We start from the raw sequence: 115,343 nt of genomic DNA, 5'->3' as shown, positions 1-115,343 counted from the left end.
GATCTTCATCAGCACCAGGTTCGCGACCTTGCCCGCTTCGATGGTGCCCACTTGCGCATCGATCCTGAAGGTGCGGGCGTTGTTGATGGTGGCCGCCTTGAACAGCTGCGCCAGCGACAGGCCGGCCTGGTGCAGGTCCTGCATCTCCAGGTAGCCGTTCAGGCCGGGGATGTTGCCGTAGGTGGGCGACGACGGCGTGTCGGTGCCGAACACGAAGTTGGCGTCCTTGCCAGCCAGGTAGGCCACCACCTGTCGCTGGCGGCGCAGCGGCGCTTCCATTCCTTTCAACACCGCCGCATCGGTTTCATCTTCCGCCAGCTCCTGCTTGAACCATTGGCCTTCGGGCGTCTTCAGCCAGGCCAGCATGGCCGGCGGCAGCAGCTTGGCCAGCGCCGGGTGGTTCAGGTAGGCCGGATCAAAATAAGCATTCAAACCATGCAGCACCTGCATCGTCGCCTGGTAGCCGATCTTGCGCTCGGCGATCTTGTCGAGTAGCTGCCTGATCTCGGCCGGCAGTTCCTTTTCCTTGTCCAGCGCGCCCCAGTGCCACATGCCGTGCGCCAGCACGTCGACGCCGCCGTTGACGGCGAAAGTCTGCGCTTCGAACGAATTGCCGTGGGTGACCAGCACCAGGCCGTCCTTGCTGGCGGCCGTCCGTACCTCCGAATACACGGCGGGGCTCATCACCGGCAGGTTGTGCATGGTGCCGAAGCCGTGTTCGAAATGGGTTTTGACGCAGATGGCGTGGTCGGCCTTGACCCGCGCCACGCCCTTGGCGGCGGTGTAGTCCTCCGGCTTGAAGCGGGCGGGGATCTTGTCGGCCTGCGCCGGGTCGTAGATAAAGTTGGAGAACATCTCGAAGCGGCTCTCCGGCGGTGCGTAGGACGAGGGATAGCCGTTGGCGAACACCAGCGGCGCGCCGCAGTCGTAGACGTCCGGGTGCAGTGGCGTGGCTTTCACCATATCGATGAATTCGCGGCTGCCGGCGGCCAGGTCGATCACCGTGGTGTAGCCGTAGTAGAGAAAGGAGCGCGGCATCTGCGCGAAGTATTCGGCGGCCATGGTCTTTTTCTGGTCGGCCTGCTCGAAGCTCATGCCGGGGACCGAGAACAGGTGGACGTGCGAATCGATCAGGCCGGGCGTGAGGAACTGGCCTTTGCCGTCGATGCGGCGGGCGCCGGCCGGCGTCTTCTTGCCCACGCCACGTTCGACCCGGACGATGCGTTCGTCTTCGATCAGCACGCTACCGGCCTCGATGCGGTCCAGTTTTTCCGGCGACACCAGCTTGACGTTGGTGATCCAGGTCTGCTCGCCGGCCCAGGCCTGGGCGCAGAGGAGGAGGGAAAGGCTAGCCAGAATGCGAGTGGTTTTCATGTGAAGCTCCGTGTTGAGAGGAGCCCAGTGTGCCGCCGCACGCCGCGTTTTGCGTCTCAAATGATGATTTGGCACCTGCTACGCCGGTGTTTTGGCCTGGTCGCGGAACTCGCCCGGCGTCATGCCGGTCTGCTTCTTAAATACGCGGTTCATCGCGCTTTTGCTGTTAAATCCGGACTGTATCGCCAGATCGAGGATGCTGGCGCTGGCGTGCTCGGGGTCCTGCAAGGCCTGTTTCAGGGCTTCCACGCGGTGGCGGTTGAGGAAATCGGCGAAATTGGCGCCGCAGTTTTCGTTGATTAGCTGGGACAGTTCGTGCGGTGTCATTGCCATCTGCGCGGCCAGGTCTTCCAGCTTCAATTCGCCGTTGCGGTAGGGGTGGTCCTGCTCCATGCGCGCGTTCAAGCGCGCGAGGAAGGCGTCGCGGTCGGCGGTGGATAACTGCTTGCTGGCGTAGCGTTGTTTGGGCGGCGGGGGCGGAGGCAGCGCGCGCGGGCGATAACCCAGCGGCAGTCGCATCGCCGTGAAGGCGGTCGCGAACACGAACAGCATCAGCGAAATGCCGTCCATCGCGTCGGTGGACAGCGGCCACTCCACGTCCAGCACCGCCATCGCCAGCGCGACGATGCTCAGCGCCGCGCTCACCAGCCACATTCCCATCAGGCGCCGCAGGTCGCGCACCAGGTCGGAATCCGCAGGCACCCGGCCCACCAGCCGGTAGGTGGCGCGGATGTAGGTCAGCAGGATGGCCAGCTTGGCCAAGCCCGCCAAGGTCAGATACCACGGCCAGCCATGCCATAGCTGCATCCACGCCAGCTTCTCTTCGGCGGAGCGCAGGTAGAACGGCGTCATCGCCAGCGTGGCGACGGCGAAGGGTACGAAGTGCAGCAGCGCGCGCCAGCCCAGGGGCTGGTCCGACAGCATCGCGCGCAGGTAGAGATATTGAAGCGGTCCGACCACCAGTCCCAGGGTGACGATGGCCAGCGCGCTGTGCGGATACTGCTGATAGAGGTGATTGAGGCCCAGCCAGTTGTGGCCGATGATGGCGGCGAATACCAGCAGCAGCGCGGACAGCAGCCGGTTGGCGGTGCGCATCTCCGGCTGGCGCACGCTGAGCAGCGTCGCCGTCATCAGGAAGGCCTGGCCTATCGCCAGAAGAAAGAGCCACGAAAGTATCAAATTGTACATTCCGTCGATGCTGCCAGTTTCCGAGGGTGAAAGCAATTATACTAATTTTAATCTTATCAATTAGTGAAGCTCACCCGATGAAAAAAATTCGCGTTTTGACCATGGTGCTGGCGCTGGCCGGCGCCCAAGCTTATGCCACGGTACTGCCCAACGACGCGGCGCAGCCGTTGGTGCAGGAAGGCTCCGTGCTGGCTGCGCAGGGCAAGTACCAGGACGCGCTGAACAAATTTTCAGCAGCGATGAAAGTCGATCCGGCAGCATCGATGCCGCTGTCGCACATCGCCCATACGTTGTTGATGGCATCGCTGCACGCCAGCGGCGACAACGCGGCCAAGCTGCGGCAGCAGTCGGAAGGCGCGGCACGCCAGGCACTGGGCCTGGACGCGCAGGACCCGCTGGCGCAGGAGGTGCTGCGCTTACTGCTGGACGACAAGGAGTCTTCGCTGCACGTGCCGACGCCCGAAGCCTGGAAGCTCACGCAAGAGGGCGAGGTACTGTACCAGGGGAACAAGCTGGAAGAAGCGCGCGCCAAATACGAACAGGCGGCCAAGCTGGACCCGCAGTATTCGTCGGTGCTGGTGTATATCGGCGACACCTTTTACGTGCAGAAGAATATGCCGGAAGCGGAAGCCTGGTTCCGCAAGGCGGCGGTGCTGGAGCCATTGAACGGCCAGGCGTGGCGCTTCCTGTCGGATGCGCTACTCCAGCAGGGCAAACGGGCGGCAGCCGAAACCGCGCTGTTGAGTGGCATCGCCGCGCAACCGAGCCAGGGTCCCAGCTGGGATAAGCTGGCCGCCCTGCGCGCCGCTAACGGTTTTCCGCTGACCGCCTTGAAGATGACGCGCAAGGCCCGCGTCGGGATGGACCCGGCGACCGGCAAGTTCACCCTCCATCTCAATGACACATCCAGCCCGCCGGCAGAGCGAAAGGGACCCGATGTGTCGGTGTGGCTGACGCTCGCGATGAAAGAGGCGGACATACGCAGAAAAAACCGCGAGGACAAGGTCGCCGACCAGTCGTTCGCGATTGAACTCGAATCGTGGCAGGGCGCGATGACGGTGGCCGACGAACTGGCCGCCGACGGCGCCGGGGAAGTCACCGATCCAAACCTGAAGACCATGCGCATGCTGGCCAAGGCCGGCCAGCTGGAAACCGCGCTGATGCTGTTGCAGTACAAGGAGTCCTGGCGCCCCGAGTTCGAGGCGTGGAAGCGCGAACACCCGGACGGTATCCGCAAATTCGTCGACGCTTACGGCCTGCGGCCGTAAGGACTAGTTTTCGGTCTGGATGGCCCACAGGCCTGGCAGGTTGCGCCAGTAGCCGTAGGCGTCCATGCCGAAGCCCACCACGAAGCGGTTGGGGATGGTGATGCCGACGATGTCGGCCTTGCACGGCTTGGCCTTGCCGATCGCCTTGTCGGCGAAGACGGCCAGCACCACTTCGGCGGCGCCCATGTCCAGCAGGCGCTGTTTGACGTGGGCCAGCGTTTCGCCTTCGTCCAGGATGTCGTCCAGCACGATGACCACGCGGCCGTTCACGTTCGAACGCGGCACCACTTTCCAGACCACTTGGCCGCCCTTGTCGTCGTCGCCGTAGCGGCTGACGTGGATGTAGTCGAATTCGAGCGGGAAGGTCAGTTGCGGCAGCAGATTGCCGGTGAAGACCACGGCGCCGCCCATCACGCCCAGCACCAGCGGGAACGAGTCGCTGTCCGGTCGGTCGAAACGGGCGTTGAGGGTGTTGGCCATCGCGGTGACGGCCTGGTCGACGTCTGCCTTGCTGAACAGTTCTTCCGCGTTCTCCAGCAGGGCGCGGGCGCGGTTGTGGTGGAAGTCTTGCATGATCTTCTTCGGCTTCTAAAAACAGGTGGTAAGTTCGCTATTATCCGCCATATCCCGCCTCACCGCATGCCGTTGGTTTTCCACCACAATCAACGCAGCTTATGTATAGTCGCGCACGTCGTCGATCACCTTGCCGTCATTGGGCAGGCTGCCGATGGTGGCAAACCGCACTTCACCCCGCAATTTGGTCAGGTCGCGTATCGATTCGGTGATGGCGACGGCGCTGGAGGCGCTCGACGGGTCGGCCACCTCGCAGTGCAACGTCATCACGTCCTGCGCCATGTGGCCCGACACCACCAGCCGCGCCTTGACGATTTCCGGATGGCGGCGGGTGACGTCGTGCACCTGCGACGGATGCACGAACATCGCGCGCACCTTGGTGGTCTGGTCGGCGCGGCCCATCCAGCCTTTGATGCGGGTGTTGGTGCGGCCGCAGGGCGATGGTGGCACGCCGGCCAGGATCGCCGACAGGTCGCCGGTGGCGAAACGGATCAGCGGATAGTCCGGATTGAAAAGGGTGACGACCACTTCGCCGATCTCGCCGTCCGGCACGGGATCGCCGGTGCCGGGGCGGACGATTTCCAGTATCAGGTCTTCATCCAGCACCATGCCGGGATTGCGCGCGCCGCCGCTCTGCGTTTCATAGGCGATGCTGCCGATATCGGCCGACGCATAGCATTGCAGCACGTGCGGCACGCCGTGCTCGACGAACCAGCTGCGCAGCGATTCGGGCAGCGCCTCGGCCGACATCAAGGCCTTCTGGATGCTGCTGACGTCCGCGCCCAGCTCCTGCGCTTTTTCGATGATGATCTTCAGGAAGGACGGCGTGCCGATGTAGGTATCGGGCCGCAAGTGGCTGATGGCCTGCACCTGCAACTCGGTCTGGCCGGCGCCGGCCGGTATCACGGCGCAGCCTATGCGCGCGGCGCCGCCTTCGACCATGAAAGCCGCCGGCGTGAAGTGGTAGGAAAAGCAGTTCTGCAGCAGGCCGCCGGGGCGCACGCCGGCCGCATACATCGGCCGGGCGAAACGCCACCAGTCCTGGCCGCGTCCCTCGGGATCGAAGATCGGGCCGGGCGACATGAACACGCGCGACAACTGGCCGACCGGCGTGGTATTGAGCCCGCCGAACGGCGCCTGCTGCTTCTGCAAGGCGTGCAGCTCGGACTTGCGCGTCACCGGCAGCGTCGCCAGCGCGGCGCGGCTGTTGATGTCGGCGGCGTTGACGTCGTGCAGGATGCGCGACCAGCCGGCGGCGGCCTTGGCGCGCGCCACCAGCTGCGGCAGGCGTGACATCAGCTCGCGTTCGCGTTGTTCGGACGAGCGCGTTTCGAGACTGTCGTAGGTATCGGCCATGATTGTTTATCCTTGTATCTCGCGTTGCAGCTTCTTGGTCAGTTTGCCGAACACCAGTTCATAAGAGCGCGTCAGCAGTTCTTTGGCTTCGACGTCGCTGAGGTTTTTTAAATCGTCGACACGCACCCACTTCGCCCGCGCCAGGTAGGGCGCGGGGATGATGCCGGGGCGGTCGGTCAGTTCCAGGAAGCGGTCGTCGTCCACCTTGAAGCTGATGCCCTTGGCCTTGTCATCGAGCTCGGTGACGGCGAACATTTTCGTCCCGACGGAGAACACGAGATCCGCGCCCCACTTGGTATCCTCGGTCGCGCCGGGGAAGGTGCGGCACAGGGCCTTGGCCTGCTTGATATTCATGCGGTGTTGTCCTCTGGTCCTCAGGCCAGCCAGCGTTTGCGGCGGCGGTAAAACTTCATGTCGCGGAAGCTCTTGCGGCCGGCGCCGGAAACGCCGAGGTAGAACTCCTTGACGTCTTCGTTGCTGGCCAGTTCGGAGGCCGCGCCCTCCATCACCACGCGGCCGTTCTCCAGGATGTAGCCGAAGTCCGCGTAGCGCAGCGCGATGCTGGTGTTCTGCTCGGCCAGCAGGAAGGAGACGTTCTCCTTGCTGTTCAAGTCCTTGACGATGCCGAAGATCTCGTCGACGATCTGCGGTGCGATGCCCATCGACGGCTCGTCGAGCAGGATCATCGACGGCTTGGCCATCAGCGCCCGGCCGATGGCGCACATCTGCTGCTCGCCGCCGGAGGTATAGCCGGCCTGGCTGCCGCGCCGCTCGCGCAGGCGCGGGAAGTAGTGGTAGACCTTCTCCAACGATTCCTTCAGCTCCGCCCGCGATGCGCTGCGGGTGTAGGCGCCGGTGAGCAGGTTCTCTTCGATGGTCAGGTGGCCGAAGCAGTGGCGGCCCTCCATCACCTGCGACAGGCCGCGCCGCACCAGTTCATTGGGCGTGAGCTGGTCGATGCGCTGGCCCTTGAACTGGACTTCGCCCTTGGTGACGTCGCCACGCTCGCCGCGCAGCAGCGTGGAGATGGTTTTGAGCGTGGTGGACTTGCCGGCGCCGTTGGCGCCCAGCAGGGCCACGATCTTCCCCTGCGGGACCTGCAGGGACACGCCCTTGAGCACCAGGATCACGTGGTCGTAGATCACTTCCACGTTGTTCACGGACAGGTAGGGCGCTGCCGCTGGAGCGGCCGCTGTGCTGGCGGCTGTCATCATTTTGCGCAGGCTGGGGTGATTTTTTTCTCGGCCGCGTAGGCTGCGGAGCTTTCCTCCAGCAGCTTGCGGGTCAGGGCCTTGTCGCCGACGATCCAGTTCGGCGTGATGGCGTTCCACTTCTTGCCATCCCATTGCTGGACCTTGACCGCGCCCGAGCCTTCGTGGTCGTCGCAGCTGGTCTTCACCACCGGCAGCATGCCGAAGGCGCCGATGGCTTTCTGGCGCGCTTCGTCGACGTTCAGGTGTTCCAGGCCCCAGCGCATTTGCTCGCCGTTGACCGGTTTGCCCTTGCCGAATTTGTCCTGCGCGGTGCGCATCGCTTCCACCCACAGGATGGCCGCGCTGACGCCGCGCATGTGGTACACGGAGCCGATGCGGCTGCGGTCGGCCAGGTTGCCCTTGCCGGCGTCGTAGAGTTTTTTGTGGATCTCGTCCATCACCGGGTAGTTGCCCGGCGTGTTGAAGGTCATCGCGCTGTAGCCCTTGGCGGCGTCGCCGGCCGGCACGGTATCTTCCTCGGAGCCGGCCCACCACACGCCCAGCATTTTCTCGCGCGGGATGCCGTTGCGTTGAGCGGTCTTGATGGCGACCGCGTTCATCGCGCCCCAGCCCCACAGGATCACGTGGTCCGGATTGGCCTGGCGGATTTGCAGCCACTGCGATTGCTGCTCGGTGCCCGGCGGCGTGACGGGAATTTTGATCAGGTCGAAGCCGTACTGCTTGGACAAGGCCTCCAGCACCGGCAAGGGTTCCTTGCCGAACGCCGAGTCGTGGTACAGGTAGGCGATCTTCTTGCCTTTCAGCTTGTCCATGCCGCTGTTTTTGTCGCCGAGGTATTTGATCATTGCGGCGGCCTGGTTCCAGTAGCTGGTAATCAACGGGAACACATAAGGGAAAACCTTGCCGTTGGCGGCGTCCGAGCGGCCGTAGCCGATCATCGTCATCGGAATTTTATCGGTCGGCAGGCGATCGAGTACGCCGTAGGCGACGCCGGTGGACAGCGGTTCGACCAAGGTGGCGCCGCCGTTCTTGGTCTTCAGGCGCTCGTAGCATTCGACGCCGCGCGACGGGTTGTATTCGGTTTCGCATTCTTCCCACGAGATCTTGACGCCGTTGACGCCGCCCGCCAGGTTGACCAGGTTGAAGTAGTCGATGATGCCGCCGTAAAAGCCGGAACCGCCCGCCGCATAAGGGCCTACGCGATACGAGGGCAGGGCGACGTATTGGTCCTGCGCCCATGCCGGGACGGATGCTGCCAGTGTGAGTCCAAGTACCAGGGATGCGATGCGCTTCATTGTCTACTCCTCCAGGTTATTGTTTTGTATGTGCTCAGTGCGGGAATGGCCACAGACGCAGTTTCTCTTTACCGATTTGCCATAAACGCGCCAGACCGTGCGGCTCCACGATCAGGAAAAATATAATCAGGGCGCCGAACACCATCAGCTCCAGGTTGGACGCCACGCTGGTCGGCAGCGCCAGGCTGTGTGCGAAAATATTCAGGAACACCGGCAGCAGCACGATGAACGCCGCGCCCAGGAAAGAGCCGAGCACCGAGCCGACGCCGCCGATGATCACCATGAACAGGATGCGGAACGACAGGTCGAGGTTGTAGGCTTCCGGCTCCACCGTGCCGAGGTAGGCGTAGGCGTACAACGCGCCGGCCACGCCGCAGTAGAAGGAGCTGACGGCGAACGCCAGCAGCTTGGTGCGCATCAGGCGGAAGCCGATCACCTCGGCCGCCACGTCCATGTCGCGCACTGCCATCCACGAGCGGCCGACGTTGGAGCGGATCATGTTCTTGGCCAGCAGCGCCATCACGGCCACCACGCCCAGCACCAGCAGGTATTTGCGGCTCGGCGTGTCGAACTGGTAGCCGAGGATGGCGATCTTCTGCGCGGTGATCACGCCGGAGCTGCTGTAGTTGGTCAGGTAGGGGATCTTGGTCAGGCACCACACCACGAAGAACTGCGTGGCCAGCGTGGAGGCGGCCAGGTAGAAGCCGCGTATCCGCAGCGACGGCAAGCCGAAGGCGATGCCGACCATCGCCGCGCTCAAGCCGCCCAGCACAAAGGCCAGCAGCACCGGCAGGCCTGGCAGCCGCGCCAGGAAGTTATACGAGGCGAAGGCGCCGACCGCCATGAAGGCCGCCGTGCCCAGCGACAGCTGTCCCGCGTAGCCGGTCAGGATGTTCAGTCCCAGCGCGGCCAGCGAGAAAATCAGGAAGGGGATCAGGATCGCCGACAAGGCGTAGGGCGACGCGAACAGCGGCACCACCACGATCGCCACGACGAGCAACGCGAACAGCGCGATGCGGTCCTGCAGTATCGGGAAGATCTGGCTGTCGGCCTGATAGCTGGTTTTAAATTGTCCTGCTTCGCGGTAGAGCATTCTGGCCTCTCAGATTCTGCGGATGATTTTTTCGCCGAACAGGCCTTCCGGCCGCACCAGCAGGAACAACAGCGCCAACACGTATGGGAACCAGCCTTCGATGCCGCCGCCGACCAGCGGGCCGATATACACCTCGGCCATTTTTTCGGAGGCGCCGATAATCAGGCCGCCGACGATCGCGCCCGGCATCGACGTGAAGCCGCCGAGGATCAGCACCGGCAGCGCCTTGAGCGCCACGAAGGTCAGCGCGAACTGCACGCCGTTGCGGGCGCCCCACAGCAGGCCGGCCACCAGCGCGACCAGCCCGGCCACCGCCCACAGCACCGCCCAGATGCGCTGCAGCGGAATGCCGACGGCCAGCGCGGCCTGGTGATCGTCCGCCACCGCCCGCAGTGCGCGGCCCACCTTGGTCTTGGAGAACAGCAGTGCCAGCGCCGTCACCAGCAGGCCGCAGACGGCGGCCGCCATGATGTCGAACTGCGAGACCAGGATGTTAAATTTGTTCATCAGGTACTCGGACGGCACGTCCTCGATCGGCAGGTCCAGCTTGTGCACCTGCGAGCCCCACATCAGCTGCGCCAGGCCCTCGATGAAGAAGGCCAGGCCGATGGTGGCCATGAACAGCGTGATCTCCGGCTGGTTCACCAGCGGCCGCAATACCACGCGTTCGATGGCGATGCCGAGCAGGATCATGATGACGATGGTCAGCGGTATCGCCACCCACAGCGACACGCCGAATTTGTCGACGATGCCGACGCAGGTCAGCGCGGCGAAGAACACCATCGCGCCCTGGGCGAAGTTAAATACGCCGGAGGCCTTGTAGATCAGCACAAAGCCGATCGCCACCAGCGCGTACATCACGCCGGACAGCAGGCCGCCGATCAGCACCTCAAAGAAAAAGTTCACGTTCATTCGCAGGCCTTTCCAAGGTAGGCGTTGATCACGTCCTGGTTGCAGCGGATGTCGTCGGGCGTGCCGTCGCCGATTTTCTTGCCGTAGTCGAGCACCACCACGCGGTCCGAGATGTCCATCACCACGCCCATGTCATGCTCGATCAGCACGATGGTGGTGCCGAATTGGTCGTTCACGTCGAGGATGAAGCGGCACATGTCCTGTTTCTCTTCGACGTTCATGCCGGCCATTGGTTCATCGAGCAGCAGGATCTCCGGCTCGGCGGCCAGCGCCCGGCCCAGCTCCACGCGCTTTTGCAGGCCGTAGGGCAGGCGGCCCACCGGCGTCTTGCGGATCGCCTGGATTTCGAGGAAGTCGATGATCTCCTCGGCCTTGACGCGGTGGGCGATCTCCTCGCGCCGCGCCGGGCCCCAGTACAGGGCCTGCATCAGGAAGTTCGATTTCATCTTCAGGTTACGGCCGGTCATGATGTTGTCGAGGACCGTCATGCCCTTGAACAGCGCGATATTCTGGAAGGTGCGGGCGATGCCGGATTTGGCGGCCGCGTGGCAGTCCATGTTCTTGCGGTGTTCGCCGCGGTAGATGATCTCCCCCTGCTGCGGGCGGTACACGCCGTTGATCACGTTGAGCATCGAGCTCTTGCCGGCGCCGTTGGGGCCGATGATGGCGCGGATCTCGTGCTGCTTGACGTCGAAGGAGATGTCGGTCAGCGCCTTCACGCCGCCGAACGACAGCGAGATATTTTTCAGGTCGAGGATCACCGGGCCGATTTTCCGGCGGCCTGGGTCTGCATCCGCACCGAAGTGGGTGTCTGGTTCGTTCATTTGCATGGTCGTTTCCTCTGTCATGCCGCTGCTTGGATGGCAGGGAAAGTCTTGCAGGACTCGATCTTCAGGTCCGCCGCCACCAGCCCGCTGCGTCCATCCTCGAACTTGACCTGCGTTTCGATGTATTGCGACTGCTTGCCGCTGTAGAGCGCCTCGATCAGCACCGCATACTTCTCGGCGATGAACTTGCGGCGTACCTTGCGGGTGCGGGTCAGCTCATCGTCGTCGGGGTCGAGCTCCTTGTGCAGCACCAGGTAGCGGTGGATCTGGGTGTCGCTCATCATCGGCTCGGCCGCCAGGTCGGCGTTGACCTGCTCGATGCAGTCGCGCACCAGGCCATACACCTGCGGGTGCGCGGCCAGGTCGGTGTAGCCGGAATAGGCGATGCTGCGGCGTTCGGCCCAGTTGCCCACGGCTTCCATGTCGATATTGATGAAGGCGCAGACCTCGTCGCGCCGGTCGCCGAACACCACCGCCTCCTTGATGAAGGGGAAGAACTTGAGCTTGTTCTCCACATAGTTGGGCGCGAAGATGGCGCCGCCGTTCATCTTGCCCACGTCCGCCGCGCGGTCGATGATCTTCAGGTGGCCTTCGTGGTCGAACAGGCCGGCGTCGCCGGTGTGGAAGTAGCCATCGGCGTCGATCGCTTCGCTGGTGGCGTCGGGGCGCTTGTAGTAACAGTCCATCAATGTTGGCGACCTGACCAAGACCTCGCCGTTGTCGGCCAATTTGACCTCGACCCCGGGCGCCGGCAGGCCGACGCTGTCGAACTTGATCTGGCCGTCCGGCTGCAGACATATATAAGCGCAGGTTTCGGTGGAGCCGTAGAACTGCTTCAGGTTGACGCCGATGGAGCGGTAGAAGCGGAACAGGTCCGGCCCGATCGCGGCGCCGGCCGTGTAGGCGACCCGCACGCGCGACAGTCCGAGCACGTTTTTCAGCGGGCCGTAGACCAGCACCTGGCCGACCGCGTAGGCCAGGCGGTCCGACAGCGGCACCGGTTTGCCGTCCAGGATGGCGGCGCCGCTGCGGCGCGCCACCGCCATGAAGTGATGGAACATGCGGCGCTTGATGGCGCCGGCGTCCTCCATCCGTATCATCACGGTCGTCAGCATGTTCTCGAACACGCGCGGCGGGGCGAAGTAATAAGTCGGGCCGATTTCGCGCATGTCGGTCATGACGGTGTCGCCGGATTCGGGGCAGTTGACGGTGAAGCCGGCCGTCATCGCCTGCGCGAACGAGAACAGGCAATCGCCCACCCAGGCCATCGGCAGGTAGGACAGGATGTCTTCCTCGTCGGTCAGGTGCTCGAAACCGACGCCGCCGGTGCCGGCCGCGATCAGCGCGCTGTGGGTCTGGCACACGCCTTTCGGCTTGCCGGTGGTGCCGGAGGTGTACAGGATGATGGCGTTGTCGCTGCCCTTGCCGGCTTTGACGGCGGCGTCGAACATGCCGGGATTGGCCTTGTCCCAGTCCCGCCCCAGTTCCTGCAGGCGGGCGAAGGAGAGCAGGCCTTGCTGGCGGTAGTGGCGCATGCCGCGCTCGTCGTCGTAGGCCACGTGTTCGATGTGCGGGTACAGGCTTTGTAATTCCGTCAACTTGTCGACCTGTTCCTGGTCTTCGACGATGGCGTAGCGGATTTCGGCGTTTTCCAGCACGTAGGCCATGTCGGCGGCCGGGGCGTCCTGGTACAGCGGCACCGGCACGCCGCCCAGGCATTGCGCGGCCAGCATCGACCAGTAGAGGCGGGGGCGGTTGTCGCCGATGATGGCCAGGTTCATGCCGCGCTGGAAGCCGATGGCGGCCAGGCCGCAGGCCAGCGCCCGGACCTCGTCGTTAACCTGGGCCCAGGTCCAAGTTTGCCAGATGCCCAGGTATTTTTCGCGGAATGCGGGTTTTCCTGGGCGGAGCTGACCGTGGGTCAGCAGCCAGCGCGGGAACGTCTCGTTCTGTGTATGCACCAGTGTCTCCTGTTGCTGTTTGCTCGTACTTGTTAAACTTCTGATACGGCAGCCTTTTTATGTGATGATATTAGCCTGCCGCCGACAAGCAGGTTGTCTTTTCGGCGACATTTGACCGAACTTTCCATATTGCGTTGCAATAATGCCTAATCGACATCAGATTACTCTTAAGGAATCACTGCGCACGGCGATCTGGGCCCAGGGTCTGACGCCTGAACAAATGGCGCGTGTGGAGTCCGAGACCTTTGAAACTTTTGTTCCAAAGGGCGGTTATGTTTGCCGCAAGGGTGAAATGGTCGAGCATTGGCTGGGGATTATGGAAGGCATGGTCAAGATGACGAATTTCTCGGCGGCCGGTAAAAGCGTGTCATTTACCGGCGTGCCACCCGGCGGCTGGTTTGGCGAGGGTTCGGTATTAAAGCGGGAGATACTGAAATATGACGCGATGGCATTGCGCGATAGCCGTATCGCCCGCATGCCGATGTCTACTTTTCACTGGTTGCTCGATACCAGTTTGCCATTCACAAGGTTTTTATTGATGCAATTGAATGAGCGGCTGGGGCAGTTTATCGGCATGGTGGAAAATGACCGCTTATTAAATCCCGATACGCGTGTGGCGCGCTGCCTGGTTTCCATGTTCAATTCCCATCTTTATCCGGGATTGGAGAAACTGGTCCAGATATCGCAGGAGGAATTAGGCCTGCTATCCGGCGCCTCGCGCCAGCGCGCCAATCAGGCATTACAGCTGCTGGAGAAACAAGGCTTGTTAAGTCTTGATTACGGCGGCATCCGCATACTCGATCTCGAAGGCCTGCGCCGCTACGAGGCCTGAGCGTCAGCTCCCCGAACTATGAATTCCCGAGCGGGGAAGTCTTGCCCTCAAATCATGCTAGTTTTTGGTGTGTTTGCGCCAAATTCTGGCACTTATCATTGGTGGCGATTGATTGGGAATGTGGTATTTCATGGGATTTGAGTAGACAGAAAATAAGCGGGAACGGGTTATTCGTGATGATAGTCCTGTACTTATTTCCATCAATAGCAGCTCTAAAATGATCCTGGTGTTCAACCAGTAAATTCAAGCTTCCGGAAACCTCTTTGGATTTTCCATAGCTTGTTTTTAATCAAATTCACTCTTCCCTATTGCTGCCAACATATTCTGTCATGGCTGTCATGGCTGCTGGGGCTAGAAAATGAATAAACTTGAATTGCATAATGAGATCATGCAAGCGATTCTTTTGCTAATTGTCAAAGAATCGGTGATTCAATCATGAGCGACCGGCTCAATTTGTCCGATCCATACGGTGACAGCGAAGTTGCGCGAATTGCGTCCGTGCTCGAGGAAAAAGATCACCAAAAGAGGATTCGAGAACTCCAGGCAAATATTGCCACTCTTGAAAAGGCGATGGAGGAACGAAAGCCGGTCCAAGAAAAAGCGGCGCCCAATGGCAATAATAAGATCGGGGCCCGCAAGCATGATGGCTTTAAGGCCATCAGCACGGCCCCCTCGATTAATAGAACACCCATCGGACCCACTATGGTACCGATACCTTATCCAACCGTGCAGGACCTGAGTAATAGTGCCAACACGGCGCGCACTGTCAATTTCAACGGATGTCCGGCCTACCTGCTCGACATCACCACACAGCCCCGCTGCACCGGCGACGAACCGGGAACCGGCAAAGGGATCAAATCCGGCACGGTTAGCGGCGAAGTCAAACCCATCAAAGGAAGCCGCACGGTACGCATCGAAAGCAAGCAGGTTTTGCGCGAAGGCGATCCCTGCACCATGAATGGTGGAAACAATCCTGGAGTTTATGTCACCACATGTTCGCCGAGCGTAGCCCCGCCGAAGACTGCTGTTCAGACATCCGATCCACCGATTGTGCGCAAGACCTTGCCCAATTCCTTGGTCAACCCACCTGCTTGGGATGCTGACAATCCGCTCGGATTGCCAGTGCCGCAATCCTTATCCGAAAAACTGGCAGCGCAAATGCAGCGAGAAACGCTGAGTGGTACCAGCGGAATGGAGCGTTTGAAACGATCTATGCGGAGTTGGCCGAAAGGACCTCAGTTAGTGCCTTGGGACCCTGCTATGGACTCAGCGAAGCAGTTGCGAACAACGAATAATCTGGAAACTGCGCTGCTAGGGATCTTCGGCGGGCCAGGTGTAGCAGCTCGCCTTGCCGGCCAAAGCGAAGAGAAAATAGCGGCGGCCAATCAGGTCGGCTTTGCCGCAATGGGTCTGGCTCTCTCAGTTGCAACTATGCCAAGCCGACAGCCGATCAGCATTGGTCCTAGAACGACTCCCGCAATGCGAAGCACTGTTGTCGGGGGAAAATCCAATTCAGGCGATGGTGTCAGGATTGTTGGATGCAAAGGGCCGTTTGCGGCTGCGCGGCGTTCAGCAGGTGAGTCATACAAGAAAATTGTGGCATCGGTCAAAGGGACCGTGGTCGGCGAATATGACGCGTTAAACCCTGGGCCGTTGCCAGCTAATCGCGCGGAGACTTTTTCTGGTGGTCGGTATGCCGATATTGTTCTCAGCGAGGATACTGTAGTGTACCGTGCGTGGAGTCCTGGTACTTGGGCCGCAGAGGATGGCGGATATTGGTCTCTCGAGAAGCCCATTGGGTCGCTTCAGACTCGTATTGATTCCGCGTTGCTTCCTGAATGGGGAGGTGGAAAACCTCCCTTCAGCTCAAGTATTTGCAGCCAAGCGACCGACTGGACTGCGATAAAACTGCCCGCAGGTACTGCTATTTCGGTTGGCGAGGTGGGAGGCCAACGCGGGGTCTGGGTTGGCGGCGGAAGCCAACTTTTGATCAAAGGCGGCCCCGATTTATCTCTGAAGATTGATGGAGGAAAGTTAAAATGATTACCAAAGACTGCACATGTGACGCAAATAGATTCTCTGGAGGATTTCGTTCGCCCTCTGAATATATAACTTTGACGACTTGGATTGCACAAAATTCAAATTTTCAGCAAACGCCAGTATTAACGCCGTACGATACGGTCGGCAGCAAAGAGAAATGGTACAGCTGTGCGTTATGTCATCAAGTCTGGCGACTGGTAGATCCCGACCCACCATTTACCGGCGTGTGGGAGCGGGTGACAGACTGAGTGGCTACGTAGTTGAAGTATCTTGAAGGGTACTGCTGCGTCTTTCTAGCCAGCGATCATGTATTTCCTGCATCGTAAGCCAACTCTCCGGCGAACTTCCTAAGCCCACCGCCAAGCGCCGTGCCATTTAAAGTTCAAGGCCTGTGCCCCAGGCAATCGCGGTATCATGGCGACAAGCGATGCCGCATTGGCGGCGCACCGGAAATCGACTTATCCCATGCATATTCCAGAAACCTCTCACGTTGTCGAGCGCCTGGCGTTGTTGCGCGCTGCGATGCGCCAACAACAGATCGACGCCCTGATCGTGCCTTCCGCCGATCCTCATTTGTCCGAATATCTGCCGGCACGCTGGCAGGGCCGTGAATGGTTGTCGGGTTTTACTGGCTCGGTCGGCACCTTTATTATCACGCCGGAGTTTGCCGGCATCTGGACCGACGCCCGTTATTGGACCCAGGCCGAGCAGCAATTGGCCGGTACTGGTATTGCGCTGATGAAACTAACCTCCGGCGCCAGCGTGCAATATGTCGACTGGCTGGCCGCGACCATGAAGTCCGGCCAGACGGCGGCGGTCGACGGCGCGGTACTTGGCCTGTCCATCGCCCGCCTGCTGGAAACGGCGCTGCGCGCGAAGAACGTCACGCTGCGCTCCGATTTCGATCTGTTGGATCAAGTTTGGGCCGACCGGCCCGCGCTGCCGGCGGCGCCGGTGTACGAGCATCTTCCACCGTTCGCGTCCCAAACCCGCGCCGAAAAACTTGTCAATTTACGCAAGACGATGCGGCAGCTGGGCGCGCAACGCCACCTGATCTCGACGCTGGACGATATCGCCTACCTGTTCAACCTGCGCGGCGCCGACGTCAATTACAACCCGATCTTCCTGTCGCACGCGCTGATCGGCCCGGACCGCGCCACCTTGTTCGTCGCCGACGGCAAGGTTTCGCCGGCGCTGAGCGCCACCTTGGCGGAGGACGGCGTCGATGTCGCTCCCTATCAATCGGCCGCCGCCGCGCTGGCCGCGCTGCCTGCCGACAGCACCTTGCTGATCGATCCGCGCCGCCTGACCTACGGCACGCGCCAGTGGATCCCGGCCACGGTCCGGGTGATCGAGGCGATCAACCCGACCACCTTCGCCAAATCGAAGAAAAGCGACGGCGATGCGGCACACGTGCGCGCCACCATGGAGCAGGACGGCGCCGCCCTGTGCGAATTCTTCACCTGGCTGGAGCAAACGCTGGCCGATCCGCAGCGCCCAGCGCTGACCGAACTGGCGATCGACCGTGAAATCACGGCCGCGCGCGCACGCCGGCCGGGCTTCGTCAGCCCCAGCTTCTCCACCATCGCCGGCTTCCGCTCCAACGGCGCGATCATGCATTACCGCGCCACCGAAGCCCAGCACTCCGTCATCGAAGGCGACGGCCTGTTGTTGATCGACTCCGGCGGCCAGTATTTAGGCGGCACCACCGACATCACCCGCGTGGTCGGCGTGGGCGCCCTCACGGCCGAGCACCGACGCGATTTCACGCTGGTGCTCAAGGGCGTGATCGCCCTGTCCTCGGCGCGCTTCCCGCGCGGCACCAAATCGCCGATGCTCGACGCCATCGCCCGCGCGCCGCTGTGGGCCGAGGGCCTGGACTTCGGCCACGGCACCGGCCACGGCGTCGGCTACTTCCTCAACGTGCACGAAGGCCCGCAGTCGATTTCGCAATCGGCGATGCCCGAGCCGCACACCGCCATGGAACCAGGCATGATTACATCGATAGAACCGGGCCTGTACCGGCCCGGCAAGTGGGGCATCCGGATTGAAAACCTGGTGCTGAACCGTCCCGCGGGACAGACCGAATTCGGCGAGTTCCTCGATTTCGAGACGCTGACGCTGTGCCCGATCGACACCCGCTGCATCGAGTCCTCGCTGCTGCGCGACGACGAGAAACGTTGGCTGAACGACTATCACGCCACGGTGCGCCAGCGATTGCGCCCGCTGCTGTCCGGCGCCGCGCTGGCCTGGCTGCAAACCCGCACGGAGGCGCTATGAGCGGCCGCGCAACCCGGGCCACGACGGCCGTCGACCGTCTCAAGGTTCGTAGTGGAAACGCCAAGTATTCGATGTCGCGCACCGGCAGCGGCCACTTCTTCCTGACCGAAGGCGCCGGCCAGCCGCCGCTGTGCGCGCCGCTGGAGCTCGACGACTTCGTCGCCTTCGTCAACGGCATTTCGCCGGGGCCGCCCCGGCGCGTGAGCAAGCTCGATGTCGCGTTCGAAAAACAGCTCGTGAAAAAAACGCCGTAGCGCCACCACTGAAAGAGACCACGCATGCCATCGATCGAGTTCCTGTTTGCTTATTGGTCAGTCCATGAAATCGCCATCAATGGCGTCATTCTGTTGAATCTGGTCGGCGCGCTGCTGCTGGGCCTGATGGTCGGCTACGAGCGCTCGTATCACGGGCGGGCGGCAGGCATGCGCACCTACGGGCTGGTATGCATGGCGTCCGCCGCGCTGACGGTGATCGGCGGCTATCCCGGCGAGTGGTTCGGCGGCCATGCCGGCCACACCATCCTGACCTCCGACCCGACCCGCATCGTGCAGGGCATCGTCACCGGCATCGGCTTCCTCGGCGCCGGCGTCATCATGCGCGAAGGCTTCAATATCAGCGGCCTGACGACGGCGGCCTCGATCTGGGCCTCGTCGGTGATCGGCGTGATGGTCGGCATCGGCTTCTACCTGGGCGCGATGGGGCTGGCGGTGTTGAGCGCCGGCTCGATGATCTTTTTGAGTAAGCTGGAAGCCAGGCTGCCGTCGCGGCACGCGATTGCGATCACCATGCGCTTCAAGGCCGGATACCTGCCGCAAGAGCCGGCGCTGCGCGCGATGGCGCTGCAACGCGGCTATGAAATCGCGGGCGGCTCGCTGATGATAGGCAGCGACGGCGGCATGCAGGAATGGCGTTTCGTCGCCATCGCGCTGAGCAAGCGTAGCGGCGCGCCGATGTCGGTGCTGTCGGCCGAGCTGGCGCAATTCGACGGCATCCACAGCTTCCAGCTGTCCCACGCACGTAACTAAAACACGAACATAAGCATGAACGAACAAGCCAGGGCAGTATTCGATTTCTGGTTCCAGCCCGCCCCAGGGCAGGCCGCCGACGCCACGCGCCGCGAGTGGTTCCAGAAGAACGACGATTTCGACCGCGAGGTCGCCAGCCGTTTCGGCACGCTGATCGAGCAGGCGCAGGCCGGCGGCCTGCACGCGTGGGATGCGGAAGGCCCGCAGTCCGCGCTGGCGCGCATCCTGGTGCTGGACCAGTTTTGCCGCAACGTCCACCGCGGCACACCGCTGGCCTTCGTCGGCGACCCGCAAGCCTTGCAGGCGGCGCTGAAGATGGTCGAGGCGCAGCAGGACCTGGCGCTGCCGCCCTTGCAGCGCGCCTTTGTTTACCTGCCGTTCGAGCACGCCGAGGACATGGCGATGCAGGAGCAGGCCGTGGCCCTGTACACCCGCATGGCCGACGCCGGGCGCGGCACGACATCGCCGGCCACCAGCCAGGCCATCGCCGGCATGCTCGATTTCGCCGAGCGCCACCGCGAGGTGATACGCCGCTTTGGCCGCTTCCCGCACCGTAACGCCATCCTGGGTCGCGCGTCGACGCCGGAAGAACAGGCGTTCTTGCAGCAACCTGGCTCCGGTTTCTGATGGCGACCCTCAACCTGATCGGCGCCGGCCATGTCGGCCGCGTGCTGGGACGTTTGCTGGCGACACAGGGTGGCTTCCAGGTGCAGCAGGTGCTGACGCGTTCCGCCGCCTCGGCGCGGGCCGCCGTGGACTTCATCGGCAGCGGCGCGCCGGTGGAGCGCTACGACCAATTGCAGCCGGCCGACATCCATGTGCTGGCCGTCGGCGACGACCAGATCGCCTGCGCCTGCGCCGCGCTGGCGCAGGCGACGCCGCTGCAAGGCAGCATCGTGTTCCATTGCAGCGGCGCGCTGGCGTCCGGCCAGTTGCAGGCCGCGCGCGATGCGGGCGGGCTGGTCGCCAGCGTCCATCCGATCCGCAGCTTCGCTGATCCGGCGGCGGTGGCTGCTCAATTTTCAGGCACCTTCTGCGGCATCGAGGGCGACGCCGCCGCGCTGGCCGTGCTGACGCCGGCCTTGCAGGCGATCGGCGCGCAGCCGGTGGCGATCGACGCCTCGGCCAAGACCGTGTATCACGCCGCCGCCGTCTTCGCCAGCAACTACCTGGTCACCGTGCTGGACGCCGCCTTGCGCGCCTACATGGCGGCCGGCATTCCGGAAGCGGTGGCGCGCCAGATGGCGCAGCCGCTGGCCACCGAGTCGATGGCGAATGTTTTCCGGCTCGGCGCCGCCGCCGCCCTCAGCGGCCCGATCGCGCGCGGCGACATGGATACTGTGGATCGCCAACAACGGGCGGTCGATCAGTGGGATAGAGCAACCGGCGAACTTTACCGGGCGCTGGTGGCGCCCACGGCCGATCTGGCGCGCAGAAAACGCCAGAACTAGCCCGCAGCGACGGTTACGCCTCTTATCTCCTTGCAAATTACTACTTAACAACTATATTTTAAGTAGGTGTATGCTTTTCCCGAGAGTGAGCGTTGCAGTTTTATTGGTACGAATTCACAAATAAGTGGCGGGATTAGTCGACAAACCTCGGAATTAGCAATAAGCTTGTTTCTTGGAATGTTTTCTTGAAGAATCAAGCACGAAGCCGGCGCACCAATAGGATAGGGGTAGAACATGTTATTTCTGAAGAGTACGACCGTCACGAAAGCGCCAGGGATTTACGACGTAGATATCGCCGCCAAACCGCCCGGCAAGACTTTTGGTGTGTTCATGGCCACCGATCCGGACAATCCTCCGGCCGAAGTGCTGGCGGCGTTGGCGGCGATGGGTTTCAAGAACACCTACAGCGGTGGCTACACCCACAAGGACCGCGGCAAGGTGCTGGACCTGCACTTCCAAAAAGACGGCACTGATTTGTTCCAGGGCTGGAAAGCCGAAGAGATGGAAGTCAATATGGCCGCCATCACCGCGCTGTTTTCCGGCATCGGCATCACCATCGCTCCGCGAGTGATGACTCTGGCCGAAGCCTACGCCTAAGGCCTAAATCTGCACCTCGATGTGATACAGGGCCCACGGGCAGGAAGCGAACCGTTCTGCGAGCGGTTTGGCGGCCATCTCGGGGACCTTGTCGGCATCGTAGATCGCCCATAGCGGACCCAATCCGCCCAGCGCCATCGCCGCGCCATCCAGATGGGTGGCAACGATGGTGCGCTGCGCGCGCGCCTGCGCCACGCTGACCGTGGCCGCATAACCATCCACCGCACGCAACACCAGCTTGCCGCCTTCGCCCAGCGATGCGCCGGCCGCCTTCATCACGTCCAGCAGCAGCGGGCCGCGCAGCGTGTGCGGCTTGCCGTCGTATTCCAGCGTCGGCTCGATGGTGATGGCCGGCAGCGCGGCCAGCGCGGCGAAGTCGAAGGCGTGCGCCTTGTCGAAGCTGAGTTTTTGCTTGTGCATCATCTGGTCGCGCACCGGATCGAAGCGGCCGCGGTTGACCTTGCCGACGGCGCCGGTCACGGTCAACAGCGCCGGTCCGGCATTGTTGGCGGCGGCGACGGCCTGCGAGGCGGGCAGGGTGGCGGCGGCCATGCCGGCCAACGCGGCGCGGCCCAGAAACTGGCGTTTTTGCATACGAGGTTCTCCTGTCTGACGTAGTGCCGGTATCATAACGCGCATGGACTTATTTGCCGACGACAGCGCCTTGATGCCCATCCCGATCGAGGATGGCGAACTGTGGTTCCAGCAGCGGCTGGCGCTGGACCTGGCGCCGCCTGAGGCCATGCAGCGCCTGCTCGACGAAACCGACTGGCGCGCGGAACAAGTCCAGGTCTGGGGTAAATTGCATATGCAACCGCGACTGACGGCCTGGCATGGCGAGGCCAGCTACCGCTATTCCGGCAAGACCTTCCATCCGCTGCCGTTCACGCCCTTGCAGCTGCACATCAAACAGGCAGTCGAGCGGGCCACCGGCCGCCAGTTCAACAGCGTGCTGCTGAACTACTATCGCGACGAACGCGACAGCATGGGCTTCCACGCCGACGACGAGCGCGAGCTGGGGCCGCAGCCGGCCATCGCCTCGGTCAGCTTTGGCGCGCCGCGCACCTTCATCCTCAAGCACCGGCGCCTGCCGAAAACCATCAAGCTGGCGCTGGGCGACGGCTGCCTGCTGCTGATGGCGGGCAGCCTTCAGCTGCACTGGCTGCACGGCATCAACAAGGAACGCGGCGCCCGCGGGCCGCGCATCAACCTGACTTTCCGCCAAATTCTGCGAGAACCTTAAGTGTCTCTTAAGTTTGGTGGAAGTCGATTTGTTCCGGTCTTTATTTGGCTTACATCCTGTCACACTTCTTACTAAATCGGTGCGGACAGGTGTTGGCGTGAGTGCTATCTTGGCTCCATCGCAATTCAGAGAACTGCGATCCCAAGCAAGTCCAACACTCATTTTGCTGAAAGATCCAAGACCATGAAAAAAATTCTGTTCGCATTAGTTGCTTCCGCTGCCGCTCTGGCTGGCACCTCCGCTTACGCCGCCGATGACGCGGGCACCGCCTACATCGGCGCCGGTGTCGTGGGCAGCCACTACAAGTTCGACGTGCCGGGCGCAACCAGCGTTTCCGACCGTAGCGGCGACCAGGCGACCGGCAAGATCTTCGCCGGCTACAACATCGACAAGACCTGGGCGGTCGAGGGCGGTTATACCGACTTCGGCAAGAAAGGTTATGACTACACGACGGGCGGCGCAGCCGGCCACGTGCAGACCAAGGCCAACTCGTTCTATGTTGCAGGCAAGGGCACTTACACGGTGAATGACCAGGTCGCCCTGTTCGGCAAGCTGGGCGTGGCGCGCAACCATAACGACGTTACCACCACCGGCATCGCTTCCGTCTCCGGCGACTCCAACAAGAGCGCGTTGTATGGGTCGGTTGGCGCCGAGTACGCGATCAACAAGAACGTGAAGGTCTCGCTGGAGTATGAAAACTACGGCAAGAACAACGTCGACCTGGGCCGCAAAAACAGCGCCATCACCGCCGGCGTGCGCTACAACTTCTAAGTTCGGTTCACCACCATGAAAAAAGGCCACCTCATCAAGGTGGCCTTCGTCGTTTACACGGTCAGTGGCTTGTAGCGTATGCGTTTTGGTTTCGCACCTTCCTCGCCCAAACGTTTCTTCTTGTCGGCTTCGTATTCCTGATAGTTACCGTCGAAGAAAGTGACCTGCGAGTTGCCTTCGAACGCCAGGATGTGGGTGGCGATACGGTCCAGGAACCAGCGATCGTGGGAGATCACCAGCACGGAACCGGCGAACTCCAGCAGCGCATCTTCCAGCGCGCGCAGGGTTTCCACGTCCAGATCGTTCGACGGTTCATCGAGCAGCAGCACGTTGCCGCCCTTGAGCAGCGTCTTGGCCAGGTGCAGGCGGCCGCGTTCACCACCGGACAGGTTGCCGACGATCTTCTGCTGGTCCGAACCCTTGAAGTTGAAGCGGCCCAGGTAGGCGCGCGACGGCATGTCGAAACGGCCGACGCTGAGCATGTCGGCGCCGCCGGACACGTCCTCGAACACGCTCTTGCTGTCGCTCAGCGTATCGCGGCTCTGGTCCACCAGCGAGATGCGGGCGGTCTGGCCGATCACCACTTCGCCGCTGTCCGGCTGGTCGAGGCCGGCGATCATCTTGAACAGGGTCGACTTGCCGGCGCCGTTCGGGCCGATGATGCCGACGATGGCGCCCGGCGGAATGGTGAACGACACATTGTCGATCAGCAGGCGGTCGCCAAACGCTTTCGACACGTTCTTGAACTCGATCACTTCATTGCCCAGACGCTCGGCCACAGGGATGAAGATCTCCTGGGTCTCGTTGCGTTTCTGGTATTCGTACTCGCTCAGCTCGTTGAAGCGGGCCAGGCGGGCCTTGGACTTGGCCTGGCGCGCCTTGGGATTCTGGCGCGACCATTCCAATTCCTTCTGCAGCGCCTTCTGGCGCGCGGATTCGGTCGACTCTTCCTGCTTCAGGCGGTTGGACTTTTGGTCCAGCCACGACGAGTAGTTGCCCTTCCATGGAATGCCATGGCCGCGGTCCAGCTCCAGAATCCATTCGGCGGCGTTGTCGAGGAAGTAGCGATCGTGGGTGATGCCGACCACGGTGCCCGGGAAACGCAGCAGGAACTGTTCGAGCCATTCGACGGACTCGGCGTCCAGGTGGTTGGTCGGCTCGTCGAGCAGCAGCATGTCCGGCTTGGACAGCAGCAGCTTGCACAGCGCCACGCGGCGCTTTTCACCGCCGGACAGCACGCCGATCTTGGCTTCCCAAGGCGGCAGGCGCAGCGCGTCGGCCGCCATTTCCAATTGCAGGTTCAGGTTGCCGCCGTCGGAGGTCGAGATGATCGCTTCCAGACGCGCCTGCTCGGTGGCGAGGGCGTCGAAGTCGGCGTCTTCCTCGGCGTAGGCGGCGTACACGGCTTCCAGCTTGGCTTGCGCTTCAAACACTTCGCCCAGGCCCGATTCGACTTCCTCGCGCACGGTTTTTTCGGGATCGAGCTGCGGTTCCTGCGGCAGGTAGCCGATGTTCAGGCCCGGCATCGGCACGGCTTCGCCCTGGATGTCGGTGTCGATGCCTGCCATAATTTTCAGCAAGGTCGACTTACCGGAGCCGTTCAGGCCCAGCACGCCGATTTTTGCGCCCGGGAAGAAGGACAGCGAAATATCCTTCAGAATCTGACGCTTGGGCGGGACGATTTTGCCCACCTTGTTCATGGTGTAGACGTAATTTGCCATTGAGAATCTCAGTAAGAATTTTTTAATTGCGTAGAAACGCAAGGAAGGACGACAGGATACGATAAATCCCGCCGTCCGCCCACTATTTAGCGCGCTGGCCGGCCCACAGCCCCTCGGCCACATACAGCGCCAGCGCGCTCCAGATGATGGCGAAGCCGACCAGCCGCGCCGGCGGGAAACTTTCATTAAACACCCACACGCCCAGCAGCGCCTGCATGGTCGGCGACAGGTATTGCAGCAGGCCCAGCACCGACATCGGGATCTTGCGCGCGCCGGCCGCGAACATCACCAGCGGTATCGCGGTGATCGGCCCGGCCGCCGCCAGCAGCCAGCGGGTGCTGTCGTACGGGGTGTTGATGAAGGTGTTGTGGCCGTGCCAGGTCAGCCACACCACATACACCAGCGCCAGCGGGAAGAGCAGCATGGTTTCCAGCGACAGGCCCTCCAGCGCCGCCAGCGCGGCGGTCTTGCGCAGCAGGCCGTAGCCGCCGAAAGTGAAGCCTAAAATCAGGGCGATCCACGGCACCTGGCCGGCCGACCAGGTCAGCCACAGCACGCCGCTGGTGGCCACGCCGATGGCGATCCACTGGCCGCGCCGCAGTTTTTCCTTCAGCACCAGCAGTCCCAGCAGCACATTGACCAGCGGATTGATGAAGTAGCCCAGGCTGGAATCGATGACATGGCCGTTGTTGACCGACCAGATGTAGACGAACCAGTTGGCCGTCAGCAGCAGCGCCGAGGCGACAAAGCTGGCCAGCACGCGCGGATTGCGCAGCACCTTGGGCAGCCACTTCCATTGCTGGCGCGCGGTCAGCACCAGGCCCAGGAACAACAGCGACCACAGCATGCGGTGCGCCAGGATTTCCATCGCCGGCACTTCGCCGATGGCGTGGAAATACAACGGGAACAAGCCCCAGCAAAAGAACGCGCATGTGGCGTAAACAATACCTATGTTCATGAAGAGGGGCGGCGGGTCGAAGGCAAGGTCTGGCATTATCGCCGATATGGCGCACGGCCGCTGCCGGCCTCGCGCTTCGGCCCGCACCAGCGTACACTGGCGATATTGAATTTTTGGAACACCCTTCCATGCGAAAATCTCCTTGCCTTTTGCAAATACTTATCCTATTGTGCAATGCACCAAAACAACAACAGGTGCAATCTTGACCGAGCAACATAAGAAAAGCAGCCTCGTCGCCCTGACGCTGGCTGCGGTAGGCATCGTCTACGGCGATATTGGTACCAGTCCCCTCTACACCCTCAAAACCATCTTCGATCCCGAGCACGGCCTGGTCCTGAACGAGGGTAACCTGCTGGGCATCATTTCGCTGATCTTCTGGGGCCTGACGACCATCGTCTCGCTCAAATACGTCAGCCTGGTGCTGCGCGCGGACAACCGCGGCGAGGGCGGCATCATGGCGCTGATGGCGCTGGCCCTGAACTCGGTCACCAAGAAAGCGCCGCGTTGGCACTATCCATTGATGCTGCTGGGCGTGATCGGCGCCACCATGTTCTACGGCGACAGCGTGATCACGCCGGCCATCTCGGTGCTGAGCGCGATCGAGGGTCTGGAAGTGGCCACGCCGGGGCTGGAACAGTACATCGTGCCGCTGACCATCATCGTCCTGGTCTCGCTGTACGCGGTGCAGCGCCACGGCACGGCCGGCATCGGCCGCTGGTTCGGCCCGGTGATGCTGGTCTGGTTTGCCGCGCTGGCGGTCATGGGCCTGATCAACATCGTGCAGGCGCCGCAGATCCTGTGGGCGCTGAACCCGCTGCACGCGCTGCGCTTCATGTTTGAAAACCGCATGATCGCCTTCGTCGCGTTGGGCGCCGTGGTGCTGGCCTTCACCGGCGCCGAGGCCCTGTATGCCGACATGGGCCACTTCGGCGCGCGGCCGATCCGCTTCGCCTGGTTCATGATCGTGTTCCCGTCGCTGGCGGTGAACTACCTGGGCCAGGGCGCGCTGCTGTTGACTCATCCCGAAGCAATCGCCAATCCCTTCTTCCAGCAGCTCGGCGCCTGGAGCGTCTACCCGCTGGTGGCGCTGTCGACGGTGGCGACGGTGATCGCCTCGCAGGCCACCATCTCCGGCACCTTCTCGATGACCAAGCAGGCCATCGCCCTGGGCCTGCTGCCGCGCATGCGCGTGCTGCACACCTCGGCCACCGAGATCGGCCAGATCTACATCCCGATCGTCAACTGGCTGCAACTGTCGGTGGTGCTGATGGCGGTGGTCGGTTTCGGCTCGTCGGAGAAACTGGCCGGCGCCTACGGCATCGCGGTCACGGCGACCATGCTGGCGACCACCTTCCTGACCTTCTTCGTGATCCGCTTCCGCTGGAACCTGCCGCTGTGGATGTGCATTGCCTCCACCGGCTTCTTCATCGTGATCGACCTGCTGCTGTTCTCTGCCAGCTCGCTCAAGCTGTTCCACGGCGGCTGGTTCCCGCTGCTGCTGGCCATCATCCTGTTCACGGTGATGCTGACCTGGAAGCGCGGCCGCGAGCTGGTGTTCCAGAACTTGCAGAAGCACGCGATCCCGCTGGAAGACTTCCTGGCCTCGCTGTTCGTGGCGCCGCCGACGCGGGTCTATGGCACCGCCATCTTCCTGCGCGGCGAGAGCGACGGCGTGCCGCACGCGCTGCTGCACAACCTGTCGCACAACAAGGTGCTGCACGAGCGCGTGGTGTTCTTCACGGTGCACGTGGTGGAAGAGCCGTTCGTGCCGGTGGCCGAGCAGGTCAAGGTCACGGACCTGGGCCACCAGTGCTACCAGGTGAATGTCCACTACGGCTTCAAGGACGAACCGGATATTCCGAAGGCGCTGGCCCAGTGCGATTGCCTCGGCCTGCCGTTCGAGATGATGGAGACCTCGTTCTTCATCGCCCGCCAGACGGTGATCTCGACCCCTGGCGCCGGCATGTCGACCTGGCGCGAACACCTGTTCGTGACGATGTCGCGCAACGCCCGCGGCGCCGCCGACTACTACCAGATTCCCACCAACCGCGTGATCGAACTTGGCACGCAAGTGGAAATTTAAGCACACACACGGCGCTAAAAGATGTAACCGAATGTAGCGCCCGGAGCGGAAGCGGCATGGTCTGCTAAACTTCTGCTCCGAATGTGCGACCAATACGAACACTCATCAAAGGTAATCATGAAATCGATGTTTCAATATTTTGCTGCCGTTGCCTGCGTAGCGGCCCTGACGGCCTGCGGTGGCGGATCGAAAGCGCCGGTGGCGGTGGTGGTGGTGCAGCCGGCGTTCAAGCTGACCGACACCGTGGTCGGCACCGGCGCCGCCCCCAAGGCGGGCGACATCGTGGTGATCAACTTCACCGGCTACCTGTATGACTTGACCAAGGCCGATTTCAAGGGCGCCAAAGTGGAAAGCTCGGTCGATACCGGCAAGCCGGCTTCGCCGTTCACGGTGGGCCTGGGCGCGGTGGTGGTGGGCTGGGACCAGGCCATCCTCGGCGTAGCTCCTGTCGCCGCCATGAAAATAGGCGGCAAGCGCACCGCGATCCTGCCGGCCAACCTGGTGTACGGCGCCGCCTCGCGCGCCGCGACAGGCATCTATCCGGCGATTCCCGCCAATTCGCCGATGGTCTACGATTTCGAGCTGGTTGATGTCATCCCGGGCGTCACAATCCCCAACGTTCCGCCACTGCCGACGCTGCAAAAGGCCGATACCTTGATCGGTACTGGCGCTACAGCGTCAGCTGGCCAGACCATTACTGCAAACTATGCGCTGTATCTTTACGATGGCACCCGTCCTCCCGATTATCGTGGCCCGCAGGTGAGTTCCAACATTGGCGGGACGTCGCAAGATTTTGTGCTGGTAGATGGCAAGGTCATCACCGGCTGGATCCAGGGCGTCCCCGGAATGCAGGTCGGCGGCAAGCGCACACTGATAGTTCCGCCTGATCTGGGTTACGGTGCTGTGGCGCAGACCGGTATTCCTGCCAACTCGACGCTGATCTTCGATATCGTGTTGGTAGGCGTCAAATAACTTCTGTTGTCCTATGAGACTGAATGTGAAAGCCCAAAGTTGGATTCAACTTTGGGCTTTTTTGTTGCCGCATACGGGACACCAGTATCTTGCTCTCTGTCTCACAACTCACTGCGAATGACTTGCGCTGGGATATAACTTTATTGCCCACAGCTTCGATAGCTCGAGATTTTTGTTCATAGCAATTAGCTGGGCTTGCTGAATTTGCGGCAGGTCGAGTTGCGGCGCCGTGGACAGCAGAACCTTGTTGGCATCCTTGTCTCCCGATTCCTGAGAGACTAATGCCCAGGCATAGGCTTCTGTCGGATTTTCTTGCGAGAGCCTGTTGGCAAGTATTAACGCGGCGCGGTTGTACCCTGCGAGAAAGGCTTCGTTTGTATATCGCAAAGCCAAGGATTTGGGATTTTCTTTGAAGTCGTAGTCGGGGTCTTGCTCCAACATTGCGCCTTCATCCCAGTACTGCTGCCCAAGTTGGAGCAGCGCGAAAGGGTCCCCTGTTTTCCCTAGTTCTTTCAGGACTTTTAGAGGCATATAAAAATACTTCTCTGGGGTGCCCACTCCCATTTTTCGCATTTTCTCCATACGCTCAGTGGCAAGCGTTTTCGCATCAGGGACTGTTGATGGGCTAGCGGTGCCAAAAGGTGAGTACCCCCAGGCCCTCATGACGGGACCTGCCCCCTCCTTTGTGGGCGTTTGCGCGGTCGCCTTGGCTGGCGGGCTACCGGGGCCTCCTATCGGCGTGTTACTTGGTCGCGGCTCGCCGCCGAGCAAATAATATCCTCCACCTATCGTGAGAGGAATCAGAGCGATAAAAAATAGCTTGTTCATGACCTTGATGTTGAAGGGGGGAAGCACCCATTTGTGGTCAGGGTGCTCAAATTGGATTAATGGCAGGCGCCGAAGTTCCAGCCGTGCTGGCTTGCGTAGGTGGCAGCGTCGCTTTGGGAGCAAGCTGAAACCGAACTATTGTATTGAGATGGTGTGCCAGGGAAAACGCAGACAGGGAAGGGGCGCATTTGGCATGGTGGATTTGGATTGCCACCCAAGGTAACGCCTGCGGGAATAATGATCTTCCAGAGTCCTGGTGAAGCCACCATCGGGCCGCGCACGTACACGGCGCCGTCATTTTGCACCCCTATCGTGTAGTGATTGTAACTTGTGGAGGGTGGTTGAACTGTATCGGAGGCCCATACAGGGGTGCTGCCGCGATATTGAACAAAATTGCCATCGGCCTGTATGACCGTATGAGTGCCGTTTTGGAAGGTCGCCCAGATAGCAACTCCACTTTTGTACAGTACCAGATTGCCGTCCGTTTGCTGAGTCAAGCGGAAAATATTATTTTGCGATATCAATCCGTTGTTAGGGTAAAGGACGCCATTGCTGACGTCTCCAGAAGTAAGCTCGAGCTGGTCGGCATAAGCGCTTTGGCTGAGAGTAGAGATGAAAAAAGTAAGCCCGATCAAAAACTTTTTCATATAATCCTATAAATATTATTAAAAAAACATAGTAGCATTTATTGGAACTTAGTGCTCACCAACTATCACCTATCGTGCGGTACCTACAAGGTACATTCATCCCATTTTTTCTAGTCTCGCAGCGCCTGCGCCGGTGCGATGCGCATCGCCGCCAGCGTGTGGCGGGCGGTGGCCAGCGCCACGATCAGCAGCGTGAACGCCAGCGCCGCCGCGGGCGCCCAGCTGCCCAGCGGCGTGCGCGCCGCGAAGCCCGCCAGATAGCGCTCGATGGCCAGCCCGGCCAGCGGCAGCCCGACCGCGGCGGCGGCCATTGTCAGCAGCAGGAACTCGCGGCTGACCAGCACCGCGATCGCCCTGCGGCCGGCGCCGTGCAGCTTGCGCAGCACGATCTCGCGCGCGCGGCGCTGCACGCTGTGCGCCGCCAGCACGTAGATGCCGAAGGCGGCCAGCGCGAATACCACCGCCGTGGCGCAGGCCAGCAGCCTGGCCATGCGCACATCGTCGGCATAGGCCTGCGCGTAGTAGCTGCCGGCCCGGCGTATCACCGGCTCGCTGGCGGGGAAGTAGCGGCTCCAGGCGGCGGCGATGTCCTGCTCCAGCGCGGCGCGGCCTTGCGCATCCGGCGCGGCGCGCATGCGCACCGTCAGCAGCTGATTGTCCCTGGCGATCCGGTACATGGTCGGGCGCACCGAATCGCGCAGCGTTTCCCAGAGCAGGTCTGGCGTCACGCCGGCGATGCGTAACTGCGTGCCGCCGATGCGCTGGCCCACCGCCTGTTGCGCGGACGGCCAACCCAGCGCCAGCACCGCCGCCTGGTTGAGCACGACGTTCTGCTCGCCGTCGCCTGCCGCTGCTTCGATGCGCGGGTCGAACAGGCGTCCGGCCAGGGCCTTCAGGCCGTAGACGTTGAAGAAATCCGGTCCGACAAAATGCACCGTCAGCGCTGCGCTGCTGCCGTCCACGCGCTTGACCGTGTCGCTGCCATGCGTGCCGGTTTTGTCGTCGCGGCCCGGCACGTCGCGGCTGTCCGCCACGCCGGCCACGCCGGGCAGTTGCGCAATGGCGTCGCGCAGCGCGCGGGCGGCGGGATTGTCGCGCAGGTTTTCCGCCATCTCCACCACCAGCAGCGGCTCGGGATCGAAGCCCGGTGGCGCCTTGGCGGCGAACTGCGTCTGCCACAAGATCGCCAGCGCCACGCTGCCCATGCTCATCGCCGCGCCGAACTGCACCGCCGTCAGGCTGCGGCGCAGCCACGCGCCGCCTGTGGTCTCGCCGCTGCGGTGGGCCAAGGTGATGCCCATGTCGACGCCGCGCGCCAGCCAGCCCGGATAGACGCCGGCCGCCGCGCCGACCAGCGCGCCGGCCAGCAGGCAAATGCCGATCGCCGCCGGCGTGAACATGCCGTCCAGGCGGCGCTCCAGCAGGTCGGAGGCCAGCGGCAGCAGCAGCCACGCCAGCAGCACGCCCAGCGCGGCGGCGGCCACCGACAGCAGCATCGATTCGGCCATGAACTGCGCCAGCAGCTGGCGCGTGCTTGCGCCCAGCACGCGGCGCACCGCGATCTCGCGCTGGCGGCGCAAGGTGCGCACCGTCGCCAGGTTGACGTAGTTGACCACGGCGAGCAGCAGTATCAGCAGGCCGGTGGCGCCGAGCGCCAGCACCATGCGCATGTCGCCGCGCGGGCCGGTGCCCATGGTGTTGGCGACGCTGCGGTCGAAGTAGGCGTCGGCCAGCGGACCGAGGCCGATATCGACCATCTTGCGCTGGCCCAGCGCGGCCTTCATCTCAGGCGTGGCCAGGCTGGCCCACGGCGCGCGGTCGATCGCGTCTTGCAGCGCCCGTTGCAAGGCCTGAGGACTGACGCCCTGGCCGGTTTTGACGTAGATGCGGCCACCGATGCCCATCCAGTTCGACAGCGCGTCCTGGCGTTCCTTCTCCGGCCACAGCGCGCTGCCCACGCCGACCAGCGCGTTGAATTGCAGCGTGCTGTTGGCCGGACGGTCCGCCAGTACCGCCCGTACTTGCAGCGCCTGGCGATTGATCTCGATGGTGCGTCCCAGCGCCGGCGTGGCGCCGAACAGGCGCAGCGCGGTCTGCTGTGTCACGGCCAGGCCGTCGGGTTGGGTCAGCGCCGCGCGCAGGTCGCCGGCCAGTGCCTGCAGGCCGCTGATGGACTGGAACGCCGGGTCGACCGCCGTGACCTCCAGCTGCTGCATGCGTCCGTGCAGTTGCAGCGTGGTCTGGCGCGGCCACCAGGCGCTGGCCTCCAGCGGCACTCCGCTGCGCAGCGCCACCTCGCGCAGCGCGAACGGCGTGTACTCCATCCATTGCGGCTGCGGAATGAAGTTCAGCCGGTGCTTGATGACGAACACGCGCTCGCGCTGCGGCACGTCGCGGTCGTAGCTGAAGGAGTAGGCCACAAATCCGAGTAGCAGAAAGCAGACGGCGAAGCCGGTCGCCAGTCCCAGTATCTCCACGGCGGAGTGTAGCGGATGGCGCAGCAGCAGGCGCCAGCCAATGCGAAAGTCGCTTGGTTTCAATTTGTTCTCCGGTTCAGTCGCGCAATGCCAATGCGGGCGACATGCGCAAGGCCGTCGTCGTATGGCGGGTGGTGGCCAGCAGCGCCACAAGAAGGGCCATCGCCAGCGCCGCCGCCAGCGTCCAGGCGCCAATCGGCGCATGCTCGGTGTAGGCGGCCAGGTAGCGCTGGACGGCCACCGCCGCCAACGGCAGGCCGATCAGCGCACCGGCGCCCACCAGCGCCGAGAATTCGCGGCCCATCATCAGCGCGATGTCGACGCGGCCGGCGCCGTGCAGCTTGCGCATCACGATCTCGCGCCGGCTGCGCTGCACGCTGTAGGCCGACAGCACGTAGATGCCGAAGGCCGCCAGTGCGATGGCGATCACGCTGGTGGCAGCCAGTATCCGGATCAGCCGCGCTTCGGTGGCGTAGCGTTCTTCGAGCACGGCCTGTTGCGTCTTCATCTCCATGATGGCGTTGGGGAAGTGGCGGCGCCACAGTGGTTCGATCTCGCTGTACGCCGTCTCCAGGTTGTCGCTGGTGCGTATCATCAGCACGCCGCCGGGACGGACGGAATAGACGATCGCCTTCGATGGCCGGTGCAGTCCCTGGTAGCGCACGTCGGGCGCAATGCCGACGATCTCCATGCCGCCCGGTACCACCTGACCGACCGCGTCCTGCGGCGCCGCATACCCCAGGGCCAGCGCGGCGGCGGTATTGACCACCACACGCGGGGCCTTGCCGTAGTCGACATCCTGCGCCGCGCGGAACAGCCGTCCGTGCAGCGCCTGCAGGTGGTTCACTTCAAACCAGTTGGCGCTGACGTTCTTGCCTTCCAAGGGTATCTCGCGGCCGTCCCTGGCGGTCACGGTGTTGGTCAGCTTCATGCCGTCGCGGCCCACCGCTTCCGAAATGGAGGATACGCCTTCAACGCGCGGCAGCCGGGCCAGCTGTTCCATGAAGGCGATCGCTCCCTGCTTGCCTTCCGCGTCGGACGGCAGGTCCAGCACCAGCAGGTGCGCGGGATCGAATCCCGGCGAGGCATGGGTGGCGTAGTACGTCTGCCAGCCGACCGCCAGCGCCGTCGCCGACAGCGCCATCGCGCTGGAAAACTGCAGCACGGTGAGCACGCGCCGCACCCACAGGCCGGCGGCGGTTTCGCTGTTGCCGCGGCCAGCCAGCGCAGGTCCCGGTAGCGCGTGCTGCGCCAGCCAGGCCGGATAGGCGCCGGCGCACACGCCGATGAACAGGCCGAACGCCAGCGCGATCACGCAGCGCGTGGGCGTGAACATGCCGGCCAGCGGACGGTTCACCAGCTCCGCGAAGGTCGGCAGCAGCAGCCACGCCAGCACCAAGCCGGCGACGGCCGCCAGCACGGAGGTCAGCGCCGCCTCGCTGAGGAATTGGCGCACCAGCCGCGCCGAGCTGGCGCCCAGCAGCTTGCGGATGCCGATCTCGCGTTGGCGGCGCAGGGTGCGCACCGTCGCCAGGTTGATGTAGTTGATCGCGGCCAGCAGCAGGATCAGGAAACCCGCCGCCGCCAGCCCGAAGACGCTGCTGCGCTGGCCGTACTGCTCGCCCGCGCGGCTGTTGGCCAGGCCTTCGTCGAAGTAGGCGTCGTGCAAAGGCAGAAGGCTGATATCGGCGACGTTGCGGCCGTTCAGGCCTTTGCCCAGCGGGCCGTTTTTAACGCGCTGGTTGATGGGCGATTTTTCGCTGGCTTCCTGCAGCAGCGCCGTCAGCGCCGGCATCGAGGCGCCGGGCTTGAGTTTCATGTAAACGATGCCGCGCCCCCATTTGCTGATCGCGGTCTCGCGCTCCGGCCATGCGCTGCTGCCGGTGCCGACCAGTGCCTCGTACTGCTGGCTGCTGTTGGCCGGCGGATCGGGCATCAGCGCCCGCACTTGCAATACCGTGCCATCGACATGGACGGTCTGACCAGCTGCGGGATGGTCACCGAACAGTTTCTGTGCGCCGCTCCGCGTCAAGGCCAGGCCATCGGGCTGCGCCAGCGCGGCGCCCAAGTCGCCCTGTAGCGCGACGATGCCGAACATGGTGCGGAAATCGGGATCGACCGCCAGCAGGTTCAGCGCGCGCAAATCGCTACCGGCGCGCAACGGCGACTCGATGGGCTTGGCGACGCTGGCCTGCGACACCATGCCGCTGGCGAGAGCCACATCGCGCAAGGGCAGGAAAGCCCAGGCTTGCCATTCCGGGCGCGGGAAAACGTTGATGCGCTGCTTGACCACGAGCACGCGGTCGTTGTCCGGTATGGCGCTGTTGAAGTTCAGGCAGAATTCGACAAAGCCGAACAGCAGGAAGCAGGCGGCAAAGCCGATGGCCAGGCCGCCGATGACCACGGCGGAATAGGTCGGCTGCTGCAACAGCAGCCGCCAGCCTATGCGAAAGTCGCGCAGGTTCATGAAGGTGATCCTGACGCTTTAAGCGGCTTGCAGAACGTCGACCATGATGCGGCCGTCCAGCAGATTCAGTGTGCGCGAAGCCTGCGCGGCGTGGTCCGGCGAGTGCGTGACCATCACCACGGTGGTGCCTTCGGCGTTAATCTCGCGCAGCAGGCGCATGACCTCATCGCCATGTGCGGTGTCCAGGTTGCCGGTCGGTTCATCGGCCAGCAGGACGGCGGGGCCGGCCACCAACGCGCGCGCGATCGCCACCCGCTGCTGCTGGCCGCCCGACAGTTGCGAAGGGCGATGCGCGGCGCGGTGGCCCACGCCCAGTTTGTTGAGCATGGCCGTCACGCGCTCGCGCCGTTCGCGCGCCGGCGTGCCGTTGTATTCCAGCGCCAGTTCGACGTTCTCGAACACGGTCAGCTCTTCGATCAGGTTGAAGCTCTGGAAGATGAAGCCGATGCGGCCGCGCCGCAGCTGGTTCAGTTTCGATTCGCTCCAGCCGGCCACGTTCTGGCCCTCGAACCAGTATTCGCCGTGGTCAGGCACGTCCAGCAGGCCCAGTATGCCCAGCATGGTCGACTTGCCGCAGCCGGACGGCCCGGTGATGGCGACGTATTCGCCCGCTTCGATTTCCAGGTCGATGCGATCCAGCGCGGTGGTCTGGATTTCGCCTGCCTGGTGGATTTTGCTGATGCCGACGAGTTTGAGCATGGGGTTTGCCTTTAGTGATAGTGATGGGAATTTACTGCGTTATTTGCAACCGTGGTGAATTTCCGTAGGCCGCATAGCTCGACAGGATCACCTTGTCGCCGGCGGCCAGGCCTTCGAGCACTTCGAGCTGGCTGTTGTTGCGGCGGCCGACGCGCACCGCGCGCCGCTGCGCCGTGCGGCCGCCGGCGTCCAGCACATAGACCCAGGCGCCGCCGCTGTCGTTGATGAAGGCGCCGTTCGGCAGCAGCAGCGCCTTGGCCGGCTCGCCCAAGGTGATGCGCGCATCCAGGCTCTGGCCGGGATTGAGCACCGGCGGCTGGCCGCCGGTGAACACCAGCTCCACCATGAAGCGGCCCTCCTTGATCTGCGGGTAGATGGCGCGGATGTCGACCGCGTAATTGCGCTCGTCCTGCTTGACGCTGCCGTGGCGGCCGACCGCCATGCGGTTCAGGTAGTACTCGTCGACGCTGGCGGCGAGTTTGAAGCGCGCCGGATCGTCGATGCGGCCGATGTTCTTGCCGGTGCTGATCGATTCGCCCACCTGCAGGCGGAAGTTGGTCAGCCGGCCGTCGACCGGCGCCCGCACGGCCAGCGCATCGACCGTGGCGGAGACCAGCTTCAGGCCGGAGTTCAGGCCGCCGATCGCCGTTTCCAGCTGCGTGGCGGCGTCGCGGCGCACGCCTTCCTCGGTGCTGGAGGCGCGTTCTTCCTGCGCCAGCAGGCGGCGATGCTGCTGCAGCTTGTCGGCCGATTCCTCCAGCGCGACGGCGGAGATATAGCCCTGCGCCGCCAGCCTCACATTGCGTTCGTGCTGCTTGCGGACCTGATCCAGCGCGAACTGGAGGTCCTCACGCCGTCGCTGGTGGTCGCTGGCGCTGGCCTCCTGCGCCACCCGCAGGTTGGACAGGTTGAAGATGCTGACCGCGTGTTCCGACTGGCGCGCCAGCAGTTCCAGGTTGCGCTGCGGGTTGGAGATGCGGAACAGCAGCTGGCCTTTCTTCACCAGCGTGCCGTCGATGGCGAAGACTTCTTCGACGCGGCCCGATTCGACCGAATCGAGTATCACGGAATTGAGCGGTTCCGCATTGGCGCGCACGACGATTTCGTCGACGAAGATGCCGCGCGCGGCCTGGCCGATGCGCAGATCGGCGCCGTCGATCTGCAGGCCGCGCGGCATCCACGACCACAGCGCGTACCCGGCGGCCGCCAAGGCCAGCGTGGCCGCCAGCCCGATGACGATGGCCTTGCCGCGCTTGCGGGGCACCACGACGTCCATCGCCGCGCCGCTGGATGGCAGGTGGGAAGGAGAGGGGCCGATATTTTTTTTGATGTGCATGTAAGCGATACAGCAAACCCTGTGCCATGGCCAAAAAGCCCATATTGAGGGTCTGTTTGGCCCGGATTGGCCGTTCGCTGTCCGCTTATGAACAGCGGCCACTGTTCGGAACTGAACACTTGCGGCGCGCGCCCATGGCCTGCGGCCGGAAGCCCCGTCCGGCGCCCGTTGGCGGCTGCTAGAATGCCTGCATGAACGCCTACGTACTGATACTCGATGATGACGCCGATGTCGCCACGGCCGCGCAGTTGCTGCTGCGGCGACGCTATGGCAAGGTCGCCACGCTGTGCGATCCGGCGGGCTTGCCGGCCTTGCTGGCGCAGGGCGTGCCGGACGTGGTGCTGCTGGACCTGAATTTTACGCCCGGCTTCATCGACGGCGGCGAAGGCCTGGGGCTGCTCGATCTGCTGCGCTCACAGGCGCAGCCGCCGGCGGTGATCGCGATGACCGCCTACGCCGACGTGCCGCTGGCGGTGGAAGCGCTGAAGCGCGGCGCCGGCGATTTCATCACCAAGCCGTGGGACAACGCGCGGCTGGTGGCCGCCATCGATCAGGCGCTGGCCCGCCGCGCCGCCATGCGCGGGCCGACCGCGCCGACGCCCGACCTGATGGGCGAATCCGCGGCGATGCGCGAGTTGAAGGTCTTGATCGCCAGCGTGGCGCCGACCGAGGCGAACGTGATGGTGCTGGGCGAGAACGGCGTTGGCAAGGAGCTGGTGGCGCGCGCCATCCATGCGCTGTCGCGCCGCGCGGCCGGCACCTTGCTGGCGGTGGACATGGGGGCGCTGCCGGAATCGACGTTCGAGAGCGAGTTGTTCGGCCATCGCAAAGGTTCGTTCACGGACGCCAGGGCTGATCGGGCGGGGCGCTTCCAGGCCGCGCGCGGCGGCTCGCTGTTTTTGGACGAAATCGGCAACATGCCGCTGGCGGCGCAGGCCAAGCTGTTGACCGCGCTGGAACGGCGCGAGGTGACGCCGATCGGCGCCGACAAGCCGGAAGCCATCGACGTGCGCATCATCAGCGCCACCAACCTGGACGAGGCGCGGCTGTTCGATCCCGCCGTGTTCCGGCCGGATTTGCTGTTCCGCCTGAACACCATCGTGATCCGCGTGCCGCCGCTGCGCGAACGGCGCGAGGACATTCCGCTGCTGCTGGCGCACTATCTGAACCTGTACGCCTTGCAGTACGACCGGCCGGTCCGCAACGTGAACGCGGCGGCGATGGACGGCCTGCTGCGCCACGACTGGCCGGGCAATGTGCGGGCGCTGCGCCACGCCTGCGAACGCGCCGTGATCCTGGGGCAGGGCGTTGAATTGTCGCTGGGCGATTTCGGCCTCGGTGCCGGCGCTGCGGCGCTGGACGATGGCGACGATTTCGCCGCGCCGTTGGCGCCGATGCCCTCGGCGCGCGGCGCCGTCAGCAATGACATGACGCTCGACACACTGGAACGCGAAGCCATCGCCTCGGCGCTGGCCCAGTTCAACGGCAATATCAGCCATGCCGCGAAATTGCTGGGCGTCAGCCGCGCCGCGCTGTACCGCAAGTTGGGCAAGCATGGCATCTGAACGCCTCCTCAAGCTGGGCGCTGCCGCCAGCGTCGCCGGATTGATGGCGCTGGCCGCCGTGGCCGACGTCATGTCCGCCACGCCGGAGCCGCGCCGCATCGTGCTGTGCGGCCTGGCCGCGCTGCTGCCCGCCGCCGCGCTGTGGCAATGCCTGCGCCGCCTGGCGCCCCGCACACCGCGCATGGAGGCGCACGACAGCGCGCTGCATCACGGCATACCTGCGGGCCGCGAACTGGCCGACACCCTCTACGCGCTGGAAGCCCGGCTCGAACACGCGCCCATCGCGCTGTTCAGCATCCAAAACGCGGCCGGCGCCGGCGCGGTGGCGCCATTGAACGCCAGCGCGCGCCGCCTGCTCGCACCCGGCCGCGCCAGCGCGCCGCAGGACCTGCACCAGCTGCTGGCCGCGCAGAGCGCCGGCCAGCGGCAGCTGATCAGCTTTGACACCGAGCGTGGCGTGGAGCGCGCGCTGGTCGCCGTCGCCGCACTGACGATGCAGGGCGCGGCCCAGCGCCTGGCCGCGCTGATGCCGGTGGAGAGCGAACTGGAAGCCGAAGCGCTGAACGCCTGGCGTGAACTGGTGCAGGTGCTGACCCACGAGATCATGAACTCGCTGACCCCGGTGGCGTCGCTGTCGCGCACCGCCTGCGGCCTGCTGGACGAAGCGGCGGCCGGACTGCCGGCCGATATCCACGCCGACCTGGGCACCGCGCTGGACGCCATCTCGCGCCGCGCCGCCAGCCTGGTTGATTTTGTCGGAAGTTACCGCAGCCTGTCGACCGTGCCGCAGGCGCAGCCGCAGCGCGTGCTGCTGGAGGAACTGTTCGAGCGGCTGTCGATGCTGATCGCGCCGCAGTGGCAGGCGCTGGGCGGCAAGGTATCGTTCTCGGTGGAGCCGGCGTCGCTGGCGGTGATGATCGATCCCGGCCAGCTGGAACAGGCGCTGATCAACCTGCTCAAGAACGCCTCCGAAGCCATCACCGGCAAGGCGCCGGAAGCGCAGGTGCGCGCGCGCTTCAGCCGGGGCGGCCGTTTGCGCATCGAGGTGGTCGACAACGGCCCCGGCGTGCCGGAGGCGCTGGCTGCGCACATCTTCACGCCGTTTTTCTCGACCAAAAAACAGGGCCGGGGCATCGGCCTGGCGATGGTGCGGCACCTGGTGCACGCCAATGGCGGCACGGTGCGCTATGCGCGCTCGGTCAGCGCCGGCGCGCGCTTCACGCTCACTTTTTAACGCACAGGTCTTAGCGCACCATGTCGATGTGCAGGATGCCGTCTTCGTCGTACGGCTCGGTCACCTTCCTGAAGCCATAGCCGCCGTAGAATTTTTCCAGGTGCGCCTGCGCGCCGATGCGGAAGCCGTGGCCGGGATGCAGCGCTTCGGCCAGCGGGATCGCCTTGGCCAGCAGCTCGCGGCCGATGCCGCTGCCGCGCGCGGCCTGCGTGGTCAGCACGCGGCCCAGCGACATTTCGTCGAACTTCACGCCGGGCGGCACGCAGCGCAGATACGCGACCAGCGTGCGCTTGCCGTCGATCTCGCGCCAGGCCATCAGGTGATGGCACTGCGGATCGCAGCCGTCGATGTCCGGGTACAAACAGGTCTGCTCCAGGATGAACACCTGCTGGCGTTGCAGCAGCACTTCATACCAGTCCAGGCGGGGGATGTCGTCAAAGGCCAGCCATTGCCACTCAATCATTGCGTATCCCGTTGCGGTTCAAAACAACGATTGTATGTGAAAAAAGGCCGGCGCCTCGGAGGAGGGGCCGGCCTGTCATGCGGGGACCGTATCGATTAAACGATGGTCAGCGTCACGTCGATGTTGCCGCGGGTGGCGTTCGAGTATGGGCACACGATGTGGGCGGCGGCGACCAGTTTCTCGGCTTCTGCGCGGTCCAGGCCTGGCAGCGAGATTTTCAGTTCGACTTCGATGCCGAAACCGGTAGGGATGGCGCCGATGCCGACGATGCCTTCCACCGACACGTCGGCCGGGACGGCGATCTTGTCGCGGCCGCCGACGAATTTCATCGCGCCGATGAAGCAGGCCGAGTAGCCGGCAGCGAACAGCTGCTCAGGGTTGGTGCCGACGGCGCCGGCGCCGCCCAGTTCTTTCGGGGTGGTCAGCTTCGCGTCCAGCACGCCGTCGGAGGAAACGGCACGGCCTTCGCGGCCACCGGTTGCTTTTGCGTTTGCGCGGTACAGAACTTGTTGGATCGACATGGTGATATTCCTTTGTGTGAGTGGTGAGTGAGAATGCTTAATTCACTATTTAATCGCTAGCTACTTACTTCTACTATCCGACGCTGTTTGCAGCGCCCATGAACACACTATAGATCGTGCGCTATTTAATAGCAAGCGATTTTTGAAAATATTTTCAACTACTTGTGCGCTTGCTTCTCAGCTAATCCGCCGAAAAATAGTCATGAACAATGAAAAATAGTCGTGAACACATGTTAAATCAAAAAATTGTCACCCCGATCTTGCGCCTGAAGAATAGAACCTTGAATAGAAAAAATAGACGCTTACATGTACTTATCTGATTATGTCTTTACCTCAGACGCTGCCACTATCTTCCGCCTCGAACACGGCCATGTATGCATGACGGCGACGGCCATGCGGGGCAACATCGCGGCCATGTCCGCTCGTCGATTGAAGCGGTACTGCACTTCGGCCAGATAGCGCCGCGCATACTTGGCGAACTTGAAGGCATGATGCGTCCCCGACAACGCCGTTTTCAGATTCCCCAGCACGACGTTGAGCCACTTGAACGGCTCGATTTCGGTGCCGGCCTTGCCGCGCGGTGCCAGCACGACCTTGTGCGTATAGCCGAGCCGTTCGAGCACCTCGAAGCCCAGCAAGCCGTCCGAGACGACGCAGCTACCCGGTGCGATCGCGCGCCTTGCCCACGGCGTGAGCGCGGCGAACGAGAAGCCATCGACCGGATCGAAGCGCACCCGTTGCGGACGGCCCTCGCGCAGTTCCACGGCGGCCACGAACGCCACCTTATTGGAGGAGCCGCGCCCCGGGCCGCCACCGGTACGCTCACCGCCCAAATAGGCGTCATCGACCCGCACATCCCTCCAAGGGACGGTCGGCCTCGCGCTGCGCCATCACCTCCATCAGCTTGTGTTTGAGCAGCCAGGCCGCCTTCCACGACACGCCCAGGTGCCGCATCAGCGCCAGCGCGGCGATGTTCGTTTTCGATTGCGTCATCAGGTAGATCGCCAGGAACCAGGTCGTCAGCGGCAGTTGGCCATGCTCCATGACGGTGCCGGCGCGCAGGCTACTTTGATAGCGGCAGGCCTTACATTGCCAGTAGCGTGTGGCGCCGCGCTTGAACTCGTAGGCCAGCCGATGCGCGCAGCGCGGACACCGGAATCCGTCGGGCCAGCGCGCCTTCACCAGAGCCTCCTCGCACTGCGCTTCGGTGCCGTATTCCTTCATGAATTGCGCCAGCGACATCCCTTTTTGAAATTGAATTCCATTGATCGCCATGATCGCTCCTCCTTGGATAAGCCTGACTGTCGTTGGACAGCCAACCTTCACACAAGTTCTGAAGATCGAACATAATCAGGTGTACTTATCCATATCGCTCTTTCACCGGAGTCGTGCGTCGTTTCAGGGATTTTTTTCGCATGCGATAGCCGGCCACCACGACATCGCAGAAAAAATCTATCAAGGCGTTCCAGTCCTGCTCGCTGTCCAACTGATGCAAGCGGATTTCATAACCGAACCGCGAAGCGTTGAATAACTGGCGGCATGGTACATAGCTCTTTTCTACGTTCCCCCGATTAAGAAGGACGTTGAACAGGACGCGAGCCAATCTTCCATTACCATCCCGAAATGGATGCAAGACACAGATTGCATAGTGGAAAACCGCAGCCCGTACAATCGGGTTCAGCGCAACACTTTTGTTTTCGAATTCCCATAGTTGTTTAAGACCAAGGGTAACTTCTGAGGCGTTGGGGAAAGCCCGACAGCGCCCTTTGCTGTCCGGTATTGTTCCCATCGGGACCGTCCTGAAGGATGTGGCAAACTCATCCAACTCTGAACCGGTTGACAACAAGGCCTGCAGGAAGACGGCACTGTCATCGGCATGCAGTGCTGCCCACAACGCACTGCAGTGCCGCCGGTAGGCCTGCTTCTCCAACATATACTTACGCCCGGCTTCGGCCGCTTTGAAGGCCATGTCGTCGCCACGCATCCTCATGGCATGCTCGGATAACACGTGATCCAGCCGAGCCAGCGCGCCATAGCGCCTGCCAAGTATGCTCCCTTGGGCAATAGTATGCAGCAAACGCGCATCCAAATCGTCAACGGCGGCTACCACGCATTTTTGTGCCTTGCGTTGACGCTGTAACTCCGCAGCGGTAAAACGTAACGCCCAGGGCAAGTTCAGCGACGGTACGGCATATACCGTCGTCACCGACGAGGAATTGATATCTCGCATGATGTTTGTCAGAACCCAAAATTCATGCAAGTGTCCCACGGGCGATCCTCATTCCACCCCGCGCTGACCAAGGCCATCAATGCGCCGCTTTGCCCTTCCAGGAAATTGGGACTTCCCTCATGGACCTGCAAAGCCAGGTCGCGCCCGAGGATGGTTGCGATGCAGTGTGCGGTCATGCTGTCCACCTCGTCGATCGCGGCCCTCGCCGCGATACGTTGCCCCATGCGCCAGTTCCCCGCATGACCGTGGCATAGGCCGGAATCAAAGACCATGAGTTTTTCAGCGGAGGACGAGCAGCGCTTGCGCAATACGTGCTCGGCAAAGGTTTTTTGCGCCGGATCGTTCAGTGCTTCGGATGCCAGCAACAGAGCGCAGCCGATACCCAGGTCGCCGTAACACCACGCCGCCCGGGACGATTGTTCCGGATAGTGGCTCATCGTGGAGAAGGTTGAGATTTTATGTTCCGGCAAAGCGTGGCCGCGCAAGCAGCGGATGGCCTGCGCCAGCATGTCCTTGCTCCGGACCGTGTGTAGATCGGCCCGTATCGCCCCTGCGATCATGCCGATGATGCCGGCTACACCGTGCGCGACCCCGAAATCAATATGGTCGCCCATATGCCGCAAGTCGACACCGGCAAACCTAACAGGTGTCAGCCACGTCAACCCATCCTCACGCCGCTCGGCGCGCACAGCCAACGCCTGCTCCACGGCCGCATAAATCCGCCTGCCCGCTTCGGCATCTGTACGCATCAACGCGTAGGCACCAAATCCGCACAGTCCGACAATGAGGTCAAAATGCATCCGCTCAGGAGCTTGCTTGGTGGCGGCGATCAAATGGTCGTCCATCGAGTCGATGAATTCAGCGACTTCCTCCGGCACCAGCGCCTGATCGGTCCTGCGGATGTATTCAAAGACGTAAAGCGGACCCAGCAAGCCAGTCCATAGGCCAGCTTGCTGGGGGCGGCTCTCCAGGCCTTCCACAATGAATTGGAACAGCATGTGGATGCGCTCCTTCCGCGCAGGTGCCGGCGCCTGCTGGTAAAGTGCGGATTCGAGCATCAGGTAGCCGGACAGTCCTGATGCCAAGCTGATGTCGCTCCTCGCGTGTTGCAGGGTTTGTTCAAATTCAAGGTCCCATTTCTCAATGGCACGCGATACAAAAGCATCGAAATTCTGATTCGTCATTTTATTTATGGCTCAATGTGTTTTGGAGAATTTTTTCGTTCGATACCCCGGGCGTTAAAAGAATGGTAGGCCTTGGCTAGATAGTGATAAAGGCGCAGTTCCCAGGGACGCGAGCCGCTGACCAGCCGGTTGCAGCTCATATGCACATGGCTCTTGAGAAATTCATTGGCTTCCCAGGACTCGCCCTGGCTCACCAGTTGCCGACGGCACTCGCGCATCAAGCCGACGCGCTGATGGCGCTGGTCGCGCCAAAACGCGTCCAGCGCCCCCAGCCACGGTAAGCTTTGGTCATTACCGAGCAGAATATTTTCAATGTTGCCGGCCTCCTTGCGGAAAGCCATTCCCATACCCGCATGCCGTTTCTTGTCGACGCCAAATTCATGTGAAAAACCTTGCGCAAGTGACGCAAGCAAGGCATGCGAGGCCCTGTAGTCCAGGCCGGCGTCGGCCAGCAAGCGATCGACAGCAAATATCAGGCTATGCAAGGTAGCAAACGCGCCGGCCTGCTCGTTACGCACCTTGAGCACCTGGCACGCCAGTATGCTGTCCTGGCCAAACAGGCGCTCGCTCAATGCGGTCAGCCGCGGTCCCTTGTAACGCGCATACTCGGGTGTATACAAGTCGAACCGATAAGTATCGACCACGCGCTGCCGCCAATATGGCGTCAACCATGCCATCAGGCGCTCCATGACGAATCCATAGGAAGCGTCATCGCTGGCAAGGCGCAGGCGTATATGATGATCGGGATCGGCATAGCGGATAAAGAACCAGCCACGCAAGCGCGTCGCCAAGTCGGCATCCCGCATCAACCCGGTATAGATCTGCTCCAGGAAGGCGTCGAACGCGCCCGGTGCCATATACAGTTTTACGTAGATCATTGCCGAATGCGGCACCTGCCGCATGAAGCCGTCGGCCATCTGGTACGCGGCGACCTGCGGGAAGTCCGTACGCACCGGGCGGGCTGCCGGCAACGGCACGCGCCGACGCAACGGCAGCAATAGTTCATGATTGACTGACAGCGGCGCATGCGGCGCAAAATATTCACGCAAGAACAGCGATCCATTGGTCTTCAGCGAGCGGGCCATCTGCGCCACATCGAATTCATCCTCGGTGTCGAGCACCAGCGTATTGTCGAACTCTGTCATCCTAACCCAGCGCGGCACGTTCCGCTGTCGCAATAAAGCCGCCAGATCCCTGTTTCTTTCAAGGGATTCAGATCGAATGACCCAGTTGGCGGGATAGACGACTATGCCTTCGTACTCCACGCGCGGCATGCCGTCCAGGCCCGCGAAGGCCGAGCTGGGCACCAGGCGGAATTGCCATTGGTTTTGGCGTTCGAACGCACGCAAGAACCTGTACAGGTTGGTATTGCCGGGATGGCGGGCATTGTGCGCGGATGTCACGTGCGGCTGGACCGGCCGCTGCAACGATTGCGACCAGAGCTCCAGCCCATCGGGGGTCGCCCCCAGCCAGAGGTCCGAAATTGGCAACGCGCCATCATGCTCGGTCTGCTCCACCAGATCCAGCACATGGCTCCAGATGAGCGGGCGCCGCATGATATTGCCCAGACGAGCCACGGGCATGTAGGCGACTTCGGCGTGTACCACCAATGGGTCGCGCCGCTCCACTTCCTTCGCCACCCCGGCCATCAATGCGGCGACGGCTTCATCGCCATGTGCGAATCGCGCAAGCCAGTCAATGCTATGGGTACTCAATATATCTTGCAATTCGAAGCAGATGCCGGCCCCGTTACCGGAATGGTCGATCTTTTCGACAATGGCGAAGGGATCGGAGACCGCCGCCGCATGCCGGCTCGGGGCCACGGCTGCGATGTCCGCGTAACTTAAGCGGATAGTTTGCCCTGGGGTCGCATCCAACATTTTCTTTATCAGGATACGATCCAACTCCGTCACCTGGTCGGTGCGTTGCGCGTCAAAATCGAAGGCCTCAGTCAAGGCTTCGTCGTCCAGCACGTCCACCAGCCGTATGAATTCATTCTCATAGCGCTGCCTGAAGTGTTCCGTAAAACGGTCCAGGCCGTTGATCCGGTAGCCGAAGCGCGAAAACAGGTCGCCGGCCCGCTCCGCCAGCGAGACGAATTCACCGTCGTCGAGATGGTCTTGCGGCAATGGACGAAACGAATCCGCCTGGATGCACGAATTGGTTTTGAAGCCATCGGGGTAAAGCTGACGGAAGCGCTGGTTGGCCTCCCGGAACACCTGCACGGGCACCGGTTGCGCGCAAGGCTGGCGCGCCAGCGCATGTAGTTCGGCCTCCACCTTCTCCACCAGTCCGGCCAGCGCGGGCACGCGCGGCAAGGCTTGGCAGAGCACGGCCGATGCGTCTCCACCGAAGAAGTTCAGACCAGGACAGGGCAGTAGCACTTGCCATTGGCACAAGCTGGAAATAAGTTCGTGGCTTTCCTCCACAGAACAGTCCGCGGCCGTGGCCAGGCTGTCCAGCAACTGGTCGTACGTAAATGGGCCACGCCCACGCGCCACGAGTACTTGCGCCAGTTCTTCGGTCCATTGGACCTCGGAGACGGTATAGGAGCGCGAACCGAATCTGCCCTGGCGCCAGTCGACGAAACGGAACATGTCGCCCCGCTTGTACAGCGATGCGTTGACCGAATAACGTAACACACGCGGCGCCAGCGAAACCGCATGGTGCAGCAAATGGAACGCCAGTTCGGCATCCAGCGTGAAGACACGGCGCAGCGCGATATCGCCGAGCAGGCCGGCAGAAAACGCCGGATCGTCGTGGCCGCTCCGCAGTTTGGCAAAGGAAAACGATGAGAATGTACCGAAGGGAGTCGCTCTGAAGCACATCCGGTTGTAGTAGCGGTCGAACGCAGACAACAATTTTTTATCGTCGTCGTCGCGAACAATCCAGTCCCATTTACCGAGCCGTTCCAGCAAGCCGGCGCTGGCCAGCCAGATCGCTTCCTGCACGGCCATGTCCTGGAAGATGCGGCAGGCGGCATCGGCTCGACGTTGCAGGGACGAATTGCCGATCGCATCTTTTGACGACGCGATATAGTTATGCCACGCCGCAGCATTTCTGGCAGGCGCACGGATCGCGAGATGGCCACCATGGGTAAATGTATTCTGCTTCACTTCATTGCCTTTTAGTTTGTTCAGGATGGGCAGCGGCCTGCACGGCAAGCTCGACCGCGGTGTCCAGGACTTCATCTCGCCCATCCATCAGGCCAGCCAAAGAGGGATGAACCTCCACGTCGGGCGTGACACCCAGTCCATGGAAGCGTTCACCGTCTTGCCGGAGAAAGCGCAGCCCGGTCCAATATGCGGTAAAGCCCCCCGGCAAAACCATGCTCGCGACATCGCCGCTCGTGCCGGCGGTGCGTTCGCCGACGATCGTCCCCAACTGGTGATGTCTGACGATTTGCAGATATGTTTCCGACGCACTGATGGTGCCGCCTCCCGTGAGATAGAAAGCCCGGGCCGCGATGTGGGGTTGCAACGCCTCGAAATGCCGTTGCAAGCGCCGCCATTGCCAGTCCTGTGGCCGCGGACTGGCAATCAAGGGGATCTCTGTCAGGGGACCGGATAAGCGCTCGCCGGAGAAATGTCCCAGCAAGGCCGGGTCGACAGTTACATAGCCTCGCACGTCGAAGATAATCGCGCTGGCACGCGCCAGCGAGGGCATCGCCGCCTGCACCTCGGCTTCTGTCACGCGGCTCAAGTCCACGTACCAGATTCCTGTATGTATGGCCCGCAACGCCGGCAGGCTGGCCGGACAAGTCAATGCAAACGAGCTTATCGACCGTCGCAGCGAAGCCCGTCTCAGCTCTCCTGAGAGCGTCGTATAGACGATTGCAGCGGGCACGTCTTCCCGGCCAGCCAGCATGAACTCCTCGGCATCGGCCTGCCGCGCCGTCTCCGACGCGCCTGCCCGCAGGTAGAGCATGGCATCGCGCCTAGCCGGCACGGACAGGCCGTCCACCGAGACCAGCTCGCTTCCGGACGGAATGACAGGCGTATCGCACGGCACGCCGTCCGCAGTGCGGCGTGGCACCGCATAAGCATGCCCGTCGATCAAGGCAAGCCGTAGCGGGGGCACGTATTCATCGTGGAAGCTGGCCGACCTGATCCATGCATGCCCGTCACGCAAGGTCGCGGTCATATGGCTCAGCGTGGCGCGGAAAGCCAAGGTGTCCGCATCCCGCGCGGCATGGGCCAACGCCTCGTCCAGCATCTCGTTCCAGTCGATGCCGAGCACGTCGTCATAGGGATAGAAATAGCGTAACGCCCCCCACAACTGCAACGCGTCGGCAAGGCGCGTGTAGCGGTCTTCCGCACCGAATTCCGGTTCGACCCGCGCTGGAGGCAACTCGCCATCCGCAGCCAGCATGACCCCGTAGGCGGGCTGCAACGCCGGGCTGGGAAGGCGCGGCGCGGTGGCTGCAAGCGGAAGCACAAGGGTCACGCCCCCGGCCAGCGCTTCGCGCACCTGGGCATGCTTCCATGGCGCCTCCGCGGCGCGTGCATATTCCCATGCCGAGCCGTAGAAAGCATGGCGGGTGCCATAGCCGCGATGCACCTGACGCACCACAAATGGCGCCCCGTCCGGTATGGCGGCCGGATTGGCCCCATCGTCCGGCGCCAGCCACAACGCTTCGGGGGCATAAGCACCAAGGAGGTTGCGCAGCTGGGCCGCGTATTCCGCTGGTGTCAACGGCATGGAGAATAGTCGCGCGCCGGCCCTGGCTACAGCGTTCCAGTCCGCAGTTTCGGACTGCCGGCTCGGGCTGAAATAACGGACCAGCGCCAATGCGTGGCCGAAGCCGTTCAATTGCCGGACCATATCCGGCGCCAGCGGTTCGGTATTGCGCACTTCAACACTTGGCGCGACCGTATCCAACACCCGCAGCGTGACATCGCTCAGTATGGCGGTCGCGCCAGGCGCCAGCTCTATCCCGGCCCGCAGCCGGGTGACGGTGGAGTCGACCAGCAAGCGCGTGGAAACCTCGCTGCGTGCGGCGTCGAGTTGCAGACGCATGCCCACCATGCGGGCGCTGCCACCATAGACGTCGGAGCGCAGCCATGCCCTGGCCGGCGTGGGGCCGCCCGTCGAGCGGATACGGAAGTGCAATTCCACGATTTTTCCGCGCAGGTGTTCCGCGTCGATACCGGCCGATACGGTCTGCGCCTGCGCTCGCAAGGCGCGCAGAACAAGTGTGTCGTTCGCCGCCTTGCCTGCGGCGGGTTTGACTAGTTCCACATTGGTGTACTGGGCTCCGGCATCCTGCTGAAAGTAGTCGGCGATATTCATCCGGCCCCCGCTGTTTGCCGCTTGGCTCCCGACATCAGTCAAGCCCGCGGCCGCAGCTACCGGAACCATTGCAAGCGAATATGCGTAGCAAGCCGCATGGCGTAATAAGCGTTTAGCGAAGGACATCGTGTCAATTCTGGTTCATGCAGGCCAAGCTGTGCTTGGCCTGGTATTGCGTTAGTCGTCCCTGGCAGCAATGCTGGCGCGGAAGGCGCCAGCACAAATCATGCAGAGACACCAAACCGGTGTCTCAAACCGATATTAATCGCCCTGGACCTTGCATTTCCGGTCATCGATGCGCTGGGTAGCCGCGCAGTGCGTGCCGTACGAAGGGCAACGGCATTCGGTATCGAAGGTTCCCTTGGGGACGGCGGCGCCGCCACCGCCGAAATCAACGCCACCGCCACCGCCGAAATCACCGCCACCGCCACCGCCACCGCCACCAAAGATCCCCGGTTCGAGCGATCCAAACGATGAATCGGTGCCGCCGGAAATTAAAGCTTCCTCAGCTGGAGTCAGAACGCGCAACGTTTTTTTGTTTAAAACTATTTTCTTCATTTACAAGTCAACCTTGTGATAACAAACCGGCGCCACAACGGTGCCGGACATCTGCGGGATTGCAGATCCGGGCTAGCCTGGATGTTCCAGGCAGTCACAGCGAAGGAAATCGCTGTGATAAAAGGGGGCTAACGTTCTGGTCGCAACTCCACCACGCGCTCGGCGGCAGCGATGGTTTCGGGCCGGTGGGCAACGATAATGCGTGTGATGTCGAGCCTCTTCACGGACGTGTTGACCTCACGTTCCTTGCGAATATCGAGATGGCTCGTGGCTTCGTCGAGAAACAGGATACGGGGCCGTTTGTACAGCGCCCGCGCAAGCAGGACGCGTTGCTTCTGTCCGCCGGACAAGACGGTTCCCATGTCTCCCACCAGCGTGTGATACGACATGGGCATCGCTTCGATCTCATCGGCAATGGCAGCCATGCACGCGCATTCCGCGATCCACTTATGGTCAGGCTGCGCGTCAAAAAACGAGATGTTTTCAGCCAATGTGCCGGCGAACAACACATCGTCCTGCAGGACAGTGCCGGCGATGTTACGCAGACCCGCCACGCCAAATTCCTTGATATCAATACCTTCGACGGCAATGCTGCCGGCGGTGGGCGACAGCAGTCCCAGCAAGAGATTCAACAATGTCGTCTTGCCGCATCCCGACGGCCCAACAATGGCAACGGATTCGCCGCCCCGGATCTCAAAGCTGACGTCATTCAAGACCAGCGGCTCGTGTTCGGAATAGCGAAATTGCAGGTTGGAGACCTTGATCGACGGGGCGGACGATACCTCCCCCATCCTCGCTGATGGCAGGCTGTGCGGTTCCGCTTCGGTATGGACGATGTCGGCCAGACGTTCGCCCTGTACCTGCAGCAATTTCAGCTCGAGGAACTTGTCTGTCAGGGAGCCTATCCTGACGTCGAACTGCGACTTGTACGCGTTGAAAGCCATCAATGCACCAACGCTGAACTCACCGTTCAATATCGCAATGGCACCGAGCCACAGCACGGCGATATTTTCACCACCGGTAATGGCGCCGCTCAGAAAACGAAACAGTAGCTGCAGCTTCTGTATGCGTATCCCGGCGTTCATGGAGTCAACCACCAGGTTGACCCAGTTGGACCGGCGCTGCTCCTCGCGCTGGAACAGCTTCACGGTCTTGACGCCACGGATGGATTCAAGGAAGTGCGATTGCTGCTTGGCGCCATGAATAATCGACTCCTCATTGGCCGAACGCATCGGCTTGTACCAGATCGCGCGCAGCAGCCAGTACAGGGCGGTGCACAGCAACGATATGCTGGCCAGCAACTTACTGAACGCGAACATCATGCACAACGTAACAATCGTCATGACGCCGTCCAGGATGGCCTCGACAAACGACGTCGTCAACGTCCGCTGGATCTGCTCGATGCCACCGAAACGGGAGACGACATCGCCCAGATGGCGCTTTTCGAAATAGCTGACAGGCAGCCTGATAAGATGAGAAAACGCATTGGCGCGCCACTGCAAGTTGACGGTAGTCCCCATGCAAGTGATGACCCAGGAGCGGAAAAACGTGAATACCTGCTCGACCAGCATCAGTAAACCAAAGCCTATGGCCATGGTTACCAGCAGCGTACGGTCCCCCGAGACGATCACTTCGTCGATCAGCCATTGCATGAAGAATGGCGTGACCAGAGAAAACACCTCCAGGCAAGCCGCCAACAGCAGGATCTGGGCGAGTGACCTTTTCAATCCGTCGATCCGGCCCATCAGGCTGCTCAACTTGACCGTCGAGCGCTCCTCCTTTATCTGGAAGCCTGCATTGGGCCACAATTCCAGCGCCACGCCGGTAAAGTAGCCAGACACCTCTTCCAGAGTAAGCTTGCGTGTCCCGGCCGCAGGATCGTGAATGACAACATGGCTGCCGCTGACCTTGGTCAAGACCACAAAATGTGCAAAGTCCCAGTGCAGGATACAGGGGAGTGCCAGCTGATCCAGTTCATGCAGTTCGGCGCGGACCGAGCGCGTCGACAAGTTCATTTGCGCCGCAATGCGGATCAGGGATGTCAACGTCACGCCCTTGAGCGTGATGCCATGGCGCGAGCGCAATGCCGTCATATCGGCCAAGTAACCGTAATACCCGGCCACCATGCCAAGGCATGCCAGGCCACACTCAGTGGCTTCGGTCTGCAAGAGCAATGGCGTGCGTCTGTTCGCCCGCAACCTCAACGCCAGGGATTTGATGACCGCCATGCTCACATCCTTCCAGTAATGCTGTATAGGGGATCTAGCACCCATTCATGTAAATGGCGTGCCGACTGCAGGATGTCCGCGTCCACCTGCATGCCCGTCACCAGCGGCTCCCGCTTGCCGTACGCCAGCACGTCCTGGCGCTCCAGGCACACGCGGACCGCGTACAGGGGTTCCGATGGCGACACGCCAGGCAAATTGCCCACGCCGCCCAACTCTCCGCTTGGCGCGGCCGCCCTGGAAACGGACAGCACCGTGCCTTGGGCATGGCCGAATTTTTGATAAGGGAACGCCTGGTAGCGCAGTTTCACCGTGTCGCCGTTACGGATAAAGCCGACGGATTTGCTGCCAACAAACAAGCGTGCCTCCAGTTGGCTGTTGTCCGGCACGATGCTCACCAGCGGCCGCGACGGATCGACCGATTGGCCGGCTTCAGCTGTAATCACGGTGACAGTGCCGCTGACCGGCGCCGTCACCACTTCCTGCCGCCGACTCTCGCTCTCAATAAACTCCTGTTTGGTTGCTTCGATACTGCGTTCGATTGCCGCCAACTCCTTAGCCTGTTGCAGCGGCAACGACGCGAGATTACTTCGTACTTCGCTCAGCTCCCGCGTGGATACTTCGTAATCGCGTCCAAGTGACAGCAATGCAGCCTGTTCTTCCAGCAGCGCTGCCAGTTTTTCCTGTGTCTGTGCCGCCGAGACGAAACTCTGCTCCTGCAGGGACTGGAAACGCCGCGCGGCTTTTTCAAAGATGGCCACGCGTGCTTTCCTTGCTTCGATTTGGGACTGCAATTTGCCAAGGACCTCCAACAAACTATTTTCCTGACGCTTTAACAACGCGAGCTGGGCACGGTGCATGGCGGCGGTCCGCGTAACATCTTCGCTGAGGGACAGGCGCCGGGTTTGAATTTGTGCACTGATGGTACTTTGTACGGCGGCGCCTACCGCATAATTGCGTTCCCCGGACAGAATGAATAAGACGTCGCCTTGCTGCACATGCTGGCCTTCGATAATGCGCTTTTCACGCACCTCGGCGGAGAACTTGGGCAATATCCGAATTAGTCCCTCGACCGGCATGAGTTGGCCAATTGCGGCGGAGCGCATTGCATAAGTTCCGAATACTAGGAAAGCGATGACTCCCGACGTACACAATGCTCCAGCAATCATAATATAAGTAAACGACACTGGGCGGGCCAGCAATATGCGTCCCAATTGGGGGAGCTGACGTCGGGCCTGTACTTCCAGCCTAAATAATGGATTATTAGTCATCAGTCATGCGGCAAAAAAATAGGCAATAGTGGCCCGGTCCCATAACCGCCTAAGCAGGATGGAATGATTAAATAAAAAAACAACCAAGTGAATAGGTTACCAGCAGAAGCACAGCTGATATTTAAGAAAACAGAATATTAAAAACCCATATACATACAAACGTCCCAGTGGTGACGTCCACGATGGGCACCGTCGATTTTTGTCAATAAGAGACCAGCACTTCCTGCAAATAGGCCGTGACGCGGCTTGATACTTTCCCCACCATTTAGCGCCTGTGGAACAGGGAAAGCTGGACTACCGCCGTAAATCTTATTAAGCAGGTGCATGGCGCCAGCTCTTCCGTGGCATAGGGAATCGTCATGCAAATGAAACGTATGAGCGGGCTGCATTAACCGTTCCTCGATGATGTCGCGTCCTAACGCCTGCCAGTCGTCCCGTATCAATGCCAGACCCGCGCTGTGTATGGCTGTTGCAGCACTTAAATCGCCATAACACCACGCCAGGCCACTGCCGACCTCGGCGGTCTGCGCCGCCAGGTATGGAAAGGTTGCACCCTGAGTGGGAGGGCGCCGGTAAGCCACCAGCGCCTCGACCGTCGACTGCAACAGTTCCGGTGTGCGTGCCGAGCCGAGTCCGTAGCGCACGGCCCCGGAAAACAGCTGCACCAGACCAGCCAGCCCTTGCGTCATGCCGATATCCACCTGCCCTTGTACGCCGGTCGCGGCGGACGTCAAAGGACGACGCAGACCTTGACGTGTCAACCACACACGCCGCCCGTTCTCCTCGATGGACATGGCAAGCAGTGCGTCCTCCACAGCTCCATACAGACGCTTGGACATCTCGATATCGTTGCGCATCAAGGCATAGGCTCCAAGTCCAGCCACGCCTGTCGCCAGACCGAAATGCAGAGTACGGCTGCCACCTTCAACATAAGCAAGTAATTGCTCATCCATGTCCGCGATAAATTCTTCCAACTCCACCGGAATGAGATTCGCATCCACAGAACGAATGAACTCAATCGCATACAAAACGCCAGTGATCCCATGCCACAAGCTGGAATCGAGCTCTCGCGTTTGAATGACTTCAATCAGCTTTTCCACCAGGGCAGTTATTAACTGCCGATGTGTGGCCGTTGGAAAACGGCTGTACATCTGCCCTTGCATGAGTAATGCACCAGCCAAACCGTTCGCCAAGGAAGCTTCGCCACGCGTCAGCGCAAATTGCACATTATCGGTTGCCACCGCAGCCATGTGCAGTGGGATTGAATACACTTCGCCGAATACCATTGAATAGCAGCCTTACTAGTAAAAACCCGGGCCTTCGGCAACGTACCGGATATCAACACGAAAGTTATAAAAATTTAAGGCCGCATCATATTTTAGAATTGCTATATTGTAAATAGAAAAATGTTGAAATTAAAGTATTCCTTCCAACCTGTAACGTTGCGAGAATCTAAGGGCTATAATCGGCACCTTTTTGCCGGTGACGGAGTCCGGCAGGGACACCTCATCTATGCCGCAAAAATGACACATATACAGCAAGCCTCCCACGAAAAAATCAAGGTGCTGGACGGTATCGTCCCGCAAGAGCTTTATCAGGAACTGATCAACGTATCGCACTCCATCGAATGGAAGTATTGGTGGACAACGGACTCGAACACGGCGATGCGTTACTGGCACCATGAAGTAGGTCATGGCGGGAAGGAGAATGCCGAGGACGTTTCCGACCGGGTGGAGCGGCATCCGATAGCGGCATTTCACCTGTACCAGACATGGCTGGCCACGCACATTGTCCCGCACGGCGCCAGAGTCTTGCGCTTCTACCTGAATGCGCATACGTACGGCACCGATGGCTGGCCGCATGTCGACAGCAGCCGGCCAAATGAACTAACGACAGTGTTGTATCTGAATGAGGAGTGGTATCCGGAATGGGGCGGCGAAACCGTGATATTTAACAAGGCGGGCGACATCGCCGCCGCATCCATGCCGCGCCGGAACCGCCTGCTGACCTTCCCGTCCCATTGGCTGCATGCGCCGCGCCCCCTGCACAAAGCCTTCGGCGGTTTGCGGGTGGTGCTGGTCGTGAAGTTCGCCCTGCCAACGGAAGCGTGGGACGATATCGCGCGCAACGCAGGGATCGCGGAACTGGTCCGCTTCCTGGACAATTCCGGCTCGGGGGCGGTGACCCATTCCGGCCGCAGCCTGCTGACACACCTGGTTGGGACCTGCCGCATCCTGCAAAGCCGTAACGCGGACGAGGACGTGTGCCGCGCCGGCCTATTCCACAGCATTTATGGCGCGCCAATCACGCATTGCACGCTGGCCCTGGACCGGATCGCGGTACGCGAACAGATCGGCGAGCGGGCGGAACGCCTGGCATGGCTGTTTTGCGTACTCGACCGGCCCCGCTGCTGGTCGGAGTCCGGACCGCTGCTGCCGCTGGCGCAAGGCGGCAGTATCGAAGTCTCGGCACGCGAAATCGCCGACCTGCGCCTGATCGAGCAAGCCAACCTGGATGAGCGGGGTACTCATAGACGGCGGACTCCCGAGATCGCTGTGTAGCATAATCGGGAATTGGTGAGAGATTAGGCGGGCGAACCAAACTGAGCGGGTCTAGGAAGGGCTGCAAGGGCCGCCATCTGCCCAGCTGCGGCACATGGATGCGCCGCTTGTCGCTAGATGCAGGTCCAGAACAACAGTGGACCGTGTCGGCGATCAAGGACGGCGCCTGCGCCTTCTACGCTAGCCAGGAGCGCTATGGCACGTTATATGCTGCGAGTGAGTGATACCGATTTCAACCGGGGCAGTAGTTGGCCGGCCGCGACTTGGTAATTGCAACTCATCTTGTCATGCGCTGTGTTTATTTGTATGAACTTTTGACCCTACCTTAGGCGCAGATTTGCGTCGCCGGTTGACCCGTGCGACTTGCTCCTTAAATCATCTCTTCCGGGGCTTGATGTCGGAAAAGGCGGGTCAATCGTAGCGGGTCAAATCGGCGCGCAAACGAACAGTGTATAACCTGTTTTTTGTGAAAACAAGGTAAAACCTGTTATTAATGACTACAGCCTGAGTACTGTAATTCAATAATACAAGTTGTGGCCTGTAATTTACTTTGGCATCTCCAACTCGCCCAGCAGCGCCAGGCAGGCCCGGGCGGCCGCGTTGTCGAGGTCCTTTTCCTCGTGCCAGGCCGACACCGATACGGCGACGATGTCGGGCCCGCGCAGCGAGCGGAACAAGGCCGCCATGTCGGCGTAGCCCGGTCCCGATTTGACGTGGTATTTCAGCGCCGGTATGTCCGCTTCCGCGTCCATCACGTCGCTGTCGAAATGCAGGTAGAGGCGTTCGCCCGGCTTCACATGCTCGCCGATCTGCGCGATGCTGCAGCAGGTGATGCCGGAGCGTCTCACCGCTTCCAGCTCACCCGGATCGAGGTCGCGCGCATCGGACAGGATCACCTGCTGTTCGGGGAACGGCATGACGCCGATGGCCGACAGCATCGCGCCGATGCTGTCGCGGCTTTGCTTGCGGCGGTCGCCGCGTCCCACCAGGATCGCCAGCGGCATGCCGCCCAGGTATTTGGTCTGCGTGGTTTCCCAGGTGTGGAAATCGCCATGGGCGTCGAGCCACAGGATGCGGTCCGGCGGGCGTCCGCTGCGTTGCAGGCCGCCCAGCATGCCGAGCGTGGACATGCAGTCGCCGGAGATGCTGACCGGGACCTGGCCCGCATCGACGATCCGCTCGACGCGCTCGGCCATGTCGGCGTAGATCCTGCCCATCCTGCGCAGCTTTTCGTTCGGATCGCTCAGCGTGGCCTCGGTAAAGTCGGGCACGTCGACGACGTCCCACTCATGGCGGTCCAGGTCGGTGACGCGGCGCAGGCCGTCGCGGCGCTGCCCGATCAGGAAGGGCACCAGCAGGTGATTGTTCATGTCCACGACTCCGGATTCATCGTGTAGCCCAGCTGTTCCATCAGCGCCCGCACCGGCGGGCGCTGGCCCATGTCCAGCAAAGCCTGTTCGCGCTTGCGCCAGCGTAGCGCGCCGGGGGCGTCGGTGGCCATCGTGACAGGTAGCTGCGCCGGCAGCGACAGATTGGACAGGCCAAGCAGGTCGCCGATGCGCTGCAACTGCGCCGCAGGATGGTCGATAAAGGCCTCGAAGCCCACGCGCAGCGCCGGCACGCCGCTGGCCAGGATCGCCTCATTCGCCGCCAGCCATTGGTTCAGGCATACATCGCCCAGGTCGGATTGAATGAACTGGCGCCAGTTGGGTGGCAGGTCGAACTTCCACCAGCGCCGGCCGAACGGCGTGGCGTCGGAATAGCCGCCCATGCGCAGCGCCGTGCCGGCGCGCGTCATGTCGTGCGCGAAGAAGCCCTTGGGCGACAGCCAGCCGTCCATCAAGCCATTGACCGACTGCGCATAGCCGCGGGTGAGGTGGATGTACTGGATATCGGCGTTCGGGAACAGCTGCTCATGCATGCCGATCCGGTAGGCGTCGCTCGGCGATTTGAACAGCAGGATCTTGCTGGCCGCGTCGTCGATGGTGAACGGGCGGCGATAACTGCGCGGCAGCACGAAGGGCGGCTCTTCGATCTTCAGCGGCTCGTCATAGTAGCCGCTGGGGCCCAGGCCGAAATCGCGCAGCGACGACGACGGCTGCCCATCATAAAAATTCATGCGCCATGGCTGGTCGCGAAACACCGCCGCCAGTATCGCGCTAGCGGTCTGCTGCGGGCACGATGGCAGGGCCAGGTCCAGCGCATCGTTCAGCTTTAGGCGCTGCGCCGGGTCGATGAACAGCAGCGGGAACTGCAACAGCAGGCGCCGCCGCCATCGGTCCTTGAGTTGCTCCAGCGGCGGCAGAGTGGGACTGGGTACGCTGAGCTCGGCGAAGATGTTGTCGGCCAATAGGTCCGGCTGCGCCAACAAGCCGATGGCGTCACTGTCGGCGTGGACGCCGAAGCTGTTGCCGGTGAGCGCCAGATACGGTTCCATCTCGCCATCGAGCGAGGCGATGTCCGGATGCTCGGCCAACACGTGCTTGACCAGGCTGGACCCCGCGCGCGAATTGCAAAGTATCACCGCCACACGCCGCACCAAGGGGCGCCACGGCGCGTGGGCGACCGCGCGCAAGCCGGCGATGGTGTCGAACACCTCGTTCATGCGCGTGCGGTGTGAGGCAATCGCTTGATGAGGAAGGCGTAGAACTCCTTGGTTTCGTCGGCGCGCGCGCGCGCCACCATGCGCATGCTGTAGCCGTTTTCCTTGGCCAGCTTGCGCACTTCCTTGACCGCGCCGAAATTGGAATGCGCAAAATAAATGCGCCCATCCGGTTTCAGATATTTGCCTACCTGCTGGAAGAACTGGGTATTGGTTCGGAAGTCAGTGTCCCACTGCGAACGCGCGACGACATCGGGAGCCTCCTTGTTGCGGAAGGGGAGGTTGGCGGTGATGACGTCGAACTGCTCGTCGCCGATGCCGTCGAACAGGCAGGAATACCGCACTTCCATCGTCTCGCCGAAGCCGTGCTCGGCGGCGTTGTGGAGTGCGCTCTTCAGCGCGGCGGGGTTGATGTCGACCGCCAGCACGCGGGCGGCGCCGCCATAGCAGGCGAAGACCGCGATGACGCCGGAGCCGGTGCCGACATCGAGCACGCTGTTCCCCGGCTTGACGCGCAGGCTGCTGACCAGCGGCTGGCTATCCGTGTAGGGCCAGAAGGTATTGGGGAAAACGTGGAATTCTTTGCCGAGATAGCGGAATGTCTTGCCGTCGTCGGGTATTATTTTGAAAGCCTTCTGACGGTCTTTTTGCCAGCGATCGATGTGCGCCAGTTTGCCGGGGGAATTGTCCATTTCTATCACCTATCGGATGAAGGAAAGCAGTATTGGATACTACACCGATAAGTTATCGTTGGGAAAAAAATTGAGTATTGAGAGTGAGGACATCAGGCAGCCGGCCTGGGGGCTGTTCCTGCGTCAGGCGGGTAATCCGCCTTCAGGCTGCGCGCGGTGATTTGGTGGAGCTGGGCCAGCGTTTGCGCCTCTTCCGGCCAGCGGGCCAGGCCCAGCCTGGCGGGCGTTCGCGCATCGGTGTTGAGGCGCGCCAGCAGGCGGTCGGCGATCTGCTGGCCCTGCACCTGCGACACCCACGGCACCAGTACGCAGTAGCTGTCGTCGCCGAAGCGGAAGGCCCAGTCGCTGGCGCGGCACACTTCCCCGATCAGCCGCGCGGCCTCGATCCGCCGGGTGTCGTCGGCGCCGGGCGCCAGCGCCACCAGCATCATCGTCACCGATTGCGGCTTGCCGCGCTGGCTGCGCGTGAGCTGGCTGAAGATGGCTTCCAGGTACAGATGGTTGTGCAGGCCGGTCAGCGGATCGAGCGAGGCGGTGCGGCGCAGCACCGCCGTCAGCGCCGCGCGCCGCGCCTCGAACCAGTGCGACAGCAGGCCCACGCCCAGCACGGCGGCGGCGGTGCCCAGCAGCGTCCCGCTGGAGCTGCCCGGCCGCAGCACCAGCACCGCCAGGCCCAGCACCGACCAGCCGATGCTGTACACCATGCCCATGTGGCGGCCCAGCATCAGGTAGGACGCCAGCGGCACCACGCACAGCAGGCTGGCCAGCGGCGGCAGCAGATACACCGCCGCCAGCAGGGCGCTGAAACAGCAAAACAGCACGGCGCACCAGATGGTCAGGTGCGGCGTGTCGTCGGCCCAGGGCAGAGGTTGGTCCATGGTTGGGTCAGAGCGCCGTCTCGTAACCTTCGAGGACGTTGACGACGTTGGTGCCCAGTTCCTTGACCGCGTAGCCGCCCTCGAAGATGAAGGCGGTGGGCACGTTCAGGTAAGCCAGGCGTTCGCCGATCTTCAGGTAGTCGGCGCTTTGCAGCGCGAAGCGCGACAGCGGATCGCCGACGAAGGTATCGACGCCCAGCGACACCACCAGCGCATCCGGCGCGAAGCTGCCCAGGCGGATGCAGGCTGTCTCCAGCGCCGCGAACCAGGCCTGCGGCGAGCTGCCCGCCGCCAGCGGCAGGTTCATGTTGTAGCCCAGCCCCGCGCCTTCGCCGCGCTCGTCGGCGTGGCCCAGGTAGAACGGATACTCGTTGCGCGGATCGGCGTGGATGGAGATGAACAGCACGTCGTCGCGGTGGTAGAAGATGCTCTGGGTGCCGTTGCCGTGGTGGTAGTCGATGTCGATGATGGCGACCTTGCGGGCGCCGTCGTCCAGCATGTGCTGCGCGGCCAGCGCGGCGTTGTTCAGGAAGCAGTAGCCGCCGAAGAAATCCGCGCCCGCGTGGTGGCCCGGCGGGCGGCTCAACACGAAGGCGCCGCGCTCGCCCAGCCGCAGCGCGTGCGCGGCATTGACCGCGCAGTCGGCGCCGGTCTTGGCGGCAGTCCAGGTGCCGGCCGTCAGCGGCGTGCCGCTGTCCATCGAATACAGTCCCAGCTTGGCGCAGAAGTTGTCCGGCTCGATGTCGTCGCGCAGCGAGCGGACCGGCCAGACGGCGGGGAAGGCGTCCTTGCCGGCGTTGGCCGGATCGAGCGCCAGCCATTCGTTCCAGGCGCCGCGCAGGAAGTGCAGGTAGCGCGGCGTGTGGATGCGCTCCAGCGACATCAGCGGCACGCCGTGCGGCGTGACGATCTTGCCCAGGCCGCGCCGCCCCAGCTCCGCCAGCACGGAATCGACCCGCTCCGGCTTTTCGAAGCACGGCACCATCTCGCCGCGGAAGATCTCGTAGCGGCCGCGATGCTGCGCGTGCAGTTCGTTGTAGAAGGTGAGCAAGGAGGCCCCTGGGTTTAGTCGCAGTCCATGCTGGAGTGGCACAGGTTGCTGGCGCGGTAGGCGGCCACGTAGTCGTCGAAGCTCGATTGCGGCGCGGCTTCCATTTCCGCCTGCTCGGCCAGCGAGACGGCGGCCAGGCCGTCGAAGTAGGCGGCTTGTTCGGCGCTTGGTGCGTGGCTGCGGAAGTAGGCCGCATGCCGCCTGCTTTGCTCCAGGCCGAAGGCGGCGAACGATTTGCCGTTGGCGCGCAGCGCCGCCAGCACCTTGGCCGACGGCGTCAGGTCGGCGTCGAGCAGCTTGGCCGCCTGTTGCGCCATGGCGTCGGCGTGCACGGTGTCGCCGCGCTGGGCGTCGAGCAGGGCCGCCACCGGGCGGATGCGCTCCAGCAGTTGCTGGCCCCAGGCTTGCAGGCTGATTTCGCCGTCGTCGTTGTTGAGCATCAGGCCCGGGCGGCGGCCTTCCTTGACGGTGCGGGCGAAGTTTTCGGTGTGGCGCAGGCCTTCTTCCGGCGCGATGGCCGGGCTTTCCTCCAGCGCGCAGAACAGCAGGAAGGCGTCGAGGAAGCGGCCGGTCTGCACGCTGATGCCGACCGGTTCGAACGGATCGACGTCCATGCAGCGCACTTCGATGTACTGCACGCCGCGCGCGCACAGCGCCTGGATCGGCCGTTCGCCGGTCTGGATCACGCGCTTGGGGCGGATGGTGGAGTAGTACTCGTTTTCGATCTGCAGCACGTTGGTGCTCAGCTGTATCCAGACACCGTCGCGCTTGGTGCCCAGCGCCGCATACGGTTCATACGGCTGGTTGACGGCCTTGGTCAGGGCCGCGACGTAGCTGTCCAGACAGTTTTCGTGCGGGCTCAGGCCCGATTGCGCGTCGTTCTGGTAACCCAGGTCGCTCATGCGCAGGCTGGTGGCGTAGGGCAGGTAGAGCGTGTCGTCGGACAGCGTTTCGAGCTTGTGCGGACGGCCGCGCAGGAAGCCGGTCGACAGCACCGGCGAGGCGCCGAACAGGTACATCAACAGCCAGCTGTAGCGGCGGAAGTTGCGGATCGTCGCCAGGTAGGCTTCGGACTGGAAGGCCTTGGACGTCAGGCGCTGGTCGTTGCCCTCATGCTCGGCCAGCACGCGCCACAGACGCTCGTCCAGCGAATAGTTGTAGTGGATGCCGGCGATGCATTGCATGGCCTTGCCGTAGCGCAGCGCCAGGCCACGGCGGTACACATGTTTGAGCTTGCCCATATTGGAGCTGCCGTACCAGGCGATCTCGATGTCTTCCTCGCCCGGCAGCTGGCAGGGCATGGACTGGCTCCACAGCAGCTCGTCGCCCAGCCTGGTGTAGGCGTAGCGGTGGATGCCGTCGAGCTTGGCGAGGGTGGTGGCGATGTCCGCCTCGGCCGGGGTGATGAACTCCAGCAGCGTTTCGGCGTAGTCGGTGGTGATTTGCGGGTGCGTCAGGGCCGAGCCCATGGCCACCGGATGCGGCGTCGCCGCCAGGTGGCCACGCGCGTCCACCCGCAGGGTTTCGCGTTCGATGCCACGCAAGCCACCCAGCACCGGACGGTGCTCTGGCTGGGCCAGCAAGGCCAGGCGGCGAGTCAATAGATTGGACAATTGGATCTTCCTTTCGTAGTGCATCAAATGTTGCATCAAAGCGTGAGGTGCGAGATTAACCGAAAACCGGCAATCGCGTCGGCGCCGGCCCAAAGTCCGACGGCGCCGAAGATCGCTTGCTAGTTTATCAAATACTTGGAGACGTGGCCGAAAGCCAGAATATTGCGTGCGGATGCGGCCGTCAGTGCGCCCGCGCGCCGGTGACGCGCTCGATGCCGGCCAGGTCGGCCCAGCTTTGCACCTCGGTGTAAGCTTGCTCGGTCAACAACTGGCGCACGGCGGCGGCCTGGTCGTAGCCGTGCTCCATCAGCAGCCAGCCCTGCGGCTTCAGATGGGCGGCGGCGCCGGCGACGATGATGCGCAGCGCCGACAGGCCGTCGGCGTGGTCGGTCAGTGCGCCGAATGGCTCATAGCGCAGGTCGCCTTCGGACAGGTGGCGGTCGCCGCTGGCGATGTAGGGCGGGTTGGAGGCGATGACGTCGAACGGCGGCTGGCCTTGCAGCGCCGCGTACCAGTCGCTCTGCAGGAAATTGACGTGGGCGTTGTTGGCGGCGGCGTTGCGGCGCGCCACGGCCAGCGCTTCCGGGCTGACGTCGAGCGCGGTGACGGCGGCGTCGCGCCGGGTGTGGGCCAGCGCCACGGCGATGGCGCCGCTGCCGGTGCCCATGTCCAGCACGCGGCCTTGCGGCGGCAGGCGGTCCAGGGTCAGTTCGACCAGCAGTTCGGTGTCGGGACGGGGGATCAGCACGGCGCCGTTGACTTCAAACGGCAGGCCGAAGAATTCGCGCTGGCCGACGATGTAGGCGACCGGTTCGCCGGCCGCGCGGCGCTGCACCAGCGCGGCGAAACGCGCGGCCTGTTCGGCGTCGAGCGCGCGCTCGGACTGGGTGATCAGGCTCACGCGCGACAGGCCCAGCGCGTGGCACAGCAGCACGCGGTTGTCCAGCGGGTCCAGCAGGGACTGCACTTGCAGCGCGCCGATGGTGACGCCCGCGGTGATGGCGCCGAGGTCCGAGATCATCAACGTGCGCGGCGGATCAGCAGCCAGGCCAGGCCCAGCGTGCACAGGCCGAAGCCGAGGAAGGACCACTGTGGAATCGACAGGCCGAACCACGGCGCCAGCGCGTCTTCGCACAGGCCGTCGGCGTGGAACAGGAAGGGCAGGTAGGTCGCGGTGGGGATCTTGTTGAGGAAGGTCTCCATCGGATCGATGCCGCACGACAGGCCGGGATGGGCCAGGATGTACAGGTGCTTGCCGGCGGTGTACAGGCCGCCCAGCGCGGCCATCAGCGCGAGGCCGGCGCCCAGCCTGGGCTTGGTGTAGGCGCCGGCCAGGCAGCAGAGGCCGATGGCGATGAACAGGTAGCGCTGGATCACGCACAGCGGGCACGGCAGCATGTCCAGGCCGATCTGCAAATACAGGGCGACGCCGATCAGGCCGAAGCAAGCGATGGCGATGGACAGCAGCAGGGAGCGCGTATGTAGCATGGGGTGATCCGATTCGAGGGAAGTAGCGCGCAATTCTCGCACAAAGTTGTTGTGTCAGCCTTAGCAAGCTATTAAATTCAACCCCACCGCGAATGGGGTCGGACCCCGTCCGGGGTCCGACCCCCGGCTTGCGGGTTAATCGCCCAGCGCCGCCAGCAGCTCGGCCTGGTGTTCGGCGGCCAGCGCATTGGTCAGCTCGGTCAGATCGCCGTCCATGATGAAGTCCAGCTTGTACAAGGTCAGGTTGATGCGGTGGTCCGTCATGCGGCCCTGCGGGAAGTTGTAGGTGCGGATGCGTTCGCTACGGTCGCCCGAGCCGATCAGGCTCTTGCGGGTGGCCGCCTCCTTCGACTGCTGCTCGCGCAGCTGCACGTCCTTGATGCGTGCCGCCAGCACCTTCATCGCCTGCGCCTTGTTCTTGTGCTGCGAACGGTCGTCCTGGCACTCGACCACGATGCCGGTCGGCAGGTGGGTGATGCGCACGGCCGAATCGGTCTTGTTGATGTGCTGGCCGCCGGCGCCGGACGCGCGGTAGGTGTCGATGCGCAGCTCGGCCGGGTTGATGTTGACGTCCTCCACCTCGTCCGCCTCCGGCATCACCGCCACCGTGCAGGCCGAGGTGTGGATGCGGCCCTGGGTTTCGGTGGCCGGCACGCGCTGCACGCGGTGGCCGCCGGATTCGAACTTGAGCTTGGAGTAGACGCTGTTGCCGATCAGGCGCACGATCACCTCGCGGTAGCCGCCCAGGTCCGACGCCGATTCCGACACCACTTCCACCTGCCAGCGATTGCGCTCGGCGAAGCGGGTGTACATGCGCAGCAGGTCGCCGGCGAACAGCGCCGACTCGTCGCCGCCGGTGCCGGCGCGGATCTCCAGGAAGATGTTGCGCTCGTCGTTGGCGTCCTTCGGCAGCAGCATCTTCTGCAGCTCCAGTTCCAGCTCCGCCAGGCGGGTCTTGGCCGCCTCGATCTCGTCCTGCGCGAAGTCCTTCATCTCCGGATCGGCCAGCATCTCCTGCGCGGCGGCCTGGTCGCCCACGGCTTCCTGGTAGGACTTGTACAGCGCCACCAGTGGGCCCAGTTCGGCGTGCTCGCGGGTCATCTTGCGGTAGGCGTCCATATTACTGGTCGCGCCTTCGCTCATCAGCAATTCATCGAGTTCGACCAGGCGGTTTGCCAATTGATCGAGCTTGCCCAGCATGGATGGTTTCATAGCGTATTCGGTAAAGGAGTTGGAGCAGATGCCGCGGTGGCGGCGGGGAGTGCGCGGCGGCGTGGCGCGCGCGGCGCGGGGTCGGGCAGTGGCGCTAACGACGGCCGCGGAACAGCTGCGGCAGCAGCTCGGCCAGGTGGGCGCGTTCCTCGCCCTGCGCGCGGTGCAGCGCCTGCTGCGGTCCGTGCATGAATTTCGCGGTCAGGCCCTTGGACAGGGCTTCCAGCACGGCGTCGATGTCTTCGCCCTTGGCCAGCATCTTGCGGGCGCGTTCCAGTTCCAGCTGGCGCAGCGCTTCGCCGTTTTCCTGCAGGCTCTGGATGATGGGCACCACGGCGCGGTCGTCGATCCAGTGCATGAACGATTGCACGCGGGTTTCGATGATCGCTTCGGCCTGCGCCACGGCGGCCTGGCGGTTTTCCATGCCGGTCTGGACCACTTTGCCGAGGTCGTCCACGGTGTACAGGAAGACGTCGTTGAGGCGGCCCACTTCGGTTTCGATATCGCGCGGCACGGCCAGGTCGACCATGAACATCGGCTTGTGGCGACGGGCCTTGATGGCGCGCTCCACCATGCCCAGGCCGATCAGCGGCAGCGACGAGGCGGTGCAGGAGATGACGATGTCGTACTGGTGCAGCTTGTCCTGCAGCTCGGCCAGGCGGATGGCGCGGCCGCCGAAGCGGTGCGCCAGGATCTCGCCGCGGTCCAGCGTGCGGTTGGCGATGGTGATGCTTTTCGGATTCTGCGCCGCGAAGTGGGTGGCGCACAGCTCGATCATCTCGCCGGCGCCGATGAACAGCACGTTCGTATCAAAGATCTTGTCGAAGATGCGCTGCGACAGCCGCACGGCGGCGGCCGCCATCGACACGCTGTGGGCGCCGATCTCGGTGGTGCTGCGCACTTCCTTGGCGACCGAGAACGAGCGCTGGAACAGCTGGTGCAGATAGGTGCCCAGGCCGCCCGCCTCGTCGGCGGTGCGGATCGCGTCCTTGATCTGGCCGAGGATTTGCGTCTCGCCCAGCACCATCGAATCGAGCCCGGAGGCGACGCGGAAGGTGTGGCGCACGGCGTCGTGCTGCGGCAGCAGGTACAGGTGCGGGCGCAGTTCGGCGTAGTTCAGCTTGTGGAAATCGGCCAGGAAGTGGGCGCCGGCGTCGAGCGAATCGGGCACCCGGCTGGCCGCGTACAGCTCGGTGCGGTTGCAGGTCGACAGGATGGCCGCCTCGTCGCTGCCGCGATGGTCGATGCGCTCGAACCAGGAACGCGCCGCCACCACCGCCTGCCCCAGTTGTTCCGGGGCGAACGCCAGCTGCTCGCGCAGCGAGACGGGGGCGGTATTGTGGTTGAGGCCGACGGCAAGCAGCTGCATTTCGGGTCCGTGCGTTGAGTGTTCGGACATTATACCGTGTTGTACCCGTAGGTTGCCTGTGGCTGCCTATATCTCAGGCAGCATACCGGCCATATCAGAGGTCCGATCAGGCGCCCAGTTTTTCCAGGCGGTAGCCGTAGCTGTAGACCGGCACCAGGCGGTAGCCGTTTTCTGGCTTTAACTGCAATTTATTGCGGACGCGGGATACATGGGTGTCCATGGTGCGCGACGGCACGGCGGTCTCGCGTATCCACACCGCCTCGTGGATGTAGGCGCGCGACAGCGGCCGTCCGATGTTGCGGAAAAATAACAGGGCCAGGTAGAACTCCTTGTGGGTGACGTCCAAAACGATGCCATCCATCAACAAACGGCCGGGACGGGTCTCGAACACATACTGACCGAATTGTAATTGTTCGGCGCCATTTTGCGCCGGGTAGGAGCGGCGCAGCAAAGCTTGCACCCGGGCCACCATTTCGCTGCGGCGCAGCGGTTTGATCATGTAATCGTCGGCGCCGGCGGCCAGGCCGGCGACGATGTCGTCCTCGCCCGAGCTGGTGGTCAGGAACAGGACCGGGGCGCTGTCGGGCAGTTTTTCGCGGGCGCGGCGCAGCACTTCCGCCCCGCTGAGATCGACTACTTGCCAGTCGAGAATCAACATGTCATAGCTGTCCTTGCGCAATTGCGCCAGCACGTCCTTGGCGGTCTGGAAGCTGTGGCAGACATGGCCTGCCGAGGTCAGCACCTGGCAAATCAGTTCGGCTTGGCTGCGGTCGTTGTCAAGTACGGCGATTCTCATACTGCTGCCTGTAGGAAATTATGTTAAGGAGAAGTCACTACAAATATAACAGAGATTTACAAAAAAAGTTAGCAAAATAGCTAATTATTTTTCTTAATGCACTAATATTTCCTTGACGACAACCCGATAATCCACCGTGTGACCCTGCACAACCATTACACGGTACACTGGAAAAACGCCGAACTCAATGAAGAAGTTGAAAAAAGGAAAGAAAGTCAGTGGACCGCAAGGAGCACGCATGGGACTGAAAAAAGACACAAATTGGACGCTGGTGCCGGGCACCGAGCGCGATATCGAGGCCGTGCGCGAGCGTTGCCGCAGGCTGGTGCGGCGGCGCGCGATGGTCTCGGCCGGCGTGGCGGCGGTGCCGATACCGGGGCTGGACGTGGTGTCCGACCTGCGCCTGTTCGCGCTGCTGATCGACGACATCAACCAGGAGTTCGGCCTGACGGCGCAGCAGATCGAGCGCATGCAGCCGAAGTTCCGGCTGATCGCCTACGAGGCCGCGATCGGCGTCGGCGGCATGCTGGTGGGGAAACTGGTGACGCGGGAAGTGGTGTTGCAGCTGCTGCGGCGCAGCGGCCTGAAGTCGGTGGCGCGCCAGGCCGGCAAGCTGGTGCCGCTGGCCGGACAGCTGGTCTCGGCCGGCATCGGCTTCGTGGCCTTCAGCCGGATCGGCTACCAGCATGTGGATGCCTGCGCCAAGGTGGCGCAGGAACTGGTGACGGCCGGGATCGCCCGGCCGCTGTAACGCGCTGGCGTGCTTAAGCGTCCGGCAGCACCACGTTCACGTCCAGCACCTCCAGGTTGCCCTGGCGGTCCAGCGAGATCTTGATGTCGTCGGCGTTGACCTTGGTGTACTTCGAGATCACCTCGATCAGCTCCTTGTGCAGCGCCGGCAGGAAGTCCGGACCGCTGCGGCCATTGCGCTCGCGCGCGATGATGATCTGCAACCGCTCCTTGGCCGCGGTGGCGGTTTTCGGTTTTTGCGGGAACAGGAATGAAAGCAGGGCCATGATTACTTGCTCCCGAAAATACGCTGCAGCAGGCCAGGCTTCTCGTAGTTAGTGAAGCGCAACGGCAATTCCTGGCCGAGGAAGCGCGACACCACATCTTCGTAGGCTTCCGCAACATCGGTGCCCTTGAAGTGAATCGCCGGGTTACCCTGGTTCGACGCGTGCAGCACCGATTCCGATTCCGGAATGATGCCGATCAGTGGAATGCGCAGGATTTCCTGCACATCTTCGTACGACAGCATTTCGTCCGCTTCCACGCGTTTCGGCGAGTAGCGGGTGATCAGCAGATGCTCTTTGACGGGCTCGCCGCCGGTCTGCGCGCGGCGCGACTTGGCCTGGATGATGCCGAGGATGCGGTCCGAATCGCGCACCGACGACACTTCCGGATTGGTGACGATGATCGCTTCGTCGGCGAAGGTCAGCGCCATCAGCGCGCCGTGCTCGATGCCGGCCGGCGAATCGCAGATGATGAACTCGAAGCCCATGTTGATCAGCTCGTGCAGCACGATTTCCACGCCGTCTTCCGACAGCGCATCCTTGTCGCGCGTCTGCGACGCCGGCAGGATGAACAGGTTGTCGCAGTGCTTGTCCTTGATCAGCGCCTGGGTCAGCGACGCCTCTTTGTTGATCACATTGATCAGGTCGTACACCACGCGGCGTTCGCAGCCCATGATCAGGTCGAGGTTGCGCAGGCCGACGTCGAAGTCGATCACCGCGGTTTTATGGCCGCGCATGGCCAGCCCGGTGGAGAAGCTGGCGCTGGAAGTCGTCTTACCGACACCGCCCTTACCGGACGTTACAACAATAATTCTCGCCACAAAAAAATCCTTTTCAGAGAGTTGCTACTCAAGCGCGGTTTGCAGAATTGACAGATAGTATATCGATTCGGTCGCCGACCAAGCGAATTTGCGCAGGAGAACGTGCATATTCGGCCGGGAAACCGTCTTCAAAAGTGCGGTAAACGCCGGCAATGGAGACCAACTCCGGCGACATATTCATGGCAAAGATGCGCGCCTCGGCATTGCCGGAAGCGCCCGCCAGCGCGCGGCCGTTCAGCGTGGCGTACACGTGGATGCTGCCGTCGGCGATGATCTCGGCGCCGTTGTTGACCACGGCGGTGATGATCAGGTCGCAGCCGCGCGCGTAGATGCGCTGGCCGGCCCGCACCGGGGTGTCGATGATCATCACGCCGGCCTTGGCGGGGGCGGCGTCGGCGGTTGCGGCGGCGGCCGGCGCTGCCGCCGGGGCGGCCTTGACCGGCGCCGGCGCAGGCGTGTCCGCCTGCTCTTCGCGCGGCTTGGAGGCGGTTTCCACGCTCAGGCCGTGGGCGGCGATCTCGGCGGCCATGGCCGGCGTCGCGTTGCGCACGGCGACTGGATTCAAGCGGTATTTCTTCAGCAGGGCGATGATGCCGGCCCAGTCGACCGGCTCGCAGCCGGCCGGCAGCGCGGCGACGTCGATCACGGTCAGGTCGTCTTCGAAGAAGTCGGTGGTGCCGCCGGTCATTTCGGCCAGCGCGGCGTCGAGGGCCAGGCGGTCCGCCGTGGACAGGATGGCGGAGACTGCGACTACGGTGGAGATCTTGATTTCTATGGGCTTTTGAAACAGGCTCTTGGACATGGGCGACAGTAATAGAGGGTTAACCTCGCGCGCATGCGCAGGCACCAGCATTTTACTGTGGAAAACGGCGGATGGGGAGGGCTGGCACCGTACTGGGCCAGTAAAAATGCGGGATGGCGGCGGCCCGGCAGGCCGCCGCCACGGTGTTGCTTGGTAGTGGCTTAGTAGATCGCGTGTTCGGCGCGCAGCTGGCGGGCGGCGGCCACCATGTTGCGCAGCGCGGTTTCGGTTTCCGCCCAGCCACGGGTTTTCAGTCCGCAATCCGGGTTGACCCACAGATGGTCCGGCGGGATCACCGCGCTGGCCTTCCGCAGCAGCCGCACCATCTCGGCCTGGCCCGGCACGCGCGGCGAGTGGATGTCATACACGCCGGGACCGATCTCGTTCGGATAGCGGAACTGGCCGAAGCCGTTCAGCAGCTCCATGTCCGAGCGGCTGGTCTCGATGGTGATGACGTCGGCGTCCATGGCGGCGATCTGCGGCAGGATGTCGTTGAACTCGGCGTAGCACATATGGGTGTGGATCTGCGTGCCGTCGGCCGCCGCGCTGGCCGACACGCGGAAGGCGCGGGTGGCCCAGTCCAGGTAGGCGTCCCAACGGCTGCGGCGCAGCGGCAAGCCCTCGCGCACGGCCGGCTCGTCGATCTGGATGATGCCGATGCCGGCCTGCTCCAGGTCGGCCACCTCGTCGCGGATCGCCAGCGCGATCTGCAGCGCGGTGAGCGCGCGCGGCTGGTCATCGCGCACGAAGGACCATTGCAAAACCGTGATCGGGCCGGTCAGCATACCCTTCATCGGCTTGCCGGTCAGGCTTTGCGCGTGCACGGTCCAGTCCACCGTCATCGCCTTCGGACGGCTGACGTCGCCGAAGATGACGGGCGGCTTGACGCAGCGCGAGCCGTACGATTGCACCCAGCCCAGCTGCGTGAAAACGAAGCCTTGCAGCTGCTCGCCGAAATATTCGACCATGTCGTTGCGTTCGGCTTCGCCGTGGACCAGCACGTCCAGGCCCAGGTCTTCCTGGCGGCGCACGGCGTAGGCGATTTCATCGCGCATCTTGGCGTTGTAGCTGGCTGCGCTCAGTTCGCCGCGCTTGAAGCCGGCGCGGGCGGCGCGGATGTTGTCCGTCTGCGGGAACGAGCCGATGGTGGTGGTCGGGAAGGCCGGCAGCTTGAAGCGGGCGCGCTGCTCGGCCTGCCGCTGGGCGAACGGTGAACGGCGCTGGTCGGCCTCGACCGGCAGCGCGGCGATGCGCTCACGCACGGCGTCCTGGTGCACGCGCGGGCTGGCGCGGCGGCTGGCGATGGCGACGCGCGAGACGTCGAGCGCGTCGGCGGTGGCGGCGTCGTATTCTCCCTGCAGCGCTTGTTTCAATACGTACAGCTCGTCCAGCTTTTCAGTGGCGAAGGCCAGCCATGAGCGGATTTCAGGATCGAGCGCGCTTTCCGCCGCCAGCGTGAACGGCACGTGCAGCAGCGAGCACGAGGACGACAGCCACAGCTTGCCGCCGCGCTTTTCCATGATCGGCGCCAGCGTGGCCAGCGCCGCGTCCAGGTCGGTGCGCCAGATGTTGCGGCCGTCGACGATGCCGACCGACAGCACCTTGTGCACCGGCAGCCAGTCGGCGATGCTGGTCAGTTCCTGCGGCGCGCGCACGCCGTCCACGTGCAGGCCGGCCACCGGCAGGCGGCAGGCCAGGCTGAGGTTTTCCTCCAGCGGCGAGAAATAGGTGGCTAGCAGCAGCGGCACGCCGACCTGGTTCAGCTGCCAGTAGCTGTTTTCAAACGCGCTGCGCCACGGCGCCGGCAGGTCGAGGCCGAGGATGGGCTCGTCGATCTGCACCCATTGCACGCCCAGCGCCTTCAGGCGGTCCAGCACCTGGCCGTAGACCGGCAGCAGCTGATCCAGCAGGGCGAGGCGGGTAAATCCCGCCTCGCCGGCGGTCGCCGTTTTTTCCTTGCCCAGCCACAGGAAGCTCAACGGTCCCAGCAGCACGGCCTTGACCGCATGACCCAGCGCCAGCGCTTCGTTGACTTCGTCGAACAGGCGTTCGCAGGCCAGCGAGAACGCGGTTTCGGGCGTGAACTCCGGCACTAGGTAGTGGTAGTTGGTGTCGAACCATTTGGTCATTTCCAGCGCGGCCGAGGCGTGCGCCTGGCCGTCGTCATGCGCATGGACGTGGCCGCAGGCGGCCGGCTCGACCTTGGCGCCATTGCCGCGCGCCATGGCGAAATAGCGGCTCAATTGCGACTGATCGGCGCTGAAGCCGTAGCGGGCCGGTTCGCAGCCCAGCAGCTGGATGTGGTTGGCGACCTGGTCGTAGAAGGCGAAATCGCCGACGGTGACGAAGTCCAGCCCGGCCTGCTGCTGCAGGCCCCAATGGCGGGCGCGCAGTTCGCGGCCGACGGTTTCCAGTTCGGCGTCCGGCAGTTCGCCGCGCCAGTTGGCCTCCAGCGCGAACTTCAGTTCGCGCGCCGCGCCGATGCGTGGAAAGCCCGGAACGTGGCTTTGTATGGCTTTATTCGATGTTGTCATTTTGATGTCATCCGCATTTAATATTGGTGATATAAAGTGTGCGGCAATCCGGTCTATAATCAAAACGAAAGATTTTGCGGCTTCACATGAAAAATTTTAATAGACCATGCTAGAGATACGCCACCTGCGCACCCTGAGTGCCCTCCGTTCCGCCGGCAGCCTGGTTCGTGCTGCGCAACTGCTGAATTTGACGCAGTCGGCCCTGTCGCATCAAATCAAGTTGCTGGAAGATCGCTACGGTGGGCCGCTTTTTGAGCGAAAATCCGTGCCGATCGGGTTTACCGCCACCGGCGCCCGGCTGCTCAAGCTGGCCGATCTGCTGCTGCCGGAAATCGAGGCGGCCGAGCGCGAAGTGGCGCGCCTGACCCAGGGCGATACCGGCCAGTTGCGCGTGGTGTTGGAGTGCCACACCTGTTTCGACTGGCTGATGCCGGTGATGGATGAATTCCGCAAACGCTGGCCGGAAGTGGAAATCGACCTGGTGTCGGGCTTCCACAGCGAGCCGGCCGAGCTGCTGCGCAGCGGCGCCGCCGACCTGGTGATCGGTTCGCCCTACGGCCCCGACTTCGCCACCTTCCCGCTGTTCCGCTTTGAAATCCTGGTGGTGATGGCGCAGAAGCACCGGCTGGCGGCCCAGCGCCGCCTGCAAGCGGCTGATTTTGAAGGCGAAACGCTGATCACCTACCCGGTGCCGGAAAGCCGCATCGACCTGATCCGCGAAGTGCTGCAACCGGCCCATATCCATTTCGAACGCCGCACCGCCGAACTGACGGTGGCGGTGCTGCAACTGGTGGCCAGCCGCCGCGGCATCGCCGCGCTGCCGAACTGGGCGATCAAGAACTACGTCGACTACGACTACGTGATCGCCAAGCCGATCGGCGAGCAGGGCTTGTGGAGCGATTTGTTCGTGTCGGTGCCGGAGGCGCAGAAGCACAAGGCCTACGTGCTCGACTTCGTCAACGTGATACGCGAACAGTGCGCCAGCACGCTGGACGGTATCAAATTATTATCGTGACAGACTGATATTGTTTCTTCAAAATGAATGCGGTGGCTTTGACGCAAGTCAAAGTTACCACCATGTGCGACGCTTACGATGGGTGCCCAACGATTGCTGATCGTTGGCACGGATGCTGCTAGAGAAACCCTGTCATACCCTGGGAAAGTTCTCGCGGCGACGCACCATCGAAACACCGCACGACCCTGTCGCTCGAAGCGTATTATCGAAGTTCGCGTTGTTGCTAAACTAAGCCGGCCCCGGCCGGCGCATTGGAGAATCAAATGGATGATGTAGTTATCGTGGCCGCAGGCCGTACTGGTGTCGGCAAATTCGGCGGTAGCCTGGCCAAGACGCCAGCTTCCGAATTGGGCGCACACGTGATCAAGGGCCTGCTGGCCCAGACCGGTATCGATCCTAACCTGATCAGCGAAGCCATCCTGGGCCAGGTGCTGACCGCCGGCGTCGGCCAGAATCCGGCACGCCAGGCCGTCATCAAGTCCGGCCTGCCGAATACCATACCTGGTTTCACCATCAACCACGTGTGCGGCAGCGGCCTGAAAGCCACCCACCTGGCGGCGCAAGCGATCAAGGCCGGCGATGCCGAGATCATTATTGCCGGCGGCCAGGAAAACATGAGCGCCTCGCCGCACGTGATGAACGGTTCGCGCGACGGCTTCCGCATGGGCGACTTCAAGATGGTCGATTCCATGATCGTCGACGGCCTGTGGGACGCCTACAACCAGTACCACATGGGCACCACCGCCGAGAACGTCGCGAAGAAATACGAGATTTCCCGCACCGAGCAGGACGAGTTCGCGCTGAACTCGCAGCTGAAGGCGGAAGCCGCGCAAAAGGCCGGCAAGTTCAAGGATGAGATCCTGCCACTGGAAATCGTCCAGAAAAAGGGCAGCATCGTGTTCGACAGCGATGAATACGTCAAGCCGGGTTCGACCATCGAAGCGCTGTCCGGCCTGCGCCCGGCCTTCGCCAAGGACGGTTCGGTCACCGCCGGCAACGCCTCCGGCCTGAACGACGGCGCCGCCGCCGTCATCATGATGTCCGCCACCAAGGCCAAGGAACTGGGCCTGCCGGTGCTGGCCAAGGTCAAGGCCTACGCCTCGTCCGGCCTGGACCCTGCCTTCATGGGCATGGGCCCGGTCTCGGCCACCAAGCTGTGCCTGAAAAAGGCCGGCTGGACCCCGGACGACCTGGACCTGATGGAAATCAACGAAGCCTTCGCCGCCCAGGCCGTGGCCGTGAACAAGGAAATGGGCTGGGACACCAGCAAGATCAACGTCAACGGCGGCGCCATCGCCATCGGTCACCCGATCGGTGCATCCGGCGCCCGCATCCTGGTCACCCTGATCCACGAAATGGTGCGTCGCGACGCCAAGAAGGGCCTGGCCTCGCTGTGCATCGGCGGCGGCATGGGCGTGGCGCTGGCGATCGAACGCGCTTAATTTGTATCCTCAGTATTTGTAGCATCCGCAGCAGCAGTGCCGCGCCGGGCTGGCCCCGGTGCGGTGTCAGATGATTTTTGGTGTCAATTTAAGAGGGGACGAAAATGGCAAGAGTTGCATTAGTAACCGGTGGCATGGGTGGTCTGGGCGAGGCAGTATGTTTCAAACTGTCGGCACTAGGCTATTGCGTCGTTACCACGTATTCCCCTGGCAATCCGAAGGTCGAGCAATGGCTCGCAACTACCCGCGATCAGGGCTTTAATTTCCGTGCTTACCCGTGCGATGTGGCCGATTACGATTCGGCCCAGGCGTGCGTCGCAGCGATCGAAAAAGATATCGGTCCGATCGACGTGCTGGTGAACAACGCCGGCATCACCCGCGACATGACTTTCAAGAAGATGGACAAGCCGAATTGGGACGCCGTCATGGCCACCAATCTGGACTCCGTGTTCAACATGACCAAGCCGGTGTGCGATGGCATGGTGGAACGCGGCTGGGGTCGCATCATCAATATCTCGTCGGTCAACGGCCAGAAGGGCGCGTTCGGCCAGACCAACTATTCGGCCGCCAAGGCCGGCATGCACGGCTTCACCAAGGCGCTGGCGCTGGAAGTGGCGCGCAAGGGCGTGACCGTCAACACCATTTCGCCGGGCTACATCGGCACCAAAATGGTGATGGAGATCCCGCAGGAAGTGCTCGACACCAAAATCATTCCGCAAATTCCGATGGCCCGCCTGGGCAAGCCGGAAGAAGTGGCGGGCCTGGTGGCCTACCTGTCGTCGGACGAAGCGGCTTTCGTCACCGGCGCCAATATCGCCATCAACGGCGGCCAGCACATGTCCTAAGCGGCATGATGTTGTAGCCTCGGGCCAGGATCGTTCGCGATCCTGGCTTTTTTTTCGTACAATCTGCTATCGATGCCTAAAGGATAGCCATGTTCGACCCGACTTCGCCCCTGTTCCCGCCCGTTCTGCCGTCGCGCCACGGCATGCTGGCGGTCGACGACCTGCACACCATTTACTGGGAGGAGGTTGGCAATCCACAGGGCATACCGGTGGTCTTCCTGCATGGCGGGCCGGGCGCCGGCCTGTCGCCGCAGCACCGCCGCTTCTTCGATCCGGAGCAGTACCGCGTGATCCTGTTCGACCAGCGCGGCGCCGGCAAGTCGCTGCCGCTGGGCGAGTGCCGCAACAACACCACTCAGCTGCTGGTGGACGACATCGAGCGCCTGCGCGTCATGTGCGGCATCGAGCAGTGGCTGGTGTTCGGCGGTTCCTGGGGCTCGACGCTGGCGCTGGCTTACGGCCAGGCGCATCCCGAGCGCTGCCTGGGCTTCATCCTGCGCGGCATCTTCCTGTGCACGCAGGCCGAAGTGGACTGGTTCCTGTACGGCGCCCAGTGGTTCCATCCCGAGGTGCACGCCGAATTCGTCGCGCCGATTCCGCCGGCGGAACGCGGCAATCTGCTGCAGGCCTACGTCGACCGCATCATGAGCGACGATCCTTCCATCCACTGGCCGGCGGTGCGCGCCTGGAGCCGCTTCGAGGGGCGCCGTGTGTTCCTGATGCCGCAGGCCGAAGATCCGCCGTCCGACACGCTGGACCTGGGCGTGGGCCGGCTGGAATCGCACTACATGGCCAAGCTGGGCTTCTTCAGCGAGGACCAGCTGCTGCGCAATATGGAGCGCATCGCCCACCTGCCGGCGGTGATCGTGCAGGGCCGCTACGACGTGATCTGCCCGCCGGTATCGGCCTGGCGCCTGCACCAGGCCTGGCCCGGATCGGTGCTCAACATGGTGCCGGACGCCGGTCACGGCGCGATGGAAAAGGGGATCTCGCGCGCCCTGGTGGGCGCCACCGAGCAGTTCAAGAAGAGCCGCGGATTTGTTTGATCCGACCCGGAATCGGCGGACACCCGGTCCGGGCTGATACACTATCGATAATTCCAGCTACAACGCATCCATGAATATACAAGTCGGCGATATCGGCCACATCATCCAGCTGGCGATCGCGCCGGTGTTCCTGCTGACCGGCGTATGCACCAACCTGATGGTGCTGACCAACCGCCTGGCGCGCATCATCGACCGTTCGCGGGTACTGGAGGACAGGCTCGATATCGGCTACAGCGACGTTTATCTGAACGAACTCGATGTGCTGTACCGGCGATCGCACCTGATCAATGCCTCGATCACCCTGTCGACCGCTTGCGGGCTGCTGATTTGCCTGGTGATTGCGATGCTGTTCCTGGGCGATATCACCAACATCTCGCTGGATAAATACATCGCCGGCATGTTCGTGGTGGCGATGCTGGCCCTGATCGGCAGCTTTGTCTACCTGCTGCGCGAGATTTTCATCGCCTCGGCGGCGATGCGCTCGCACCGCCACGTGCGGCGCACGATCAAATAACTTTGCAAAGAATAGAGTATCAACATGCACGATTACAAACGCCCTCCGACCCTGTACCGCTACGGCGTGCGCGAAGACCTGGAACTGGCGCTGACCCAGGGCCAGTTTATCCTGACCCCGGCCAACAGCTGCCTGACCCTGAGCTTCTCGCAGGCGTGGGACCGCAAGCTGTTCGAGCTGTTCTCGTCGGACACCTGCCTGGTCATCCACAACACCGAGGAATTCGGCGAGCGCCTGCACCGCGCGGTGCAGCGCACCTTGCCTAGCTGGGCGGGCATCGACGGCGCCATCGAATACGGCACCCGCGCCGCCCTGGGCGCGGCCTTCACCAAGACCGCCGCCGAAGCGCCGGAACAGGAATGGCAGTTCGCCTGGCGCGCCATGCAGGCGAAGCTGAGCCTCAATCCGGTGCTGGTGAAGATCGGCAGCCTGGAAAACTTCGCGGAACTGCGCGACCGCGATACCTATTTGGCTTGATTATTTAGGGTCTTCGCGGCGGTCGAGACGCGCCAGCACGGCGCTCATCATGCGCTCGATATCGCCGCGTATCATCTTCGCGCCGAGGATGCCGGGCACGTAGAAGTTCGGTATCAGCTTGCCGCTGTAGACCACCTTGGTGCCGCCGGTTTCGGGCACCGGTATCAATTCCCAGTGCGATTCGTAGTGCTTCATGTCGCCGGAGATCAGCGAGATGTCGATCGACGACATCGGCTGCTCGGTCGCGCGCACGATCAGGTGGATGGATTTGGACATGAACAGGAAGCGGGCCACGCCGAATTGTTCAACGATGACCTCATTGCCATTGCGCGACAGCACCCGGCACGATTCCATATCGGGCACGAATTCGGCCATGCGCTCGTAGCCGGTCAGGATGCGCCATACCTTCGGCAGTGGCGCCGCCACCGTGCCGGTGGCGTCCACTTCGTACATATGCAGCGCATCTAACTCGACCCGGTTGACCGACACCTCCAGCTTGGGCAATTCAAGCCTAGGTGCTTGCGCCAACACCGGGGCGGCTACACCTAGCATCAAAAACAGAAGGAATCGCATCATCTTTCCAGCGTAAGGGAAAGGGTGGCAGAATACAAGAGCGCTACCGCACCCACGGTCAAATTCAGGGGCGGGCGCCGGGACTTTAGAAGCCCAGGTCTAGAGAATTGCGTTTTAATGCGGGCATATCCTCGCCCATGACCCGCGTCTGACTCTAACAACCATAATGACAACTACACCATACCCACACCTGCTGGCACCACTCGACCTGGGCTTCACGACGCTGCGCAACCGCGTCCTCATGGGCTCCATGCACACCGGCCTTGAAGACCGCTTCTACAACTACGGCAAGCTGGCCGCCTTCTACCGCGAACGCGCGCGCGGTGGCGTTGGATTGATCGTCACCGGCGGCATCTCGCCCAACCGCTCCGGATGGCTGCTGCCGTTCGGCGGCACGCTCAACTTCAAGGGCGACGTGATCAACCATCGCCGCGTCACCAGCGCGGTGCACGAAGAAGGCGGCAAGATCCTGATGCAGATCCTGCATGCGGGCCGCTATGGCTACCAGCCCTTCGTGGTGTCGGCGTCGGAGAAAAAATCGCCGATCTCGCCGTTCAAGCCGCGCGCGCTGACCGAGGCCGGCATCGAATCGACCATCCGCGACTACGCCCGCTGCGCCAGGCTGGCGCGCGACGCCGGCTACGACGGCATCGAAGTGATGGGCAGCGAAGGCTATCTGCTCAACCAGTTCCTGTGTGCGCGCACCAACCTGCGCACCGACCGCTGGGGCGGCAGCATCGAGAACCGCATGCGGCTGCCGGTGGAAATCGTCAAGCGCATCCGCGCGGAAGTGGGCAATGACTTCATCATCATGTACCGCCACTCGCTGCTCGACCTGGTCGACGGCGGCAACACCTGGGACGACGTGGTGGCCGTGGCCAAGGCCTTGCAGCACGCCGGCGTGACCATCCTCAATTCCGGCTACGGCTGGCACGAGGCGCGCGTGCCGACCATCGTCACCTCGGTGCCGCGCGGCGCCTTCGCCAGCCTGGCGGGCCGCCTGCGCCGAGAGGTGACGATACCGGTGGTGGCGTCCAACCGCATCAACATGCCGGCCGAGGCGGAAGGCATCCTGCAACGTGGCGACGCCGACATGATTTCGATGGCGCGTCCCTTCCTGGCCGATGCGGACTTCGTCAACAAGGCCGCGCAAGGCCGCGCCGACGAAATCAACACCTGCATCGGTTGCAACCAGGCCTGCCTGGACCACACCTTCTCCAACAAGCGCGCCAGCTGCCTGGTGAACCCGCGCGCCTGCCACGAGACGGAGCTGGTCTATGCACCGACCGCGAAGAAGCGCCGCGTGGCGGTGGTCGGTGCCGGCCCCGCCGGTTTGTCGGCGGCCACGGTGGCGGCGGAATGCGGCCATGACGTGACCCTGTTCGATTCCAGCGACAGCGTCGGCGGCCAGTTCAAGATCGCCATGCAGATTCCGGGCAAGGAGGAATTCGCCGAGACCATCCGCTACTTCCGCCGCAAGCTGGAGCTGACCGGCGTGACCGTCAAGCTGGGCGTGCGCGTCACGCGTGAGCAGCTGATCGCCGACGGCTACGACGACGTGGTGGTCGCCACCGGCATCAAGGTGCGCCGTCCGCCGATCGAAGGCATCAACCATCCGAAGGTGCTGTCGTATATCGACGTCCTGCAGAACAAGGCGCCGGTGGGCAAGCGCGTGGCCATCATCGGCGCGGGCGGCATCGGTTTCGACGTCGGCGAATATCTGCTGCACGATCCGAAGCATCCACTGCCGCTGGCGCTGGATGTCTGGGCCAAGGAATGGGGCGTGGACATGAAGGGCGACGCGCCGGGCGGCCTGACGACCGTCTCCGCGCCGGAGCCGGTGCGCCAGCTGTACCTGTTGCAGCGCAAGGTGTCGAAGCTGGGCGCTGGCCTGGGCAAGACCTCGGGCTGGGTGCATCGCGCGGTCCTGGCGCGCAACGGCGTGGTGATGCTGGCCGGCGTGCAGTATGACCGTATCGACGACCAGGGCCTGCACGTGACCATCGCCGGCGAGCAGCGTTTGCTGTCGGTGGATAACGTGGTGGTGTGCGCGGGCCAGGACAGCCTGACCGAGTTGATGCCGTCGGAAGAGGAAGCCAAGGCCAACGCCAAATGCCGGGGTGCCGTATCACCGCGCTTCCACAAGATCGGCGGCGCCGCGCTGGCCGCGGAGCTGGACGCCAAGCGCGCCATCAAGGAAGGCGCGGAGCTGGCGGTCAGCCTGTAGGGCTGCTTATCCGGCGGGCAGTCGGTCCACCATGCGGACCACTGCCTGCTCGAAGGTCTGCTTGCCGTTCATGTAGGGGCGCCATTCGTTTTCTATCGGCTGCAGCAGCGGCGACCAGTAGCCGTTGAACAGGCCAGCCTTGTCTGCGTAAGGTTCGTATTCCATGCCTTTGAGGGCATTCTTCACCACGGCTCCGACGGTGTAGAACTGCACCACATGCCACAGGTCCGTATCGAGCTTGCGCTGCGTGGCCTTCAGGCGTGCCTCGATGGCGTCCTCCAGCTTCGTCGTCGAGGCGATGTGCGATATCTCGTGATAAATCATCTCCAGCGACGCCAGGCCTTGATAGCTGGGGCGTCCGCCGGGAATCACCGTTTGCGTGTCGGTGTAGGCGCCCTGGCGCTTGCCGGTCTCCACCACGATGTCGATGCGGATGGGCGTCAGCGGGAACGGCGTTTGCAGATAACGGGCGACGCCTTCCTGCACCTCGGCGCCATAGCGTTCGTCGAGCCGCTCCGCTTCGGCCATCCATTGCTGGTTGCTGGCGTCCTGCCGTGCCCAGATGCAGCGCGCGTAGACGGGTGCGGCGCGATCCAGCGCGGCCGCCAGCTGCGCAGGCAGCGCCAGGCCGCTGGTGTCGCGCCGGTCATCTGCCACACTTAGCGCGGCTTTGATGGACGTCATCTGCTCGTCGAACAGCAGGTCGCGCTTGGCGTAGTTGTCGCGATACCAGCTGACGGCACTGCGCAGCGCCGCCATTTCGTCGGCGGAGGGCGTGGCCGTCCAGTTGATCTTTTCCAGCTGCTCCGGATGCACGCCAAGGTTGTACAGGAAGTGGTGCAGGTTCATCAGGAACGCGCTGTGGAACTCCAGCTTGACACGTGCCGGCGAGGCGCTCGCGCCGGCGACGATGATGGATAACGGCAGCGCCGCGGCGCAGCGCATCAATGCGCGTCTAGTGAGCATGGTGATTTCCTTTTTTTGACATATTGGCCAGTACAAATTCGGTCATTCCTTTCGCCAGTTCCTGCTCGCCGATAAAGATCTCTCCGGCGCGTTCATCGCGCAGCAGTTCCGCCACTTCGTCGCTGTGGGTGCGGACCACGGTCTTGATGTTGGGGTTGAGTGCGCGGGCGGTCTCGATCATGGCCCGCACGTGGAAGGTGTCCGGCGTGGCGATCACCAGCATCGCGGCGCGCGCGATGTGCGCCTGGATCAGTACTGCCGGCTCGCCCGCGTTGCCGGCCACCGCATGCGCGCCTTCCTTGCGCAACTGGTCGACCAGTTCGCGATTCTGTTCCGCCACCACGAAGGGGATGCCACGCTCGGAGAGCACCGCGGCGATGCGCCGGCCCACGCGGCCATAGCCGACCAGCACCACCTGTCCCGACAGATGCTCCTGCGGCACCGATGTCGGCAGCTCCGCCAGCGGATCGGCTGGGCGCTCGAATTTGGCCGCCAGCGCCACGTTCTTGCCCAGCCAGCGCTCCAGCGGCTTGGTGATGCGGAACACCACCGGGTTGAGCGCGATGGAAATGATGGCGCCGGCCAAGACCAGGCTTTGTCCTTCGGCCGGCATCAGGCCCAGGGACAGGCCCAGCGCCGCCAGGATGAAGGAGAACTCGCCGATCTGCGCCAGGCTGGCCGACACCATCAGCGCGGTCTTGACCGGGTAGCGCAGCAACAGCACCAGCAGGAAGGCCGCCACCGATTTGCCGACCACGATGATGGTCACCACCGCCAACAGCTTGAGTGGCTGCTCGACCAGGATCGACGGCTCGAACAGCATGCCGACCGAAACGAAGAACAGCACCGCGAACGCATCGCGCAGCGGCAGCGATTCCTCGGCGGCGCGGTGCGCCAGTTCGGATTCGCGCAGCACCATGCCGGCGAAGAAGGCGCCCAGCGCGAACGAGACGCCGAAGTAGTGGGTCGATGCGTAGGCGATGCCAACGGCGGCGGCGATCACGCACAGCGTGAACAGCTCGCGCGAGCCGGTGCGCGCCACCTGCCACAAGATCCAGGGGAACAGCTTGCGGCCGACCACCAGCATCAGCGCGATGAAGGTGCCGACCTGGCCCAGCGTGATGGCCAGCGTGGTCCACAGGTTCGCTTCACCCATGGCCGTGACGCCGTGGCTTTCGCTGTGCGTGCCGCCCAGCGAACCGGCCAACGCCGGCAGCAGTACCAGCACTAGCACCGTCACCAGGTCTTCCACCACCAGCCAGCCGACCGCGATGCGGCCGTTGAAGCTATCGAGGATGCCGCGCTCCTCCAGCGCCCGCAGCAGCACCACGGTGCTGGCCACCGACAGGGCGAGTCCGAACACCAGCCCACCACCCATGCTCCAGCCCCAGAAGTGCGCCAGCGCCATGCCGAGCGCGGTGGCGACCGCGATTTGCAGCACGGCGCCCGGCAGCGCCACGCGTCGCACGGCCCACAGGTCGTCGAGGGAAAAATGCAGGCCGACGCCGAACATCATCAGCATCACGCCGATTTCGGCCAGTTGACCAGCCAACGCCGTATCGGCCACGAAGCCCGGCGTGGCGGGACCGATGATAATGCCCGCAGCGAGATAGCCCACAAGCGCCGGCAGCTTGAGGCGCGTTGCGATATAGCCGAACAAAAGGCCGAAGCCCAGTGCGGCCGCGATGGTGGTGATCAGGCTGATATTGTGGGGCATGCGTGCGGGTTCCTGCGATAGGGGGGAACCCTAGCGTAGCACAATCATGCCCGGCGCGGACTACATGGCCAGTGCGGCCGGCGCCATGCGCATGCTGACGCCGAAGCGGTTGAAGGCGTTCATCAGCGAGACGGCCACGGTCAGGTCGGCCAGTTCTTTTTCACCGAGGATGGCCAGTGCCTGTTGATAGTCCTGGTCCGGCACATTGGTCTGGGCGACGCGGGTCACGCTTTCGGCCCAGGCCAGCGCGGCGCGCTCCTTGTCGCTGAACAGCGCGGCCGCTTCCTGCCACACCGGCACCAGCGCCACCTTGTCGATCTTGATGCCATGGTTCAGCAGGTCGCGGGTGTGCATGTCGATGCAGTAGGCGCAGCCGTTGATCTGCGATACGCGCAGGTAGACCAATTCCACCAGCTCGGCCGGCAGGCCGCAGGTCTGGATGTAGCTTTTGACGGCGGCGAAGCCCTTGTAGGCCTCCGGTGCGTGTTTGAATACTTCGAGGCGCTTGCTCATGACGGTTCCCTGATGGATTTTGCGAATGAGCGTATTTTGCGGGCGCATGGCTTAGTCGTGAAGAGCCAAGAATATGCTACTCGACTAGGCCATGTTTACAGCAGCTTGAGTATCCGTTTGCCCAGTTCGCGCGCCCGCTCTGGCGTGTCGATGTTGGTGAAGGCCAGCAGCAAGGCCGACGACGCATACGGCAGCAGCGTGCGCTCGGACAGCGCCAGCGCCGCCATGCCGTCCTGCCGCATGCGTTCGGCCAGGGCGCGGTCGGTGTGGCGGCCCTTCATGCGCAGCACCAGGTGCATGCCGCCCGGCTGCGGATCGATGCGCAGGTGCTTGCCCAGTACCGCATGCAATCCTTCCGCGGCGATCTGGCGGCGTTCGGCGTAGAGACGCCGCATGCGCTGGATGTGGCGGGCGAAGTGGCCTTCGTTCATGAAATCGCTGACGATGGTTTGCGTCAGCGCGGGCCCTCCTGCAGCGAAGGTATGGCAGGTTTGCTCGAAGCGCCGCACCTGCGCCTCCGGCACCACCAGGTAGGCCAGCCGCACCGCAGGGAACAGCACCTTGCTGAAGGTGCCGGCGTACAGCACGCGGCCATCGCGGTCCAGGCTTTGCAGCGCAGGCAGCGGGCGGCTGGCGTAGCGGTATTCGCCGTCGTAGTCGTCTTCCACGATCCAGGCGTCGGCCTGCGCCGCCCAGTCCAGCAGGGCGAGGCGGCGCGGCAGCGACAGCGACACGCTCAGCGGACATTGATGCGCCGGTGTGACGATGGCGGCCCTGGCGCGCGGCGCCGTGGCCACGCCATGCGACACCACCAGGCCGTCCGCGTCGACCGCCACCGGGGCCAGGTTCATGCCGGCTTGCGTGAGCAGTGCGCCGGTGGGCGGGAAGCCGGGATCTTCCACCCACACGTCGTCGCCCGGTTGCAGCAGGGTGCGCACGACCAGCTCCAGCGTGTTGCGGTAGCCGGAAGTGATGAACACCTGCGACGGCGAGCAGTTGATGCCGCGTGATAGCTGCAGGTAGGTGGCGATGGCCGCGCGCAACGTCGCCTGGCCGGCGAGGGGCGGGTAGACCATATCGTCGGCCTGGGTGGCGCGGATCGCGCGCGCCGCCAGCCGCGCCCACACCTTGCGGGGGAAGGCGTCCAGCGCCGGCAGGCCCATTTGGAAGGGGCGGTTCAGCGCTTCATGCACGGGGGAGGGCGATGCGCCGGCGGGCGTGCGGCGCGCGCGCGTGGCCGGTTTCGATACCGCTGTCGCCGCGTGGCGCGCCAGCGCCGGCGTGACCACGGTGCCGGCCTGGCCGCGCGTTTCGACGTAGCCTTCGGCGGCCAGCAGCGAGTAGGCCGCTTCCACCGTGCCGCGCGCCAGGCCCAGTTCCAGCGCCAGTGCGCGGGCCGACGGGATGCGGGCGTCCGGCAGCAGCAGGCCGTCGGCGATGGCGCTGCGGAAGCGGGTGTAGATCTGCCGGTACAGCGGTTCGGCGGCGGCGTTGTCGAGCTGGAGGAAGTCGGGCTTGGTTTTCATGGCCTAGTCGGGATGTCGTTTTATGGCTCTGTAGATTATGCCATTGCCGCCATAAGATGGTGTTTTCAAAGGAGCGACCATGCACGAAAAGCTGAAAGTTGTGGAGACGGTTGAGCAGCTGCGCGCCTGCTATCCGGTGATGAGGGAACTGCGTCCGCACCTGCAATCCGAAGAAGAATTCGTCGCGCGGGTGACGCGCATGAACGCGCAAGGCTACCGCATCTTGGCCGCCTGGGAAGACAACGAAGTGGTGGCACTGGCCGGCTATCGGCTGGAGGAGAACCTGGTGTATGGCCGTTTCCTGTACGTCGACGACCTGGTGGCCGGCGAGAAGACGCGCGGCCAGGGCTGGGGCGCGCGGCTGCTGGAGCGGTTGACTGTCTACGCCGATCAGGCGGAGTGCGCCAAGCTGGTGCTCGACACCGGGCTGGCGAATGCGCGGGCGCAGCGCTTCTACTTCCGCGAGGGGCTGATGACGGGCGCGATGCGCTTCGGTAAATTCCTGAAGGCGGGTGCGGCATGAAGATCCTGCACATCACCTGTAGCCCGCGTGGACAGCAATCGGTGAGCTACCGCCTGTCCCAGCGCGTGATGGACCGCCTGCTGTCGCAGCATCCATCCGCGCAGATCGTCACGCGCGACCTGTGGGCCGAGCCGCTGCCGCATGTCGATGGCGAGTATGCGGGCGCATTGGGCGGCACGCGGGATGGCACGAAACTGGCCGGGCGCGCCATGTCCTGGCTGGCGTTGTCGGAACGCCTGATCGGCGAACTGCGCGACGCCGATTGCGTGATCATCGCCACGCCGATGCACAACTTCACGGTGCCGTCGGCGCTGAAGGCCTGGCTGGATCATGTGGTGCGCATCGGCGTCACCTTCAACGTCACGCCGGAGGGCAAGATCGGCACGCTGGCGGACCGTCCGGTGTACATCGCCGTCAGCTCCGGCGGCTACCGCACCGGTGAGCGCGCCCGCCAGCCCGACTTCCTCGAACCCTATCTGCGCGCCATCCTGCCGACGATAGGCCTGAAGAGCCTGAGCTTCTTCTCGGTCGAGTCCACCGTCGCCGGGCCGGAAGCGACGACGGCCGCATTCGCGGCCGTCGAGCGGGAACTGGACGCCGCTTAGATCCGGCGCACCACCACGCAGCCGATCGAGTAGCCGGCGCCGAAGGAGCAGATCACGCCCAGCTGGCCGGGCGCCATGTCGTCCGAGTGCTTGTGGAAGGCGATCACCGAACCGGCCGACGAGGTGTTGGCGTAGGTGTCGAGGATCACCGGCGCTTCGCCCGGCTCGGCGTCGCGGCCCAGCACCATGCGGCTGATCAGCAGGTTCATGTTCAGGTTGGCCTGGTGCAGCCAGTAGCGGTTCACCTGCGGCACTTCCAGGCCGGCGCCGGCGATGGTGGTCTTGATCATCTCGGCGGCCATCGGGCACACGTCCTTGAACACCTTGCGGCCCTGCTGGCGGAACAGCTTGTCCGGCTGGCCGATGCCGGCTTCGTCGAAGCGGTTCAGGAAGCCGAAGTTGTTGCGGATGTTGTTGGAGAAGCTGGTTTTCAGCTTGGTCGCGACGATTTCCCAGCGGTGCGAGCCCTTGGCCGTGTCGGCCGCCTCGATCACCATCGCCGTGCAGGCGTCGCCGAAGATGAAGTGACTGTCGCGGTCGCGCCAGTTCAGGTGGCCGCTGGTGATTTCAGGATTGAGCACCAGCACCGCGCGCGCCTGGCCGCTCTGCACCGCCGCCACCGCCTGCTGGATGCCGAAGGTGGCCGACGAGCAGGCCACGTTCATGTCGAAGCCGTAGCCTTCGATGCCCAGCGCGCCCTGCACTTCGACCGCCATCGCCGGGTAGCCGCGCTGCATGTTCGAGCAGGCCACCAGCACCATGTCGATATCGGCCGGCACGCGGCCGGCACGGTCCAGCGCCTGGCGCGCCGCCGCGACGCAGATTTCCGCCTGCAGCGACAGTTCCTCGTCGGCGCGCTCGGGGATGCGCGACACCATGCGCTGCGGGTCCAGGATGCCGGTCTTTTCCATCACATAGCGCGATTTGATGCCCGACGCCTTCTCGATGAAGGCCACGCTGGACAGTTCCAGCGCCGTGGCGGAGCCGTCGGCGATGGCGGCGGCGTGGTCGGCGTTGAACTGTTCGGCGTAGGCGTTGAAGCACTCCACCAGCTCTTCGTTGGAGATCGACTGGGCTGGCGTAAAGAGACCGGTACCGCTGATGACCGCTTGTTTCATGTTTAAACTTTCAAATTAAGCAATGGCTCATGCCAATAGTGAGGCAAATTCTACACAATGACTGCACGATCGAGGAAAAAGCCGCGAAAATAAAAGCGGCGCCCCGAAGGCGCCGCTGAGTTCGCTACAACAAACCCGGGGTCAAGTCTGACATTCGGACACGGGCTCTACCTTAGCGCGCGCTAAGGTAGAGCCCGTGTCCGAATGTCAGACTTGACCCCGGAGCTTATTTTTTGGCCAGGTCCTTCTTCACGCCCACCTCGGCCTGCACCACCGCGGTCTCGGGCTTGGCCAGCTGCACCGGCAAGCCTTTCAGGTGGTTCAGCGCCTGCGCCAGCTGGAAATCGTCGGCGCTGCCGTATTCCAGCGGCTTGCGTTTCTTTTCCAAGGCGACGATGCGCAGCTGCTCTTCCAGCTCGTCGCGCTTGCTCTTGGCGATTTCCTGGTCGCGGTCGTTCGCCAGATGCTTGTCGAGGTCGGCTTCGCGGGTGCGCAGCGCGTTCAGGCCGTCGCCGTCGGCGTTTTCATCCACCGCCAGGTCCGGCACGATGCCCTTGGCCTGGATCGAGCGGCCGTTCGGCGTGTAGTAGCGCGCCGTGGTCAATTTGACAGCGGTGTCGGCCGTCAGCTGGCGGATAGTCTGCACCGAGCCCTTGCCGAAGGTCTGGGTGCCGATGATGTCGGCCCGCTTGTAGTCCTGCAAGGCGCCGGCGACGATTTCCGAGGCCGAGGCCGAGCCGGTGTTGACCAGCACCGCCATCGGCACCTGCTTGATCGCGGCCGGCAGCTTGGCCAGCGCGTCGCTGTCGTTGCGCAGCGCGTAGTATTCGGGACGGCCGTAGAAGATCTGCTTGGAATCGGGCAGCTGGCCGTTGGTCGAGACGATGGCCGCATCCTTGGGCAGGAAGGCCGCCGCCACGCCGATCGCGCCTTGCAGCACGCCGCCCGGGTCGTTGCGCAGGTCCAGCACCAGGCCCTTGATGTTCGGGTCCTGCTTGTACAGTTCGATAATCTTGGCGGCCAGGTCGTCGACGGTCGGCTCCTGGAACTGCGAGATGCGCAGCCAGGCATAGCCAGGCTCGACGATCTTGCCCTTGACGCTCTTCTGGTGGATTTCTTCGCGCGTGATGTTGAACACCAGCGGCTCGGCCTCGCCCTTGCGCAGGATCGTCATGCTGACCTTGGTGTGCGGCTCGCCGCGCATCTTCTTGACCGACTCGTCCAGACTCAGGCCCTTGACCGGCGTGCTGTCCAGGCGGGAGATCAGGTCGCCCGCCTTGATGCCGGCGCGCCAGGCCGGCGAATCCTCGATCGGCGCGACGATCTTGATGTAGCCGTCCTCGCTCTGGCCGATCTCGATGCCCAGGCCGACGAACTTGCCCTGCGAGCCTTCGCGCAGCTCGGCGTAGGCTTTTTTGTCCAGGTAGGCGGAATGCGGGTCGAGCGAGGCCACCATGCCGGAGATGGCTTCGGTCAGCAGCTTCTTGTCCTCGACTTTTTCAACGTAGTCGGACTTGATCAGGCCGAACACGTCGGCCAGCTGGCGCAGTTCCTCCAGCGGCAGCGGTGGGTCCACCGGCTTTTGCGCCATGGCGGAAAATTGCAGGGACACAGCGATGCCGGCGATGACACCCAGGCCGACCAGTCCGGAATTCTTTAATTTCTTGCCCATGTTTCACCTATCGAAGCTGTTGCCGACAGCCGTCGCCGGTGGGCCACCCCGCCGCAACGCGCTTGAGTTGAGTATAAACCTGATTCCCGGCAAACGTAGTAGCCGTCGCGAAATCATTTATACCTTTACGAGAATTTACAACGCTTGCCGTTGACATTTGAAGTACACCAGCGCCCGCTTAGCGGTACGTCAAGTTTGCTGTTTTGTATGCAGTGTATCCTTCACGTTCACGTCCGTAAGCAATTGTAAGAAGTCCTGTAACGGCGGGGGGCGCGACCTAAACTGAACTCGTATTTCTCTCTACCCTGAAGTGGTTTTCGCCTGCGCCCCAAGCGCAGGCTTTTTTTTACCCCGCACCGCCCAGCGGGGTCGGACCCCGGACGGGGTCCGACCCCTAAGCGGAGCAGCAAGCGTATCGCTGAATGCATGCGGGGTTATTTATAACGGAGCTCACATGCGTCTGAATTTCTGTTCCACGTTGCAGCGCGCGGCGGTCGCGCTGGCCCTGAGCGCGGCCTTGTTGCCGGCCTTCGCGCTGCCTGTCATGGAGATGCGCGCCGAGGATTTCCTGCCGATGGCGGCCGAGCTGAAAAAATCGCTGAACCTGAATCCCAACCAGCAAGTGCTGTGGCAGCAGACCGAAAGCAAGACCCGCAACCTGCTGCGCGAGCGCCAGTCGCGCCGCGAACGCCTGCAGGCGGCCACGCTGGAAGGCAGCAAGGGCGCCAATGTCGAGCTGCGCGACCTGGCCAAGGCGGTGGACGAGGAAACCACCGCCAGCGCGCTGGAGGAAAAGCTGATGCGCGAATGGTGGCTGACCGTCAACGATGCCTTGAATGAAACCCAGCGCCAGGCCGTGGTACAACTGGTCGGCGAACAGCTGATGCGGGTGCCGGACAATGGCGCCCGCGGCGGCGGCGCGCCGCGCAAGGAAGATGGCGGCGAACCGCATCGCGGCGGCCGCAAGGGCGGCATGGGCGGCAGCATCGGCGGACCCGGCGGCGCCAGCATCAGCCTGCCGGGCGGCGGCTAGGGGATGCCCGTAGCCCGCCCACGCGGGTGTGTATCGTAAAGTAAAAATCGGCCTCCGGGCCCTTTTGCCAGCAGGGCTGCCGGTAGAATGTGCAGCCTATGAGCAAACTGATCTCCTTCGCCTGCCTGGCCCTGTTGGGCGCCTCCGATGTTTATGCACAAGCCGATGCGCCCCCCGCTACCGCGCCCGCCAAGCCTGCCCTCGGACCGGACGGCAAGCCGGTGCCCCAGGTCACCATCAGCGGCGGCCGCGCCAGCGACATGGACGAGCGCCGCAACTCGGTGGCCGGCAAGCAGGTCTACGGCCGCGAGGAGCTGGACCGCAACGGCGACAGCAACCTCGGCGACATCCTCAAGCGCCTGCCGGGCGTGACCATCGGCGGCCGTCCCGGCCGCGGCGGCGACGTGCGTATGCGCGGCATGGGCAACGGCTACACGCAGGTGCTGCTGAACGGCGAGCGGCCGCCGGCCGGCTTCTCGATGGAATCGCTGTCGCCCGATCAGGTCGAGCGGGTGGAAATCATGCGCGGCCCGATCGCCGAGCACAGCACGCGCGCCATCGCCGGCACCATCAACATCATCCTGCGCGACGGCTACCAGCAAAAAGACAAGCAGCTCAAGTTCACCGACAGCATCGAGCAGGGCCGTCACGCGCCTAACGTGTCGCTGACGGTGCCGGGCAAGGTGGGCGGCCTGACCTGGCTGCTGACCGGCTCGGTCTTCGAGAACCGCCAGCACGACCAGACCGAAACCACCAACCGCGACACCCGCGCAGACGGCGTGGTGCTCAAGGACCAGAACGTCCTCGACGAAACCAAACGCAGCTCGCGCGGCATCCACCTGACGCCGCGCCTGTCCTATAAATTCGACAGCGGCGACACGCTGAACTTCCAGCCCTTCCTGATGGTCAACCGCAGCGACGGCAACTCGCGCAGCGACCTGACGCAGAACTTCGGCCTGGTGCCGCCGGCCTTGCAGCAGCCGCCCGAGTACAACCTGGCGCTGACCGGCACCCATGCCGAATCGACCTTCCTGCGCGGCTTCGGCAACTGGGTGCACAAGCTGCAGGGCGCGTCCAGGCTGGACGTCAAGTTCGGCTTCGGCACCGGCCACAGCGACAGCGACTCGCTGCGCTACCAGTACGACAACGCCGGCAAGCTGCTGCAGCGCTACACCGACGACGCCACCGTGCGCGACCGCAGCGCCAGCAGCGGCGGCAAGTACACCACGCCGATCGGCAAGGAGCACGCGCTGGCGGCCGGCTGGGATATCGAGCTGGGCCATCGTGTCGAGACCAAGACCTCGCTCGACAAGAACGGCGTCTCGCAATACGGCGATTCCGGCGACAACCTGACCGCCGACACCCGCCGCCTGGCCGTGTTCGCGCAGGACGAGTGGGACATCAACCAGCAGTGGTCGGGCTACGCCGGCCTGCGCTGGGAGGGCATACGCACCACCAGCACCCGCGCCGGCCAAGACATCGGCAACAGCAACAGCAGCAGCGTGCTGAGCCCGCTGCTGCACGGCGTCTACCGCATCCCCGGGCACGACAAGGACCAGATCCGCGCCAGCCTGACCAAGAGCTACAAGGCCGCCAACATCCAGGACCTGATCGCCCTGCCGTCGCTGTCGCGCCTGAACAGCGCCACCCGGCCCGACCGCACCGGCAACCCCGACCTGAAGCCCGAGCTGGCGACCGGACTGGACTTCGCCTACGAGCACTACCTGGGCCGCAGCGGCATCATCACGGCCGGCGGCTTCGTGCGCGACATCAAGGACCTGATCCGCCGCGAGCTGACCCTGCAGAACACGCCGACCGGCCCGCGCTGGGTTTCGACGCCGGCCAACATCGGCCACGCGCGCACCAAGGGCATCGAGCTGGAGGCCAAGTTCCAGCTGCAGGAGCTGATGGCGGGCGGCCCGGCGATCGACTTGCGCTCCAACTACAGCCGCTTCTGGTCCAGCGTGGACGGCATCCCCGGCCCCAACAACCGCCTCGACGCGCAACCGAAGCAGACCGCCAACGTCGGCCTGGACTACCGCCTGAAGCCGGTGCCGCTGACCCTGGGCGCCAGCCTGAACTGGACGCCGGAAACCGTCATCCAGAGCAGCGCCGAGCAGGTGGTGACCACCAGCCGCAAGCGCTCGTTCGACGCCTACGGCCTGTGGAAGTTCAACGCCCGCAATCAGGTCCGCATTTCTGCAAATAATTTTATGGCGGAAGACGCGCTCGGTAGTAATATCGTGACCACCAATGGCCTGGCACAACTGGCCAACACGACCAACCAGACTTACGTCGTCTGGAGCGTCAAATACGAGATGAAATTCTGATAGAGAGAAATCCAGTGAAACGATACTTGCTGAGCACGCTGACTTTAAGCCTGATGACCGCCTTTGCCGGCGCCGCCGACACTGCCCCGGTGTCCGGCATCGCCACCCAATACATCGACGCCAGCGTGCGTCCGCAAGACGACTTCTACCACTACCTGAACGGCGAGTGGCTGAAGACCACGCAAATCCCCGAAGACAAATCCAGCTGGGGCACCTTCGCCAAGCTGCGCGACGATGTGCTGCCGCAGCTGCGCGCCATCATCGAAGCGGCCGAGGCGGACAAGACCCGCAAGGCCGGCAGCGACGCCCAGAAAATCGGCGACCTGTACGCCAGCTTCATGGACGAGCAAAAACTGGAGGCGCTGGGCGTCAAGCCGCTGGCCGGTGAACTGAACCGCATCCGCGCCATCAAGGACAAGAAAGCCTTCCCGATGCTGATCGCCCACCTGGACGAGATCGGCGTCGGCGCGCCGTACGGCATCTACGTCAGCCAGGATGCGCGCGAATCGACCAAGTACGCGGTCGGCATCTCGCAAAGCGGCCTGGGCCTGCCGGACCGCGACTACTACCTGAAAAAGGACGATGCCAAGCTGGCCGACACCCTGGTCAAATACGAAGCGCACGTGGCCAAGATCCTGGCGCTGGGCGGCGACAAGCAGGCCGCCGCCAGTGCCAAGGCCGTGGTCGCGCTGGAAACCTCGCTGGCCCAGGTGCAGTGGACCAAGGTCGAGAACCGCGACCCGGTCAAGCGCTACAACAAGATGGCTATCGCCAAGCTGGCCGAGCTGGCGCCGGGCTACGACTGGCAGCACGCGCTGGCGGCGGCCGGCGTGGCCAACAAGATCGACTACGTCATCGTCAACCAGCCGAGCTACCTGACCGGCTTCAACGCCGCGCTGGAAAAGACCGACCTGGCGACCTGGAAATCCTACTTCGAATGGCAGCTGCTGCGCCGCGCCTCGCCTTACCTGTCGAAGGACTTCGCCGACGCCAACTTCGATTTCTACAGCACCGTGCTGACCGGCGTGGCCGTCAAGCCACCGCGCTGGAAATCGGCGGTGACCCTCGTGGAAAGCAGTCTGGGCGAAGTGCTGGGCAAGCTGTACGTGGGCCAGCACTTCCCGCCGGAGCGCAAGGCGCGCATGGAAGAGCTGGTGAAGAACCTGCTGGCCTCGTACAAGGCCAGCGTCGACACGCTCGACTGGATGAGCCCGGAAACCAAACAGCAGGCGCAGGCCAAGCTGGCCAAGTTCACGCCCAAGATCGGCTACCCGAACAAGTGGCGCGACTACTCGTCGCTGGCCATCGTCAAGAGCGACCTGGTGGGCAACGCCATGCGCGCCGGGGTGTTTGGCCACCAGCGCATGGTCAACAAGCTGGGCAAGCCGGTCGACCGCGAAGAGTGGGGCATGACGCCGCAGACCATCAACGCCTACTACAACGCGACGATGAACGAGATCGTGTTCCCGGCGGCGATTTTGCAACCGCCGTTCTTTGACGCCAAGGCCGACGACGCCGTCAACTACGGCGCCATCGGCGCGGTGATCGGCCACGAAATCAGCCACGGCTTCGACGACAAGGGCAGCCAGTCCGACGGCGACGGCAACCTGCGCGACTGGTGGACCAAGGAAGACCGCGCCAACTTCAAGGCCAAGGCCGACGCGCTGACCAAGCAGTACGACGGCTACAGCCCGATCAAGGGCTACAACGTCAACGGCTCGCTGACCCTGGGCGAGAACATCGCCGACAACAGCGGGGTGTCGATCGCCTACAAGGCCTACAAGCTGTCGCTGGGCGGCAAGGAAGCGCCAGTGATCGACGGCCTGACGGGCGACCAGCGCTTCTACATGGGCTTTGCGCAGGTATGGCGCAGCAAGACGCGCGATGCCCAGCAGATCGTGCTGATCAAGACCGACCCGCACTCGCCTGGGCAGTTCCGCGCCAACGGCACCATGGTCAACCAGCCGGGCTTCTACGAAGCCTTCGGCGTGAAGCCGGGCGACAAGATGTATGTTGCGCCGGAACAACGCGTGATCATCTGGTAAGCGCTTAACTGCCGGAAAAACCCACAACAGCGGGGGGCAACAGCGGGGGTCAAGTCTGACATTCGGACACAAGCTCGACCGTATGCGCCTATTACCGAAGAGGTCGTGTCCGAATGTCAGACTTGACCCCCATGATTTGGAGAAAGACTTGAAAGCACACTTGTTAAGCGCGCTGATGCTGGCGCTGCTGGCTTCGGCCGGCGTCCAGGCACAGCAAAAAATCTCGGGCGTGGATCTGGGCGATCTCAACGCCGCGGTTCGCCCGCAGGACGATTTCTTCCTCAACCTGAACGGCAAGTGGCTGGCCAAGACCGCCATCCCGGCCGACAAATCGAGCTGGGGTTCGTTCGAGAAGCTGGACGACGACACCAAGCCGCAGTTGCGCGCCATCATCGAGGCGGCCGCCGCCGATCCGAACAAGACGCCCGGCTCCGATGCCCAGCGCATCGGCGACTTCTTCGCCAGCTATATGGACGAAGCCAAACTGGCCGAGCTGGGACTGACCCCGCTGCGCGACGACCTCGACCGCGTGGCCGCGCTCAAGGACAAGAAGGAAATCCCGGCCCTGATCGCGCACTTCAACCGCTACGGCGTGACCGCGCCCTACGGCTTCGCCATTCACCAGGACAACAAGGATTCGACCAAGTACGTGGCCGACCTCATGCAGGACGGCTTGAGCCTGCCGGACCGCGACTACTACCTGAAAAAGTCGGACAAGAAGATGGCCGGCACCTTGGCCAAATACCAGCAGCACGTGACCAAGATGCTGACCCTGGCCGGCGACGCCAACCCGGCGGCCAACGCCAAGGCCATCGTCGCGCTGGAGACCGGGCTGGCCAAGATTCAGTGGACCAAGGTCGAGCTGCGCGACCCGGTCAAGGCCTACAACAAGGTGGCGCTGGCCGACCTGTCCAAGCTGGCGCCGGGCTACGACTGGAGCACCTGGCTCAACGACACCGGCATCGCCGGCAAGGTCGACTACGTCATTGTCAGCCAGCCCAGCTTCATCAGCGGCTTCAACAAGGTGCTGAACCAGACCCCGCTGTCGACCTGGCAGGCCTGGTTCCGCTGGCAGGTGATCCACGCCAGCGCGCCCTACCTGGCGAAAGAGTTCGCGCTGGAGAACTTCGCCTTCTACGGCACCGTGCTGAGCGACACCAAGGAACAGGAGCCGCGCTGGAAGCGCGCGGTCAACGCCACCGACGGCGCGCTGGGCGAGACCCTGGGCAAGCTGTACGTCGAACAGCACTTCCCGGCCGAGCGCAAGGCGCGCATGGAGGCGCTGGTGCAGAACCTGCTGGCGGCCTTCAAGCAAAGCATCACCACGCTGGACTGGATGGGCCCGGCCACCAAGGAACAGGCGCAGGCCAAGCTGGCCAAGTTCATGGTCAAGATCGGCTATCCGAACAAGTGGCGCGACTACTCGTCGCTGGCGGTGGCCAGGGATGACCTGGTGGGCAATGTGCGCCGCTCGCGCGAGTTCGACTACAACCAGGAAGTGAATAAGCTCGGCAAGCCGGTCGACCGCGACGAATGGGGCATGACGCCGCAGACCATCAACGCCTACTACAACCCGGAGCTCAACGAGATCGTGTTCCCGGCCGCCATCCTGCAAGCGCCGTTCTTCAACGCCGACGCCGACGACGCCGTCAACTACGGCGCCATCGGCGCGGTGATCGGCCACGAAATCAGCCACGGCTTCGACGACCAGGGCGCCCAGTACGACGGCGACGGCAACCTGCGCGACTGGTGGACCAAGGCCGACCACAAGCACTTCGCCGCCAAGAGCAAGATGCTGGTCAAGCAGTACAGCGCCTTCAGCCCGGTCAAGGGCTACCACGTCAACGGCGAGCTGACCCTGGGCGAGAACATCGCCGACAACTCGGGCGCGGCGATCGCGCTCAAGGCTTACCAGATCTCGCTCAACGGCCAGCCGTCACCGGTGATCGACGGCCTGACCGGCGAGCAGCGCTTCTACATGGGCTTTGGCCAAGTGTGGCGCAGCAAGATCCGCGACGCCCAGCAAATCGTTTACCTTAAATCCGACCCGCACTCGCCGGACCAGTTCCGCGCCAACGGCACGGTGCGCAACCAGCCGGGTTTTTACAACGCTTTTGGCGTAAAACCGGGCGACAAGATGTATCTGGCGCCAAAAGACCGCGTCATCATGTGGTAGACCTTTATGCCGTGGCGGCCCTGTGATATAAAGCGCAACAGGGCCAAACATCGTGGATTGGCCTTTATTCAATCAAGAGGATATTTTCGTGAAACGTCATCTCGTAAGTGCATTGACCCTGAGCCTGATCGCAGGCCTGGCGGGCGCAGCCGACAACACCACAAGTGTAGCTCCGGCCAGCGCCCAAGTAGCAAACGCCAAGCTGGCTTCCGGCATCGCGGTGGAATACATCGATCCAGCGGTACGCGCGCAGGACGACCTGTTCACCCACATGAACGGCAAATGGCTGGCCACGACTGAAATCCCGGCGGACAAGGCCAGCTGGGGCAGCTTCGCCAAGCTGCGCGACGATATCCAGCCGCAACTGCGCGCCATCATCGAAGGCGCCGCCGCCAACAAGGCCGGCGGCCCTGAAGCCCAGCGCATCGGCGACTTCTACAGCAGCTTCATGGACGAAGCCAAGCTGGAACAGCTGGGCCTGACCCCGCTGAACGCGGAACTGGCGAAGATCGCCGCCGTGAACAACAAGAAGCAGCTGCCGGCGCTGATCTCGCACCTGAACAAAATCGGCGTGACCGCGCCGTACGGCTACGGCATCCACCAGGACAACAAGGATTCGACCAAGTACGTGGTCGACATCGGCCAGGACGGCCTGGGCCTGCCGGACCGCGATTACTACCTGAAAGCGGACGACAAGAAGATGGCCGATGCGCTGGCCAAGTATGAACTGCACATCGGCAAAATGCTGACCATGGCAGGCGACGAGCACGGCGCCGTCACCGCGCACGGCATCGTGGAATTCGAAAAAGAGCTGGCCAAGATCCAGTGGACCAAGGTCGAGCTGCGCGACCCGGTCAAGGCCTACAACAAGGTCGACATCGCCAAGCTGGGCAAGGTCGCGCCGGGCTACGACTGGAACGCCTACCTGACCGACGCCGGCGTGACCGGCAAGGTCAAGTACGTGATCGTCGGCCAGCCGAGTTACCTGAAGGGCATGACCGCGCTGCTGGCCAAGACCCCGCTGGACACGCTGAAGTCCTACTTCCGCTGGCAGCTGCTGCGTTCGGGCGCGCCTTACCTGAGCAAAGCCTACGTCGATGAAAACTTCGCCTTCTACGGCACCGTGCTGAGCGGCGTGACCGAACAGCGTCCACGCTGGAAGCGCGGCGTTTCCGTGACCGAAGGCGCGCTGGGCGAAGCCGTCGGCAAGATCTACGTCGAGCAGAACTTCCCGGCCGAGCGCAAGGCGCGCATGCAGGCGCTGGTCAACAACCTGCTGGCCGCCTACAAGGTCAGCATCGACCAGCTGGACTGGATGAGCCCGGTCACCAAGAAACAGGCGCAGGAAAAGCTGGCCAAGTTCACCACCAAGATCGCGTATCCGGACACCTGGCGCGATTACTCCAAGCTGACCGTTGCCAAGGACGACCTGGTGGGCAACGTGATGCGCTCGCGCGAGTTCGAGTACAACAAGGAACTGGCCAAGCTGGGCAAGCCGATCGACCGCGCAGAGTGGGGCATGACGCCGCAAACCGTCAACGCCTACTACAACCCGGAAATGAACGAGATCGTATTCCCGGCCTCGATCCTGCAGGCACCGTTCTTCAATGCTGACGCGGACGACGCGGTCAACTACGGCGCCATCGGCGGCGTGATCGGCCACGAAATCAGCCACGGCTTTGACGACCAGGGCGCGCAGTACGACGGCGACGGCAACCTGCGTGACTGGTGGACCGCTGCGGACCACAAGAACTTCGCGGCCAAGACCAAGATGCTGGTGGAGCAGTACAACCAGTTCAGCCCGCTGCCTGGCTACCACGTCAACGGCGAACTGACCCTGGGCGAGAACATTGCCGACAACAGCGGTGTGGCGATTGCATACAAGGCCTACAAGCTGTCGCTGGGCGGCAAGGAAGCGCCAGTGATCGACGGCCTGACCGGCGACCAGCGCTTCTACATGGGCTTTGCGCAGGTATGGCGCTTGAAGATGCGTGAAGCGCAGCAGATCGTGCAGATCAAGACCGACCCGCATTCGCCAGGCCAGTTCCGCGCCAACGGCCCGATGCGCAACCAGCCAGGCTTCTACGACGCCTTCAACGTTAAGCCAGGCGACAAGATGTACCTGGAACCAAAAGACCGCGTGATCATGTGGTAACAACCGCATAGAAGTAAGCAAGGGCCGCAGCGATGCGGCCCTTTTACAATTCAGAGTAAACTACGGGCTTCGAATTACAAGAAACCGGTACCCATGCGCTTGCGTTATTCCGCACTCCTCGTTTTGCCCCTGCTGCTGGCCGCTTGCGGCGATTCGTTCACGCCTGTCGATGTCTACATGGCCAAGACGCCGGAGTGCTCCACCTGGCAGGAAGGTTCGCGCTACCAGCTGCCGCGCGGGATCAGCGTGTCGACCACGCCGCCGGTCACGCTGCCGGACGGCGGCGCCGAGTTCACTTTCGTCTATCTGGTGCCGCGCGGCGAGCGGGCCATGTTCCTGAGCCGCGAATATCACGTCACCACGCCCAAGGGCCCGGTGATCGCCAAGGCGGAACTGGTGACCTTCTACCAGCGCGCCACCAACTCGCGGCCGGAAATCGTCGATGTGATTCCCAAGGTGCCGGACATGCTGGTGGCCGGCGCCACCAGCGACGATACGATCTGGCGCGTGCGCCTGCGCGTGAAGGACAAGCTGCCGGAACGTTTCGACGTAGTGCCACCGGCCTTCGAGATCGCGCTGACCAAGTACCCGATGCGCACTTTCACCTACCGCTACTTCGCCGACCGCAAGGCCTTCGGCCTGTGCAGCTGATGCGCCGCTAAGCCTGGCGGATTTCCGCATAAGCCCCACCCGGTTCATGCGGTTTTCCGCCTGAATCGCCGCGCGCCAGTTTCACCTTCCCTTAAAAATCAATGACTTGAACCGCAGCCCGTGCTTGGCACGGAAGCTGCAATGTCTCCCGGTAACTACAACCACAAAGGAGACAAGCATGTCCAAGTTCCGTCTGTTATCGCTGACGCTCGCCATCGCCGCCGCCGCGTCCGGCGCGCAAGCGCAGGAAGTGGTCCGCCTCGGCAACCTCAAGTTCGCCCATTACGGCGCCGTCTCGTACATCAAGGAAATCGCGCCCAAGTGCGGCATCAAGGTGGAAGAGCACGTCTTCGCCAAGGGCCCGGACGTGATGCAAGCCATCCTGGCAGGCGAGCTCGACGTCGGCGCCACCGCCTCCGAGGCCGCCATCTCCGGCCGCGCCAACGGTGCCCCGATCTACGTGGTGGCCGGCTTCGCCAAGGGCGGCGCGCGGCTGGTCGCCCGTCCCGACAGCAACATCAAATCGGTCAAGGATTTGAAGGGCAAGAAAGTCGGCGTCACGCGCGGCGGCATCCACGAGGTGCTGCTGATCGCCGAACTGGCCCAGGCCGGCTTAAGCGCCTCCGACCAGCCTGGCAAGGATGTGCAGCTGGTGTTCCTGGCGTTCGCCGACCTGAACCAGGCGCTGATGGGCAAGAACCTCGACGCCATCATGCAAAGCGAACCGCAATCCTCGCAGGCCATCAACAAAGGCTATGGCGTGGAAGTGATGAAGCCCTACGACACGCCGATCGGCCCGCCGGTGCGCACCATGGTGATGAGCGAGAAGTTCTATAAGGAACACCGCGCCACCGCCGCCAAGCTCATGACCTGCTTCGTGCAGGCCACCAAGCTGTTCATCGACAACAAGCCGGTCGCCGAGAAATACGTGCGCGAAGTGATCTTCAAGAACCAGATCAGCAAGGACGATTTCGACGACGCCATCAGCAATTCGCCGTACACCTACGACGTCACCGCCGAGCACATCCAGATCACCACCGACGTGATGGCCAAGCACGGCACCGGCAAGATGCGCGCCGCGCCGGTGGCCAAGGACTGGGTCAAGACCGACCTGTTGGAAGCGGCCAAGAAAAGCCTCAACATTCAATAACGACGGAGACACATCATGAGCAAGCAAGACTGGCGGCAATCCGCCTCGGGCGCGGTCGTGCCCATCCTTATCGTCGCCCTGTGGCAAGCCAGCGCCATGCTGGGCTGGGTCAATCCGCAGGTGCTGCCGTCGCCGCTCGCGGTGGTGCACAAGTGGATCGAATACCTGCTGCCGTTGACGGCCTACGATCCGTCCGCGCAATCGTGGCTGGGCTGGGCGTTGTCCGGCGAGCTGCTGGGCGACACCTTCAGCAGCATGTACCGCGTGATCGTCGGCTTCGCCATCGGCGCCGGCCTGGCGCTGCCGCTGGGCCTGCTGATGGGATCGAGCCAGCGCATGTATGCGTGGTTCAATCCGCTGATGCAGGTGCTGCGGCCGATTCCGCCGATCGCCTACATTCCGCTGGCGATTCTGTGGTTCGGTCTGGGCAATGCACCGGCCGTGTTCCTGATCGCGCTGGGTGCCTTCTTCCCGGTGCTGGTCAACACCATCGCCGGCGTGCGCCAGGTGGACGGCATCTACATCCGCGCCGCCCGCAACCTCGGCGTCAGCCAGCGCACCATGTTTGTCCGCGTGATGCTGCCGGCCGCCGTGCCCTACATCCTGTCCGGCGTGCGGATCGGCATCGGCACCGCCTTCATCGTCGTGATCGTGTCGGAGATGATCGCCGTGAACAACGGCCTCGGCTTCCGCATCCTGGAAGCGCGCGAGTACTTCTGGTCCGACAAAATCATCGCCGGCATGATCAGCATCGGCCTGCTGGGCCTGATCATCGACGTCGGCATGAACAAACTGAACAATCATTTGCTGCGCTGGCACCGCGGCCTGGAGAACTGACATGACCCATATCGAAGTCCAAGCCGTCAACAAGGTCTTCAAGACCGACAGCCGCGAAGTGATCGCGCTCAAGGATATCAACCTGGAGATCCCGCAAGGCCAGTTCGTCTGCCTGCTGGGGCCTTCCGGCTGCGGCAAATCCACGCTGCTGAACGCGATCGCCGGCTTCTCGCTGCCGTCGTCCGGCGCCATCACCGCCGACCGCAAGCTGGTCACCGGCCCCGGCCCGGAACGCGGCATGGTGTTCCAGGAGTACGCACTGTTCCCCTGGATGACGGTGGAAAAGAACATCGCCTTCGGCCTGGAAATCAAGGGCATGCCGCAGGCGCAGATCACGGCCAAGGTCGACCAGCTGCTGGGCATGCTGTCGCTGGGCGACTTCAAGCACCGCTTCCCGAAAGACCTGTCGGGCGGCATGCGCCAGCGGGTCGCCATCGCCCGCGTGCTGGCGCTGGATTCGCCGATCATGCTGATGGACGAACCCTTCGGTGCACTCGACGCGCTGACCCGCCGCAACCTGCAGGACGAACTGCTGCGCATCTGGGCCGAGCTGAAGAAGACCATCATCTTCGTCACCCACAGCATCGAGGAAGCGATTTACCTGGCCGACCGCATCGTCGTGATGACCTACCGTCCCGGCACCGTCAAGCGCGACCTGATGGTGGAACTGCCGCGCCTGCGCGATCCGTCCTCCGCCGAGTTCAACGCGCTCAAACGCGAACTGGGCCAACTGGTGATGGAAGAGCAGCAGCGCCACCACAACGACGAGATGCGCATGGCGGCGGTGGACTGAGCAGGTGCAGTAGAATCAGCGTATGCGCGCTCAAAAAAACCTGCTACTGCTGTTCGCACTCGTGTGCGCGCTGGGCGTGATTGCCGGGTCCTTCCTGGCCGGCACTTGGCGCGCGCGCGAGGAACTGCGGCAGCAGGGCCAGCGCCAGCTGCAACTGATGGCGCCGGACCTGCAATCGCTGCTGCAAAAATATGAAACGCTGCCCTTTGTACTGGGCTTCCAGCCCGACCTGATCGAAGCGCTGGCCCATCCGTCCGATGCGTCGGCGATCACCCGCCTCAACAGCGCGCTGCAAACCATCCAGCAGCAAGCCAAGGTGGGCGCCATCTACGTGATGGACCGCGACGGCCTGACCATAGGCGCCAGCAACTGGGACCAGCCGCTGGGCTTCGTCGGCAAGAACTTTTCCTATCGCCCCTATTTCGACGCCGCGCTGCATGGCAGGGCAGGGCGCTTCTACGGCATCGGCACCAGCACCAGCGAGGCCGGCTACTTCATCGCGCAGCCGGTGTACCGCAACGGCACGGCCGGCGGCCCGGTCACCGGCGTGGTGGCGGTGAAGATCAGCCTGGCCGATTTCGAACGCACCTGGCGCAGCAGCGACGACGCCATCGTGCTGGCCGACAGCACCGGCGTCATCTTCCTCAGCAACCGCCCGGACTGGATCTACCGCAGCCTGCACGCGCTGGACGCGGACACCGAGCGCCAACTGGCGCGCACTCAGCAATACACCGGCCAGAAGATCACGCCGCTGAGCGGACATGCCGACCTGTTCGTCACGCAGGCGGTGGGCCAGCTGGGCTGGCAGCTGATGCTGTTTCCCGGCCAGTCGCGCGTGGTGCGCACCGGCGTGCAGTGGGCCGCTGCTGCGGCGCTGCTGCTGGCCTGCGCGGCGGTGTCGAGCTGGGCGCTGCACCAGCGCCGCCGCCGCCTGGAGGAGCGCATGGCCTCGGCCGCCGCGCTGCAACAGGCGGCCGACGAGCTGGACGACAAAATCGTCGAACGCACGCAGCAACTGCGCACCACCAATCAGCATCTGGAGAGCAAGTACGCCAAGCTGCAGGAGACCGAACACCTGCTGCGCTCCACGCAGAACGAGCTGGTTCAGGCGGGCAAGCTGGCGATGCTGGGCCAGATGGCGGCCGGCATCACCCATGAACTGAACCAGCCGCTGGCCGCGATCCGCGCCTTCGCCGACAACGCCCGCGTGTTCCTGGCGCGCGGGCAGGGCGAGCAGGTCGAGGGCAATCTCGGCCACATCAGCGAGGCCAGCGCGCGCATGGGCGCCATCATCGGCCAGCTGAAGGGCTTCGCGCGCAAGGATGAGACGGTGGCGTCGGTCGATCTGGCGGCCTCGGTGCGGGCCTCGGCGTTTTTGCTGGAGAGCGAGTTCCGCCGCCACGCCGTCGCGCTGGACATCGCCGCGGCCGACGGCCTGAAAGTGACCGGCAGCAGCGTGCGCATCGAACAGGTGCTGATCAACCTGCTGCGCAACGCGCTCGACGCGGTGGAGACGGCCGAGCGGCGCGAAGTGGCCATCCGCCTGGAGCGCGACGGCGCCTGCGCGCTGGTGAGCATCAGCGACAGCGGCGCCGGCATCCCGGATCAGGTGGTGGCGCATCTGTTCGAGCCGTTCTTCACCACCAAGCCGTCCGGCAAGGGATTGGGACTGGGGCTGGCGATCTCGTCGTCCATCGTGCAGGCCATGAACGGCCAGTTGACGGCGCATAATCAGGCAGGTGGCGGCGCGCGCTTCGAGTTGCGCCTGCCACTACAACAAGAGGGAGTATGACGTGCAGGCTATTTTGATCGAAGACGAAGCCGCGCTGCGCCTGGCCACCAGCCAGACGCTGGAGCTGGGCGGCTTCAGCGTTCAGGCCTGCGCCAGCGCCGAGGAAGCGTTGGCGCTGCTGCGCGCCGATTATCCCGGCGTGGTCGTCACCGACGTGCGCCTGCCGGGCCGCTCCGGCCTGGAGCTGCTGGCGCAGGCCGCCGCGCTGGATGCGGAATTGCCGGTCATCGTCGTCACCGGCCATGGCGACGTCGAGATGGCGGTGGCCGCGATGCGCAGCGGCGCCTACGACTTCATCGAGAAACCGTTCGCGGCCGAGCGCCTGCTGGAAGCGGTGCGCCGCGCCCAGGAACGCCGCCGGTTGGTGCTGGAAAACCGCCAGCTGCGCAGCGCCCGCGCCCAGCATCCGGACGTGCCCGACCTGGTCGGCCGCTCGGCCGCCATCGAGCAGTTGAAGGTCCTGATCCGCAATATCGCCCCGGCCGGCGTGGACGTGCTGATCAACGGTCAGACCGGCACCGGCAAGGAGGTCGCCGCGCGCCTGTTGCACGCCGCCAGCGGCCGCAAGGGCAACTTCGTCGCCATCAACTGCGGCGCGCTGCCGGAGTCGGTGTTTGAAAGCGAGATCTTCGGCCACGAGGCGGGCGCCTTCACCGGCGCGCAAAAGCGCCGCATCGGCAAGCTGGAGTACGCGCAGGGCGGCACCGTCTTCCTCGACGAGATCGAAAGCATGCCGATGGCCTTGCAGGTCAAGCTGCTGCGCGTGTTGCAGGAGCGGCGGCTGGAACGGCTGGGCGCCAACGAGACCGTCGCGCTCGATTGCACCATTGTCGCCGCCACCAAACTTGATCTATTACAGTTGAGCGCCCAGGGCCTGTTCCGCGAGGACTTGTACTACCGCATCGGCGTGGTCAGCATCGACCTGCCGCGCCTGCGCGACCGGCGCGACGACATCCCGCTGCTGCTGGCCCATTTCGCCGCCGACGCGGCCGTCCGCTACCATCGCCCGATGCCGGACTGGAGCGCGCAGCAGATGGCGCAATGGCAGGCGGCGGACTGGCCGGGCAATGTGCGCGAGCTGCGCAACTTCGCCGAGCGGCTGGTGCTGGGCATCGCCGCCGCGGCGGCGCCTGTGCTGGAGCCTGCGGCCGACGGCGTGGCCGTGTCGCTGCCGCAGCAGGTCGACCATCACGAGCGTGAGCTGATCGTGCAGGCGCTGTCGGCGGTCGACGGCAACGTCGGCCTGGCGGCGGACAACCTGATGGTGCCGCGCAAAACCCTGTACGACAAGCTGAAGAAATACCAGATCGTCACCGGCCGCAAATGATACGGGCGTAAAAAAAACCGGCCGCTTGGGGCCGGTTCTTCTGGTGAGGCGGGGCTTACTTGGCTGGCGTGGCCGCTGCCGGCGCCGGCACTTCAGGCTCCTTGAACTTGGCGCCGCCTTTGTTGGCCATGTAGACCACGGCGCGCGCCACTTCCACGTCGTCCAGATCCGGGTTGCCGCCTTTGGCTGGCATGGCGCGCAGGCCTTCGACGGCGTGCTTGAGCACGGTATCGTAACCTTGGGCGATACGCGCGCTCCAGGCGCTGGCGTCGCCAAATTTCGGCGCACCGGCGGCGCCGGTGCCGTGGCAGGCTGCGCAGGTCGAGGTGTAGATGGCTTCGCCGGTCTGCAGCACTTTCGGTGCGCTGGAATCTTTCAGCGTAAAGCCGGCGTCGGCGACGGGGGCGATGCGGGTAGCGATTTCTTCTGGGGCCTGGCTGTTGGAGCCGGTGCCGGTCAATTTGTCTGCGGTCACGTACTGCACCAGCAGGATGATGCCAATTACTGTGACTCCAAAGAAGCCGACAACAGCAGCAACGAGCTGCTTGGGCGTTCTGATGGCGGATTCGTGTTCGTTATGTGCGTCGCTCATGATTTCCTTAACAGACTAATTTCGAAGCCGGGTGGCGTGAGAAGAAATGTATCAACCAGCTGCCTTGCAAAACCTTCACCAAACGGGCGATTATAGACTCAAAAATGCCTGCATGGAAACGCTAAGATGCTCAAAACGACACTTTCCATGGACGGCCCTCGATAAAAACGGTATCCTACGGCACACTTCAGAAATTCCCCCAGCGCGGCTGTAGCTCAGTGGATAGAGTATTGGCCTCCGAAGCCAAGGGTCGTGGGTTCGATCCCCGCCAGCCGCACCACAATTCCCCAATAAATTCAATACCTTAGAGTGAGCTGAGTTGCATCATCGGCTGATCAAGCGAATTTTGCTGCAACCGGCGCCAGAATGGCGCGTTTGGCCAGCGCTGTTCCCAGTTGTAGTAGGTGTTGCGCATAACGAGGTAGCGTCGATAGTCCTCGGCGATACCGTTCGCGCAGGCCGCGCTGGCACGCTCATGGATCGTCTGCGCCGCAGTGATCCCATTACTGATCGCCTTGACGATGCCCTGGGAGGTGATGGGATCGTAAGCGCAGGCGGCGTCGCCGATGGCTATCCAGTCGGCCCCGTGCAACCGGTCAAGGCGGTAGGACGGCGCTGGAAAACTGAGCACTTCCATGGCCAACGGCGCGCTGTCGCCTGCCAGCCTGGCGGTGTTGGGCGCCGCCGCAAGCGCACTCAGCCAGCGCTCCGGGTGCTGCAAGCGCAAAGCCTTGACGGTGGCCGCATCGCTGTAAAAAGTCAGCAGCAGGCTGGCGTCGGGCAGGTGGGCGGCATACCACCAGCCATGCTCTACCGCTTCCAGATGCGTCAGTCCGGATTGGGGAAAATCCGCCGGCGGTGCAAAGCGCATCGCCAGGCACACCAGCGGCAGCGTGTCGAGCTTGCGACTGCCGCGCTGGCGCGCAAACACTGCGCGCGCGCCGCTGGCATCCACGACAAAGTCGGCGTGGACAGTGCTCTGCTGATGATCGGTTTCCAGCTGGAGGTAGAAGCCGCCGCTGCCGGCTGGCGCGGAGGATGCCAAGGTGGTGAGCATGCGCAGCTCCGCCCCCGCTTGCTGCGCCTGCGCCGCCAGCAGGCGGTTGAAGCGTGCGCGGTCAAGATGCCAGCCATGCCCTAGCGGATCCATCAACGCATCGTTGTAGCCGCGCTGCGCGCTACCCCAGTAGGAACAGCTGCCATGGCAGGGCGCGTGCCCTTGTTCCAGGAAAGCCGGGGCCAGCCCCAGCTCGTGCAACAAGGGATTGGCCGACGGCGGCAGGCTCTCGCCGATGCGGAATTGCGTGTAGTCGCCGGCCTCGATCAGCAACACCGCCTGCATGCCTTGACGCGCCAAGGTCAACGCGCAGACGCTTCCGGCCGGCCCGCCGCCAACGACGGCGACCCGGTAGCGCGGCGTCGGCGATGCCGTCACGGTTTGGACGGCGAACCAGGCGGTGGATAGACGGCGTCGATTGCGGTGTTGCGCCAGGACTCGGCCAAATTGCTGTCGTCGCTTGTGAACAGGCTGGCCACCTCCAGGTACAGGTCCTTGTTTTCCGGCGGCGTGGGCATCGGGGAGATGGCGGTAATTTGAACAACCACGCCGATCTTGTCCCAGTCCTGCAGGAACTGCGCACGCTGCTGGTAGCGGCCGACATGCAGCGCTGGCCGGTCGATTTTATTCTGCGGGTCCGGCACCCTGGGCACGTCGGCACGGGTACCGGGCCCGCGCACCGAGAAGCGGGGCGCTGACAGTCGCCCGCCGTTGGCCACCAGATCGTCGTAGGTGTAGACCGCGACCGGACGCTGCGCCGGCCAGGAGGAGTACAGCAGCGTGTTGGGCCGGATGGTATCCGGGTCGGTGACCACCGCGGTGGCTTCGGCGATGGCCTGCTCCGTGTCATACAGGACGCCGCCAGGATTCGGCGCCGGCATGTGGGTGGCGCAGGAGTTATAGTCGGTATGCCACGGCAGCGCCATGAATTTGGACAGGTCGCCGGGTTGCACCGGCGTGTCGCGCAAGGGGGTGTAGCCGATGCCGAGCAAAGGCTGCTGCGCGACGGCGTCGCGATAGTTCAGGCGTTGCCGGTTGATGCGGAACGGGCCGCCGCTGTCGTGCCGCTGCCAGCCCCGTTGGTACAAGTTCGTATCGCGCACGATAAAGCTCATCTCGATGCCGGGACTGAAACGTCCACCCAGGCAGTTGAACAGCACGCTCTTGTCCAGCGCCTCGCCGGCCGCCAGCACTGGCGCCGGTTCGCCGCCGGTGGCGTACAAGTCATGCGCCCACTGGCCCATGAAGAAGTATTGTGCCGGGGTCAGCGACAGCAGGCTCTGGTTGGCGTCACCCAGCGACAGCGGCATCATGGGCGCGGCCGTGGCGGGCTCATGGTCCTGGCCGGGTGGACGCAGGAAGTTCATGATCTTGAATCCGTTGCGCTGGTCAGCCTTCATGTCGGCGAACAGGTCGTGTCCTTTGATGGCCCTGGATGGCAGGAAGGTGGTCCATTTTTGCAGCGCGGCGGCGCGCAGCACAGGCAGCACCTCGGCGTCGAAGTCGGTGCGATAGCTGGACTGATAACGCTGGTCGGCGTAAACCGTCGGCCGTAGCGCCAGCTGCTCCAGCCAGGTGCAGTACAGCTCGTCCCACAAGGTGACCACGTTGGGCGTTTGCGGCGCATAGGCCGGATCGGTGGCGATAACCCAGGCGCCGCCCTCGACCTCGCGCGCGCTGCCGTCGGCAAACAGCAGAATGGCGCTGACCGGGCCATCGGACACATCGTCGAACCAGTTGTTGTTGTTGACGTCGCCATCGAGCGCCGCGCTGGGCACGTGCTTGCCCAGGGCGTCGAACGCGCAGGCCTTGCCATAACCGCCCAGCACCACCAACCGGCCCGTGCTCTCCGTGCTGAGCGCCCCCAGCGAGCGGATCACGCTGCCGGGGCCGGCGCTGCCGGGCAGCGCCGCGTCGCCGGGCAGCGGGAAGGACAGCGGATAGTTCGGTGCGGCGCAGATGGCGGCGCTGGCGGCGTCGCCGTAGCAGGGCGTGGTCCCGGCGTCGAACTGGATCGCATGTTGCGCGCTGCCCAGCAGTGCGCGCGGCCCGGCATCGATGACGAGCTTGCTCAGGCGCGACGCATTGTCGAGGGCGCCGAAATCCGGATTGCGCAGCGCGGGCAATTGGCCGTCGACGAAAGGCTGGACGCCGTTGCCGCCTTGCCAGCTGTTGGCCTTCTTGTTCGCCAGATGCACGGTCCAGATGATGTCCGCGACCACCTTGCCGTCCACCACGCTGCCGGGCTGCACTTCGCTGGCCGGGCCGGCCGGCCACGTTTCCGCGCCGTCGGCGCTGTCGAAGGCATACTGGTCAATGCGGAAGCGCGCCGCCTGCCGCTTCAGCCTGCCGCAGCTGTCGCGCAGCTCGGTGCTGAGTATGGTGTCGCGTTCGGTGCCCGGCCTGATCGGCAGGCCGCCGGTCGTGTCCTGGCCGGGCTGGCGCATGCCGGCCATGCTTTCCGGGCCCAGGTAGTATTCCTCGCTGCTGCCGACGCGGGCAATGCCGATGGCCGGATGTATCCTGAGACCTGTGTACGCCATCTTGTTCTCCTGTGAGCTACGTCTTATGGCAGCATGCCGTCCCGAACCCATTGGTCGAAAATATCGATCGCCTGCTGCGGCATGCGGCCGTCCGGCGGCATCGGGTGCGGTGCGGATGCCACCCAGTCCTCGGCGCCGCCGCCTTGCTTGCGCAGCCGCTGCGCGGGGGGAACCCGCCACTTGCCGTCGCTGTCGCGGTCGTAGCCGTGGATGGCGACCTGTATCGCGTAATGGAATTGCTTGACGCTGGCGTAATCGTTCAGATACAGGATCTTCAGACCCGCGCCATTGGGCGCAGTGATCGGTGGGGCCTGGTTCTGCATGTCGTTCGCGTATTTGAAGAACAAGACCAGTACGTCACGCATGAAACTCTTCGGTTCGCTCATAGTGCGCCCTCAATGTTGATGTGGTACTGGTGCGCAGCCGTTGGCGGAAATCACGGGGAGCTCGAAATCCGCCTTGCTGATTTGTCCCGCGCCGCGCTCGTTGGTGGTGACGGCCGCCGTCAGATGCCAGGCGGCGCCGTGATGGGTTGGCACCAGGCTGTTGATGATGCCGTTGACCTCTATGGCAATGCAGAGTGCGCCTCCATGGCCGTGGCCGGACAAGCCCCAGTGGCTGGTGCTGCTGACCAGATATCGGTCGCGGAAAGTCTTGTCGGCGATCCTGGGCTGGCCGGGATGCAGGTAGACGTCGGCCTGGAAGCTGTAGTCGGGTGCGTCCGCTTTGCGCTGCAGGCGCAGGTAGCGCTTGGTGGTCCCGGTGGCGGTGGGGATGGCGTATTTGCTGCCGACCGTGATGCTGGGTTGGCCGACCGGGCCGTCGGCGGCGTCGTCGCTCAACAGTGCCGCAAACAGGCTCTTTTGATTGTCGCCGAAGACGAAGCCGGCGCCCTGGTGCGCATCGATCAGCCGCTGGATCGCATTCCTGCGGATGAACTCGCCACCGTAAGGCGGCTGATAGCCATAGCCTTGCTTGATGGTGTCGAAGTAAAGATCGGCTTGTCCCATGTGCGGCGTGTAGCTGTCGGCGGCTGGCAGCGTGCCCGCACTGCCGGCGCTCCATCCGATCGGCTTGGGCAGCTTGTTATCCTGCTGCGCGCGCATTTGGGCGCTGCGGCCGTCGCCGGTGATGCCGGCGTCGCCATGTTCGTCCAGCCACTTTTCCAGGCTGTAATCGAGGAAATTGTGGAAGGCGTAAAACAGGGGATCCATGCCGGCGGTGGCGTTGTCGGCCATATTGCCGCCGATGTAGAACGCATGCATGTGGTTGTGAATGCGGGTTTCCAGCGCGCCGCCGCCGTTGCTGCCGTATTCGTCACCGCCAAATTCCGGCCAGTCCATGTAATAGATCTGGTAGGCCAGCAGATACGGCGAGGCGGTCGCCATCGCGCTCGGCAGCCTTGCGCGTATGCGGGTGGCGTCGAACAGCGGCGAGTCTGGATCTTCGAAGGCTTGCGGATAGCGCACGCCGCTGGGCTTGCGGGTGAAGTTCCAGTACGGCAGTGCGACGTCACGGGTGCTGGGGCCGCGTTGGCCGTCGGGGTCTGAGGCTCGCAGTGCCTGCTCGAAGTAGTACAGCTGGGCACGGTGCCATTGCAGGAAGGTGTTCTTCTGGTGCTCGCACTCGCCTGGATGCTCGGGGTGAAAGCGGGTATCGATTCCTGGACCGAAGTCGAGGAAGCCTCTGACATCGCAGCTGTTGCGATTCGGGTTGGCCAGCACCTGCTGCAGATCTTGCGCGGACAGCGGCGCCGCACGCGTCTGGTTGACCTGCACCGCCGGACAGTCATGTACCCAGGATTGCCACAGGTAGCCGCTGCGGTCGTAAACATTGAGCTGGCTTTTGCTCTTCAGCTCGGCCACGGCGTGCTTGAAGGCTTCCAGCTCGGCAGGCGTCAGGTCGTCGATGCTCTTCCGGTAGTGCACCGGGCGCACGTCGTCCTGCGCCCCCGCGGAGAACGGACCGGCCAACAGCAGGCCGGCCAGCAAAGTCAGGAGGATAGGGTTCATGCGTAGCGCTCCGGCAAGGGGGAGGGGAGATTAGTGGTGCTGGTGGGCGTCGCCCGCAGCTCCGCCCCGTCCGTCCGGCAGCACGACTTTGACGTTCTGCATCATGCCCTGGTCTTCGTGCTCCAGGATATGGCAGTGAAGTACGTACTCGCCAATGTAGCGCTCGTAGCGGGTGGCGATTTCAATCTTGTGCTTCGGCAGTACCAGCAGGGTGTCCTTCCAGGTGCCGACCATGTTCTGATAGTGGGGCGCGACCGCTTCGCCCGCCGTATTGGTAATGCTGATGATCTGGAATGGATTGACGTGAATGTGGAACGGATGTCCGCCCCGCTTGGACTGCAGCACCCACATCTGATCGGTGCCCAGCACCACCTTGTGGTCTATGCGGCCGGGATGGTAGACGTCTTCCAGCGAAGGTTGCGGCCGGTCTGCCGGCTCGACCAGGAAGCGGGTGATGTCTTTGCCACTGGCCTCGTCCTTGATGCCTGCGATGTTGAAGGTCACATATTCCTTGGGCGAGCTGCGCAAGCGGGCCACGTCCTCCGCGGTGAAGTCCGGATGCGGCGCAAACCTGCTGAGTTTGAATTGCTTCAGGTCCGCCGCTATGTCATGCCTGAGATTGGGCGGCAGTTTTGCCGGGACAATGGCGTTGAGCGCACCCTGTAATTGCGATAGCAGGAATTCCTCAGGCGACTGCGCTGGCGCCGCCGCTGGCGAAGAAGGGGTTGCGCGGATCACACCGATCAAGCGGGTGTTGGCAACGGCTCCCTTGTCCGCAGTCTCGGGATGGGCAGGATTGAGGTTGGTCTCGCCATCGAACACGCAGTATGCGCCGGTTGCCGGCAGTGAAAACAAGATATCGCTGCGATAGCCGGGCATGAGGAAATTGACTTGCTTGCGGATGATTTTTTCATGCGTCAGCCCGTCGGCGGCGACTTCGAACTGGGGGACGTCTTCACCGTCGCACAATGCCATCACCTGTTCATCCTGGTTGGGCTTGCTGATCGCCTCCAGCAGTTTGGCCGGGTCCTTGGCGCGGCGGATGTGGAAGGCGATCGACGCCTGGAAGCCGGTGTCGACCACGCGCCAGCGGTGCAGCTGGCGGGCAGCCAGCTCCAGAATGGGCTGGACCTTGCCGTTGACGGAGGTGTAGCGTCCCGATGTGCTCCAGGCGTCGGGCGGTTCGACCTGTCCGAACCCCTCCATCCCGGCGGTCTCGCCGCTCGCGCAAGGCCTGGTTGCGTCGCCATTGTCGTTGACGCAGCCGTAGGGGATCTGCTGCAGCAGCAGCACTTCCGCGGCGCTGCCCCGGCGCGGCTGAAATTTTTTCAGCAGGATGTCGAGGTCGCCGTTCGCCTTGGCGGTGGGATAGCGCGCGCCTTCCACCACCAACGCGCCGGCCATGCCGCTGGCGACCTGCATTGCGGTCGAGCCGTGCGTGTGCGGGTGATACCAGAAGGTGCCGGCAGGATGATCGGAAGGGATGTTGTACTCGTAGTCGAAGTTGACGTTGGGATGGATGGCGAGCAGGACGTTATCGCTGTTGCCGGACGGCGAAACCCACAAGCCATGGGAATGCAGATTGGTGACGTTGAAGCAGCCCTTGTGGCTGGGCAAATTGATATCCGTGCTGGCGCATTTTTTTGGATCCTGCTCCGGCAATTGGTTGTACAGCCGAAAGCGGACGGTTTGCCCTGGCCGCATCACCACCGTGGGGGCGAGGAAGGATGAGGACGTCGGATCTTCGGCGTTCCATCCCTTGTCGGTGCGTTGCTGGTAGGCGCGCAGGCTGACCTTGTCGTAGTCGCCGGTGGTCGGATTGTAAATCGTGCCGTCGGCGTAGCGAATGAACAGATCGTAGGCTTTTTCCAGGCCTCCCGGCTTGGCGGACACGCGGGTGGGCGCGGGGAGGCTTTCCAGCAGCTGGGCCGGCGGATTCACCAGGCGTAGCTTGGTGGCCGCAGTGAGGACGGGGGCGGCATGGTCGGTCTGCACGGCCTGCGTGCTTGTGGCAAGGACCGCGAGGCATAACAGCGCCGGCTTGGAAAACATGCGAGATTTCATGGAGGTTCCTGTCGTTTGAACGCTAAGGATTATTTTTGTATTTACATTTTTTTAATATCAAAAATTATCCATTGAGCAAGCCCCTCCAAATCTCTCCCTTTCTCACCTGTTGTTTTTTGTGGACTTTATGGAATCGCGTCAGGGCCAGCATCAGCAGGATGTGCGCTTCTTGCGGGTTCAGCGTGTCGGACACGACGAAGTCCAGTTCATCGTCGTTGGCTTCGCCGTCGCGGGCCACGATGCCCTGGAGTAAGCGCCTTCTTTGCGGCGTCTGGACCGGCGGAGCAGGTGCTTAGTGGGTGGTTTGCAGGCGAACGACGACGGTCCGATCGATATCGAGATTTTCGTTTGCGACGCCGTAGGCGCTGTCGGCGCCCTGCGCCGACAGCGCATTCACCAGGATCAGGCCGGGCGCGGCGTTCTCCAGCGTTTTGGCGGCAGCGGCTGCCCGTGCGGCTGACAGCATGCGGTTGCCGCTGTCTTTCGTGCCGGCTGCCGGACAGCCATCGATCTTGACCGCATCCCGAATCTGATTGACATAGGT

Annotated in this window: 96 protein-coding genes, 1 tRNA gene and 2 pseudogenes (2 of these 99 only partly in view); 38 read left to right on the top strand and 61 right to left on the bottom strand. The window is 63.3% G+C overall.

Annotated elements, in window-relative coordinates; genetic code table 11:
• Together KVP70_RS06915 and KVP70_RS06910 are read right to left on the bottom strand one after the other, a co-directional pair.
• Nucleotides 1-1,374, bottom strand: the 5' portion of a protein-coding gene (locus tag KVP70_RS06915) for an amidohydrolase family protein (RefSeq protein WP_217941418.1). It extends 93 nt beyond the left edge of the window; only the first 1,374 of its 1,467 coding nucleotides appear in the window; the start codon lies at nt 1,372-1,374; its stop codon lies beyond the left edge, outside the window.
• Nucleotides 1,375-1,452: 78 nt separating this feature from the next.
• Nucleotides 1,453-2,562, bottom strand: a complete 1,110-nt coding sequence (locus tag KVP70_RS06910) for an AraC family transcriptional regulator (protein WP_217941417.1) — start codon at nt 2,560-2,562, stop codon at nt 1,453-1,455.
• 77 nt (nt 2,563-2,639) lie between these two features.
• Between KVP70_RS06910 and KVP70_RS06905 the strand changes: the two genes are divergently transcribed.
• Nucleotides 2,640-3,830, top strand: coding sequence for a tetratricopeptide repeat protein (locus KVP70_RS06905; protein WP_217941416.1), 1,191 nt, complete (start codon nt 2,640-2,642; stop codon nt 3,828-3,830).
• A 3-nt stretch (nt 3,831-3,833) separates the two neighbouring features.
• Here the strand turns inward: KVP70_RS06905 and KVP70_RS06900 are convergent, their stop codons facing one another.
• The 9 genes from KVP70_RS06900 to KVP70_RS06860 form a co-directional block, all read right to left on the bottom strand.
• Nucleotides 3,834-4,403: a hypoxanthine-guanine phosphoribosyltransferase gene (locus KVP70_RS06900; RefSeq protein WP_217941415.1), complete on the bottom strand. Its 570-nt coding sequence runs from the start codon at nt 4,401-4,403 to the stop codon at nt 3,834-3,836.
• 99 nt (nt 4,404-4,502) lie between these two features.
• Complete coding sequence (locus KVP70_RS06895; protein WP_217941414.1) at nt 4,503-5,759, bottom strand: phenylacetate--CoA ligase family protein; 1,257 nt, start codon at nt 5,757-5,759, stop codon at nt 4,503-4,505.
• Nucleotides 5,760-5,765: 6 nt separating this feature from the next.
• Nucleotides 5,766-6,113 carry an MmcQ/YjbR family DNA-binding protein gene (locus tag KVP70_RS06890; RefSeq protein WP_217941413.1) on the bottom strand — a complete coding sequence of 116 codons (348 nt, stop codon included), beginning with the start codon at nt 6,111-6,113 and terminating at the stop codon, nt 5,766-5,768.
• A 20-nt stretch (nt 6,114-6,133) separates the two neighbouring features.
• A complete protein-coding gene (locus KVP70_RS06885; protein WP_217941412.1) occupies nt 6,134-6,973 on the bottom strand; it encodes an ABC transporter ATP-binding protein in 840 nt (279 codons plus the stop codon).
• Nucleotides 6,970-8,268, bottom strand: a complete 1,299-nt coding sequence (locus tag KVP70_RS06880) for an ABC transporter substrate-binding protein (RefSeq protein ID WP_217941411.1) — start codon at nt 8,266-8,268, stop codon at nt 6,970-6,972. The genes KVP70_RS06885 and KVP70_RS06880 overlap by 4 nt, the downstream gene beginning before the upstream one ends.
• Nucleotides 8,269-8,302: 34 nt before the next feature.
• Nucleotides 8,303-9,361, bottom strand: coding sequence for a branched-chain amino acid ABC transporter permease (locus KVP70_RS06875; RefSeq protein WP_217941410.1), 1,059 nt, complete (start codon nt 9,359-9,361; stop codon nt 8,303-8,305).
• Between the two features lie 9 nt (nt 9,362-9,370).
• Nucleotides 9,371-10,267, bottom strand: a complete 897-nt coding sequence (locus KVP70_RS06870) for a branched-chain amino acid ABC transporter permease (RefSeq protein ID WP_217941699.1) — start codon at nt 10,265-10,267, stop codon at nt 9,371-9,373.
• Nucleotides 10,268-10,269: 2 nt separating this feature from the next.
• Entirely contained in the window at nt 10,270-11,103 is an 834-nt protein-coding gene (locus KVP70_RS06865) for an ABC transporter ATP-binding protein (protein ID WP_116991432.1), read from the bottom strand.
• 14 nt (nt 11,104-11,117) lie between these two features.
• Complete coding sequence (locus KVP70_RS06860) at nt 11,118-13,064, bottom strand: AMP-binding protein (RefSeq protein WP_229224687.1); 1,947 nt, start codon at nt 13,062-13,064, stop codon at nt 11,118-11,120.
• 139 nt (nt 13,065-13,203) lie between these two features.
• Here KVP70_RS06860 and KVP70_RS06855 point away from each other — a divergent pair, with 139 nt between their 5' ends.
• The 8 genes from KVP70_RS06855 to KVP70_RS06820 all read left to right on the top strand — a co-directional run bounded on the left by KVP70_RS06855 (nt 13,204) and on the right by KVP70_RS06820 (nt 21,286).
• A complete protein-coding gene (locus KVP70_RS06855) occupies nt 13,204-13,893 on the top strand; it encodes a Crp/Fnr family transcriptional regulator (RefSeq protein WP_217941407.1) in 690 nt (229 codons plus the stop codon).
• 435 nt (nt 13,894-14,328) lie between these two features.
• Nucleotides 14,329-15,936 (top strand): DUF4150 domain-containing protein, encoded by a 1,608-nt coding sequence (locus KVP70_RS06850; protein WP_229224657.1) that lies wholly within the window; start codon nt 14,329-14,331, stop codon nt 15,934-15,936.
• 462 nt (nt 15,937-16,398) lie between these two features.
• Nucleotides 16,399-18,213 (top strand): aminopeptidase P family protein, encoded by a 1,815-nt coding sequence (locus KVP70_RS06845; RefSeq protein ID WP_217941406.1) that lies wholly within the window; start codon nt 16,399-16,401, stop codon nt 18,211-18,213.
• Entirely contained in the window at nt 18,210-18,467 is a 258-nt protein-coding gene (locus KVP70_RS06840; protein ID WP_020704035.1) for a hypothetical protein, read from the top strand. Before KVP70_RS06845 ends, KVP70_RS06840 begins: the two co-directional genes overlap by 4 nt.
• Before the next feature lie 24 nt (nt 18,468-18,491).
• On the top strand, nt 18,492-19,238 hold the full coding sequence (locus tag KVP70_RS06835; RefSeq protein WP_217941405.1) for an MgtC/SapB family protein: 747 nt from the start codon (nt 18,492-18,494) through the stop codon (nt 19,236-19,238).
• 15 nt (nt 19,239-19,253) lie between these two features.
• Nucleotides 19,254-19,865 (top strand): DUF924 family protein, encoded by a 612-nt coding sequence (locus tag KVP70_RS06830; RefSeq protein WP_229224656.1) that lies wholly within the window; start codon nt 19,254-19,256, stop codon nt 19,863-19,865.
• Nucleotides 19,865-20,689, top strand: coding sequence for a Rossmann-like and DUF2520 domain-containing protein (locus KVP70_RS06825; protein WP_217941404.1), 825 nt, complete (start codon nt 19,865-19,867; stop codon nt 20,687-20,689). Before KVP70_RS06830 ends, KVP70_RS06825 begins: the two co-directional genes overlap by 1 nt.
• 234 nt (nt 20,690-20,923) lie before the next feature.
• Complete coding sequence (locus tag KVP70_RS06820; RefSeq protein WP_217941403.1) at nt 20,924-21,286, top strand: hypothetical protein; 363 nt, start codon at nt 20,924-20,926, stop codon at nt 21,284-21,286.
• Between the two features lie 3 nt (nt 21,287-21,289).
• Here KVP70_RS06820 and KVP70_RS06815 read toward each other — a convergent pair whose 3' ends face one another.
• Nucleotides 21,290-21,880, bottom strand: a complete 591-nt coding sequence (locus KVP70_RS06815) for a putative pterin-binding protein (RefSeq protein ID WP_217941402.1) — start codon at nt 21,878-21,880, stop codon at nt 21,290-21,292.
• 43 nt (nt 21,881-21,923) lie between these two features.
• Here KVP70_RS06815 and KVP70_RS06810 point away from each other — a divergent pair, with 43 nt between their 5' ends.
• Together KVP70_RS06810 and KVP70_RS06805 are read left to right on the top strand one after the other, a co-directional pair.
• Complete coding sequence (locus KVP70_RS06810) at nt 21,924-22,529, top strand: alpha-ketoglutarate-dependent dioxygenase AlkB family protein (RefSeq protein ID WP_217941401.1); 606 nt, start codon at nt 21,924-21,926, stop codon at nt 22,527-22,529.
• A gap of 183 nt (nt 22,530-22,712) precedes the next feature.
• Nucleotides 22,713-23,300: an outer membrane beta-barrel protein gene (locus KVP70_RS06805; RefSeq protein WP_217941400.1), complete on the top strand. Its 588-nt coding sequence runs from the start codon at nt 22,713-22,715 to the stop codon at nt 23,298-23,300.
• A gap of 53 nt (nt 23,301-23,353) precedes the next feature.
• Here the strand turns inward: KVP70_RS06805 and ettA are convergent, their stop codons facing one another.
• Both ettA and rarD read right to left on the bottom strand, forming a co-directional pair.
• Nucleotides 23,354-25,021 (bottom strand): energy-dependent translational throttle protein EttA, encoded by a 1,668-nt coding sequence (gene ettA / locus KVP70_RS06800; protein ID WP_217941399.1) that lies wholly within the window; start codon nt 25,019-25,021, stop codon nt 23,354-23,356.
• Between the two features lie 82 nt (nt 25,022-25,103).
• On the bottom strand, nt 25,104-25,979 hold the full coding sequence (gene rarD, locus KVP70_RS06795; protein WP_217941398.1) for an EamA family transporter RarD: 876 nt from the start codon (nt 25,977-25,979) through the stop codon (nt 25,104-25,106).
• Nucleotides 25,980-26,181: 202 nt separating this feature from the next.
• Between rarD and KVP70_RS06790 the strand changes: the two genes are divergently transcribed.
• On the top strand, nt 26,182-28,062 hold the full coding sequence (locus KVP70_RS06790; RefSeq protein ID WP_217941397.1) for a potassium transporter Kup: 1,881 nt from the start codon (nt 26,182-26,184) through the stop codon (nt 28,060-28,062).
• Between the two features lie 117 nt (nt 28,063-28,179).
• Complete coding sequence (locus tag KVP70_RS06785; protein WP_217941396.1) at nt 28,180-29,034, top strand: FKBP-type peptidyl-prolyl cis-trans isomerase; 855 nt, start codon at nt 28,180-28,182, stop codon at nt 29,032-29,034.
• A gap of 108 nt (nt 29,035-29,142) precedes the next feature.
• On the opposite strand, the gene KVP70_RS06780 is transcribed toward KVP70_RS06785, so the two are convergent.
• From KVP70_RS06780 to KVP70_RS06755, 6 genes are all read right to left on the bottom strand, one after another.
• On the bottom strand, nt 29,143-29,862 hold the full coding sequence (locus tag KVP70_RS06780; RefSeq protein ID WP_217941395.1) for a hypothetical protein: 720 nt from the start codon (nt 29,860-29,862) through the stop codon (nt 29,143-29,145).
• A gap of 56 nt (nt 29,863-29,918) precedes the next feature.
• Nucleotides 29,919-30,509, bottom strand: a complete 591-nt coding sequence (locus tag KVP70_RS06775; RefSeq protein ID WP_217941394.1) for a hypothetical protein — start codon at nt 30,507-30,509, stop codon at nt 29,919-29,921.
• A 110-nt stretch (nt 30,510-30,619) separates the two neighbouring features.
• Nucleotides 30,620-33,049, bottom strand: coding sequence for an ABC transporter permease (locus KVP70_RS06770; protein WP_217941393.1), 2,430 nt, complete (start codon nt 33,047-33,049; stop codon nt 30,620-30,622).
• 13 nt (nt 33,050-33,062) lie between these two features.
• A complete protein-coding gene (locus KVP70_RS06765; protein WP_217941392.1) occupies nt 33,063-35,453 on the bottom strand; it encodes an ABC transporter permease in 2,391 nt (796 codons plus the stop codon).
• Nucleotides 35,454-35,471: 18 nt separating this feature from the next.
• On the bottom strand, nt 35,472-36,152 hold the full coding sequence (locus KVP70_RS06760) for an ABC transporter ATP-binding protein (protein ID WP_217941391.1): 681 nt from the start codon (nt 36,150-36,152) through the stop codon (nt 35,472-35,474).
• A 31-nt stretch (nt 36,153-36,183) separates the two neighbouring features.
• Entirely contained in the window at nt 36,184-37,488 is a 1,305-nt protein-coding gene (locus KVP70_RS06755) for an efflux RND transporter periplasmic adaptor subunit (RefSeq protein WP_229224655.1), read from the bottom strand.
• A gap of 191 nt (nt 37,489-37,679) precedes the next feature.
• On the opposite strand from KVP70_RS06755, the gene KVP70_RS06750 reads away from it, so the two are divergent.
• Both KVP70_RS06750 and KVP70_RS06745 read left to right on the top strand, forming a co-directional pair.
• Nucleotides 37,680-39,053 (top strand): sigma-54-dependent transcriptional regulator, encoded by a 1,374-nt coding sequence (locus KVP70_RS06750; protein WP_217941390.1) that lies wholly within the window; start codon nt 37,680-37,682, stop codon nt 39,051-39,053.
• On the top strand, nt 39,043-40,287 hold the full coding sequence (locus tag KVP70_RS06745) for a sensor histidine kinase (protein ID WP_217941389.1): 1,245 nt from the start codon (nt 39,043-39,045) through the stop codon (nt 40,285-40,287). The genes KVP70_RS06750 and KVP70_RS06745 overlap by 11 nt, the downstream gene beginning before the upstream one ends.
• Before the next feature lie 10 nt (nt 40,288-40,297).
• Here KVP70_RS06745 and KVP70_RS06740 read toward each other — a convergent pair whose 3' ends face one another.
• The 11 genes and pseudogenes from KVP70_RS06740 to KVP70_RS06690 form a co-directional block, all read right to left on the bottom strand.
• Complete coding sequence (locus KVP70_RS06740; RefSeq protein ID WP_217941388.1) at nt 40,298-40,750, bottom strand: GNAT family N-acetyltransferase; 453 nt, start codon at nt 40,748-40,750, stop codon at nt 40,298-40,300.
• Between the two features lie 95 nt (nt 40,751-40,845).
• Nucleotides 40,846-41,271: an organic hydroperoxide resistance protein gene (locus KVP70_RS06735; protein ID WP_020704053.1), complete on the bottom strand. Its 426-nt coding sequence runs from the start codon at nt 41,269-41,271 to the stop codon at nt 40,846-40,848.
• Nucleotides 41,272-41,591: 320 nt separating this feature from the next.
• A pseudogene (locus KVP70_RS06730) lies at nt 41,592-42,546 on the bottom strand (IS1595 family transposase).
• Nucleotides 42,547-42,631: 85 nt separating this feature from the next.
• Nucleotides 42,632-43,501, bottom strand: a complete 870-nt coding sequence (locus KVP70_RS06725; protein WP_217941387.1) for a Fic family protein — start codon at nt 43,499-43,501, stop codon at nt 42,632-42,634.
• Between the two features lie 8 nt (nt 43,502-43,509).
• Nucleotides 43,510-44,685 (bottom strand): lanthionine synthetase LanC family protein, encoded by a 1,176-nt coding sequence (locus tag KVP70_RS06720; RefSeq protein ID WP_217941386.1) that lies wholly within the window; start codon nt 44,683-44,685, stop codon nt 43,510-43,512.
• 5 nt (nt 44,686-44,690) lie between these two features.
• Nucleotides 44,691-47,885 carry a lantibiotic dehydratase gene (locus KVP70_RS06715; protein WP_217941385.1) on the bottom strand — a complete coding sequence of 1,065 codons (3,195 nt, stop codon included), beginning with the start codon at nt 47,883-47,885 and terminating at the stop codon, nt 44,691-44,693.
• On the bottom strand, nt 47,803-49,977 hold the full coding sequence (locus tag KVP70_RS06710) for a S41 family peptidase (protein ID WP_217941384.1): 2,175 nt from the start codon (nt 49,975-49,977) through the stop codon (nt 47,803-47,805). Before KVP70_RS06710 ends, KVP70_RS06715 begins: the two co-directional genes overlap by 83 nt.
• A gap of 261 nt (nt 49,978-50,238) precedes the next feature.
• A complete protein-coding gene (locus KVP70_RS06705; protein ID WP_217941383.1) occupies nt 50,239-50,535 on the bottom strand; it encodes a hypothetical protein in 297 nt (98 codons plus the stop codon).
• A 128-nt stretch (nt 50,536-50,663) separates the two neighbouring features.
• Nucleotides 50,664-52,763 carry a peptidase domain-containing ABC transporter gene (locus KVP70_RS06700; RefSeq protein ID WP_229224654.1) on the bottom strand — a complete coding sequence of 700 codons (2,100 nt, stop codon included), beginning with the start codon at nt 52,761-52,763 and terminating at the stop codon, nt 50,664-50,666.
• A gap of 2 nt (nt 52,764-52,765) precedes the next feature.
• The gene (locus tag KVP70_RS06695) at nt 52,766-53,866 is read right to left on the bottom strand and encodes an HlyD family secretion protein (RefSeq protein WP_217941381.1); all 1,101 of its coding nucleotides are present in this window, start codon (nt 53,864-53,866) and stop codon (nt 52,766-52,768) included.
• A 302-nt stretch (nt 53,867-54,168) separates the two neighbouring features.
• Complete coding sequence (locus tag KVP70_RS06690) at nt 54,169-55,317, bottom strand: lanthionine synthetase LanC family protein (protein WP_217941380.1); 1,149 nt, start codon at nt 55,315-55,317, stop codon at nt 54,169-54,171.
• A gap of 120 nt (nt 55,318-55,437) precedes the next feature.
• On the opposite strand from KVP70_RS06690, the gene KVP70_RS06685 reads away from it, so the two are divergent.
• Nucleotides 55,438-56,592, top strand: coding sequence for a DUF6817 domain-containing protein (locus KVP70_RS06685; RefSeq protein WP_217941379.1), 1,155 nt, complete (start codon nt 55,438-55,440; stop codon nt 56,590-56,592).
• A gap of 545 nt (nt 56,593-57,137) precedes the next feature.
• On the opposite strand, the gene KVP70_RS06680 is transcribed toward KVP70_RS06685, so the two are convergent.
• The 11 genes from KVP70_RS06680 to KVP70_RS06630 form a co-directional block, all read right to left on the bottom strand.
• Nucleotides 57,138-57,962 carry an arginase family protein gene (locus KVP70_RS06680; protein WP_217941378.1) on the bottom strand — a complete coding sequence of 275 codons (825 nt, stop codon included), beginning with the start codon at nt 57,960-57,962 and terminating at the stop codon, nt 57,138-57,140.
• Nucleotides 57,959-59,197: a hypothetical protein gene (locus KVP70_RS06675; RefSeq protein ID WP_217941377.1), complete on the bottom strand. Its 1,239-nt coding sequence runs from the start codon at nt 59,195-59,197 to the stop codon at nt 57,959-57,961. Before KVP70_RS06675 ends, KVP70_RS06680 begins: the two co-directional genes overlap by 4 nt.
• Entirely contained in the window at nt 59,194-59,886 is a 693-nt protein-coding gene (locus KVP70_RS06670) for a methyltransferase (RefSeq protein ID WP_217941376.1), read from the bottom strand. The genes KVP70_RS06675 and KVP70_RS06670 overlap by 4 nt, the downstream gene beginning before the upstream one ends.
• A 92-nt stretch (nt 59,887-59,978) precedes the next feature.
• Nucleotides 59,979-60,764 (bottom strand): GGDEF domain-containing protein, encoded by a 786-nt coding sequence (locus KVP70_RS06665; protein ID WP_217941375.1) that lies wholly within the window; start codon nt 60,762-60,764, stop codon nt 59,979-59,981.
• Between the two features lie 7 nt (nt 60,765-60,771).
• Entirely contained in the window at nt 60,772-61,815 is a 1,044-nt protein-coding gene (locus tag KVP70_RS06660; RefSeq protein ID WP_217941374.1) for a histone deacetylase family protein, read from the bottom strand.
• A 14-nt stretch (nt 61,816-61,829) separates the two neighbouring features.
• Entirely contained in the window at nt 61,830-63,428 is a 1,599-nt protein-coding gene (gene gshA / locus KVP70_RS06655) for a glutamate--cysteine ligase (protein ID WP_217941373.1), read from the bottom strand.
• Between the two features lie 181 nt (nt 63,429-63,609).
• Complete coding sequence (prmC, locus tag KVP70_RS06650) at nt 63,610-64,449, bottom strand: peptide chain release factor N(5)-glutamine methyltransferase (protein WP_217941372.1); 840 nt, start codon at nt 64,447-64,449, stop codon at nt 63,610-63,612.
• Complete coding sequence (locus KVP70_RS06645; RefSeq protein WP_217941371.1) at nt 64,449-64,916, bottom strand: disulfide bond formation protein B; 468 nt, start codon at nt 64,914-64,916, stop codon at nt 64,449-64,451. Before KVP70_RS06645 ends, prmC begins: the two co-directional genes overlap by 1 nt.
• Before the next feature lie 135 nt (nt 64,917-65,051).
• Complete coding sequence (prfA, locus tag KVP70_RS06640) at nt 65,052-66,128, bottom strand: peptide chain release factor 1 (RefSeq protein WP_217941370.1); 1,077 nt, start codon at nt 66,126-66,128, stop codon at nt 65,052-65,054.
• A 94-nt stretch (nt 66,129-66,222) separates the two neighbouring features.
• On the bottom strand, nt 66,223-67,497 hold the full coding sequence (gene hemA, locus KVP70_RS06635) for a glutamyl-tRNA reductase (protein ID WP_217941369.1): 1,275 nt from the start codon (nt 67,495-67,497) through the stop codon (nt 66,223-66,225).
• Nucleotides 67,498-67,603: 106 nt separating this feature from the next.
• Nucleotides 67,604-68,293, bottom strand: coding sequence for a response regulator transcription factor (locus tag KVP70_RS06630; protein ID WP_217941368.1), 690 nt, complete (start codon nt 68,291-68,293; stop codon nt 67,604-67,606).
• Nucleotides 68,294-68,531: 238 nt separating this feature from the next.
• Between KVP70_RS06630 and KVP70_RS06625 the strand changes: the two genes are divergently transcribed.
• Entirely contained in the window at nt 68,532-69,044 is a 513-nt protein-coding gene (locus KVP70_RS06625; RefSeq protein ID WP_217941367.1) for a hypothetical protein, read from the top strand.
• A gap of 13 nt (nt 69,045-69,057) precedes the next feature.
• Here the strand turns inward: KVP70_RS06625 and minE are convergent, their stop codons facing one another.
• From minE to metE, 4 genes are all read right to left on the bottom strand, one after another.
• Nucleotides 69,058-69,309: a cell division topological specificity factor MinE gene (minE, locus tag KVP70_RS06620; protein ID WP_008443622.1), complete on the bottom strand. Its 252-nt coding sequence runs from the start codon at nt 69,307-69,309 to the stop codon at nt 69,058-69,060.
• Nucleotides 69,310-69,311: 2 nt separating this feature from the next.
• Entirely contained in the window at nt 69,312-70,127 is an 816-nt protein-coding gene (minD, locus tag KVP70_RS06615; RefSeq protein WP_217941366.1) for a septum site-determining protein MinD, read from the bottom strand.
• Between the two features lie 28 nt (nt 70,128-70,155).
• On the bottom strand, nt 70,156-70,929 hold the full coding sequence (gene minC, locus KVP70_RS06610) for a septum site-determining protein MinC (RefSeq protein WP_217941365.1): 774 nt from the start codon (nt 70,927-70,929) through the stop codon (nt 70,156-70,158).
• A gap of 161 nt (nt 70,930-71,090) precedes the next feature.
• On the bottom strand, nt 71,091-73,463 hold the full coding sequence (gene metE / locus KVP70_RS06605) for a 5-methyltetrahydropteroyltriglutamate--homocysteine S-methyltransferase (RefSeq protein WP_217941364.1): 2,373 nt from the start codon (nt 73,461-73,463) through the stop codon (nt 71,091-71,093).
• Nucleotides 73,464-73,569: 106 nt separating this feature from the next.
• Between metE and KVP70_RS06600 the strand changes: the two genes are divergently transcribed.
• The 6 genes from KVP70_RS06600 (at nt 73,570) to KVP70_RS06575 (ending at nt 78,802) form a co-directional block, all read left to right on the top strand.
• A complete protein-coding gene (locus KVP70_RS06600) occupies nt 73,570-74,478 on the top strand; it encodes a LysR family transcriptional regulator (protein ID WP_217941363.1) in 909 nt (302 codons plus the stop codon).
• A gap of 263 nt (nt 74,479-74,741) precedes the next feature.
• Nucleotides 74,742-75,920, top strand: coding sequence for an acetyl-CoA C-acetyltransferase (locus KVP70_RS06595; protein ID WP_217941362.1), 1,179 nt, complete (start codon nt 74,742-74,744; stop codon nt 75,918-75,920).
• 104 nt (nt 75,921-76,024) lie between these two features.
• Nucleotides 76,025-76,765, top strand: a complete 741-nt coding sequence (gene phbB, locus KVP70_RS06590; protein WP_008443632.1) for an acetoacetyl-CoA reductase — start codon at nt 76,025-76,027, stop codon at nt 76,763-76,765.
• 89 nt (nt 76,766-76,854) lie between these two features.
• A complete protein-coding gene (pip, locus tag KVP70_RS06585; protein WP_217941361.1) occupies nt 76,855-77,811 on the top strand; it encodes a prolyl aminopeptidase in 957 nt (318 codons plus the stop codon).
• 70 nt (nt 77,812-77,881) lie between these two features.
• The gene (locus tag KVP70_RS06580; RefSeq protein WP_217941360.1) at nt 77,882-78,325 is read left to right on the top strand and encodes a DUF2721 domain-containing protein; all 444 of its coding nucleotides are present in this window, start codon (nt 77,882-77,884) and stop codon (nt 78,323-78,325) included.
• Between the two features lie 24 nt (nt 78,326-78,349).
• On the top strand, nt 78,350-78,802 hold the full coding sequence (locus tag KVP70_RS06575) for a hypothetical protein (protein WP_217941359.1): 453 nt from the start codon (nt 78,350-78,352) through the stop codon (nt 78,800-78,802).
• On the opposite strand, the gene KVP70_RS06570 is transcribed toward KVP70_RS06575, so the two are convergent.
• Nucleotides 78,803-79,375 carry an SRPBCC family protein gene (locus KVP70_RS06570; RefSeq protein ID WP_229224653.1) on the bottom strand — a complete coding sequence of 191 codons (573 nt, stop codon included), beginning with the start codon at nt 79,373-79,375 and terminating at the stop codon, nt 78,803-78,805. It lies immediately after the preceding gene.
• A 166-nt stretch (nt 79,376-79,541) separates the two neighbouring features.
• Between KVP70_RS06570 and KVP70_RS06565 the strand changes: the two genes are divergently transcribed.
• A complete protein-coding gene (locus tag KVP70_RS06565; RefSeq protein ID WP_217941358.1) occupies nt 79,542-81,602 on the top strand; it encodes an NADPH-dependent 2,4-dienoyl-CoA reductase in 2,061 nt (686 codons plus the stop codon).
• A gap of 6 nt (nt 81,603-81,608) precedes the next feature.
• On the opposite strand, the gene KVP70_RS06560 is transcribed toward KVP70_RS06565, so the two are convergent.
• From KVP70_RS06560 to pdxR, 4 genes are all read right to left on the bottom strand, one after another.
• Nucleotides 81,609-82,568 (bottom strand): hypothetical protein, encoded by a 960-nt coding sequence (locus tag KVP70_RS06560; protein ID WP_217941357.1) that lies wholly within the window; start codon nt 82,566-82,568, stop codon nt 81,609-81,611.
• Nucleotides 82,558-84,285 (bottom strand): cation:proton antiporter domain-containing protein, encoded by a 1,728-nt coding sequence (locus KVP70_RS06555; RefSeq protein ID WP_217941356.1) that lies wholly within the window; start codon nt 84,283-84,285, stop codon nt 82,558-82,560. Before KVP70_RS06555 ends, KVP70_RS06560 begins: the two co-directional genes overlap by 11 nt.
• A gap of 60 nt (nt 84,286-84,345) precedes the next feature.
• A complete protein-coding gene (locus tag KVP70_RS06550; RefSeq protein WP_217941355.1) occupies nt 84,346-84,798 on the bottom strand; it encodes a carboxymuconolactone decarboxylase family protein in 453 nt (150 codons plus the stop codon).
• Between the two features lie 95 nt (nt 84,799-84,893).
• Nucleotides 84,894-86,324, bottom strand: a complete 1,431-nt coding sequence (gene pdxR, locus KVP70_RS06545) for a MocR-like pyridoxine biosynthesis transcription factor PdxR (RefSeq protein WP_217941354.1) — start codon at nt 86,322-86,324, stop codon at nt 84,894-84,896.
• A gap of 79 nt (nt 86,325-86,403) precedes the next feature.
• Here pdxR and KVP70_RS06540 point away from each other — a divergent pair, with 79 nt between their 5' ends.
• Both KVP70_RS06540 and KVP70_RS06535 read left to right on the top strand, forming a co-directional pair.
• Nucleotides 86,404-86,847, top strand: a complete 444-nt coding sequence (locus KVP70_RS06540) for a GNAT family N-acetyltransferase (protein WP_217941353.1) — start codon at nt 86,404-86,406, stop codon at nt 86,845-86,847.
• Nucleotides 86,844-87,452: an FMN-dependent NADH-azoreductase gene (locus KVP70_RS06535; RefSeq protein WP_217941352.1), complete on the top strand. Its 609-nt coding sequence runs from the start codon at nt 86,844-86,846 to the stop codon at nt 87,450-87,452. The genes KVP70_RS06540 and KVP70_RS06535 overlap by 4 nt, the downstream gene beginning before the upstream one ends.
• Here KVP70_RS06535 and KVP70_RS06530 read toward each other — a convergent pair.
• Nucleotides 87,449-88,570: a beta-ketoacyl-ACP synthase III gene (locus KVP70_RS06530; protein ID WP_217941351.1), complete on the bottom strand. Its 1,122-nt coding sequence runs from the start codon at nt 88,568-88,570 to the stop codon at nt 87,449-87,451. The two genes, KVP70_RS06535 and KVP70_RS06530, sit on opposite strands and share 4 nt — an antisense overlap.
• 226 nt (nt 88,571-88,796) lie before the next feature.
• Nucleotides 88,797-90,242 carry a S41 family peptidase gene (locus KVP70_RS06525; protein WP_217941350.1) on the bottom strand — a complete coding sequence of 482 codons (1,446 nt, stop codon included), beginning with the start codon at nt 90,240-90,242 and terminating at the stop codon, nt 88,797-88,799.
• Between the two features lie 454 nt (nt 90,243-90,696).
• On the opposite strand from KVP70_RS06525, the gene KVP70_RS06520 reads away from it, so the two are divergent.
• The 11 genes from KVP70_RS06520 (at nt 90,697) to KVP70_RS06470 (ending at nt 106,531) form a co-directional block, all read left to right on the top strand.
• Nucleotides 90,697-91,275 (top strand): hypothetical protein, encoded by a 579-nt coding sequence (locus tag KVP70_RS06520; RefSeq protein WP_217941349.1) that lies wholly within the window; start codon nt 90,697-90,699, stop codon nt 91,273-91,275.
• Nucleotides 91,276-91,373: 98 nt separating this feature from the next.
• Nucleotides 91,374-93,605: a TonB-dependent receptor plug domain-containing protein gene (locus KVP70_RS06515; protein WP_217941348.1), complete on the top strand. Its 2,232-nt coding sequence runs from the start codon at nt 91,374-91,376 to the stop codon at nt 93,603-93,605.
• Nucleotides 93,606-93,658: 53 nt separating this feature from the next.
• Nucleotides 93,659-95,650: a M13 family metallopeptidase gene (locus tag KVP70_RS06510; protein ID WP_217941694.1), complete on the top strand. Its 1,992-nt coding sequence runs from the start codon at nt 93,659-93,661 to the stop codon at nt 95,648-95,650.
• Between the two features lie 175 nt (nt 95,651-95,825).
• Nucleotides 95,826-97,826: a M13 family metallopeptidase gene (locus KVP70_RS06505; RefSeq protein WP_217941693.1), complete on the top strand. Its 2,001-nt coding sequence runs from the start codon at nt 95,826-95,828 to the stop codon at nt 97,824-97,826.
• An 88-nt stretch (nt 97,827-97,914) separates the two neighbouring features.
• Nucleotides 97,915-99,981, top strand: coding sequence for a M13 family metallopeptidase (locus KVP70_RS06500; RefSeq protein WP_332844090.1), 2,067 nt, complete (start codon nt 97,915-97,917; stop codon nt 99,979-99,981).
• A gap of 93 nt (nt 99,982-100,074) precedes the next feature.
• Nucleotides 100,075-100,632: a hypothetical protein gene (locus tag KVP70_RS06495; RefSeq protein ID WP_217941347.1), complete on the top strand. Its 558-nt coding sequence runs from the start codon at nt 100,075-100,077 to the stop codon at nt 100,630-100,632.
• 178 nt (nt 100,633-100,810) lie between these two features.
• Nucleotides 100,811-101,782, top strand: a complete 972-nt coding sequence (locus KVP70_RS06490) for an ABC transporter substrate-binding protein (RefSeq protein ID WP_217941346.1) — start codon at nt 100,811-100,813, stop codon at nt 101,780-101,782.
• A 15-nt stretch (nt 101,783-101,797) separates the two neighbouring features.
• Nucleotides 101,798-102,619: an ABC transporter permease gene (locus tag KVP70_RS06485; RefSeq protein ID WP_217941345.1), complete on the top strand. Its 822-nt coding sequence runs from the start codon at nt 101,798-101,800 to the stop codon at nt 102,617-102,619.
• 1 nt (nt 102,620) lies between these two features.
• Nucleotides 102,621-103,412, top strand: coding sequence for an ABC transporter ATP-binding protein (locus KVP70_RS06480; RefSeq protein WP_217941344.1), 792 nt, complete (start codon nt 102,621-102,623; stop codon nt 103,410-103,412).
• 22 nt (nt 103,413-103,434) lie between these two features.
• Nucleotides 103,435-105,204, top strand: a complete 1,770-nt coding sequence (locus KVP70_RS06475) for a sensor histidine kinase (RefSeq protein WP_217941343.1) — start codon at nt 103,435-103,437, stop codon at nt 105,202-105,204.
• Between the two features lies 1 nt (nt 105,205).
• On the top strand, nt 105,206-106,531 hold the full coding sequence (locus KVP70_RS06470; RefSeq protein ID WP_217941342.1) for a sigma-54-dependent transcriptional regulator: 1,326 nt from the start codon (nt 105,206-105,208) through the stop codon (nt 106,529-106,531).
• A 55-nt stretch (nt 106,532-106,586) separates the two neighbouring features.
• Here the strand turns inward: KVP70_RS06470 and KVP70_RS06465 are convergent, their stop codons facing one another.
• Entirely contained in the window at nt 106,587-107,123 is a 537-nt protein-coding gene (locus KVP70_RS06465; protein WP_217941341.1) for a c-type cytochrome, read from the bottom strand.
• Nucleotides 107,124-107,327: 204 nt separating this feature from the next.
• Here KVP70_RS06465 and KVP70_RS06460 point away from each other — a divergent pair.
• A tRNA-Arg gene (locus tag KVP70_RS06460) sits at nt 107,328-107,403 on the top strand.
• Between the two features lie 24 nt (nt 107,404-107,427).
• On the opposite strand, the gene KVP70_RS06455 is transcribed toward KVP70_RS06460, so the two are convergent.
• From KVP70_RS06455 to KVP70_RS06425, 7 genes and pseudogenes are all read right to left on the bottom strand, one after another.
• Nucleotides 107,428-108,558 (bottom strand): tryptophan 7-halogenase, encoded by a 1,131-nt coding sequence (locus KVP70_RS06455; protein WP_217941335.1) that lies wholly within the window; start codon nt 108,556-108,558, stop codon nt 107,428-107,430.
• Complete coding sequence (locus KVP70_RS06450) at nt 108,555-110,723, bottom strand: LodA/GoxA family CTQ-dependent oxidase (protein WP_217941333.1); 2,169 nt, start codon at nt 110,721-110,723, stop codon at nt 108,555-108,557. The genes KVP70_RS06455 and KVP70_RS06450 overlap by 4 nt, the downstream gene beginning before the upstream one ends.
• Nucleotides 110,724-110,746: 23 nt before the next feature.
• Complete coding sequence (locus KVP70_RS06445) at nt 110,747-111,088, bottom strand: hypothetical protein (protein ID WP_217941328.1); 342 nt, start codon at nt 111,086-111,088, stop codon at nt 110,747-110,749.
• A gap of 30 nt (nt 111,089-111,118) precedes the next feature.
• Complete coding sequence (locus KVP70_RS06440) at nt 111,119-112,735, bottom strand: tyrosinase family protein (RefSeq protein ID WP_217941327.1); 1,617 nt, start codon at nt 112,733-112,735, stop codon at nt 111,119-111,121.
• Nucleotides 112,736-112,765: 30 nt separating this feature from the next.
• Nucleotides 112,766-114,787: a multicopper oxidase family protein gene (locus tag KVP70_RS06435; RefSeq protein WP_217941325.1), complete on the bottom strand. Its 2,022-nt coding sequence runs from the start codon at nt 114,785-114,787 to the stop codon at nt 112,766-112,768.
• Nucleotides 114,788-114,863: 76 nt separating this feature from the next.
• Nucleotides 114,864-115,055: pseudogene (locus KVP70_RS34165) on the bottom strand (hypothetical protein); the annotation flags it as partial.
• Between the two features lie 36 nt (nt 115,056-115,091).
• Nucleotides 115,092-115,343 carry the end of a hypothetical protein gene (locus KVP70_RS06425; RefSeq protein WP_217941323.1) on the bottom strand. Its footprint extends 1,851 nt past the window's final position, so only the last 252 of its 2,103 coding nucleotides appear in the window; the start codon falls outside the window, past its right edge; its stop codon occupies nt 115,092-115,094.

Origin of the sequence: Duganella violaceipulchra (assembly GCF_019166075.1) — a bacterium.
GTDB classification, from domain to species: Bacteria; Pseudomonadota; Gammaproteobacteria; order Burkholderiales; family Burkholderiaceae_D; genus Rugamonas; species Rugamonas violaceipulchra.
This window is presented reverse-complemented; position numbering and strand designations above follow the sequence as displayed.

Bases quoted from the DNA above. Each gene is read 5' to 3' on its own strand.
- KVP70_RS06910 (WP_217941417.1), bottom strand. From the start codon at position 2,562: ATGTACAATTTGATACTTTCGTGGCTCTTTCTTCTGGCGATAGGCCAG.
- KVP70_RS06905 (WP_217941416.1), top strand. From the start codon at position 2,640: ATGAAAAAAATTCGCGTTTTGACCATGGTGCTGGCGCTGGCCGGCGCC.
- KVP70_RS06900 (WP_217941415.1), bottom strand. From the start codon at position 4,403: ATGCAAGACTTCCACCACAACCGCGCCCGCGCCCTGCTGGAGAACGCG.
- KVP70_RS06895 (WP_217941414.1), bottom strand. From the start codon at position 5,759: ATGGCCGATACCTACGACAGTCTCGAAACGCGCTCGTCCGAACAACGC.
- KVP70_RS06890 (WP_217941413.1), bottom strand. From the start codon at position 6,113: ATGAATATCAAGCAGGCCAAGGCCCTGTGCCGCACCTTCCCCGGCGCG.
- KVP70_RS06885 (WP_217941412.1), bottom strand. From the start codon at position 6,973: ATGATGACAGCCGCCAGCACAGCGGCCGCTCCAGCGGCAGCGCCCTAC.
- KVP70_RS06880 (WP_217941411.1), bottom strand. From the start codon at position 8,268: ATGAAGCGCATCGCATCCCTGGTACTTGGACTCACACTGGCAGCATCC.
- KVP70_RS06875 (WP_217941410.1), bottom strand. From the start codon at position 9,361: ATGCTCTACCGCGAAGCAGGACAATTTAAAACCAGCTATCAGGCCGAC.
- KVP70_RS06865 (WP_116991432.1), bottom strand. From the start codon at position 11,103: ATGCAAATGAACGAACCAGACACCCACTTCGGTGCGGATGCAGACCCA.
- KVP70_RS06855 (WP_217941407.1), top strand. From the start codon at position 13,204: ATGCCTAATCGACATCAGATTACTCTTAAGGAATCACTGCGCACGGCG.
- KVP70_RS06850 (WP_229224657.1), top strand. From the start codon at position 14,329: ATGAGCGACCGGCTCAATTTGTCCGATCCATACGGTGACAGCGAAGTT.
- KVP70_RS06845 (WP_217941406.1), top strand. From the start codon at position 16,399: ATGCATATTCCAGAAACCTCTCACGTTGTCGAGCGCCTGGCGTTGTTG.
- KVP70_RS06840 (WP_020704035.1), top strand. From the start codon at position 18,210: ATGAGCGGCCGCGCAACCCGGGCCACGACGGCCGTCGACCGTCTCAAG.
- KVP70_RS06835 (WP_217941405.1), top strand. From the start codon at position 18,492: ATGCCATCGATCGAGTTCCTGTTTGCTTATTGGTCAGTCCATGAAATC.
- KVP70_RS06830 (WP_229224656.1), top strand. From the start codon at position 19,254: ATGAACGAACAAGCCAGGGCAGTATTCGATTTCTGGTTCCAGCCCGCC.
- KVP70_RS06825 (WP_217941404.1), top strand. From the start codon at position 19,865: ATGGCGACCCTCAACCTGATCGGCGCCGGCCATGTCGGCCGCGTGCTG.
- KVP70_RS06820 (WP_217941403.1), top strand. From the start codon at position 20,924: ATGTTATTTCTGAAGAGTACGACCGTCACGAAAGCGCCAGGGATTTAC.
- KVP70_RS06815 (WP_217941402.1), bottom strand. From the start codon at position 21,880: ATGCAAAAACGCCAGTTTCTGGGCCGCGCCGCGTTGGCCGGCATGGCC.
- KVP70_RS06810 (WP_217941401.1), top strand. From the start codon at position 21,924: ATGGACTTATTTGCCGACGACAGCGCCTTGATGCCCATCCCGATCGAG.
- KVP70_RS06805 (WP_217941400.1), top strand. From the start codon at position 22,713: ATGAAAAAAATTCTGTTCGCATTAGTTGCTTCCGCTGCCGCTCTGGCT.
- ettA (WP_217941399.1), bottom strand. From the start codon at position 25,021: ATGGCAAATTACGTCTACACCATGAACAAGGTGGGCAAAATCGTCCCG.
- rarD (WP_217941398.1), bottom strand. From the start codon at position 25,979: ATGAACATAGGTATTGTTTACGCCACATGCGCGTTCTTTTGCTGGGGC.
- KVP70_RS06785 (WP_217941396.1), top strand. From the start codon at position 28,180: ATGAAATCGATGTTTCAATATTTTGCTGCCGTTGCCTGCGTAGCGGCC.
- KVP70_RS06780 (WP_217941395.1), bottom strand. From the start codon at position 29,862: ATGAACAAGCTATTTTTTATCGCTCTGATTCCTCTCACGATAGGTGGA.
- KVP70_RS06775 (WP_217941394.1), bottom strand. From the start codon at position 30,509: ATGAAAAAGTTTTTGATCGGGCTTACTTTTTTCATCTCTACTCTCAGC.
- KVP70_RS06765 (WP_217941392.1), bottom strand. From the start codon at position 35,453: ATGAACCTGCGCGACTTTCGCATAGGCTGGCGGCTGCTGTTGCAGCAG.
- KVP70_RS06760 (WP_217941391.1), bottom strand. From the start codon at position 36,152: ATGCTCAAACTCGTCGGCATCAGCAAAATCCACCAGGCAGGCGAAATC.
- KVP70_RS06755 (WP_229224655.1), bottom strand. From the start codon at position 37,488: ATGCACATCAAAAAAAATATCGGCCCCTCTCCTTCCCACCTGCCATCC.
- KVP70_RS06750 (WP_217941390.1), top strand. From the start codon at position 37,680: ATGAACGCCTACGTACTGATACTCGATGATGACGCCGATGTCGCCACG.
- KVP70_RS06745 (WP_217941389.1), top strand. From the start codon at position 39,043: ATGGCATCTGAACGCCTCCTCAAGCTGGGCGCTGCCGCCAGCGTCGCC.
- KVP70_RS06740 (WP_217941388.1), bottom strand. From the start codon at position 40,750: ATGATTGAGTGGCAATGGCTGGCCTTTGACGACATCCCCCGCCTGGAC.
- KVP70_RS06735 (WP_020704053.1), bottom strand. From the start codon at position 41,271: ATGTCGATCCAACAAGTTCTGTACCGCGCAAACGCAAAAGCAACCGGT.
- KVP70_RS06725 (WP_217941387.1), bottom strand. From the start codon at position 43,501: ATGCGAGATATCAATTCCTCGTCGGTGACGACGGTATATGCCGTACCG.
- KVP70_RS06720 (WP_217941386.1), bottom strand. From the start codon at position 44,685: ATGACGAATCAGAATTTCGATGCTTTTGTATCGCGTGCCATTGAGAAA.
- KVP70_RS06715 (WP_217941385.1), bottom strand. From the start codon at position 47,885: ATGGGCGAGATGAAGTCCTGGACACCGCGGTCGAGCTTGCCGTGCAGG.
- KVP70_RS06710 (WP_217941384.1), bottom strand. From the start codon at position 49,977: ATGAATATCGCCGACTACTTTCAGCAGGATGCCGGAGCCCAGTACACC.
- KVP70_RS06705 (WP_217941383.1), bottom strand. From the start codon at position 50,535: ATGAAGAAAATAGTTTTAAACAAAAAAACGTTGCGCGTTCTGACTCCA.
- KVP70_RS06700 (WP_229224654.1), bottom strand. From the start codon at position 52,763: ATGGCGGTCATCAAATCCCTGGCGTTGAGGTTGCGGGCGAACAGACGC.
- KVP70_RS06695 (WP_217941381.1), bottom strand. From the start codon at position 53,866: ATGCGCTCCGCCGCAATTGGCCAACTCATGCCGGTCGAGGGACTAATT.
- KVP70_RS06690 (WP_217941380.1), bottom strand. From the start codon at position 55,317: ATGGTATTCGGCGAAGTGTATTCAATCCCACTGCACATGGCTGCGGTG.
- KVP70_RS06685 (WP_217941379.1), top strand. From the start codon at position 55,438: ATGTTGAAATTAAAGTATTCCTTCCAACCTGTAACGTTGCGAGAATCT.
- KVP70_RS06680 (WP_217941378.1), bottom strand. From the start codon at position 57,962: ATGAACAATCACCTGCTGGTGCCCTTCCTGATCGGGCAGCGCCGCGAC.
- KVP70_RS06675 (WP_217941377.1), bottom strand. From the start codon at position 59,197: ATGAACGAGGTGTTCGACACCATCGCCGGCTTGCGCGCGGTCGCCCAC.
- KVP70_RS06670 (WP_217941376.1), bottom strand. From the start codon at position 59,886: ATGGACAATTCCCCCGGCAAACTGGCGCACATCGATCGCTGGCAAAAA.
- KVP70_RS06665 (WP_217941375.1), bottom strand. From the start codon at position 60,764: ATGGACCAACCTCTGCCCTGGGCCGACGACACGCCGCACCTGACCATC.
- prmC (WP_217941372.1), bottom strand. From the start codon at position 64,449: ATGATCTCGGACCTCGGCGCCATCACCGCGGGCGTCACCATCGGCGCG.
- KVP70_RS06645 (WP_217941371.1), bottom strand. From the start codon at position 64,916: ATGCTACATACGCGCTCCCTGCTGCTGTCCATCGCCATCGCTTGCTTC.
- prfA (WP_217941370.1), bottom strand. From the start codon at position 66,128: ATGAAACCATCCATGCTGGGCAAGCTCGATCAATTGGCAAACCGCCTG.
- hemA (WP_217941369.1), bottom strand. From the start codon at position 67,497: ATGCAGCTGCTTGCCGTCGGCCTCAACCACAATACCGCCCCCGTCTCG.
- KVP70_RS06630 (WP_217941368.1), bottom strand. From the start codon at position 68,293: ATGAGAATCGCCGTACTTGACAACGACCGCAGCCAAGCCGAACTGATT.
- KVP70_RS06625 (WP_217941367.1), top strand. From the start codon at position 68,532: ATGGGACTGAAAAAAGACACAAATTGGACGCTGGTGCCGGGCACCGAG.
- minE (WP_008443622.1), bottom strand. From the start codon at position 69,309: ATGGCCCTGCTTTCATTCCTGTTCCCGCAAAAACCGAAAACCGCCACC.
- minC (WP_217941365.1), bottom strand. From the start codon at position 70,929: ATGTCCAAGAGCCTGTTTCAAAAGCCCATAGAAATCAAGATCTCCACC.
- metE (WP_217941364.1), bottom strand. From the start codon at position 73,463: ATGACAACATCGAATAAAGCCATACAAAGCCACGTTCCGGGCTTTCCA.
- KVP70_RS06600 (WP_217941363.1), top strand. From the start codon at position 73,570: ATGCTAGAGATACGCCACCTGCGCACCCTGAGTGCCCTCCGTTCCGCC.
- KVP70_RS06595 (WP_217941362.1), top strand. From the start codon at position 74,742: ATGGATGATGTAGTTATCGTGGCCGCAGGCCGTACTGGTGTCGGCAAA.
- phbB (WP_008443632.1), top strand. From the start codon at position 76,025: ATGGCAAGAGTTGCATTAGTAACCGGTGGCATGGGTGGTCTGGGCGAG.
- pip (WP_217941361.1), top strand. From the start codon at position 76,855: ATGTTCGACCCGACTTCGCCCCTGTTCCCGCCCGTTCTGCCGTCGCGC.
- KVP70_RS06580 (WP_217941360.1), top strand. From the start codon at position 77,882: ATGAATATACAAGTCGGCGATATCGGCCACATCATCCAGCTGGCGATC.
- KVP70_RS06575 (WP_217941359.1), top strand. From the start codon at position 78,350: ATGCACGATTACAAACGCCCTCCGACCCTGTACCGCTACGGCGTGCGC.
- KVP70_RS06570 (WP_229224653.1), bottom strand. From the start codon at position 79,375: ATGCGATTCCTTCTGTTTTTGATGCTAGGTGTAGCCGCCCCGGTGTTG.
- KVP70_RS06565 (WP_217941358.1), top strand. From the start codon at position 79,542: ATGACAACTACACCATACCCACACCTGCTGGCACCACTCGACCTGGGC.
- KVP70_RS06560 (WP_217941357.1), bottom strand. From the start codon at position 82,568: ATGCTCACTAGACGCGCATTGATGCGCTGCGCCGCGGCGCTGCCGTTA.
- KVP70_RS06555 (WP_217941356.1), bottom strand. From the start codon at position 84,285: ATGCCCCACAATATCAGCCTGATCACCACCATCGCGGCCGCACTGGGC.
- KVP70_RS06550 (WP_217941355.1), bottom strand. From the start codon at position 84,798: ATGAGCAAGCGCCTCGAAGTATTCAAACACGCACCGGAGGCCTACAAG.
- pdxR (WP_217941354.1), bottom strand. From the start codon at position 86,324: ATGAAAACCAAGCCCGACTTCCTCCAGCTCGACAACGCCGCCGCCGAA.
- KVP70_RS06540 (WP_217941353.1), top strand. From the start codon at position 86,404: ATGCACGAAAAGCTGAAAGTTGTGGAGACGGTTGAGCAGCTGCGCGCC.
- KVP70_RS06535 (WP_217941352.1), top strand. From the start codon at position 86,844: ATGAAGATCCTGCACATCACCTGTAGCCCGCGTGGACAGCAATCGGTG.
- KVP70_RS06530 (WP_217941351.1), bottom strand. From the start codon at position 88,570: ATGAAACAAGCGGTCATCAGCGGTACCGGTCTCTTTACGCCAGCCCAG.
- KVP70_RS06525 (WP_217941350.1), bottom strand. From the start codon at position 90,242: ATGGGCAAGAAATTAAAGAATTCCGGACTGGTCGGCCTGGGTGTCATC.
- KVP70_RS06520 (WP_217941349.1), top strand. From the start codon at position 90,697: ATGCGTCTGAATTTCTGTTCCACGTTGCAGCGCGCGGCGGTCGCGCTG.
- KVP70_RS06515 (WP_217941348.1), top strand. From the start codon at position 91,374: ATGAGCAAACTGATCTCCTTCGCCTGCCTGGCCCTGTTGGGCGCCTCC.
- KVP70_RS06510 (WP_217941694.1), top strand. From the start codon at position 93,659: ATGACCGCCTTTGCCGGCGCCGCCGACACTGCCCCGGTGTCCGGCATC.
- KVP70_RS06505 (WP_217941693.1), top strand. From the start codon at position 95,826: ATGCTGGCGCTGCTGGCTTCGGCCGGCGTCCAGGCACAGCAAAAAATC.
- KVP70_RS06495 (WP_217941347.1), top strand. From the start codon at position 100,075: ATGCGCTTGCGTTATTCCGCACTCCTCGTTTTGCCCCTGCTGCTGGCC.
- KVP70_RS06490 (WP_217941346.1), top strand. From the start codon at position 100,811: ATGTCCAAGTTCCGTCTGTTATCGCTGACGCTCGCCATCGCCGCCGCC.
- KVP70_RS06485 (WP_217941345.1), top strand. From the start codon at position 101,798: ATGAGCAAGCAAGACTGGCGGCAATCCGCCTCGGGCGCGGTCGTGCCC.
- KVP70_RS06480 (WP_217941344.1), top strand. From the start codon at position 102,621: ATGACCCATATCGAAGTCCAAGCCGTCAACAAGGTCTTCAAGACCGAC.
- KVP70_RS06475 (WP_217941343.1), top strand. From the start codon at position 103,435: ATGCGCGCTCAAAAAAACCTGCTACTGCTGTTCGCACTCGTGTGCGCG.
- KVP70_RS06465 (WP_217941341.1), bottom strand. From the start codon at position 107,123: ATGAGCGACGCACATAACGAACACGAATCCGCCATCAGAACGCCCAAG.
- KVP70_RS06450 (WP_217941333.1), bottom strand. From the start codon at position 110,723: ATGGCGTACACAGGTCTCAGGATACATCCGGCCATCGGCATTGCCCGC.
- KVP70_RS06445 (WP_217941328.1), bottom strand. From the start codon at position 111,088: ATGCGTGACGTACTGGTCTTGTTCTTCAAATACGCGAACGACATGCAG.
- KVP70_RS06440 (WP_217941327.1), bottom strand. From the start codon at position 112,735: ATGAACCCTATCCTCCTGACTTTGCTGGCCGGCCTGCTGTTGGCCGGT.
- KVP70_RS06435 (WP_217941325.1), bottom strand. From the start codon at position 114,787: ATGTTTTCCAAGCCGGCGCTGTTATGCCTCGCGGTCCTTGCCACAAGC.